The sequence below is a fragment of the Herminiimonas sp. GW821-FHT09C12 genome, assembly GCF_059416385.1.
In genome coordinates, this window is sequence record NZ_JBWKPC010000002.1 from 518,197 (window position 1) to 632,043 (window position 113,847).

Here is a 113,847-nt window from a genome sequence, read left to right on the forward strand (position 1 = left end):
ATATTCAAGACCTGACAGGTGGCTTGGGTAATGACACCTTCATCGCCAGCGCAGCAGCAAATGCGTTCGATGGTGGTGGTGGTACCCACAACCGCGTCAGCTACGCGACTGATACAGCGAACCTGACGATCAATCTGTCGGATAAGACGGCGTCTAGTGTGTTGGCTGGCGCTGGCGCTGGTGGTAATGCGCAGGGTGATACGTACGTCAACATTCAAGATGCAACTGGTGGTAGCGGTAACGACATCTTTGTTGCTAGTTTGGCGGCGAATAATTTTGATGGTGGTGCCGGCTCTAATACGGTGAGTTATGAATCATCTGTTACTGGCGTGACAGTCAATCTGTCGTCGCAAACAGTCAATGGCTTGGCAAGTAACACGGGTAGCGGCAGTTATGCCGAAGGCGATACCTACACCAATATCCAGAATGTCATCGGCAGTACCGGTAACGATACCTTCATAGGCGGCGCAGCAACCAATACCTTCACTGGTAACGGCGGTAGCGATACAGTCAGCTATGCGGCCTCGACTGCTGGCGTCAAAGTCAATTTGTCTACTACTGCGCTGGAAACAGTGGGTGCTGGTCGTGGTGTGGGTGGTGATGCAGACAGCGATACTTATGTCGGCATCAGCAATGTGACCGGTAGTTTGTTTGATGACGTGTTTTTTGCCAATAGCTCAGTCAATACCTTTGACGGTGGCGGTGGCACCTTGCACAACCGCGTCAGCTACGGCGCATCGAGTACCGGCATCATCGTCAATTTGTCTGATAAACAGATATTGGGCGTGAACGCAGGACGTGGCTCACTGGGTGATGCCAATAACGATACCTATATCAATATTCAGGACATTACCGGTACTTCGGGTAATGACACGTTTATTGCCAGTGCCGCGGAGAATATTTTCGACGGTGGCCTAGGCAACAATACGGTGAACTACGGTGCATCGGACGTCGGCGTGATCGTCAACTTGAGCGCCGTGACGCAGAACGGCGTCGCTAGTTTACGTGGTAGCGGCGGCTACGCGAATAATGATGCTTATGCGAACATCCAGAATGTCACGGGTAGTTTGTTCGATGATTTGTTCTACGGCAGCAGTGTCGCGAATATCTTTGATGGTGGTCTCGGTACTCTGCATAACCGCGTCAGCTATGCCAACGATACGGCTAACCTGACGATTAATCTTGTTGCAGGTACCGGTCTCGGCGGCAATGCGGCTGGCGATACTTATATCAATATCCAGGATGCGACCGGCGGTAGCGGTGACGATACCTTTATCGCCAGTTTGGCCGCAAATAATTTCGATGGGGGTGCCGGTTCGAATACTGTGAGCTATGCCTCGTCAGTTGGTGGCGTGACAGTCAATCTGTCGTCGCAAACAGTCAATGGCTTGGCAAGTAACACGGGTAGCGGCAGCTACGCCGAAGGCGATACCTACACCAATATCCAGAATGTAATTGGCAGTACGGGTAACGATACCTTCATAGGCGGAGCAGCAACGAATACCTTCACTGGTAACGGCGGTAGCGACACCGTCAGCTATGCGGCTTCAAGTGCTGGTGTCAGGGTGAATCTTTCCGGTAGTACGCTGGAAACAATTGCAGCAGGTCGTGGTTCGCTTGGTGATGCAAACAATGATACTTATGTCGGTATCAGCAATGTGACCGGTAGTTTGTTTGATGATGTGTTCTTTGCCAATAGTTCAGTCAATACCTTTGACGGTGGCGGTGGCACCTTGCACAACCGTGTCAGCTACGGCGCATCGAGTACCGGCATTATCGTCAACTTGTCCGATAAAACGATACTGGGCGTGAACGCAGGCCGCGGCTCATTGGGTGATGCCAATAACGATACCTATATCAATATTCAGGATATCACTGGCACCTCGGGTAATGACACGTTTATTGCCAGTGCAGCTGAAAATATTTTTGATGGTGGTGCAGGCAATAATACGGTGAACTACGGTGCATCGGACGTCGGCGTGATCGTCAACTTGAGTGCAGTGACGCAGAACGGTGTGGCCAGTTTGCGTGGTAGCGGCGGTTACGCGAATAATGATGCTTATGCGAACATCCAGAATGTCACGGGTAGTTTGTTCGATGATGTGTTCTATGGCAGCAGTGTTGCGAATATCTTTGATGGCGGTCTCGGTACTCTGCATAACCGCGTTAGCTACGCCAACGATACGGCTAATCTGACGATTAATCTGATTGCAGGTACCGGCGTGGGGGGGAATGCACAGGGCGATACTTATGCCAATATTCAGGATGTGACCGGCGGTAGTGGTGACGACACCTTCATCGCCAGTGCTGCTGCAAATAATTTCGACGGCGGTGGTGGTTCGAATACGGTCAGCTATGCCGGTCAGGCCACGGCCGTGAAAGTTAATCTGTCTTCGCAATTGGTGAGTGGCGTTGCTGCCAATACAGGCAGCGGTGGCTTCGCTGCAGGCGATACCTATACCAATATCCAAAATGCGATAGGTGGTACGGGCAATGACACGCTGATCGGTGCTTCCACCGGTATGACCGTACTGACAGGCGGGTTGGGTAACGACACCCTGATTGGTATCGCTAGCAACAGTGCCAATACCTACGCAAATTATGCCGGGTCCAACGTCGGTGTGACCGTCAATCTGTTGACAGGGCTGGGTGCGAACGGCCATGCGGCCGGCGATACCTTGACCAATATCGATAATCTGATCGGCAGTTCCTTCGACGATACGTTTGTTGGTAACGGCAATGTCAATATTTTTAATGGTGGGCTTGCTGGCAACAATACGGTTAGTTATGCGGGAGCATCAGCTGGTGTGATCGCCAATTTAAATACTCCGACTGGTTCAACTGGAAATGCTACCGGCGATACCTTCATCAATATTCAAAATCTTACCGGGACAGCTTTTGCCGACAAATTAACTGGTTTGGCTGCAGGTGGTTCCGTTCTGATCGGCGGTGCAGGTGCCGATCAACTGATAGGGTTGGGCTATGTCGGTACGAATGCAGCTACCGCGGCCGCTACATCGAACACAGCCAACTATGCTGGTTCCACCGCAGGCGTGACCATTAATTTGTCGTCTGTGACGGTTGATGTATCGAATCCTTTGGGTGGCTTGGCAGCGGGTAATGGCCGCGGCGGTGACGCAGAAGGTGACGTGTTGTCGGGTATCCAGAATCTTGTTGGTAGTAGTTTTGACGATACCTTCTATGCCAGTTCACAAATCAATCGATTCGATGGTGGTGTATCAAGCGCAAGTTCACATAATAAGGTTGTGTACACAAATACCACTGGCGACATGATTATCAATTTGTCGGATACGACAGTCGCTGGCGTGGTCGCAGGCAAAGGTAGCGGAGGTGACGCTAATTTGGATACCTACGTCAATATCCAGGATGTAACCGGTGGTGGCGGTAACGATACGTTTATAGGTGGGGCAGCGGCCAATTATTTTGATGGCGGTGGCGGCAACAACACGGTCAGCTACGCCAGTACTAACAGCACAGCGGTTACCGTTGACCTTTACCATAATACCGGCAGCGGTGGTTATGCTCAGGGCGACACTTACGCCAACATACAAAACGTTATTGGTAGCGCTGGCAACGATTTGTTCTATGCGAGCACAGTTGCGAATATCTTCAATGGTGGTAGCGCCGGTAACGATACGGTGAGTTATCAGTATTCGACGGGCGCACCTATCGTGGCAAGTCTAGCAACGGGCGTAGGTGGCACTGGTGGCGACGCAAATGGTGATTCATACATAAACATCGCAAATTTAACGGGTAGTGCAGTAGCTGATAGCACCCTCACGGGTAATACGGCAGATAATATTTTGACGGCGCTTGGTTTGACCAATACTAATATTCTGAATGGCGGTGATGGCAACGATACGCTTGATGGTCGCCTGGGTGGTCACAATAGTTTGTTTGGTGGTTTGGGTGCAGATACCTTCTATGTGCAGGCAACAAGTGGCGTCATGACGAATATCACGACGATCAATGGTGGTGGCGGTACCAGTCCGACTACATATGCCGCCAGCACTTTCGACACCTTGAAGATATTTGGATTAACCAGTGCCGAGCCCGTCTTGAATATGAATACTTTCCTCGATGGCAAGGTCAGTAGTATTAACCGGATTGATGTGACAGGGGACGGTACTTCAACCAAGCTCTTGTTTACAGCCGCTGATGTACAGGCTTTGGTGGGTGTGGGCGGAACGCTCACAGTGATGCTGGACAATAACACGTCAAACGACGCTATCGTGGCCAATGGCTTTTTCGGCGCTGGACAGAACGGCTCACAAAGTTACTATGCCTTCTACAGTGATGCTACCTATGCGCATGAGATCGCACGTATCAATGTGCAGTATGTTTAAGTACTTGTCTTACTGCTGAATTAAAAAAGCCTCGCAATGCGAGGCTTTTTATTTGGATGGATCTGGTTCGAAAAAGGATTACCAGAGTTTCCACCAAGGTGAATCATTCTTCGGTCCGCCGCTGAAGTAGACGCTGTTAGGGAAGTTCGTCTTCATCACACGTTCGGCATCATCGCGTAATTGTGGCAGGTTCAAGGCATCGTACGATTTAATCATCACATACAAAGCACCTTCGGCTGCCGGTGCACCTGGATAATTCTTGACGGCTGCTTGTGCACGGTTGGCTGCAGCGATGTATGCGCCACGACGGTAGTAGTAATTGGCGACGTGCACATCGTATTGCGCCATCGAGTTGATCAGATATGCCAGACGCGCTGTTGCATCAGGTGCGTACTTGCTGTCAGGGAAGCGTTCAACCAATTTCTTGAATGAGTCGAATGCTTCGCGCGCAGCTTTCGGATCGCGTTCAGTTGCATCCTGACGTGACACGAAATCAAAGATGCTGACTTTGTCGTTGAAGTTGATTAGACCACGCAAGTAGTACATGTAGTCGACATTTGGGTGATCAGGATGCAGTTTGATGAAGCGTTCAACTGCAGCCAGTGCCTGTGGTTGATCACTCTGACGGTAGTAGGCGTAGGCGATTTCCATCTGCGCTTGCTGGGCGTAGGTGCCGAACGGGTAGCGCGATTCGAGTTTTTCGAAATGGGAGATGGCTTTGGTGTAGTCACCTACATTCATCTCTTCACGTGCCTCCGAGTATAATTTGGACGGAGACCAGTTTTTGGTCTCGTCGAATTTCTCAGGTGTGAGGCTACATGCCGAGAGTAGGAAGGCGAGAGCGACGATGGTAATTTTTAGCATTTGTTTTTGCATGAGATTTCGCGAGGATGCCGCTAGACAATGAATGATTATAGCCGATGGGACTTGTAGTGATACCAACCGAAACACCGATTTTGAATAAAACCATGCCCGACAGTCATTTGGAGGGTGTGGATGATGGCGACGATCTGTCGCTGGATATGCCCCCGATTGAACTGAATTTAAGCCCTGAAGTCTGTGGCGTCCGTTTGGACAAGGTTCTTTCCACGCTGGTTCCACAATATTCCCGTAGTCGTTTGCAACAATGGATAGATGCCGGCCACGTCAGCGTGGATGGCGAAGTTGCCCGCGCGAAAATGACTGTCTACGGTGATGAAAAAGTCATCATTCTCCCTCAACCAGCCCCTGAAGATGAAGCTTTCAAGCCGGAAGCAATGGATTTGGCCATTGTGCACGAAGATGCAGAGATTCTGGTTCTTAATAAACCGTCTGGTTTGGTCGTGCATCCTGCCGCCGGTAATTGGTCCGGCACTTTGTTGAATGGTTTGTTGCATTATTTGCCATCAATTGCCGGTGTGCCACGTGCTGGTATCGTGCACCGACTGGATAAAGACACCAGCGGTTTGATGGTCGTGGCTAAAACACTGATTGCACATACCGATTTGGTGCGCCAGTTGCAGGCGCGTACGGTCAAGCGTGAATATCTGGCAATGGTGTGGGGTACGCCGAATGCTTCCGGGCGTATAGATGCTTCTATCGGCCGCCATGCACGTGATCGCATCAAAATGGCTGTTTCTGAAAACTTGACGGCGAAACCTGCCGTGACGCATTTCGAACGTTTGGCAACAGGCATGCTCGAGGGACGCCCGGTCAGCTTGATGTTATGCAAACTGGAAACAGGCCGCACACATCAAATTCGTGTGCACATGCAATCAATCGGTTTCGCGCTGGTTGGTGATGGCTTGTATGGCAAGCAGCATCTGGTGCCGGTATTTCCACGCCAAGCGTTGCATGCACGTCGTCTGGGCTTGATACATCCAGTCTCCGGTGTAGCTGCGGAATGGTCGGCGGAAGCGCCGCAGGATTTTGCTGATCTCATTACACGCGCCGGCATCAAGACTTATTAAGCTGGTTTTGATGTTTTCCTGTTTACATTCAACAATGTACCGATCATGGAATTGATTCTTCCCCAATGGGGTCTCTCATTGCCGGCAGTCGGTACCTTGGCGACTACACGTCCTTGCGGTATCAGTCCTGCACCGTATGACGATGGATGCGGTGCAGGAGGTTTGAATCTGGGCGTGCACGTTGGTGATGCCATCGATAACGTGCAACACAATCGTGCACAAATTCGCCGTCAGTTGCCGGCGGAACCAGCATGGCTGACGCAGGTGCACGGTACTAACGTTGTTGATGCAGCCCAGGTCTCGGGCGCACCGGAAGCCGACGCCAGTTTTACTACGCAAGCTGGCGTGGTTTGCGCAATCATGACGGCAGATTGTTTACCGGTTCTGTTTGCTGATGCGGCTGGTCGCGTTGTCGGTGCAGCGCATGCGGGCTGGCGTGGTTTAGCAGGTGGCATTCTGGAAAACACCGTTGCACAGATGCGTGCAGCCGGTGCAGAAACTTTGCATGCATGGCTAGGTCCGGCAATTGGCCCAACGCAATTCGAAGTGGGTGAGGAAGTGCTGGAAACGTTTGTGGCTAAAGATCCTGCTGCTCGTCAGGCATTTCTAGCGATTGACCGCCGCCCTGGTAAATATCTGGCCGATATCTATATGCTGGCACGGCAGACGCTGGCGAATGTTGGTGTTACGAAAACGTCTGGTGGTAACTTCTGTACAGTCAGCGATCCGCAGCGCTTTTACTCTTATCGCCGCGACGGCGTGACTGGGCGCATGGCTGCGCTGATCTGGCTGCGATAGCGATTCTGTAATCGCCACTCGATCAAGCTTCTGGCTTGTGCTCTGCCGGTGAACTCTCACTTCTTTGCATTTCTGCACGACGCTGTATTTCTTTCACTAGGCGCTTACGCTTGCGTTGTCCTGTCCCCATCACGTATACAATAATCGAGACAGGCAAGACGCCGTATAAAAGGAAGGTCATGATGCCGGCGACTACCGATACTTCGGTGATCGCCATCATGAATACGACGTAGATCCACGCGATGGCAACAATGTACATAAAAATGCCTGAAGTGAAATTCAAACCGCAAAGATACTCGAAAAGAGAACTGCAAGTATGAATAAGTCCGAATCGTCTCAGTCCTCCGCGCACGCGCAAAGCATGGGCATAGACCCCGCACTTGCTGCAGAAATGCAGCGTGACTATACGCAACAGCTGACTACCTTGTGGCAGCAGATGTTGACGGCGCAAGTGCCGCCGGTTGCCGACAAACGTTTTTCCAATGCGGCTTGGCAGTCGAGCACCTTGCATGCGTTTAATGCTGCAGCGTATTTGTTAAACGCCAAATTCTTGACGGCGATGGCAGATGCGATGGAAGTGCCGCCTAAAGCCAAGCAAAAAATCCGCTTTGCTGTAGAGCAAATGGTGAATGCAATGTCGCCGGCCAATTTTCTGTTTTCCAATCCGGAAGCACAGCAAAAAATTGTCGAGACTAAAGGCGAAAGTCTGACGAATGGTTTAAAGCATCTTTTTGCTGATATGCAAAAAGGGCGGATTTCACAGAGTGATGAAACTGCTTTTGAAGTTGGTCGCAATGTGGCGATTACCGAAGGTGCAGTCGTCTTTGAAAATGAATTGTTTCAATTGCTGCAATACAAGCCGCTGACGGCTACCGTGTATGAGCGGCCGCTACTAGTGGTACCGCCTTGCATTAACAAGTATTACATTCTGGATTTGCAGCCGCATAATTCCTTTGTGCGCTATGCGGTCGAGCAAGGACATACGGTGTTTCTGGTTTCATGGCGCAATGCCGATGCATCGATTGCGCATGCAACGTGGAATGACTACATCGAAAATGGCGTGATCCAGGCGATGGATGTCACCAAAGCCATTTCCAATCAGGAAAAAATCAATGTGTTGGGCTTTTGCGTCGGCGGTACTTTGCTGACGAACGCGCTTGCGCTGTCATGTGCACGTGGAGAAAAACCGGCAGCCAGTTTGACCTTGCTGACGACTTTCCTGGATTTTTCCGATACCGGCATTATTGATGTGTTTATCGATGAATCCAAGGTCAAAGAAACTGAAGAATCGATTGGACATGGTGGTTTGATGAAAGGGCTGGACTTCAATGCCGCCTTCGCCAGTTTGCGTTCGAATGAGCTGATTTGGAATTATGTTGCCTCCAATTATTTGAAGGGTGAGAACCCCGCACCGTTCGATATGCTGTACTGGAATGCCGACAGTACCAATCTGCCAGGACCCATGTATTGCTGGTATTTGCGCAATACTTATTTGGAAAATAATTTGAAGAAATTCGGCGAATTCATGCTTGCCGGTAAAAAAATAGATTTTGGAAAAATCGATGCGCCCAGCTTTATCTATGGATCGCGCGATGATCATATCGTGCCGTGGACTAGCGCGTATGAGTCGACCAAAATTCTCAATCGTAAAAAACCGCAGCAGAATCGTTTCATACTGGGCGCAGCTGGGCATATCGCAGGCGTCATCAATCCGCCGGCAAAAAGCAGACGCCAATATTGGATCAATGATGATCAGCAAGTGCTTGATCCGCTCTCATGGTTAGCGAGTGCGACAGAAGTTGCTGGTAGTTGGTGGCCAGCGTGGTCAGATTTTTTGGCCAGCCATTCTGGCGAGCGCGTGAAGGCGGCGCGCAAATTGGGTAATGCGAAATACAAGCCGATAGAGCCTGCTCCAGGTCGTTACGTAAAGGCAAAAGCGACGTAAATCGTCGTCGCGGAGGTGGGGCAGCAATTTGGCCTCGTCTTGAGGTGGGTCAAGGTCTGGCGTAATGTTGCGTAAACCTTTGTTTTTTCGCACTATAATGGTTTGTCGAATTAGACTTCGTTCGCTTTTTTAGCCGATTGATATAAATGCGTTGTGACGCCACAAGTTGGGAAGACTGATGACGAGTACAAAAAAAATCTCCGAGCGCTTGATTAAGAAGTATCCGAACCGTCGTCTATACGACACGCAAACAAGTTCGTACATCACGCTCGCCGATGTCAAACAATTGGTGCTGGATAGCGAGCAGTTTTCCGTGCTCGATGCCAAGACCGATGAAGATTTGACGCGCAGCATCTTGTTGCAAATCATTCTGGAAGAAGAAGCGAATGGTTCGCCTATGTTTTCCAGTGCAGCCTTGTCGCAAATCATTCGTTACTACGGTCACGCGATGCAGGGCATGATGGGTTCGTATCTGGAAAAGAATATCCAGGCTTTCATCGATATCCAGAATAAATTGACGGAAAATTCGAAAGATCTGTACGAAGGCAAGCCGTTCAGCCCGGAAATGTGGGCGCAGTTCATGAACGTGCAAGGCCCGATCATGCAAGGGATGATGAGCAATTACATCGAACAGAGCAAAAGCTTGTTTGTACAAATGCAAGAGCAGATGCAGACGCAGTCGAAAAACATGTTCGGCGCTTTCCCCTTTGCTCCGCCAGCTCCACCACCTAGCGATAAAAACAACAAGTAAGCGCATCTGGCTGCACGCGCTACGTCAAGTGGCGAGCGTGCCAGCCAAAAGGGTACAATAGCGGCTTCGTTTACACAGCCAGCTTTTTGCCCGCCTCAGCCATGACCAACGCTCTTCAAGCAACACCCAAAATCGGCTTCGTTTCCCTCGGATGCCCGAAAGCTCTGGTCGATTCAGAACAAATACTTACTCAGCTACGCGCTGAGGGTTATGACACTGCCAAGTCTTACGATGGTGCCGATCTGGTCATCGTCAACACGTGCGGCTTCATTGATGCCGCCGTGCAAGAGTCGCTGGATGCGATAGGTGAAGCATTGAATGAAAACGGCAAGGTCATTGTGACCGGTTGCCTGGGCGCGAAAAAAGACGCCGATGGCGACGACATCATTCTGAAAGTCCACCCGAAAGTGCTGGCCGTTACCGGTCCGCATGCGCTGGGCGAAGTAATGGATGCTGTGCACAAGCACATGCCTAAGCCGCACGCACCGTTTATCGATCTGGTGCCGGCGCAAGGTATCAAACTGACACCCAAGCATTTTGCCTATCTGAAAATTTCCGAAGGCTGTAACCATCGTTGCAGTTTCTGCATCATTCCATCGATGCGTGGTGATTTGGTATCGCGCCCGATTGCAGATGTGATGATGGAAGCGGAAAACCTGTTCAAGGCCGGCGTCAAAGAGCTGTTGGTAATTTCACAAGACACCAGCGCATACGGCGTGGACGTTAAATTCCGCATGGGTTTCTGGAACGGCAAGCCGGTGAAGACGCACATGACGCAACTGGTTGATGCCTTGGGCGATTTGGCCAAGCAATACGGCGCCTGGGTACGTCTGCATTACGTTTATCCATATCCGCATGTAGACGCGATTATTCCTATGATGGCTGAAGGCAAAATCCTGCCGTATCTGGATGTGCCACTGCAACACGCGCATCCCGATGTGTTGAAGCGCATGAAGCGTCCGGCCAGTGGTGAAAAGAATATCGAACGCATCCAGGCTTGGCGCGAGATGTGCCCGGACTTGACTATCCGTTCGACCTTCATCGCCGGTTTCCCTGGCGAGACTGAAGCTGAATTTGAATACCTGCTCGACTTCTTGAAAGAAGCGCAAATCGATCGACTCGGTTGCTTTGCTTATTCTCCGGTTGAAGGCGCTACCGCCAACGATTTGCCAAATGCTGTGCCGGAAGAAGTGCGTGAAGAACGCCGTGGCCGCGTCATGTTGCTGCAGGAAGAAATTTCGAAAAAACGTTTGCAGGCAAAAGTCGGCAAGACCATGCGCGTGCTGCTGGATGAAGTCAATCGCAATGGTGGCGTTGCCCGTTCCGGTGCTGATGCGCCGGAAATCGACGGTGTGGTCTATGTCAAGCCGCCGTATGAGCCGCATTTGAAATTGAAGGTCGGTGAGTTCGTCGATGTAAAAATCACGGCTGCCGATGCACATGATTTGTGGGCAGAAGCATAATGAAAAAAATATTGATCACGTCTTTGTTTGCCTTGCTTGGATGCGCGGCTACGAATGTATTTGCAGAAGAAGAGCCAATGGCGCCGGCACCTGTCGCCGTCAGCGCACCTATGCCAGCACTTTTCCTCAAGCCGGTTTCTTTTCGCGGTGCCGTGGGCGATGTGCAGGTACAAGTGAATCTTCGTCCGAAAGCTGATATTGAAGAAGGCATAGAAGGTGAGTACTTCATCTTCGGTAATTCGCACAAGATTCTGCTGGCGGGTGAAGTCGAGGGCGATCAGCTGTTAATGGAAGAGTCGGAAAATGGCACCAATATTTCCGGTCAATGGGATGGCAAGATTGATGGCGATGCGGTAGCTGGTCTATGGACATCTGCGGACGGTTCGATTACCAAGCCATTTTCCTTAAAAGCAGTTGTGCTCAAGCAATCGGCGGCAACAACACGTGCTGCAAAAAAAGTGGCGACGGGTACCAACAGCAAGTAATCATTTCATTGGAGAGCGCGCGTGACTGATCGCACATCGTTACAAACGGCATTGATCCACAATGACTATCGCGCTCCCGATGGTTTCTCCGCACTTCCACAAGCTATACATCACGCCTCGACAGTCTTGTTCAAGGATGTGGCCAGCATGCGCTCGCGCAACTGGCAGGACAAGAATGCTTATACCTACGGTTTGCACGGCACGCCGACCACTTTCACGCTGGAAGCACGTTTAGCCGCCATCGAAGATGGCAAGCATTGCGTGCTTGCGCCTAGCGGGCTGGCTGCAATTGCATTAGTCGATTTCGCTTTTCTCAAAAGCGGCGACGATGTACTGATCCCCGACAATGTCTACAACCCGAATCGCGATCTGGCCAATTGGCTGATGAGCGACTTTGGCATTACTGCGCGCTATTACGATCCGCTGATAGGTAGCGGCATCGCCGATCTGATACAGCCGAATACCAAATTGATTTGGACTGAAGCGCCTGGTTCGGTATCGATGGAAGTGCCGGATCTGCCGGCAATCTGCAAGGCGGCGCATGCCCAAGGAGTACTGGTCGCGCTCGACAATACTTGGTCAGCTGGCATCGCACTGCGTGCGTTTGATCTCGGCGTTGATATTGTGATGCAGGCTTTAACCAAATATCAGTCCGGTGGCTCTGACGTTTTGATGGGCGCAGTTATTACCCAGGACAAGGCTTTGAATCAACGTCTGGAGACGGCGCACATGCGTCTAGGCTTCGGCGTTGCAGCGGATGATGTGTATTTGGTGCTGCGCAGCTTGCCGACGATGAAATTGCGCTTCGATGCACATGACGCTGCCGCTCGCAAGATCGCTGCGTGGTTACAGACACGGCCAGAGATCGCGACTGTGCTGCATCCAGCCTTGCCGGAATGTCCGGGGCATGAACTCTGGCAGCGTGACTTCAGTGGTGCGGGCGGATTATTCTCCGTCGTGTTCGATTCGCAGTATACGGAAGCGCAGACTGATCGCTTTGTCGATAGTCTGAAATTGTTCAAGATCGGTTTTAGCTGGGGCGGCGTGCATAGCCTTGCTGTGCCGTATCGCATGCCGCACATGCGCAAGAACTGGCCGCATCAGGGGCAATTGGTGCGCTTGAATATCGGACTGGAAGAGCCACAGGATTTGATGGCGGATATAGAGCAGGCTTTTGGAGTGCTGAAGGCATAGAGTTCGCTAATGCACCGGCTTCCGGCCAGCACGGAAGTGATGTTGAAGTTACTCAAAAAAGAAGCACTCTTGCGTAGAGTGCTTTTTTATTTTGCGATCTGTTTTTCCCGAAACTTGTTTGCGATTCTATGCCGGAGCGTTTTTCGGGCATGTCTGAGTCGACTCACTGGCCAGGAGGATCATTGTCCTTGTGCACGATTCCCAACCCAAGACCCATACCCATGCCAGCAGCACCTGCGCCGCCGGCATTGCCTCCGCGAGCAGAGTTTTTGCCGCTGTCAGCATCGCCTTTGCCACGGCTAGCGCTACTTTGCGCTCTGGTCGGTCCTTGCAGCGGAATCTCGACGTCACCCGGTATCGGGCCTAAATCGAGAGCGGTGCGAATAAAGTTGCGCAAGGAAGTAACGAGCGTCGCTGTGTGGATGGGGCGACCGGCGGCCATATCGATTGCCGCTTGGCTCGCCAAACGAACATGCTCCTCGGTGCCGAGCAGAATAATATCTGCCAATGCTGCTTCGACTGCGTCGCGTATGCGTCGTGAACGATCGGAACTCTTGTATTCATCTTGATCAGCTTCGTCTTCGCTCTCTTCTCGTTCGCTCATTCGCAAGTCGCGGAGGTGAGTGGGGTTCACCGTCAGTTGGCCAGTAAAAGAGCCACCCAAGGTTCTGTATGCGGAGATCAGGGTTTTCAGCCGCTCATTAATCTGGCGGTTCATGCGCTCGCGACGTTGCTGTATGGTTTGCATCATGAGCACACGTATGCCCACGCCTATCAGGGTAAATACAGCGAGTCCCAGAAGCGTCGTCAGTATGCCTTGCCACGAACTGAAATCGAAATAGCGCATTGAATTTAATGAACCATTAGAGTGAGGCTCGCTGTCAGCCTAGGATCGCGGTAACGTTGTAGCCTATCGTACAGAGACCGTGATGACTTGGTTGGCCCCAGTTTAGCATCGCTGTGCTGAACTGAAACGTAGCCAGGTTTCTCCACCTCCGCTTGGATACCTTCAACACTCTGTCACGCTTGCTTGACGAACAGGCGCTCACTTTGTCCGAGTCTCTGTCCCATCCAACTGTCCAAAATCGGGCAAAACCTCAGTTCCAAAACAGCATTTTTAGCAATACGCGCATCACGATTGTGCGAACTTGGACCCAGAAGAGGGAAATGCTGCGTACGGAAATTGCTCAGTAAAGTAAGAGATAAACGCCTCTTGTCAGAGAGGAATCTTCCACAGAAGTAAGGGCTGGCATGCCACATGCTTATCTCTGGCATGTCACATTGTTTTGGTGGCTTATTTACTGGGAGATTGTTATGTCGTTGGATAAATGGATTGCACGATGGTTGATGGTGGTACCTGTCGCGCTGGCACTGCATTCGGGGGCGCACGCCGAAACAGTAGCACGCTACGGGATCTCGATGGCGGATATTCCGCTGACTACAGGCCAGCCGGATCGCGGTGCTGGTGCTTATCAATTCACAGGTCATACGATTTACGATCCGTTGATCGCGTGGGAAGCGAATATCGGTACCCGTCCGGGCAAGTTGATTCCTGGCCTCGCAACTGAATGGAAGGTTGACCCCAAGGATCAAAAAAAATGGATGTTCACGCTGCGTAAAGGCGTGAAGTTCCATGACGGTTCCGACTTCAAGGCGGATGCCGTGGTGTGGAACCTGGACAAGGTATTGAATGACAAATCGCCGCAGTTCGATGCCAAGCAAAGTGCGCAAGTACGTCCGCGTATTCCTTCCATCGTGTCGTATCGCAAGGTCAATGATTACGCGCTTGAAATCACAACTAAAGATGTTGATGCACTGTTCCCTTACCAATTGCCATGGTTCCTGATTTCCAGCCCGGCGCAGTGGGAAAAAGTCGGCAAGGACTGGAACAAGTTTGCTTCGCAAGCTTCAGGTACAGGTCCTTTTAAATTGGACAAACTGGTGCCGCGCGAACGTGCTGAACTCGTGAAAAATCCGAACTACTGGGATAAATCACGCCTCGCGCAAACTGACCGCATCATCTTGTTGCCTATCCCTGATGCACTGACACGTGCGAACGCCTTGATGAACGGTCAGGTCGATATCATCGAAACGCCACCACCTGATGTCTTGCCGCAATTGAAAAGCTCGGGCTTCAAGCTGGTGACTAACGTCACACCGCACGTCTGGCCGTATCACTTCAGCACACAGCCTGGTTCGCCATGGACCGATATCCGCGTACGTAAAGCAGCCAATCTGGCGGTGGATCGTAGCGGTATCGTGGCCTTGATGAATGGCCTGGCAGTTCCTGCCTACGGTCAACTCGATCCGACCAGCCCATGGTTCGGCAAACCGACTTTCAAAATCAAGTACGACCTTGCTGCTGCTCGTGCATTGATGGCGCAGGCTGGTTACAGCCCAAGCAAACCTTTGAAAGCGAAGATCGTGATCGCACAAGGTGGCACAGGTCAGATGTTGTCGCTGCCTATGAATGAATACATCCAGCAAAGTCTGGCGGAAATTGGTATTCAGGTTCAGTTCGAAGTCGTGGAACTGGAAACCTTGTACCTGCACTGGCGTAGTGGTGCCAAGGGCGATATCAATGCAAGCAAAGGTATCACCGCTATCAACCTTGGTTATGTGACTGCTGATCCATTCTATGCATTGACCCGTTTTGCCGATAGCCGTTATGTCGCGCCGAATGGTGTGAACTGGGGCGGTTGGTCGAATCCGAAAGTGGATGCCGAGTTGGATCAGATCCGTACAACTTTCGATACCAAAGTGCAGGACAAATTACTGGCACAAGTCCATCAAGCGATGGTCGACGATGCCTTGATGCTGTGGGTTGTACATGACGTTAATCCGCACGTGATTTCGCCAAAAGTGAAGGGCTTTATCCAGGCTCAACACTGGTTCCAGGATCTGACCACGATCCGTATGTAACAAAGCGTTTGGGGCGAAGCGCGTTCTGCGCCTCGCCCTCCATACGCCCATCTTCTGTATTACTGAAAGTTGTCCATGTTTTCCTACATTCTGAAGCGTCTGCTGTATGCAATACCGATTGCGTTGAGCGTCACGCTACTGTCTTTCATGCTGGTGTATCTGGCGCCTGGCGATCCGCTGAATGCGATTGCGCCGGCCGATGCACCTGCTGATGTTATCGCTGCACTGAAGAGCGCCTATGGCCTGGATAAGCCAGTGCCGGTGCAATACGGCATGTGGCTGCTACGCGCGGTGCAAGGCGATCTGGGTACTTCGATTGCTTCTGGTCGCGAAGTCGTGACTGAGGTCATGAGTGCCGTGAGTAATACCTTGTTGCTGGCTGGTGTGGCCGGTTTTATTGGCGTGCTGTTTGGGTGTGTGCTGGGTGCACTCGCCGGTTACTGGCATGGCGGCTGGATCGATCGCATTGCCACCTTTTTGTCCGTCATAGGCGTGAGCGTACCGCACTACTGGCTGGGCTTGGTATTGACCATTATTTTTTCCATCTGGCTGGGCTGGTTTCCGGCGATGGGTGCAGGACCGGGCGGTTCATCCGAATGGTTGTGGGACTACGCACACATACGGCATTTAGTATTGCCGGCGATTACGCTCGCAGTCATTCCTATGGGCATTATCACGCGCACCGTGCGTGCTTTGGTGGCTGACATGCTGGAGCAGGAGTTTGTGGTTGCGCTACGTGCACGTGGTTTGAACAATCGCGCCATCTTTCGCCATATCGCGAAGAACACTGCACCGACTGTGTTGGCTGTGGCTGGCTTGCAGATCGGTTATCTGATGGGTGGCTCGATACTGGTGGAAACCGTGTTCGCATGGCCGGGTACCGGCTTCTTGCTGAACACTGCGATTTTCCAACGCGATATGCCGCTGCTGCAAGGCACGATCCTCGTGCTGTGCATGTTCTTCGTCGGCTTGAATTTGATCGTCGATATCCTGCAACCGCTGCTTGATCCACGTATGGGACGTTGACTATGGCCTTATCTTTAAAATTTGGAGCGCAAGCTGCAGTGCCGGTGATGCCTGCACCGGCGCGTGGTTACTGGACGGTCGTATTGCGTCAGTTGATGCGTGATCCGGTTGCCATGACTGCTGCATTGGTGGTCTTGCTGATTGTATGTGCCGCCGTGTTTGCACCTTGGCTGGCGCCTATGGACCCGTACAAAGGCAGCATGATCAAACGTTTGCTGCCTATTGGTAGTGAAGGTTATTGGTTGGGTACCGATGAACTTGGACGCGACATGCTCAGTCGCTTGATGTACGGCGGGCGCTTGTCCTTGCTGATGGGCGTGACGCCGGTATTGGCAGCTTTCGGTATCGGTACTTCTATCGGTTTGCTGGCAGGTTATGTCGGTGGTCGCTTGAACATGATCATCATGCGCGTGCTGGATGTATTCTACGCATTCCCGTCAGTGTTGCTGGCGGTAGCGATCTCTGGTGCGCTTGGTCCAGGCATGACGAATAGTATTTTGGCTTTGACACTGGTCTTCGTGCCGCAAGTAGTGCGTGTGGCAGAAAGTGTAACCACGCAAGTGCGCAAGCTCGATTACATCGAAGCAGCGCGCATGAGCGGTGCCAGTGCATTCTCCATCATCCGTGTACACGTCTTGGGCAATGTGCTGGGGCCGGTATTCGTCTATGCGACCGGTTTGCTCAGTGTCAGCATGATTCTGGCCGCCGGTTTGTCCTTTCTCGGTCTGGGTGTCAAACCACCAGAGCCGGAATGGGGCTTGATGCTCAATACACTGCGTTCAGCGATCTTCCGTAATCCATGGGTCGCGGCTTTGCCCGGCTTGTTGATTTTCATCACGTCTATCGGTTTTAACTTACTTGCCGATGGTGTGCGCTCTGCTATGGATATACGCCGATGAAACAAGAAACTGTAAATCTGGCGTCAACAGATAAAGGTGGCCCTGCGCAACCGTTGTTGATGATCAAGGATCTCAAAAAATATTTCCCCGTGCGCAGTGATCTGTTCCAGCGCGAACGCAAATTTGTGCACGCCGTCGATGGCGTCAGCTTCTCGGTTGCCAAGGGCAAGACGCTGGGCATAGTCGGTGAATCCGGTTGCGGTAAGTCGACAACGGCACGTTTGATCGCACGTCTGATAACGCCGGATAGCGGCAGCATGATATTTGACGGCGAAGGCGTAGCTGAATTTGGCGGTATTGAGTTCAAGGAGTTTCGTCGCAATCTGCAGATGGTGTTTCAGGATTCATTTGCTTCGCTTAATCCGCGTTTGACGATTAGTGAAACGGTGGCGTATGGCCCACAAGCGCATGGCGTGTCCAAGGCGAAAGCAACGGAACGTGCACATGCATTGCTGGCGCGTGTCGGCTTGAAGCCGGAGCAATTCGCGACGCGTTATCCACATGAGCTGTCGGGCGGTCAGCGTCAGCGTGTCAATATCGCGCGTGCATTGGCTTTCGAGCCGCGCTTGGTGATACTCGATGAAGCCGTCGCTGCACTGGATAAATCAGTGCAGGCGCAGGTCTTGAATCTATTACAGGAACTGAAGGCCGAGCACGATCTGACTTATCTGTTCATCTCGCACGATTTGCATGTGGTGCATTACATCAGCGATGAAGTGATGGTGATGTATATGGGGCAGGTGGTAGAGATGGGGCCGGTTGATCGTATTTACGGTAATTCCAGACATCCATACACGCGTGCCTTGCTATCGGCAGTGCCGTCTATGGACCCGGCAAACCGCACTCAGCATTCACCACTCAGTGGCGACCCACCGAATCCTATTAATCCACCTAGCGGTTGTCGTTTCCGCGAGCGTTGCCCACATGCAGAAGCCGTGTGCGCATCGCAGGTGCCTGCTTTGGTCACGGCAGATGGTCATGTCGGGCATACAGTCGCTTGCCACATGAATGATCCGCAGTCCGGCCATACGCAAACCTTGATGGAGGTGGCGGCATGAGTAAGCCTTTAGTCTCGGTACGCGACTTGAGCGTGGAATTCCACGGTAATCGTCGTGCGAATGCGCTGGATAAAGTCAGCTTTGAATTGAAGGCCGGAGAAGTCCTGGGATTGTTGGGTGAATCAGGTTCCGGCAAGAGCGTCACCTTGCGCACTTTGCTGCGCCTGCATCCACAACGCACTACGCGGATCAGCGGCAGCATAGAAGTAGATGGCGCAGATGTGCTGGCATTAAAAGGGCGCGATCTCGAAGCATATCGTGGCGGTACGACGTCTATGGTGTTTCAGGAGCCGGGATTGGCCTTCGATCCTGTCTACACCATCGGTCAGCAAATTACAGAAGCGATACGTGCGCATGAAGCAGTCGATCACAAGACTGCCATGCAGCGCGCCTTGCAAATGCTGGAACGCGTACAGATTCCGCAGGCGCGCCGTCGTTACGATGCATATCCGCATGAGCTGTCTGGTGGTATGCGTCAGCGCGCGATGATCGCGTTGGCGTTGGCATGCAAACCTAAACTATTGCTGGCAGATGAGCCGACGACGGCGCTGGATGCAACGGTGCAGATTCAGATTTTGCTCTTGCTGCGTGAACTGCAAAAAGAAACCGGCATGTCGGTCATCTTCGTTACGCATGATATCGGTGCCGCAGTTGAAGTCGCTGATCGCATTGCCGTGATGTATGGCGGACGCATTGTGGAAGAAAATACCGTCAGCGGCATCGTACACACGCCGCGTCATCCATATACGGCCGGTTTGCTCGCTTCTACAGTCGGGACTGAGAATCGTGGCAAGCCGCTATTGGCTGTGCCTGGTTCTCCGCCGGATTTATCGGCTTTGACGCCGGGTTGCAGCTTTGCGCCGCGTTGCAGTAATGCGCAAGAGCGGTGCCTCAGTGAACGACCATCGGTGATTACCTTGGGCGGAGAGCGTCTGGCTTGCTGGAACCCTGTGATTCCATTGGTAGTTGAAGAGCCTGCGTTAGCGTCTGCTTGAGTAGATGAGGTTGTGTCACACAAAGAAAAAAGCATCCATACGGATGCTTTTTTTATGAGACCAAGATGAACAAACTCAAGGCATAGGTTTGTTATCGTTCAGATCGACGATGCCCTTGATCAGACGATACAGCTTCCACAACCACGCTATGCCCCAGATCAGGAACGCGGTAGGAATACCGACAAAGGTCAGAAACAATACGCCGCCTAGCGTCATCCACACCAGATACCACCAGAAGGAACGAATTTGCCAGCCGTGGTGGCTGTAGACAAAAGTATTGGCAGAGTCGGCGCGCTTAACGTAGTTGATGATCAGCGGGATGAAAGAAAATGCGCCCAGCGAAAACAGCAGGCTGGCTGCATGCGCGATATATAACCACCATGCGAGATTCTTGGCGGATTGTGTCGAGGTGTCTAAAACGAGTTGCTGGTCCATGATGATATTTTCTTGTGAGTGTGTAATTAGGATATCAATTGTCCGGCAGAGTTCCTTGCAGCATGATTTTCCCTTGCTGCTTCAATGCACAAGCAGATGGTGATGATCGTATCAGAAGAGCAGACAAGGATTCACTTTGATTGCATGAAGCGGGCAAACAGTGGCACTTTGATTTTTTCTTTTTGAGGTTCGGCTGGCGGCAGACCGAGAAAAATGTGGCGATAAGATGCATACAAGAGTCCGCCCAAAACAGGATAGAGCGGCACCACGGTCAGACCGTGGAAGAGCGCACCGCCCATCAGAACGAGCACGCATATAAATACGACGACCACGACGAATTTGTTTTGATTAAAGGCGACGAAGGTATGGTCCAGGCACATCTTCAAGGACAAGCTAGTACAAACGAAAAGTGGAATCGCGAACCATGGCAGGATCGCAAGTAGCCAGAGTCCGATAGTGAACAATGCCTTTGAGCCACCCATGAAGTCACTGACGTCATAGGACTGCGCAATATAAGGAACGGGGGATTCTGGTGCAACGACGGATCCTTTGATGAGAAGGACAGTGGCGGAAATGACCAGCGCCATGATCAGGACCGTAGCAGCCGAGCACAGCAAAATTCGCAAAAGTCCGGCGGGTGAGGATTTTAGAATTTGCAGAACGGGTTGTTTGGTGTCGGCACTGTAGGCGACCAGTACGAAGACGCCGACCAGAACCGGCGAAACGATGATCAGAACCAAGGGCGGGAATGATCCGAACAAGCCTATCGTCGCAAGCACTAGACAGACATTGAGTGCCAAATGCTTGCCGGAGAAATGTATGGCTTCCTTGATCCAGCGTTGCCAACTGGATGTTTCAACCTGCCGAGGTCCAAAGGTATTCATCATGATGGTCGAAGCAAGTGATTTTCAATGAGAGGGACTTCTCAAAAACATCAATAACCTGAACTACGATGATCTTTTTTACTTAAAGATTGTTTAGAGCATAAAGGAAATTTGGCAGGGAAGGCAACAAACTCGGGACCGGGAGTATGTTTTTTATCGGTAAGCGGGTTTTAGGCGTGCGTTTGGCAAACGAGTTACATGTCTTGCCGTCAGCAGCGCGTGCCTAATCAGTTTGGCAACAGGTTCAACACGCCATCCAGACCGACAAAATTCAAGGCGATATCTGCTTGCGCTCGCACCACTGGTTTGGCACGGAATGCAACTGACAAGCCGGCAATACTCATCATCCGCAAATCATTGGCTCCATCACCCATGACTATCGCTTGTTTCGGTGAAATCCCTAGTTCTTTGCAGACGCGCTCTACAGTCAGTTTCTTTTCCTCGCCATCAACGATACCGCCGATGACGCGACCGGTCAGTTTGCCGTCAATGATTTCCAACTGATTGGAATGGGTGTAGTCGAGGTTGAGGCGCTGTTTCATCATGTCTGTGAAGAAGGTAAAACCGCCAGACACCAGCAAGGTTTTCATACCCGTAGCCTGTATCGCCGTCAGCATTTTTTCTGCACCGGGTGACAGTCCCAAGCGTTCATCGTAGACACGTTGTAGTGCGCTGGCATCTAGGCCTTTGAGCAGGGCGACGCGACGGGTCAGGCTTTCCTTGAATTCCAGTTCGCCGCGCATGGCGGCTTCGGTGATTTCTGCAACTTGCGGCTTCAGACCTTGCATGTCGGCGATTTCATCTATGCATTCAATCGTGATCAAGGTCGAATCCATGTCCATCGCGACCAGCTTGAAGTCCGACAATGTGCGGCTGCGTTCGATGAACGCGTAATCCAGTTTGGCGGCCCAGGCGGCGATATCGATTTGCGACTTCACTTCATCGTTGTAACTGATATCGGTGCAGCGGTAGGCATGCTCATTGATGGCGACAATCGAGCGTGGACGGGCAAGACCGGCGATTTGTTCGACGATATGGCGTTGGGTGTTGAGTCCTTGCAAGATCAGATTCATGAGTTTATCAATTCAGTTAAGTTCTTATGCGAGTAGTGCGCGTATCGTGTTCTTGATCTGAAGCACGCGTGCCGCCAGATCAGGCATATTGGCCGTGATGCGTAATTTATCTTGACCGTTCAATTTGATATGACGATTCTTTTGAATCAGCTCAATGATGCGCATCGCATCGATAGGTGGATTCGGCTCAAATTGCAGTGTGGCAGATTCTGCGTGTGCGTCAATCTTGATGATACCAACCGGCACGGCGGCGACCCGCAATCTATGCGTTTCCACCAGCGCTTGTGCGGCGTCCGGCAATTTACCGAAACGGTCAATCAACTCTTCTTGCAGATCAGTGACGGCTTCCTGCGTTTTGCAATTGGCCAGACGCTTATAGATAGACAGACGCTCATGTACATCGCCGCAATAGGTGCTTGGCAACAAAGCGGGCACGTGCAGATTGATTTCGGTTGTGGTCGAGAGCGGTGCTGCGAGGTCAGGTTCCTTGCCGCTTTTCAGTGAGCGCACCGCTTCATTCAACATGTCGGAATAAAGCTGGAAGCCGATTTCACTCATCTCGCCAGACTGGTTGTCGCCGAGGACTTCGCCGGCACCACGAATTTCCAGATCGTGCATCGCGAGGTAGAAGCCACTACCGAGTTCTTCCATCTGCTGAATCGCATCGAGTCGACGTTGTGCCAGTTTGGTCAAACCTTGTACATCGTGTACCAGCAAATAAGCGTAAGCCTGATGATGCGAACGACCGACGCGGCCACGTAATTGATGCAATTGCGCCAGGCCGAATTTATCGGCTCTGTGCATGATGATGGTGTTGGCGGTCGGCACGTCAATACCGGTTTCGATAATCGTCGTGCAGAGCAGAATGTTGAAACGCTGCGCCACAAAGTCGCGCATGACGCGCTCCAGATCGCGCTCGTGCAACTGCCCGTGCGCCACACCTATGCGTGCTTCCGGCATCAATTCTTCCAGCATCGCTTTGCGGTTCTGGATGGTTTCGACTTCGTTGTGCAGGAAGTAAACTTGCCCGCCGCGCTTCAATTCACGTAGACAGGCTTCGCGAATGACAGAATCGTTTTCGCTACGGACGAAAGTCTTGATGGCCAGACGTTTCTGCGGTGCCGTGGCGATGATGGAAAAATCGCGCAAGCCTTCCAGCGCCATGCCCAATGTACGTGGGATAGGTGTCGCAGTGAGTGTCAGCACATCGACTTCTGCACGTAATGCTTTCAGGGCTTCTTTTTGTCTGACGCCGAAACGATGTTCTTCATCAATGATGACCAGACCGAGTCGCGAGAATTTGATATCGGCCGACAGCAGTTTATGCGTGCCGATCACAATGTCTAGAGTGCCATCGGCCATGCCTTTGATTGCTTGCGTGACTTCTTTCGCGGTGCGGAAGCGCGACAATTCTGCGATACGTACTGGCCAGTCGGCAAAACGATCGGCAAAGGTCTGTGCATGCTGTTCTGCCAGCAAAGTCGTTGGTGCCAGAATCGCGACTTGTTTGCCACCGAGTACTGCAACGAATGCGGCGCGCAAGGCGACTTCTGTTTTGCCGAAACCGACGTCGCCGCAGATCAACCTATCCATAGGCTTGCCGCTGGTCATATCCTTGATGACGGCATTGATCGCAGCAGCCTGATCGGCGGTTTCTTCAAAGCCGAAGCTTTCAGCAAAGGCTTCGTAATCGTGTGCCGAATATTCGAAGCTGTGGCCTTCGCGCAGTGCGCGGCGGGCGTACAGATTCAATAGTTCGGCAGCGGTGTCGCGGATTTTTTCAGCGGCACGGCGCTTGGCTTTTTCCCACTGGCCGGAACCGAGTGCATGCAAGGGCGCATCTTCCGGCGATGCGCCGGAATAACGTGAGATCACATGTAACTGCGATACTGGCACGTAGAGCTTGGTGTCCTTGGCATATTCCAAGTGCAGGAATTCGGTTTCGCCTTCGCCGAGATCCATGCTGATCAGGCCCATATAACGGCCTATGCCGTGATTGACATGGACTACCGGATCTCCGATCTTGAGTTCGGATAGATCGCGCACCATCGATTCGACTTGCGTCGCGCCTTCCTGCTTCTTGCTACCGACGCGACGGCCAGAACCGGCGTACAACTCGGTTTCAGTAATGAAGGCGTAGCCGCCCAATGCATGGCCCAGTTCGAAACCGGCATGCATAGGAGCAACACCGAGCATCAGCTTGGCGGATGCGGTGCTGAAATCGGCAAAACTTTCTGCGGGTGCAAGCGACAGATCGTATTCGTTGAAGTATTGCTGCAGGGTTTCACGTCTACCGTTGGTTTCTGCACAGATCAATACGCGTTTATCGGTTTGCAGCAGATACGAGCGCAGATTGACCAATGGATCGTCGGCGCGACGATTGACGGCGATATTCGGTAGTGGTGCAGATAGCTCGGAGGCGACGTCTTCGTTTTGCAGAATCCAGCGACCATAAGGTTTAGCCAGCGTGAAGAAATTTTCGTCGCTGAGGAAAATCTGTTCCGGCGCGAGGATAGGGCGCTCGCGATCCGATTTGAGGAAGCGATAACGCGATTGGGTGTCGTCCCAGAAGCGTTTGATCGCGGCTTCTATATCGCCTATCAACGCGAACGTCGTGTCTGTCGGCAGATAGTCGAATAGGGTATTTGTTTCTTTAAAGAACAACGGCAGATAGTATTCAATACCGGCGGATGCGATGCCGCTACCTATGTCTTTGTAAATCACTGAGCGGCTAGGATCACCTTCGAACAGTTCGCGCCAGCGGCCACGGAAGGCGGTGCGCGCTTCTTCATCCATAGGGAATTCGCGCGCCGGCAGCAGGCGTACTTCCTTGACTGGATACAACGAGCGTTGCGAGTCCGCATCGAAGGTGCGTATGGTATCTATCGTGTCGCCGAACAAATCGATGCGATACGGCAAGACTGAACCCATAGGGAAGATATCGATCAAGCCGCCGCGCACTGAATATTCGCCGGGCGACATTACTTGCTTGACCGGACTGTAGCCAGCGAGCTGCAACTGCGCCTTCAGCTTTGCTTCATCCAGCGTTTCACCCTGTTTGAAGAAGAAGGTGTAAGACGCTAGGAAGACAGGTGGTGCCATGCGTACCAGCGCAGTGGTGGCTGGTACGATCAAGACATCGCATTGCCCGTTTAAAACCTCGTACAAGGTCGCCAGGCGCTCGGAGACGAGATCTTGATGTGGCGAGAAGGCATCGTATGGCAATGTCTCCCAATCCGGCAGCAGATGGCAGCGTAGATTGTTCTGTTCTTTACCGAACCAGGGAATTTCAGCCAGTAGGCGTTGTGCATCGCTGGCGTTCGCCACGACGACCGTCAACATGCGCTTTTGCGATTTCAGTTCTGCGGCGGCTTGCGCCAGCACATAAGCGTCCGCTGAACCGTGAACAGGAGGCAGAACGAAACGCGAACCGGGCTTGGGGAGAGATTTTTTTAGGTCGAATGACATCAAATAGCGACATTGAAAATGTCAGGGTGGTCACAAAGTGCCTGCAACTTGCCTATACGCACTTCATTTGACAGTGAAAAATTATGATGCGATTATAAACCAAGCCCTTCTTTACGTCGGGCGCGTGCGTATTCGGATAATAATTTCCCTACAATAGAGCGCACCCATGCACGCAGTTACGCATCTTCCCACCACGACAACATGAATTTACCTCGCTATTTCGCCTTGATCCCTGCCGCCGGTGTTGGCGCACGCATGGGCGAAAAGATTCCAAAACAATATGTGCCGATTGCCGGCAAACCGATGCTGCGGCATGTGCTGGATACGTTTTCTAGCGCGGATGTGATTGCGCATACCTTTGTAGTGGCAAGTGCCGAGGATGGCTATATCGATGCCACCATGGCGGCCTTGCACGATAGTTCTTACGTTACGGTACTGAGAGTCGGTGGTGCAACCCGGCAGTTATCGGTCTTGAACGGTTTGCATGCAATGCGCGAGATGGTCGACGATGAGGATTGGGTGCTGGTGCACGATGCCGCTCGTCCGGGGCTGAGCATTGCCTTGATCGATAAACTGATTACTTTGTTGCAGGATGACGAGGTCGGCGGCTTGCTGGCCGTGCCGGTGGTCGATACCTTGAAGCGTGCTGGCGAAAAAGGGCGTGTTGATCAAACAGTGCCGCGTGATCGCTTGTGGGCAGCGCAGACGCCGCAGATGTTCCGCTACGGCTTGCTACGTCGCGCGCTGGAGCAGGCGGTGGTAGTGACGGATGAAGCAAGCGCAATCGAGGCGCTAGGCTTGCAGCCCAAGCTGGTCGAAGGCGATGCACGTAATTTCAAGGTGACGCTGCCGCACGATGTGGCGCTTGCCGAACTTTATTTAAAAGGATTTGTATGAGTGTTCCATTCCGCATTGGACAAGGTTACGACTGCCATGCCTTGGTTGAAGGTCGCAAGTTGATCATAGGTGGTGTGACAATTCCGCATACGACGGGTTTGCTGGGGCATTCCGATGCGGATGTGTTGCTGCATGCACTTACTGACGCCTTGTTTGGCGCAGCAGCCTTGGGTGATATCGGACGACATTTTCCGGATACGGCGGTTGAGTTTGCTGGCGCAGATTCACGTGTGTTGTTGCGTGAAGCGGTGAAGCGCGTGGCAGCGGCCGGTTTCAGCATTGGGAATGTGGATGCCACCATCATTGCGCAAAAACCGAAGATGGCGCCACATATTCCAGGCATGGTGGCGAATATCGCAGCAGACTTGGGCGTTGCTATTGATCAGGTCAATATCAAGGCAAAAACGAATGAAAAATTAGGTTATCTGGGACGCGAAGAAGGAATTGCTGCGGAAGCCGTCGCCTTGATTTATCGAACCGTATGAAAATGTTATGTCTGTTGCACGCGTAGCGTAGTTAGCTCATGCAAAAAGGATAATTTTTGCGGCATTCACTGTATTTTTGACCTTCTTGCGGCGAATTTTACGAATAAAAGTGATTATGTATTGAATTTTCAAGAAGAATCGCTATCTACTTGAAAACGGACTGTATGCAGGCGTGCCCAGCGTGGGTATTGCGGGATAAGTCGGGAAACAATCGGTTGCGCCTATTTGGCGTATACTAAAGAGACAGGAGTGATTACAACTATGGCATCTTTCTTTTTCAGCCAACAGGCTCAAAACTGGCAACAACTATTCCGCCGTCATCAATCTGGTGGATTTTTCTCGCGTCTGATCGCGTGGCTGGTGTTGGGTTTAGTCCTGGCGGCAGGATTGCTTGTCGTCGTGACGGTCTTGTTGCTGAGCTGGTTATTGATTCCAGTTTTGCTGTTCAAAAAACGCAAAGCAGCGAAGGCTCGCTTTACCGCTGAGCGCGCTTATCAGCAATCGCGTAATGACATCATCATCGAAGGCGTGATCACTGAAGTAAAAGACGACAGAGTCTGAATTTAAATTCTGCGTTCCGATTTCAGGAACGCGGCTCTAAAATAAAACGCACATCCTCTTGAAGAGCATGTGCGTTTTATTTTGTCTGCTGCGATAGTGTGATGCTTCTATGCCGCGAAATGGCTGTATCGTTTTTTCGCATTGTGTAGCACGATTTGTATGACCAAACCGCCGCCATCCCGATTCGATAGTTGCAACTTTCCACCGTGTCTTTTGACGATGCGATCGACAATTGCCAAGCCCAGACCGGCGCCATTCGCTTGTCCGCGCGCGCTATCCATACGTGTGAAGGGACGCAGCAATCTATCGATTTCGGCTTCCGGTACGCCAGCGCCATGATCGGCGACTTCAACTATGACTTTATCGCCTTCCACGTAGCAGGATAGATCAATTTCTACAAAATCAGCGCCGTCCGCTTTGCCATAGCGCCGCGCATTTTCAATCAGATTGCTGATGACGCGTTTGATGTCGATAGCATTGCCGAGTATGGTGATGTTGTCGTCGATCTTGCTGGTGATCTGTACATCGCTTAAACGTGCGGCTTCATGTGCTGTACTGGCAATCAATGCTGTCATATCGACAGGTTGGAAATGCGTGCTATCTACTGGCTTTGCATAGTCGAGGAACTGGCCGATGATGGCATCCATCTGCTCCAGATCGGATTGCATGCCTTCGCGTGCTGCATCTGGCAAGCCCGCTAATTCTACTTCGAGTTGCATGCGTGCGAGCGGTGTACGCAGATCATGCGAGATGCCTGCGAGTACCACGGCGCGATCAGATTCCACACGGTTGAGATCGTCGACCATTTGATTAAAGCTGTGATTGGCTTCGCGAATTTCTGTCGGGCCGCGTTCTGGTAGTGGTGGCGGACGCTGTCCATTGGCGATGGCACGTGTGGCGGCGGTCAGACGCGCCAGCGGCTGATTGATCAAGCCGGAAATAATCATCGCGCCTATCAGCGATAACAATAATGTTGCGGCACCCCAGCCGACCCATTGTGCGCCGGAACTGCCTTCTATTCGATCACGATCCAGCATCAGCCAGTATTCATCATCGGAGATCGTGAAGCTGACCCAGAATCCGGCAACATCGTTGACTGTGCGTGCAAAACGCGTGTCTTGCCCCAGGCCGGCACGTACATGTTCCTGAATGGTGCGCATCAGGCTGTTATTGGTAGGTGGTTCGACGCGATCAGTATCCTCCAGCGGATACACGCGGATACCTTCGTTGCTTGATAAATCGAACAGGAGTTCGCGGCGTAAATCAGGTGCGGAGTGAGTCAGTGCAGCGCGCGTGATGGTGACGACGGAGATCACCTGTGCTGCGATTTGATTGGCGCGCGGGGTTTGTTCAACTACACGATAGCTGGCAACCCACGCAGCCATACTGGCTGCGATCACAAAAGCGAGCAGGAAAAAAGTGCGCCAGAACAGGCCGCTTTTAATCCAGTTCAGACGATTTGATGTGGTGGGCATCCTTTGAGTTTTCAGTCGGCCAGCGCTGTCTTAGCGCGGCTTGCCTTCTGGAATGAAGACATAACCGAGACCCCACACGGTTTGAATATACAGCGGCGTGGAAGGATCAGGTTCTATCAGTTTGCGCAGGCGCGAAATTTGCACATCCAAACTGCGATCGAATACTTCATATTCGCGGCCACGCGCCAGTTCCATCAATTTTTCACGAGAAAGAGGTTGACGTGCATGACGTGCAAAGACTTTCAACACAGAAAACTCGCCAGTAGTCAGCGGAATGGTTTCATCATTTTTCTTCAGCGTGCGTGTGCCTAGATCGAGTACGAATTCGCCGAAGGTAAAGGATTGTGGTGTCTCGGATGGTGCGCCAGGAATTTCGTCGGGTGCGACACGGCGCAAGACGGCGCTGATGCGCGCAACGAGTTCGCGTGGATTAAAAGGTTTGGCGAGATAATCGTCGGCGCCCATTTCCAGGCCGACGATGCGATCGACATCTTCGCCTTTGGCCGTGAGCATGATGATCGGTGTTTTGTCGCCGGCACCACGGAGACGTCGGCAGATCGACAGACCGTCTTCTCCCGGCAGCATCAGGTCGAGCACCAGCAGATCGTAGCGTTCGCGCAGCCAGAGCTTGTTCATGGCTTGCGCATTTTCTGCGGTGACTACATTGAATCCCTGCTCGGCGAGATAGCGGCGCAGCAGATCGCGCAAACGCAGATCGTCATCTACTACCAGAATTTTTGTCTGGTGAGAGTTGGTGGAGTGGGCCGTGTCCTTGCTGGGTGGATTTGTCGTATTCATTTTGCTATGGTAACGTCAGAAAGACTTCTCGACATAGCGAGGAGTGTAGGCATTACAAAGTGTTACAACCTTTACGGAAATGAACTTAGGGCTTGAGGCAAAGCAGCATAAACTTTGTGCATGGTTAATAAATATTTGCCAGGCATCCAAAAGTGCTGCGGAAGATGATGATGAATATAACATTGAAAAGAATGGGATTGGTATTGCTGCTGGTCAGTACGTTTGCTGGTACGACGGCGGTTTTCGCACAGTCGCGTTTTCAAAGCAATACATTCGGTTCCTACGTGCAAAACGATCGTAATAGAGGAGAGCAGAATCGTGGTGGCGATGATGGACGTCGTCAGCAAGCTGAGCGCAATTACGATAACAACCGCAACATGGAACGGCAGCAGGATTCGCGCCGGGATGGACGTTTGTCCGCAGATGAGCGTCGTGCCTTGCGCCGTCAGATCGATGAAGCCGGGCGCGATATTTATGCGCCGCGTCGATAGGGATATTTGTCCGCACGGTATTTTGATTCAGTAAAAAGAAAAAGCCACCAAGATGTTTGGTGGCTTTTTCTTTTTAAACTTCTTGCGCGCTTAATCTAGAGATAGATGTGCGAACGAGTGTAGGGTTTAACCGGTGACGATATGACGGCTGACGGTTTTGTTTGCGGTTTGGCCGTTAGGGCCGTAGACACTGCTGCCTTGCACGTTGCCGTGCTGCAAAATGTTGAGTACGTTTTGATTACGCACCATCTGTTTGTTGATCAGCGTCCCGTTGACGCGATTGAGCTCTTTGGCCTCTTCAGCCAACTCTATGAGTTCATGCCAGGATTTGCTCGTGGTTGCCGAGGCACCGGAGCTTTCCAGCCAAGTCTTCATGCTGGATTCTTTTGCTTCGAAACCTGCTGCAGCCAAGGCCTTGTGACGGCTGGTTGCCAGCTCAGTCATGTGAGCTGCTGCTTTGGCTTTCGCTTCGGTCAGAGCAGAGATGCCATCAATATCAGCGGCAATCAGGTGCTCTTGTTCCAGCTTCAATAATTGCGTCAGAGCACGAACGGCTTTGTGTTCTTCACTCAAACTATCTGCAGGGCTGGTACCGAACGAATCCATGTTTATTAACCTTTACGTGCAGAGATCAGGTCTTTTACCGTATCCATCAATCCGTCGGCAACGCGTTCTGCATTTACCTGGAATTGACCACCGGCAATTGCTGCCTTGATCTCATCAACTTTTTTAGCATCAAATACGCTGGCACTAGAAACTTGACTTGTCAGTGCCTGCACCTGTGTCGACAACGTTACATTGGAAGAGGCCGCGCCGGTATCGGCTTTCTCCGGCGCCTTGCCTGCACGAGTTTGCGTTGCTGCAACGCCTACTCCTGCGATTTTCTTACTTGCGTCATTAATTTTCACGACATCACCCCGTTTGGTTTGCGGCAAAACGCCTATCTCTGCTTGGTCTATCGGCGTAATCACGGCAAACTTTAGTCCTAAATAGGTGAAACGTAAAACATTGTGTATTAATTTGTGTTGCTAATACGTTAACTCTACTATCCCGCCCAACTTCGCAATCCCGCTCACAACCTGGCCTGCCGGTGTGCGTACTTGTGTCAATTGTCCTTCATTTGCATTGTTCAAGGCGCGTGCTTCGCTGGATACGCTGAAGCCGTCGCCATTAAAAACGACGCGTACTGCCTGACCTTGCTGTATCGCTTGTTGATTGCGTAAAGCATCCTGACGCAACGGTGAACCTAATGAAATGGTGGTGGCTGCGGTACGACCAACTGCCAGCGACGCATCCGTAATGACACCGGATGGCAAATTGGTCAGGTCGCCCTTGACCTTGGCAATGTCGCCCTGGGTAATGGTTTGTCCTTGCGCCAGTGGCGCCGCGGCAGCGATGTATTCGCCATGCACCCGTACTTGGGCTGAAACGTAAATAGTCCAAGCCGATGGCGCGTTACAACGTATGCCTACTGTAGTTTTGCCCCAAGCCTTGCTGGCGGGCGGTAAAAAACCTTCCGGCACAGTGCAAGCCGGCAACTTCATGCGGGGATCGATGGCACCAACGGTTACTTGTACTTCGCCGGGTAATCCGGTTGCTTGCGTGCGTAAAAACTGTTCAGCAGTCTGTTTCAGCACAGCCAAATCCTGACGCGGCTCAGCGGCGGTCTGTGCCAACGCCAGTTGCGTTGTCAACAAGAGTGCTGCGATAGCGATGTGAAAAGAGTGTTTCATGGCGGCCAATGTAGTGACAGTGAAGTAACTGCACGATCATGGTACTGAATTGGCGAGCAGGTAAAGCCGGGAATAGCATGGATTTTTGTCTTCTTATCGTTTGATCGAAGCGAAGAGGTGCTCCGTATGATCGACGCTATACAAATCCATTATCAGTGCAAGGTAGCCAATCCTTGAATGCACACTTCGGAGGTCGTAATGATCGGAAAACTTGATGACTTGATGCGCTTTCAGGAGACGGCACTGAGTTTGCGTGCGCAACGCCAACAATTGCTGGCATCGAATATTGCGAATGCGGACACGCCTAACTTCAAGGCGCGTGACATCGATTTTAACAAGGCCTTGCAAGGCGCGCTAGCACGCAGTACCGGCGCGGCCGCATCGCCGAATGAACTGGCGAAGACATCGACGACGCATCTGTCATCCAAGGTGCTGCCAACCTTGGGCGGTGCGCCGCTACTGTATAGCAATACACAGCAGGGCAATGTCGACGGCAATACCGTAGATATGGATGTGCAGCGTAATCAGTTTACTGATAACGCCATGCGCTACGAGGTCGGCCTGACACTTGTCTCGTCGAAGATCAAGGGAATGCTTACCGCTATTCAGGGGCAATAACCATGTCGCTATTTAATATTTTCAACGTCGCCGGTTCAGCCATGAGTGCGCAGAGTCAGCGCCTCAATGTGGTATCGAGCAATATCGCTAATGCGGAAAGCACGACTAGTGCAAACGGCAAGACGTATCGCGCGAAACAGGTGGAGTTCCAATCGTTGCCGATGAAGGGTGGTGCTACTTCAACCGGCGTCAAAGTTAATCGTGTGGTGGAAGATGCTTCTCCATTGAAGATGGTGTTCGATCCGAAACATCCGAACGCGGATGAAACAGGTCATGTCGCGATGCCGAACGTCAACGTCGTGGAAGAGATGGTCAACATGATCTCCGCCTCACGCTCCTACCAGACCAACGTCGAAACCATGAACACGGCGAAGACCATGCTACTTAAAACGCTGACGCTCGGTCAGTAAAAACAATAAGGATTCATCATGACCGCAGTCAACAGTAATACCACCGTTCTGCCGCAAGCATTGCTGGACCAGATGAATGGCGCCAGCGCCAGCAAAAAAAGTACGGCAGAAGAAGCACAGGATCGCTTCCTGACCTTGTTGGTCACGCAGATGAAAAATCAGGACCCGTTGAATCCACTGGATAACGCACAAGTCACCAGCCAATTGGCGCAATTGTCGACCGTTACCGGTATCGATAAATTGAATGGCACGCTGGAATCCATGATGAGTAGTTATCAATCCAATCAGGCGCTGCAGGCAGCGAACATGATAGGCCACGGTGTACTCGCTCCAGGAGCGAATATCAGCCTGACTGAAAGCAAAGGTTTGATGGGTGTTGAATTCCCGCAAGCAGTTGATACAGCAACAGTGACCGTCAAGGATTCTACCGGCAAGGTAGTTCAGACTATCGATCTCGGCAAGCAAACAGCCGGTACGGTGCCACTGTTGTGGGACGGCAGTATGGCAGACGGCACTAAAGCACCAGATGGTAATTACACATTTGAAGTTTCTGCCAGTCTTGGTGGTACGGCTGTGAAAGTTAATCCATTGCAATTCGGCATAGTCACGACGGTCTCGACTTCGTCCAGCGGCGTGCAAATCAATGTACCTGGTCTGGGTGGATTGAGCCTCTCAGATATTCGTCAAATTCTTTAATACAGCGGCACATAACCCAGGAGAAATAGAATGAGTTTCCAACAAGGTTTGAGCGGATTGAATGCCGCAAGTAAAAGTCTTGAAGCTATCGGTAATAACGTTGCCAACTCCGGCACCGTAGGCTTCAAGCAATCGCAAGTTCAATTTTCAGATATCTACGCCAGCACATTGTCCGGCTCGGGTGCGGCGCAGATCGGTATCGGTACGCAGATCGCACGCGTGGCGCAGTTGTTCAGCCAAGGCAATATCACTGCGTCGAACAATCCGCTCGATATGGCAATCAATGGCGACGGTTTTTTCCGTATGAGCAGTGGCGGCACGATTACCTATGCACGTAACGGTCAATTTGAATTGACGAAGGAAGGTTATATCCAGAGTGCATCTGGTGCGCGTCTGACCGGTTATATGGCGGATGCAAATGGCGTGGTGCAATCGGGCGCGCCGACTGAATTGATCATCAACAAAGCTGATCTGGCTCCGAAAGCAACGACCAAGTACGAACTCAAGCTGACGCTGGATTCGCGCAAGGATGCATTGGACCCGCTCAATTTCAATCCAGACGATCCTGCTACCTTCAGCGATTCGACTTCGGCATCTGTGTATGACAGTTTGGGTAACGCGCACGTGTTGCGTACCTTCTATGTCAAGACCGCCGGTGGCGAATGGAGCGTATTTGCAACCAATGATGGCGTACCTATCGGCTACAACTTGCCGACCGATGCAACCAATCCACCAGTACCACTGGGAACTATGGATTTCGGTACAGGTGGTGTCTTGGTCGGTACTACGCCAAGTCCATTAGTCGCAGACATGGCTGTGACCACAGGTGCAGCAACGCCTTTCCAGATCGCTATCGATTACAAGGGTACACAGCAATTTGCTCAGACCTTTGGTATCAATAAGCAGCTTCCAGATGGTTATCCGGCAGGCACCTTAACCGGCTTTGATGTCGCCAATGATGGCTCCATCGTTGGGCGTTACACCAATGGCCAGGTAAACGTTTTAGGTCAAGTCATCCTGTCCAGTTTCGCCAATCCAAATGGTTTGCAAAATATTGGTGACAACCAATGGGTGGAAACAGCTGAATCCGGCGTGCCATTGACCAGTACTCCAGGTAGTAGTGGCCTGGGTGCAGTGCAATCGGCGCGGATTGAAGAATCGAACGTTGATTTGACGGCAGAGCTGGTCAACATGATTACTGCTCAGCGCTATTACCAGGCCAATGCACAAACCATCAAGACGCAGGATCAGATCATGCAGACTTTGGTGAATTTGCGTTAATGCATTAAGCGATTTGCATTAATGAAGGTGACCAATGATCGGCGTGTTTGTCTTCTCGTAATACGAACACGCACGATCACAGGAGGAATGAAATGGATAGGCTGATTTATACCGCGATGTCGGGTGCCAAGCAGATTCTGGAGCAGCAGGCCACGACTTCACACAATCTGGCTAATGTCTCGACAGCAGGTTTCCGCGCTCAGCTCGACACTTTCCGTGCCGTGCCTGTCGTGAGCAATGGTTTGCCGACACGTACCTTTGTTGTTGACTCTACGGTAGGCACGGATTTCCGTGCTGGTCCGATTCAACAGACAGGCCGCACGCTGGATCTTGCTGTGCAGGGAAGAGGCTGGCTCGCGGTGGAACGTGCAGATGGTACCGAAGGTTATACGCGCGGCGGCAGCTTGAAGCTGAATGAAAACGGCGTCTTGCAAACTGAAGGCGGACTGAATGTGTTGGCGGATGGTGGACCAATCACGATTCCACCAAACGTGAAAATTTCATTTGCCAAAGATGGCACGATTTCTTCCGTTGACTCCGGCACGACGCCGGGCGCAACGATTGAAATTGCTCGTCTCAAATTGGTTAATCCGGACGAGGCTAATCTCGTACGCGGTACGGATGGCTTGTTCGTGACCAAAGACGGCCAGCCGGCAGATGTTGATGCCACTGTAGGCGTGATTAGCGGTGCGGTTGAGGGCAGCAATGTCAACGTGGTGGATGCCATGGTCAACATGATCAGTCTTGCACGTCAGTTTGAATTAAACATGAATATGCTGAAGCATGCGGAGAGTAACGCTGCCAAAGCCACTGAATTTCTCGCTTTGAGTTAATGCGAGTACAGGCAAAATGAAGATGGATGCTGAGTCCGTAAGCAGTTTGCCGAAATACTGGAGAAGAAAATGATACGTTCACTATGGATAGCCAAAACAGGTCTGGATGCGCAACAAACGCAGATGGACGTTATCTCCAATAACTTGGCCAACGTCAGTACTACGGGCTTCAAGCGCACACGCGCTGTATTCGAGGACTTGTTGTATCAAAACTTGCGTCAACCAGGTGCAGCATCGTCGCAGCAGACACAACTGCCATCCGGTTTGCAAATCGGTACCGGTGTGCGTCCTGTTGCAACTGAGCGTATTCATACGCAAGGCAATTTGCAATTGACCAGCAATAGCAAGGATCTGGCGATTCTGGGCGATGGATTCTTCCAGGTGATGATGCCGGATGGCACTACCGCTTATACGCGCGATGGCTCCTTCCAAAGCGATAACCAGGGACAGATGGTGACGTCCAGCGGCTTCCCGATTCAGCCGGCGATCATCATTCCTGCAAATGCAACTGCGATTTCAGTCAGCCGCGACGGTATTGTGAGCGTCACTGTGCCAGGTACCACAGCGCAGACCCAAGTTGGTACGCTGCAACTGGCGACCTTCATCAATTCAGCGGGTTTGGAAAGCAAGGGCGAAAACCTGTATGTGGAAACCACCGCATCCGGCAACCCAACCACGAACAATCCAGGCACCAATGGCGCCGGTTTCGTGCAACAGAATTATGTAGAAACATCGAACGTGAACGTCGTTGAAGAAATGGTCAACATGATCCAGACACAACGTGCTTACGAGATCAACAGCAAGGCGATTACGACGTCGGATCAAATGCTGCAACGCTTGACACAGATCTAAGCAGTCTGGAGCGTAGAGGAGTTGTAATGAAGAGCAAGTTACTAAGTCTGATGTTGGTTGCGATCGTCTTTCTCGGCGGTTGCGGCGGCATGCCGGAAACGATAGTGCAGACACCATTGTCGGCGCGACCACAGTCTGCGAGCGCGATTAAACCAGCGGCAAACGGTGCAATTTTTCAATCGGCTTCCTACCGCCCAATTTTTGAAGATAAACGTGCGCGTCTGATAGGCGACACGATCACGATCACGATTAACGAAAATAGCTCTGCCGGCAAACTTGCGGGTAGCTCTGGCAGCAAATCCGGGAGCGTGAACGCAGCGGCGCCTAGTCTTTTTGGTTTGTTTGGTGGCGTGACCCAGAATCTGAGCGCAAGTGCATCGTCGGCTGCACAGTTTGCAGAGAAAGGTGCCGTTACTTCCAGTAATAATTTTGTGAGTACGATCACCGTTACTGTCATCGATGTGCTGTCGAATGGCAATCTGGTGGTCGCTGGCGAGAAGCAGGTCTCGCTGGACAAGGGGGCTGAATTTATTCGTTTCTCTGGTGTGGTTGATCCTATTTTCGTGGGTTCCGGCAATATTGTTTCGTCGACCAGAGTTGCTGATGCACGTATCGAATACCGTACCAATAGCCGCATAGACGGCGCCGAAGTGATGTCCATGATGGCTCGCTTCTTCTTGAGTGTCGTGCCTTTTTAATGCCGATGCTGATAGGATTTTCCATGAATACCGTATCTGTTATATCGCTGAAAAAATCACTGCAAATCATTGCATGTTCGGTCTGTCTGTTGATGTCGTTTGCATCGCAGGCTGAACGTCTGAAGGATCTCGCCAGCGTGCAAGGCGTGCGGCAGAATCAATTGATCGGTTACGGTCTGGTTGTTGGTCTGGATGGTAGCGGCGATCAAACGACGCAAACGCCGTTTACGATTCAGAGCATCATCAGCATGATGCAGCAGATGGGCGTCAATCTGCCGCAAGGTATCAATATGCAGTTGAAGAACGTCGCTGCCGTGATGGTGACGACCTCACTGCCTGCATTTGCGCAACCTGGACAAACGCTGGATATCACGGTGTCTTCCATGGGTAATGCCAAAAGTTTACGCGGTGGTACTTTGCTGATGACACCGCTCAAAGGCGCGGATGGTCAGATCTACGGTATGGCACAAGGTAACGTTGTTGTTGGCGGTGCAGGTGCAGCTGCAAACGGTAGCAAGGCACAGATCAATCATTTAAGTGTCGGCCGTATTTCTGCCGGCGCTACAGTTGAACGCGCAGTGGTAACGTCACTGGGGCAGGGCGATCTGATTTTTCTGGAGTTGAAGGATAGCGATTTTTCTACTGCCAGCCGCGTGGTTGATGCGGTGAACAAGCGCTTTGGTCCGGAAACAGCAGCAGCACAAGATGGCCGTGTCATTCGTGTGCGTGCACCGATGAGCAATGACGAACGCGTGTCCTTCCTGGGCGCATTGGAAAGCATCAATGTCACGCCGGCACAAGTAAGCGCCAAAGTAATCCTGAATGCACGTACCGGCTCGGTCGTGATGAATCAGGCAGTGACGTTGGATACCTGTGCGGTATCGCACGGTAATTTGTCAGTCACGATCAATACACAACCGATTATCAGCCAGCCTGCACCGTTCTCCGGTGGACAAACCGTGGTGGCGCAGCAATCGCAAATCGAGATCAACAAAGATCCGGGCAAAGTCATACTCTTGAAAAATTCAGCTTCTCTGGCTGATGTGGTCAAGGCTTTGAATTCGATAGGCGCAACGCCGCAGGATTTGCTGGCGATTTTGCAAGCGATGAAAGCGGCAGGTTCACTGCGCGCAGAACTGGAAATTATCTAAGCTCACTATGATTACGCCTGCCGACAATTCGAACAGCAGCCTCGCGATCGATGCCAAGGGCCTCGAATCACTGAAGCAATCTGCGCGGCAGAATTCGCCTGATTCACTGAAGGCGGCTGCCAAGCAATTCGAAGCACTCTTCATGAACATGATCATGAAGAGCATGCGCGAAGCGACGCCGCAAGACGGCATTCTGGACAATCAGCAAACCAAGATGTACACGTCGATGCTGGATCAGCAATTGAGCCAGAACCTGGCCAGCCGTGGCATTGGCCTGGCGGATGTATTGATACGTCAATTGTCCAGCAATCAGATGAATTCCGCAGTCGCGCCTGAAGGTGCCGATGCGGCTAAAGATCTGGCCGATCCATCAGCAAGCTTGAGAACGGAAATCATGCGTTCGATGGCGGAGCGCAATGCGCTTGCCGCACAACGCTCGAATGCTGCGCATGCCTTGCAGTCAGGTGGTAGCGTCACCTCAGCTTCGGCCAAACCTGCTCACGTACAGGCTTTCCAGGACAAATTGAGCGCACACGCGGAAGAAGCCAGTCTTACTACAGGTATTCCTGCCAAATTCATGCTGGGACAGGCCGCGTTGGAAAGCGGTTGGGGCAAGCGCGTTATCAAGACTGCCGATGGCAGTAGCAGCAACAATCTGTTTGGCATCAAGGCAGGCGCTAACTGGAAAGGCAAAACTGTGGATGCAGTGACCACCGAGTATGTGGATGGTGTTGCGCAAAAACGCGTTGAAAAATTCCGTGCTTATGACTCTTACGCCGATTCATTCCGCGATTACGCGAAGTTATTGCGCAGCAATCCGCGTTACGAAAAAGTATTGGCGAATGCCAGCGACGTTAATGGCTTTGCGCAAGGTTTGCAGCGCGCGGGCTATGCAACTGACCCGAATTACGCCACCAAACTGACCAACCTGATCAATCGTAATTTGTCCGCTTAATCAGTCTTTTTTTGCATGAAATATAACTTTCTTGCATGAACAACATGATCTTCGGCTCAAGTTTTTCACCGATCTGCCGTACATACCAACATAGAGTTAATAAATAAATTATGTCTAATCTTCTCAGCATTGCTCAAAGTGGACTTGCCGCAGCCCAGGCTGGAATTGCTACGACAGGACACAATATCGCCAACCAGGCAACGCCAGGCTATAGCCGGCAGTTGGTGATACAGGCATCGCTGGGCGGTCAGAATATTGGCGGCGGTTATATCGGCAACGGTACCAACGTAGAAACCGTTAAGCGCATCTATAACGATTTCCTCGGCGCGCAAATAATCGGCGCGCAATCCAGTAAAAGCCAGCTGGATACGTATTACGCGCAGATCAGCAAGGTCAACAATATGATGGCCGATTCGGATGTCGGATTGACGCCGGTCATTGCGGATTTCTTCAAGGGTGTTGCGGATCTGGTTGCCAATCCGGGTACTGCGTCATCACGTCAGGCCATGTTGTCGGGAGCGGAAGCACTGACTGCACGCTTTCAAAGCATGGATGCGCAATTCCGCGGTATGCGTGATGGCGTTAATGATGCAATCAGCGGTGCGATCACCGATATAAATGCTTACGCGAAGCAAATTGCGCAATTAAATGACGCGATCGCCAAGGCACAGAATGGCACCGGTCAGCCACCAAATGATTTGCTCGATCAACGCGATCTTTTGGTTGGTGAGCTGGCGAAGCAAAGCAAGGTGTCGGTTGTTAAGCAAGATGGCAGTTATAACGTCTTCATCGGTAATGGTCAGCCTATCGTGGTGGGAACATCCGCGTATGAACTGACTGCCGTTACATCGCCGACCGATCCAGGCCGTACCGAAGTTGGCTATGTCACTAACGGTAAGACGGTGATCTTGCCGGAAAGTGCATTAGTCGGCGGTAATCTGGGCGGCTTGTTTGAATATCGCAGCAAGACCCTGGATACGATACAGAATTCACTGGGACGTATTGCACTTGGATTAGCGGCGACCTTCAATGCACAACATAAGCTAGGACAAGATCAAAACGGCAATTTGGGTGGCGATTTTTTCAGCATGGCTCCGCCTGTTGTAAATGCCAGCAGCAAAAATGCCGGTAATGCGAATATTAGTGCCAGCATCAGCGATGTCGGTGCTCTGACGACTAGTGATTATCGTTTGACCTACGATGGCACCAACTACAACGTGACGCGTCTGTCGGACAACGCATCGATGTATTCGAATGCGGCTTTTCCTACAACAGCAATTGATGGTGTGACTTTCGCACAAGGCGCTGGAACAATGGCTGCCGGCGATGAGTTTGTTATCAGACCGACGATCAATGGCGCATCTGGTCTAAGTGTATTGATCAAGGATGTAAAAGAAATTGCTGCAGCGACGCCGATTCGTACTAACGCACCAACGACGAATACAGGCACTGGCGCGATTAGCGCAGGTACGATCAATTCAAGTTTTACCGGAGCGACGGTTACACCGGCAGTGACCTTGACGTTTGATGCTGCGACTGGAACCTTGAGTGGTTTCCCGGCTGGCATGCCTGTGACAGTAACGACAAATGGTGTCCCGACGACTTTCCCTGCTGGTACGCCAGTAACTTACACAGCAGGTTCCAGCATCTCGTTCGGTGGCGCTGAGATCACGATGACTGGCGCACCAGCCAATGGCGATACTTTCACCATCAGCAGCAATTCAAATGGCGATGGCGATAACCGCAATATGCTGGCATTGGGGCAATTGCAGACTAAGAATGTCTTGCAGGGCGGCACCGCCAATTACAACACTGCTTACAGTCAGCTCGTCAGTCTGGTCGGTAATAAAACACGCGAGCTTGAAACCAATAGCGCGGCCGAAGGTGCATTGCTCAAGCAGATGCAGACCGCACAGCAATCGGAGTCGGGCGTTAATCTCGATGAAGAGGCAACCAATTTGTTGCGCTATCAACAGGCTTATCAGGCGTCCGGCAAAGTGATGCAGGCAGTCAGTGATATGTTCAATGTGTTGATTTCATTAGGCCGATAAGGATTACAGATCATGCGCATAAGCACGAATACAATTTTTGAAATGGGCTCGGGCAAGATCGGTGATATGCAGGCTGCCATGCTCAAGACGCAGCAACAGATTTCGACTAACCGTCGTGTCCTGACGCCATCAGATGATCCTGTTGCAGCTGCGGCGGCATTGGGTGTGAATCAAGCCATGGCAATGAACGATCAGCTGGCTGTCAATCGTACAAATGCGAAAAGTGCTCTGTCAGAAGAAGAAAGTGTTCTGCAAAGCGTTAACTCCTTATTGCAATCGGTCAAGGATGTAGTCGTTGCGGCAGGTAATGGCATATTGACTGATCAAGACCGCCAAACGTACCTTACTCAATTACGCAGTAATTTCGACGAATTGATGGGATTGGCGAATACACGTGATAGCAACGGTAATTATATTTTTGCCGGCTATCAAACCTCGACCCAACCTTTTTCTCAGTCAGCCACAGGTGCTAACTATATTGGCGATCAGGGGCAACGCATGTTGCAGGTCGGTACTGCACGTCAATTGTCATCGGGCGATTCTGGTTCTACGGTTTTTGAGGGCGGTGTTACGGGTAATGGACGTTTCGTTACCGCTGCAAACTCAAACAATACTGGGACTGGTATTGTCAGCACAGGATCGGTTACTGACCTTGCACAGTTGAACGGCCATAGCTATGGCGTCACGTTTGCGGTTGATGCAACAACAGGTGCAACGACTTATCTGGTAACAGAAACACCGCCACCCGCCATACCTGCGACACCGCAACCTTATGTGAGCGGCCAAGCAATTACATTCGGCGGCATGCAGTTCGATATCAAGGGCAGTCCGGCCGATGGTGACACGTTTAGCGTGAAGCCGAGCACAACTCAAAGTGTTTTTACTACCATCACAGATTTGATCGGGGTACTTTCTACTTCTACACTTGGCCCCGCTGGACAGACTAAATTGGCGAACGGTTTGGCGACAGCGAATACTAATATCGAAAATGCGCGTGAGAATATTTCTACCGTGCGCACTACAATTGGCACGCGCTTAAAAGAAATCGATAATCTTGACAGTGCAGGCTCTGATTTAAAAATTCAGTACACGAAGACTTTGAATGACTTGGTAGGTGTAGATCCGGTTGAGGCGTACTCACAATTTACGCAACAGCAATTTACGCTGGAAGCAGCACGTCAATCATTCATGAAAATTGCCGGTCTGTCTTTGTTCAATATGATGAATTGATCAGCCGGCTTGTCTGCGCAGCTGCAAAGACAAACCGATTTTATCTCCACCGCTTAGTTCAGCGGTGTCAGCGCCACAGTAATTCTCCCCATCGCATCAATTCCTTCCTGCAGTAAATTGATAATCGGATTCATCAGATAAGGCAGCACTATGCCTATCATGATGAAGCCGACGCCGATCGTGATCGGGAAGCCGATACCAAAAATATTCAATTGCGGCGCTGCACGCGTCAAGATACCGAGCGCGATATTCGTAATCAGCAAGGCTGCAACGATAGGCAAGGACAGTTGCACCCCTGCACTGAAAATACGGCCGCCCCAGTGGACTACTTGCAGCATGCCTCCGGGCGATATAAAGCTGCTGGTGATAGGCAGTAACTCAAAACTCTGTGCCAATGTGCTCAACAAGACCAAATGCAGATTGGTCGCGAGATAAATCATGAGTGTCAGCAAAGCGAGAAATTGACTGATCGCCGATGAACGCGCGCGCGTTTGCGGATCGAAAAAGCTGGCGAAGCCCAGGCCCATGGTCATACCGGTAATTTCACCGGCCATTTCAACACCGGCGAAGGCAATCCGCATGGCAAAGCCCATCGCCAGACCGATGATCAATTGCTGCATCAGAATCAGTAGTCCGGTTGGCGAGAATGGATCCATCGCCGGCATGGCTGGCACTGTGGGAGCAATGATGATGGCGAGCATGACGCCCAGTCCGATTTTGACGCGTGCTGGCACACTGACATTGCCGAACAGAGGTGCGACCGTAACCAAGCCCATGATCCGCGTGAGCGGCCACAGGAATGCGGCTATCCAGGTGTTCAGTTCTGCGCTGGTGAGGTTGATCATGCCGATCTGCTGAAGGTATAGGCAGAGGTGCTTGCGTGTGACACTAGCTGACGAACAGAGGAATGTTGGTAAACATTTCGCGCATGTAGTCGAGCAGCACTGTCAGCATCCAGGGACCTGCAACGACGAGTGCGACAAAAATGCCGACCAGCTTCGGGATGAAGGAGAGGGTGGTCTCATTAATCTGTGTAGCTGCCTGGAAGATACTGACGACCAGGCCGATGCCGAGTGCGACCAGCAGCATCGGTGCAGCCACCATCAACGTTACTTCAATTGCGTGACGGCCCATGGTCATGACGGTTTCGGGAGTCATAGCGTCCTCAGTAGAAACTTTGCGCGAGCGAGCCGATCAGCAATTGCCAACCATCGACCAGAACAAACAGCATCAACTTGAATGGTAGAGCCACAATGGCGGGCGACACCATCATCATACCCATCGACATCAAGACACTGGCGACCACCATGTCGATAATCAGGAAGGGAATGAAAATCGCAAAGCTGATCTGGAATGCAGTCTTTAATTCGCTGGTCACGAAGGCCGGTACCAATATACGTAATGGAATATCTTCCGGTCCTTGCAAGTCAGGGCCTTTGGATAATTTGACGTACAGCGCCAGATCGGATTCACGTGTTTGCTTGAGCATGAAGGTCTTCAGCGGCGCAACAGCCTTGTCCAAGGCTTCCGTCATTTGAATCTTGTTTTGCGAGAAGGGCTGATATGCATCGACGTAAATCTTGTCGAGCACTGGGCTCATGACGAACAGAGTCAAAAACAGCGAGAGGCCGATGATGACTTGATTCGGTGGTGAACTCTGCGTACCAAGTGCCTGACGCAACAACGACAGCACGATGATGATGCGCGTGAAGCTGGTCATCATCAACAATGCTGCTGGCAGGAAGGAGAGGCCAGTCAGCAGCAGCAAGGTTTGCAGGCTGAGCGAATAGTTCTGACCACCACCGGCTGCCGGTGTGCTGGTGAATGCAGGCAGACCTTGCGCCATCGCAGCGATAGGTAAGGCCAGCAACAGCAGCGGCAAGCCGCGGCGTACTAATGGATAAAATTTATTGGCCATTGCGTTTTTCAATTGTTTGCGCAAGCCAGGTCGAGAAATTTCTCGAAGGCGGTGCTTCGGTTGCGATCGTGGTTTCTTGCTTAGACATGGTTGCCAGAGAATTGACGCGACCTGGTGCGACACCGACAACTATCCATTGGTCAGCCACTTCAACCACGATGATGCGTTCGCGACTACCGACACTGACGCCACCGATAATCTTGATGTTGGCGTTGTTGACACCTTTGCCTGCGTTAAGGCGGCGCAGCAACCATGCTGCAGCTGCCATCAAACCAAGTACAACGACCAGCCCTAGTGATACCTGCAATAGATTGCCGGCAGTCGAAGGAACAGCGGTCTTGGCGGAAGCGGTGGCTGCGTGGACGCTGGCCGTGAGCAAGCTCGATGCGAGCAGTCCTGATGCGAGTAAGGCGGGACGAATGCAAATCATCTGTTCAGTTTTCGAATGCGTTCCGCAGGTGTGATGATATCGGTCAGGCGAATACCGAATTTGTCATTGACGACGACGACTTCACCTTGTGCGATCAGGCAGCCATTGACCAATACATCCATAGGCTCACCGGCCAGACCGTCGAGTTCAACGACTGAACCTTGTGCCAATTGCAGCAGATTCTTGATGGCGATCTTGGTACGGCCGAGTTCAACAGTCAGTTGTACCGGGATATCGAGAATGAAGTCGATATCGTTGTGTGTACCTGTCTTCAAGTCGCCACCGGCGAAATCCTTGAATACGGTAGCCGATGCAGGTTTGGCGTCTATGGCAGCCGCTTCGGTCTGCTCTTGTTCCGCCATCGCTGCACCCCAATCGTCCTCTACTGTGGTTTGCGGTTCGTTTTCATCAGCCATGATCTTCTCCTTGCGTTGATTCGTTTGCGCTATAGATCAATTTTTCTACGCGCAATGCGTATTGTCCGTTCAGCTTCCCATACGAGCACTCCATCACCGGCACGCTATCGACTTCAGCGGTAATTGTGTCTGGAACGGCGATAGGGATGATGTCGCCTTTTTGCATATTCAGGATATCGCCTAGTGTTACTTTGGCCGAGCCCATATTCGCCAGAATTTCTACTTCTGCGGTCTGGATTTGTTGTGTCATCAAACGTATCCAGCGCTTATCCATTTCCAGCGTTTCACCCTGCATGCTGCTGGTCAACAGATCGCGGATCGGTTCAATCATCGCGTACGGTGTGCAGAAGTGCATATCGCCGCTGACTGGTCCAAGCTCAATGGTGAAGGTGGTAGCCACCACGACTTCGTTTGGCGTCGCAATATTGGCGAACTGAGTATTCATCTCGGAACGGATATATTCGAATTCAACCGGATAAACCGGCTCCCACGATTTGGCGTAGGTTTCGAAAATAATGCCGAGTATGCGTTGAATGATGCGTTGTTCTGTCTGTGTAAAGTCGCGACCTTCCACCCGTGTGTGGAAGCGGCCATCGCCACCGAACAGATTATCAACCAGCAGGAATACCAGATTTGGATCGAGTACGATCAGACCGGTACCGCGCAGCGGTTTCATGTGTATCAGATTCAGATTGGTCGGGACCACCAGGTTGCGGATGAATTCGCTGTATTTGGATACCCGCACCGGACCGATCGATACTTCCGCACTGCGGTGCAGGAAGTTGAACAGACCTATACGCAACAGACGCGAAAAGCGTTCATTGATAATTTCCAGCGTAGGCATCCGACCACGGACGATACGCTCTTGCGTTGCCAGATTGTAGGGGCGTACGCCCGTCGCATCCTCCGGCTTACCGGTCTCATCCTGATCGCCGTTGACGCCCTTGAGCAGGGCATCAACTTCTTCTTGAGAGAGGAAATTATCGGCCATGATCTTATTGAACGACGAATGAGGTAAATAAAACGTTGGTGACGGTCACTGTTTGGCCTTGTGGCGTAAATGGCTGTTTAAAGACAGCGATGATTTCTTCAGAAAGCTTGTTCTTGCCTTCGACGCTCAGAATCTCGGATGCTTTTTTGCCCGACAATAAAAGCAGCAAACGGCTGCGCACGTGCGGCATGTAGAGCTTGATCAAATCCAGTTGCGCTTGATTCGGCACTTGCAGCGTGAAGCTGGTTTGCAGGAACTGCTCGCCGTTCTCGCCTTGCAAATTCACCGTGAATGCTTCCATCGGCAAAAATACCGGTGGCTTGCTCAGATCGACGGCATCAGCCGCTTTCGGCGCATGCGACTCCGCTTTATTACCAAGGAAGTACCAAGCACCTGCGCCGCCAGCACCCAGTGCGAGCACAAGCACAATCAAAATGATCAATAGGCGGGATTTTGGTTTCCCTGTTGCGGTATCGGCGCTACCTGCTTTTGCGCCTGCCTTTGGTGCTGCTGTTGCCATCTGTTTTCCTCAAGTACGACATGAGTTCTTTTACTTACATGCCATTATTAAAAAAAAACGACACACAGGATGCATTGAAAAGAGAGGGGAACACGACGCATATCGACGTATTCGCGCCATCAAGGCCTGAGGTCGAATCTTCTAGCGGGGTTCCGTTCCGCCATTTGGCAGAGACGAAAGCGATGCTCAAGGCGTATTAAACCATTATTAATTGCAGCAAACATCTGCAGTGTGCGAAAACAATGCGAATTTTAATGAAGGCGAGACATACGTTGCCGTTCAGAGACGTGATCAGGCTGGACAGGCAGGTAACAGGATGGCAATTTCTGTCGAAACGGCCATCCGTCCTTCTTCAGGCAAATGTATCGACGATCCCAGTGCCAGCGGTGGAGACGGGGATGTGACTGACATGCAGTGCCGGATCTACGGCATTGTCGGCTTGATTCGACTGACGCGAACCGCCTTGGCGTTGTTGTTCGCTGAAAGCACCTTGCTGATTAGGCGAGCCGGCGCTGACGTTGGATTGCCCCAATTGAATGCCTGCATCGTTCAACATCTCGCGCAGACGCGGCATGGCAGCTTCCAGCGCATGGCGGACTTCAGGCTGATGTGCGGTGAAATTGGCAGTGGCCTGGTTGTTGGAGACATGCAGCGTGACTTGCATCGGTCCCAGATCAGGCGGATTCAATGTCAACGTTGCGCTTTGTTGCACGCCTTGCACCATCCACACTACTTTTTGACCCAAGGCCTGATTCCAATCCGGCGTGCCGACTTGTGGCGCGAGTTTGTTGGATTGCGGTCCTTGTGCGTCGTTCATCTGTTGTAGTGCTGCAGTTGTGAGCGCAGCGACATTTTGCGGATTGGATACGGTGGCTGGTTCGACAGCCTTGACGGTTTGTACAACGGCAGCGGCTATTTCAAGATCAGTTTTAGTCGTTGCTGCTGCTGGCGCAGGTTTGCCATCGCTGGCTGCATTAGTCGCTTTATCAAGCGCGGAGACGAAATCAGATTTCTTGCCTATGGCATCTTTTTCACTGCTACTTGCTGCGCCTGTTGTAGCAGCGCCCAGTGTGATATCGGCAGCAGTGTCAGTTGCAAGGCCGGCACCTTTGCCGAGTTTGACTGCGGTATCTGTTTCTGCAGTCGCTGCTGGTGTGACGGCAGTTGCGGTATTGGCTTGTGTCAGGGCTGCGACAAAGGCGAGCAATTCAGCCGAAACGGTGGTCGGCTCGGTATCGGTTTCATCCGTTTTGCCATCGGCTACGGGCGCGGCTTTGTCCGCGTCTGTTGTTTTGGCTGTTTCGGTAGGTGTTGCTGCGGTATTGGCGTCGCTCTTGGTCTTGGTTTTGTCGCCGTTATTTGCACTATCTTTAGGCGCGTTCTTGCTGGCTTCGTTAGTGCTGTTGCCGGAGTTGTTGCGACCTGCGATTTCACGCGACAGCATTTGATTGAACGTGCCCGCATCAGAGGTTGAACTGGCGTCTTGTTTATTACCAGGGACTGGTGCCTGCAATACGCTGAGAGGGCTGTTGACTGCTGAGGTGTTCATCGTTGTGCCGCCTTCTTAATCGTTTATCTTTTGTACTGCAAAGCTCTTGCAGCATGTTCATCTGTTTGTTTTTGGTCGCGTTTGTTTTCTTGCAACTGCTTCGCTTTCAATGCCCGATTGGCTAGCGTGCCGTAGGACATGCGCTTGCGTTCACTGGCTTGCCAGGCTGCTCGTTCGCGGTCAACACGGATATGTGCGTCGCGGACGACTAATTGCTGACTGGTGATCGCCTGTTCCAGCTTGTCCAGAAAGAGCTGGTAATTGCGATAACCCATCGCCGTCAACCCGGTGGTCAGGTTTTGCTGAAAACGCGCTGCGTAATCGTCGCGATATTGCTGCAGCAAAGCCAGCTTCTGTTCGGTTTCTTCGGCGGCCTTCATACATTTTCCAAGACGTTTGGCGGCCTCGTCGGTTTCCTTGGTCGCCAATTCGATCAGTGTGTCTAATGCAGAAGATGTAGCCATTTTTCTTGATTATATTTTTGAGAGCGGAGTGTCCATCAGTCGAATAGAGAGGCAAGTTGCCCCAAGCTCTCGTTTATGCCGCACCGTTCGGTAATATCCTGTTGCAAAAATGACTCTATTCTTGTGTTCAAAGCTATCGCTTCATCCAGCACAGGATCGGAACCTGCACTATAAGCGCCTACGCTGATCAAGTCACGATTGCGTTGATAACGTGAGGTGAGCTGTTTCAGCTTCCGTGTCTGTTTCTGATGCTCTGGCGTGGTGATGTTGTGCATCGCGCGGCTGATCGATTGTTCGATATCGATGGCCGGATAGTGGCCGGCTTCTGCCAATGAGCGATTAAGCACAATATGACCGTCCAGAATCGCGCGTGCTGCATCGGCGATAGGATCTTGTTGATCGTCACCCTCGGTCAGCACAGTGTAAAAAGCGGTGATCGAGCCGCCGCCTTCTTTGCCGTTACCGGCACGTTCTACCAAGGCAGGTAGTTTGGCGAAGACCGATGGCGGATAACCTTTGGTTGCAGGCGGTTCACCAATGGCTAACGCAATTTCACGTTGCGCCATTGCATAGCGGGTCAGCGAATCCATAATCAGTAGGACGTCTTTGCCTTCATCGCGAAAATGCTCGGCGATAGCGGTGGCATAAGCAGCGCCTTGCAAACGCATCAAGGGCGGTGTATCGGCAGGTGCGGCGACGACAACAGAACGTGCCAGACCTTCCGCACCGAGAATCTGTTCGATGAATTCCTTCACCTCACGACCCCGTTCACCGATCAGCCCGACCACGATCACATCAGCGGTGGTATAGCGCGCCATCATGCCGAGCAAGACGCTCTTACCAACGCCGGAGCCGGCGAACAAGCCCATACGTTGACCACGTCCGACAGTCAGCATGCTGTTGATTGCGCGCACGCCGACATCCAGTACATCGGTAATCGGTGCGCGTGATAAAGGATTGGCAGCACGTACATTCAGTGGTGCTGCATGTACGGCATTGAGTGGACCTAAATTGTCGAGCGGGCGACCTGCGCCATCCAGTACGCGACCGAGCAGTTCTATCCCGACTGGCAAATGGCGGCCGCGGTCGCTAGGGCGACGACGCGGATGCGTGACAGCGCCAGGGCGCGGCAAGGATTGCACGACTTCGACCGGGAACACACGTGTGCCGGGGACGATGCCTTCGACATCGCTTTGCGGCATCAGGAACAGGCGGTCGTTTTCAAAACCGACAACTTCTGCTTCGATACGCGCACCGTTGGCCAGTGGCACTGTACAGGCGCTGCCGACAGCGAGTTTTAAACCAACAGCTTCCATGACCAAGCCGGCGACGCGTGTAATGCGGCCAGATACCAGCATAGGTTCAGCGATATCCAGCAGCATGCGGCAATCGCGCAGATAGGCTTGCCAGCGACCGCTGTTGGGATGGTCAGGAGTCATCAGACTAGCCAGTCAGATTCTTTACCGAGCGCAGCGGCAATGCGCTGCCAGCGGGTCGACGTGGTGGCGTCGATCTGGTTGGTGACGGTTTCTACGCGACAGCTGCCTCTATCCATGTGCGGATCTTCGACCACGCGCCAGCTGGCTGTACTCAATTCATCACCCAGATGGGTGGCGACAATCGCCGCATCGTCCGGATGCAGATGGAGCAGGGCAGGCTGTTGCAAAGTCGGTAAATAATGAATCGCTTCGCGTACCAGCGGGATGATCAGCTCGGGACGCACGTTCAATGCTGTTTTCAGCATTGCCTTGGCCAGATCGAGTGACAGATCCAGCATATCGCTGGCGATCAATTCATTGGCTTGTGCAATTTCGGTGCCGAAGGTATCGGCAATCTGCAACAAGCTGAGTCTTTCCTGTTCGGCCAGTGCACGTCCTTCAGCCAAACCTGCGGCGCGACCTTCTTCCATGCCGGTGGCATAGCCTTCGGTATGGGCTTCCGCACGGATACTGGCGATTTGCTCTTCCATGGCCGCAATGTTGGCCGTGTGCGCTGCCGCTGCAGCATTGGCAGCCGCGATACTGGCACTATCGAGCACAGGTGCGGCCGCAGTGCTTGTGCTGGCGGGTTCTTCGTTGAAAGACGTCATCTCCCAGCGTTGATACGCTGATTGACGTTCTTTAGGAATGACATTAGACATAGGCATCTTCCGCTTTGCCGCCCAGTGTCAGTTGGCCTTCGTCGGCCAGACGACGGACGATTTGCAGAATTTCTTTTTGATTTGCTTCGACCTCGGACAGACGCACAGGGCCTTTCGATTCGAGATCTTCGCGCATCATCTCGCCGGCACGTTGCGACATGTTCTTGAAGAATTTTTCGCGCAAATCCGGCGTCGCACCTTTGAGTGCAATGATGAGTGCTTCGGACTGAACTTCACGCAACAGCAATTGAATGCCGCGATCTTCGATATCCATGATGTTATCGAAGACGAACATTTCGTCCATGATCTTCTGCGCCATATCGTTGTCATAGCTTTTCAGATTGGCCATGACTGATATTTCATTTTCACCACTGAAGAAGTTGAGAATTTCTGCCGCTGCGCGTATGCCGCCCATCGGTTTTTTCTTCAGATTTTCGTTACCTGTGAGGAGCTTGGTCAGCACTTCATTGAGTTCGCGCAAGGCGGCTGGCTGTACGCCATCCAGTGTGGCGATACGCAACACGACATCGTTGCGTAGCCGTTCTGTAAAACGTTCCAGCACTTCGCAAGCCTGATCGCGTTCCAGATGGACCAGGATGGTGGCAATAATTTGTGGATGTTCATTGCGAATCAAATCGGCAACCGATTGGCCGTCCATCCATTTCAGACTTTCGATACCGCTGGCGTCACGCGCACCGAGGATACGGTTGAGCAGGGACGCAGCTTTGTCGTCGCCGAGCGCTTTGGTTAATACGTCGCGAATGTAGTCATCGGAATCCAGTCCGAGCGAAGTATTTTTCTCTGTCTCGCCTCTGAACTCACTGAGGACGGCCACCAGCTCTTCGCTCTGGATTGCTTTCATCGTGGACATGGCTGCGCCGAGTTTTTGCACTTCTCTTGGGCCTAGATACTTCATGACTTCAGCCGCTTCATCTGCGCCGAGTGCGAGCATCAGAATGGCGCCTTTGTGTATGCCGTTATCAATCATTTCCCACCCACGCTTTAACTATGTTTGCGACGACTTTAGGATCTTTTCTGGCCAGCTCTTTGGCGGCTTCCAGATTTTGTTGATACGTATTTTGCACACCCATCGGTCCAACTTCTGGCTCTTCAAGGTGTATCTTTTGTATTGGTTCACCACTCTCATCCATCAACGCCAGTGGCGGTGGTGGATTCAGCTTGTTGAGCATAGGCTTCAACATTTTGAAGTAGAGAATCAGGAGCGCAATGCCGATAGCCAGATACTTGGCAGCCTGTAGCGCCATATCGATGACTTCAGGGCGTTCCCAGAGTGGCGGTTTGGCAATTTCTTCCTTGTCTACACCGGCAAACGGGCTGTTGACGACGTTGAGCGTGTCGCCACGATCCTTGTTGTAGCCCATTGCTTCTTTCACCAGATCGGTGATTTGTGTTTTTTCGATTTCGGTCAAAGGCTGTACGGTGACTTTGCCGTCTTTCGCTACAACGCGTTTGTAGTTGACGACGACCGCAACGGACAAGCGTTTAAGACCGCCCATAGGTTGCTGAACGTAGCGGACGGTTTTATCCACTTCGAAGTTGGTGGTCGTGTCTTTTTGCGTTGGTGTCGCTGCAGCCGCAGCTGCGGCCGCAGTGGCAGCAGCTGCACCAGGCGCTCCTGGTGCGCCGGCTACTGCTGCAGGTGTACCTGGTACAGCAGGTGGCGGAGTTGTATCTAACGGTGCGGTAGCGGCTGGTGCAGGTTGGTTAGTCAACGCTCCTGGGACACCGGTTGCATTGGCGCCGCCGTTGCTCGATTCGCTTGTTTGCAAGCTGCGTACGGTTGCGCTGTTCGCTACTTGGTTCGGTTTGTAAATCTCGGCAGCTTGTTCGCTGGTCGAGAAATCGACATCGGCAGTTGCTTCAGCACGAATATTGTTTTGACCAACGATAGGCGTGATGATGGATTCAATACGTTTGGTAATGCTTTGTTGCAGCTCTTGTACGTATTTGAGTTGCGACGGGTCCAGTGTGTTGGCACCGGCCGGTTTGTTGTTTTCGGACAGCAGATTGCCGGATTGATCGACGATGGTGACATTCTTCGGCGACAGCTCGGGAACGCTGCTGGCAACCAGATGCACGATGGCGCTGACTTGTTGCTGATCGAGTGCACGGCCTTGGCGCAAATTCAGCAAGACGGATGCAGTTGGTTTTTGCTGATCGCGTACGAAGACGGATGCTTTTGGAAGAGCCAGATGTACACGTGCGGCTTGTACTGCGCCGACGGATTGGATGGAGCGAGCCAGTTCACCTTCCAGCGCGCGCTGGAAATTCACTTGTTCGAGGAATTGTGAAACGCCGAGTTTTTGATTTTCCATCAACTCGAAGCCGACACCACCGCCTTTAGGCAAACCTTCTGCGGCTAGTTTCAGGCGAATTTCATGCACTTTATCAGCGGGTACCAGAATCGCACCGCCGCCTTCTGCGAATTTATACGGCACATTGGCTGCTTGCAGCGAAGCCATGATGGCACCGCCGTCACGGTCGGAAAAATTGGAAAACAAAACACGATATTCCGGCTTCTGGCTCCAGAGTACCAAGGCGATCATGACCGCAATCACTGCGGCTGCACCCAGCATCAATATGACTTTGCGCCCATTCGGCGACTTCGCCAAATTGAGGAAGTTGCTGGATATATTGGTAGCGCCGTCCGCAGGGACGTTTTGAGGAAGGCCGCCTTCGCCTGCTACGACTACTGCCATGATTGGGCTCCTGCTTGGCTATCGTCAAATGTGAGTGTGTTGTTCATTGCTGTTCTCGCTATCGAAGCTTTTCCGTAGCTTGAATTGTCGGGCTTGCTCGAAATTTCAATCTTTGGAATAGAGCAATGTTTCTATGGCTTATCAGAGCGATTCAAATTAGACAGCGTGATAACTTGTCGAGGTAGTTTGAACACACCTGTGCGAGGCACCCGAGTCACTCAGTTTAGGCAAGTATAGTGCCCGCAAGCAACTAGATGGAGAGAATGATGAAAGTTGGTGGAATTGATTCAAGCGCGATAGACGCTATGGTTAAGCAGCTTAAAGCTGCTGCAGCGCGCGCTCAGCCTGACGTTAATCCCTTGGCCGGGGTGGCGCAGACGGAAAAATCGGCGACGCGTGTCGATTTTTCGCAAGCGCTGAAAGCATCGCTGGATAACGTCGCCAGTGCCCAAAATAGTGCAGATAAACTGGGACAGAAATTTTCTACCGGTGATGACAGTGTCAATCTGTCGGATGTGATGATATCGATGCAGAAGGCGAGTATTTCATTTCAGGCAACGGTACAGGTGCGTAACAAGCTGGTATCGTCGTATCAGGAAATCATGAACATGCAAGTGTGACACTGTTGTAGTGCTATAAACATGCCGCCTTGCGCGGCATCGTATCTTCCTCGTTTTATCTTCGATTTATTTCCGCTTTACATCAACCGAGTCCGGTTGCCTTCGCGTTCTGTTCTCTTTCTATCTTGGTAATGTACTTTTGTACGACCGCCAGCGTGCCGTTGGATGGATTCGTGAACTCGCATCCAATCCGATTGATGCTCTTGCCGTTGGTCAGAGTCAATTCCAGCAAATTACGTACTTGCAGTGTGACAGTGATGACGCCGCTGCCTGGTAAATCGATCTTGCAATTTTTGTAGATGAGGCCTTGAGTCGCATCGAGCAACTTCTTTTCATCGACGATCGATATGCCGCCGCCGCTGATATTGTGCAGCGTGGTGATAACTTCGGTAGTTACTCCATCCACTGTGACTGGAATGGTGCAAGACACCGGCGTCGTGAGCGGAGTCGGGACGCGATAGAACTCCCGCCGTTGCAGACGAATGACACTTTCCGGCAAAGGGATAATGAAAGCAGGAAGGCCTTCGTATATACAGCTTTCTGCTGTGGGAGAGGTGAAAAGAATACGAATGTTTTCTAGAACAGTTTCAAACGATAACTTTTTGCTATCGAGAACGCGCTGATTCATGATAGCCGTAGGGGCGCAGTCAAGCAAAACAGTGTTGTTGGCTTCATCAATCTTGAGGATGGATGTTACGATCGTATCCACGCCATGATTAATGACCATCCTGACGAGCTGATTGCGTTCACCTATGCTGCGCAGCAAAGCGATTACTTCCCGACGGGAGTTAACCCGATAAGGGTTCAATGCATCATTATCGTGATCGCTTACAAGTGTCATTATTATTTCTTCAAAACTAGGTGTAATTCATTGGTAGCAAAAATTACAGTTGGCTATGATACATTGCCGCCGCGCTGTTGAGCGGCTTCGACGCGATATAACCACGCCAGAAGTTCAGCTACCGCTCGGTACAGGGCAGGCGGGATGTGATCATCCAGCTCAACTTGCAATAATAGTGCCACCAACTCTTTCGATTCATGGATTGCAACGCCATGTTCTTTGGCGCGCTCGATAATCTGTTCTGCTATGGCACCACGTCCTTTGGCGACGACACGCGGTGCCGAATCGCCACTCTGATAGGCGATTGCAACGGCTTTGGCTGGTGGCGTGGCCTTATCCATCCTGTTTTACCAATAAGGATTCCAGCTTTGAGCCTGCTGCACCCAATGCCTCGGCCAGTGAATCGCCGTGTGTACGTAATGCGGTTGCTGTGTCTGGATTGGCTGTATTGACCTGTACCTGAACGCGATCGCCGATCAGGCGAATGGTCGCTGAGACAGAACCTAACGTTGGCAGGGAAAAGCGCACAGTGCTGTTCCAGGCTGGTTCAGCCTCGGCTTGATCCTTGTTTTTTTCTGGAGCGTCTTCTTCAATTTCCCATTCCAGCGGCTGACCGGGGAAGAGTTCACCTTGCCACATCACGCGGCGTTGTTCCAGTGTGTCGAGCTGCAAGCTGATGAGCTTGACGCTTTCTATTCCCGACAATTCCTGTTGTTTGCCAACGATGGGATCGACGCTGTCCTGTATGGCAGGATTGCGTGCCTGCGTTGCCTGCAATTTATCCGGTAGACGTTCTGCGCCGACCCATTCGCGTATGTTGCTCATCAAACGATTCAAGTCGTTTTTGCCTATTTCTGCCTCTGCTGGTGCTGGCTGCGTAGTTCCAGCCGGTGTATTACTGATGCGTTTGGCTTGTGGCTCGCGGAATAAGTCGGCTATTGGACGCGCGCCGACAGCCCATTGTGCAACATGCGATTCGTAAAAAAGTCCGCTGAAGGCAATGGCGCTATGCAAGGCGGTAGCGATCTGTTGTGGACTTGCGCCGGGTGTAGCGACGAGCGGTGTTTTACCAACGACAGCAGTCGGCATCGCACCTTGTTCAGCCAGTTGCAGCATATTGCCTATCAAGCGGCCAGCATTGCTGAGAGATGTGGTGGCACTGGCATCTGGTTTGCCGAGCAAAAAAGTAGGGCGTGGCTGAATCGCCAGCAAGGTTAGATCCAGAATGTCGCCCGGCTTGGTGCCAGGAGGCAGCGCCATATTGGCTGGCGCATTGTCCACCTTAACCAGGAAGGTGCCATCTGCCAGACGCGACAAAACTTGCGCCTGGTATTCTTTACCAAGCGTGAGCTGGATGAGCCGGTCTAGTGTTTCCTGTTTGGCTTGTCCCAACGCCGTTGACGGCGTGGTTGCCTCGATCAAGATTACGGGCCGGGTTCCTGTTATGTCGGCCCGTGGCAGCATCTATTATCTCGATTGATTGGCACCATAGGCGTGACTGAGCTTGCGTTCAGTTCCGGTACTATTGATGAGCATAGTAAGCTTGGCCATCCACGGTTCTGTGATGTTGCGGATTTCTTTGTCATCAGCCAGAATTTTTTTGATGATCGCAACTTTGCGCTCACGCTCCGCTCCGGTCAGCGGCACTGGCGGTTCGCCAGTTTTCAGGATACTGACCTGTGCCGCACAACGCTGTTCCAGTGCTGTTAATTCTTCCCAATCGCCAAGGCGTGCAGCTGCCAGCATCTGATCGGTAATCGTTGCAACGTTTTCGTAAAGACAAATGATTTCTTGTTCGTTCATCATCGATCAGGCTTTCATTAAGCGAGGCATGTTAGGTGCGAGAGCATCGTAGGAGGACGATTGTATTTGCCCGGCTAACTCTGTTACAGGTGTTGATGTTGCGGAATTTGGTGCAATAGCTTCCCACGCGCTTTTGATGTCGTTCAGAAGGGTTTGTACTTCTTGAATGATCTCAGGCTGGTTGTTGCGGTTTGCCAGCAATAAGCGTCCGCCCATGTATTCGTAAAGCGCATCGAGATTGATCGCGATTTCACCGCCTACGGATTTGTCGAGGCTGGCACGTAGACCATTTTCAATAATCATGATGGCCTTGGAAAGAGCTTGCCCTTTTCCGGCAATATTTCCTGCCTGCATTTGCTGTAACGCGTTGTTGAGTGCAATTTGTGCGCCTTCGAACAACATGATGATGAGCTTGTGTGGGTTGGCCGCTATTACGCCGGTTTCCATGCCAACTTTGGCATAGGCACTCGCTCCGTTTTGCATTGATCCAAACATCCGTATCTCCTGAAATTTTATTTGCCAGTGTAGGTATTTGCAGCAATCGATGCGAGTTGCTGCGTCAGGTAGGTTTGTGTTGCCTGCATGCTGGCAACCATGGTGTCCAATGCCGAAAATTGTTTGCGATAGCGTGCTTCGATGTCGACAAGTCGCAACTTGAAAGCATCTGCATCATCAGTAAGGCGTTTGATGCTGCTATTCAGACTGGCTGTATTCCCAGCAATCAAGCCATCGGTGCCGATGAAGTTATCAGTCAGTTTATTCAAGCGATCTGCATAGCCTTGCGAGAAGTCGATTTTGCCGCGGCTGCCTAATGTCCCGCCCACGATTTCCAGCTTGAGGCCATAGGCGTCCGATCCTTTACCTGCGCTCAAAATTTGACCTGAACCAGTTGCAGTAACACCGCCGATGGTGCCTTCTACATCTTCGCCATTGGTACCGGTTGATACGGTGCCAAGGAAGGCTGTTACAGGTGTCCCTGAATCCGAGTTGACAGTAATTTTGGATGCTGAACCGTAGCGGTCGGACTGCAAATTAAGGAAGCCGTTGCTGTCGATGGTCGCGGTCACTTTGGAACCGGCTCCTGATATTGCGGAAGCACCATTGATGGCCGATTGGACCATTGCAGCAAGTTCTTTCGCCGTATATGTTCCCTCGGTTAAATTGATCTTGGCGTCGACACCGTCGACCTTTACACTCAATTTTGTACCTGGTGCAATGATGGTGCTGCTTGCATTCAGATTGACGTCGCCAGTCATATTGGCGCGGGTTGCCAATTTGCTGACGGTAATGTCGTAGCTACCGGCTTTGGTCGCGGAGGTGGAACTGCTGAAGTTGATCAAGCTATCGGTCGCTTTGCCTACGGTCGCAAATAAACCTGCGATATCGTCGTAGTTGGTGGTCATCGCTTTACTCAGCTTGGCAGAATCCAATGCGAGCGTGCCGTCTCTTTGAAAGGCAACGCCGATTTGAGGCAGTGACATATTGCTGTTGCTCAAGCCTTGCAGCGAGGATGAAAGCATGTTGCGCAATTGATCCTGAATGGTACGGGCAGTGGAATCGCCAACTAACAAGCCACCAGTTTTGGTAGTTGGATCGTAACCAGTCAATTTCTTCAAAGTCGAATTGAGATCGTTATAGGCTTTGACAAAAGCGTTGACACTCGTTTCGACCGCCGCCGTGTCTTTTGCGATGGTCATCGAAGTCGTACCGATTTTGGTGACGTTCAAGGTCACACCTTGAATCGCCTCCTTGACTTCATTGGTTGCGCTATTGACAAAGAATCCATTCACCGTCAATTGTGTATTTTGTCCAGCGCTGGTTTGTGTCAGAGTTTGTGTGCCGGCAGGGTCATATTCCAGCAAATTCTTCAGGGCAGCGTCACCGTTCACATCGATCTTCATGCTGGAGACTTCGCCAGTTTTATTGGAAGTGAAGATCAAGTGATCAGGCGCAGAGCTACCGTCAGAAACGAGTGTCGCTGTTACACCGATGTTGGCTGCGTTGACTGCATCACGTATCCCTTGCAGTGAGTTGTTGCCATCCGTGATCGTGACAGTGCCGGTAGCCTGATTGGCATCTTGTACGAAATTTGCACCAGTGTAAGTGCCATTAGTGAGCGTGCCACCACTGATTGTGCCGAACTGAAAGGTCAGTGTGGTCGTGCCACTTCCACCAATCAGTGCCGTTTTACTGGTTTGCCCAGCCGTGGAGATGCTGTGCGCCTGGGCCATCTGCGTGACATTGACTTGATACTGGCCCGATGCAGCTTTGGTGCCTGCAGTGGCGCTAAAAATCGTTTTGTCAGCAATCGTGGTCTGCAGGTTATCAAACGTCGAGCTTTTCCCCAGATTGGCCATTGCAGTCTGAAATGCAGAGAGTGCGCCATTGAGGGTGCCATAAGCAGATAGCTTGGCTTGATAACTTGCTTCTTTTTGCGCCATCAACGTCAGAGGCTGACTTTCAGCCGTCATGATATTGGTCAACAAAGTGTCGAGGGGTAGACCGGAGCCAACGCCGAGTGATGAAACGGCCATTTGCTTCTCCTGCTAGAGAAAAACCATAATATAAAGGAAGGCAGACTAGGGTAAGCCCGAGGTTAGAGGGCAATTTACCCGTCTGTTTGATGCAATTTATGCTTTTTGCTTAACCAACAAACCTTGTAACTTATCCAATGCTTTGGAAATTTCGAGCGCCTCAAGCGATGGCATCTGACGAATAACTTCCTTGGTCTGTTGATCGACGACCTTGACGACAGTGCGATTACTGTCGGAGTCAACGGTAAATTCCAGATTGGAAGATAAGGCTTGCAGTGCTTTGTTGATGCTTTCTAGTGCTGGCCCGACCTGGCTTTCTGCGAGGGCGGCATCTGGCTGTTGTACAGCGCTGGATGTAAGTACTGGTGCTGATGCAGCTTTGACCGGGGCGGTCACTGAGCCGGCGATCGGCGCTGATTGATTATCGATTCGTATACTTGCTTTCGCAATGCTACCGATTTGCCCGATATCCATGATTCACTCCTGTTGTAACGAATCCCCGGCTACTGAAATGCAGCCGGGGATTCATTTTTTACTACGCTAGCTGCTGTTGATTAGCCGCGGAGCAGGGCGAGCACACCGTTAGGCAGTGAGTTCGCTTGTGCCAGCATGGCTGTACCAGCTTGTTGCAAGATCTGACCACGTGTCAGGTTAGCTGTTTCCGAAGCGAAGTCAGCATCCAGGATACGGCTGCGAGCTGCGCTCAAGTTTTCGCTGGTGGTGCTCAGGTTAGCGACAACTGATGTGAAGCGGTTTTGCAACGCACCCAGTGAAGCACGTGAAGAACTTAAGTTAGCCAGAGCGGAGTCGATGATTTGCAATGCATCGTTAGCGCCGGATGGAATGCCGTTGGTAATCGAAGTGATGTCAATCGAAGAGACCGCGCTCAACTTGCTGCTTGTTGCGCCAGCTTTTTGAACAATCGCAGCATCCGCAACAGCACCGCCAGCAACAGCCGTGAATGATGTTGGCGAGTTGTATGTCACTTTGCCACCGACTACTGCTGCATCGGCGACAGTGCCACTAGCAACCAGCGAAACTGCAGTGCCTGTACCGCCATCTGCAGTGCCTGCACCAGAAACCTTGATGCCAGTTTGCGCACCTTTATTAACAACACCAATGTCATAGCCTTGCGCTTGAGTCAGCGCAATTTTACCGGTAGTTGCATCTGCGATTGCGGTAATGCCAGTCGAGCCAGCTTGATCGTTGATCGCTTTAGTCAACGCGCCCAAGTCGCTGGCGCTAGTCACTGTTGCAGTGATGGAGATTGGATTTGCAGCTCCAGCAGCTGTAGGCGCACCTTGCAAGTTCAGCGAAACAGTACCGAATGCGCTCAGTGCAGAAACGTCCAATGTCGCGGTAGTAATAGCTGAAGCTGTTACGTTAGTTGCACCTGCAGCGGCGTTGACTTTATCAACGATTGCTTTTGCCGACAGATTGGTTACTACCAGTGCGCCAGTGCTTGCGCCGTTGCCTTGAATCGTCAAGGTAGTTGCAGCAGCTGTATTGTTGGCTGTTGGAATTGTACCAATTGCAGTACCCAAACGTGCGTCAACCATCGTACCGGCACTTGCTTGAGTCAATGTATTGTTGCCAATAGCAGAAGCTTGTGCGCTGGCGATCGAGAAGTTGATGGTTTGGTTTGCGTTCGCGCCAACTTGGAATTGGGCGTTGCTCAAGGAGCCGTCCAGAATGTTTTGGCCGTTGAACTGGGTTGTGTTTGCAACACGGTTCAATTCTTGTTGCAACTGGCTAACTTCTTCTTGCAGCGAAGCGCGGTCAGATGCGGAGTTGGTGCCGTTGGCCGATTGCACAGCCAAGGTACGCATACGTTGCAGCAGATCAGATGCGGTGCCGAGGCCGCCTTCAGCTGTTTGCGCCAGCGAGATGCCGTCGTTTGCGTTACGTGCTGCTTGATTCAAGCCGTTGATCTGGCTGCTCATACGATCAGAAATCGCCAAGCCTGCAGCATCATCTTTTGCGCTGTTGATACGCAAACCGGAAGACAGACGTTGCAGCGAAGTTGCGAGGGAAGCTTGGGATGTCGTCAGATTGCGTTGTGCGTTCAGCGACGAGATGTTGGTATTAATGACTGCGGCCATGGTGATTCTCCTGTAGTAGTCCGATGGAAGTCCGACTGAAGCACTTCAACGTCTGGTGTGCGGTGTTTTGCATATACAGCGTCGTTGTAAGTTTTATCGGACGGTTCCGGGAAAAGTTTAGTGCTTGACTGAAACTAATTTTTTCCCGGTATCGCCCGAACTGCAGCCAGATAAGTCTTTTGACGGTTGCTATCTGGAAAATCTTTAAGGAAATAAATCGATATTTAAAACAAATAAAATGTGATTTTGCCCTTTATTTTTTTAAATTCCTGCCGTGTAAGGAGGTTGTTTAAATAGTCACTTTTCAAGCGGCTGGGGTCTGAAAAAATATAAAAATAAATAAAGGAAATACGGCGGGGAGTGAGGAAGTAAAGGCGTGTGAGAGGAAAATATATAAATAGCGCGGGATTTTATTTTTGAAAATAGTTGGTAAAAAGGTGTTGGGCGCTTAGCCCAACACCTTAATCTGCTGCCGTGACACGGTTCTTGCCAGCTTTTTTCGCTTTATATAAGGCAGCGTCCGCACGTTTGATCATTGATGGCTGATCTTCTTTTTCATTGCGAAGGGCGACGCCGGCGCTGAATGTCATCAGCAGGCGAGTGTGGTTGTGCATGAAGATCTGCTTGGTGAGTTCTCTTTGCAGGCGTGTAATGGTTTGAATGGCTTCTTCCATCGACGTGTCTGGCAGCACGATCAGGAACTCTTCGCCACCAAAACGGGCGATCATATCCATGGAGCGTAGTGTTTCCTTGATAACGCGCACCAGATGGATCAATGCTTCATCACCAGCAGTGTGGCCGTACTTGTCATTGATTTTCTTGAAGTCATCGAGATCAAGCATGGCGATGCAAAGTGGCGAGGCCCGTCTATCAGCACGTGCCATTTCGCGTTCGAGTACATCATCCAGACCACGACGATTGAGACTGCCGGTCAGTTGATCTTCGCGTACCAGCTCACTCATCTGTTCCAGTTGCAGCTCCAGATTATGGATGCGTGCCTCGGCGTCTTCGACATCTTTGCGTGCGGCGATGATGATGTCGCGCGAACGCAGCGCCTCGGTCTGTGCGATACGCGTCTCGCGCTTCACTTCATCGAGAATCTTGTTGAGTTTGGTGATATCGGCAGTCTGCGTAATCTCTTTTGAGTAACGGTCAATTTGCTGATGGTAGTTGCCGGTGGTATTGGCGATGTCTGCAAGGCGATCGATAAATGTATTGACCATATTTTTGACGGAAGTTTTTGCGTCGGAGAGACTGTGTTTCAGAGTCCCTTGTTTGTAGATCACTTCTTTCAGACTACGCATAACTTCGTTGAGTGCAACGTCATTAATAGGTGCTGAAATCAGATTGCGGACAGCTTCGATTTGTCCTTGCATCCATGAGTCTTGTTCGAGCAGATTGCTGATATTTTCCAGTAGCAGTCTAAACACGCGAAGTAGCAGTTCCTGCTGTTCTGCCATGTCACCGCTTTGCAATTCAATCTTGAAACACAGTTGCTTCAGGCGCGCTGAAACCTCATTGAGCGCTGATTCTGTTTGCGCATCCTTGATCGATCGACCCAAGGCTTCAGCTTCTTCTGCTAGCGCAGGTGCACCTTGCAGCAAAGAGGCAACTGCGAGCGAGAGTGTGCGCGTCAGCAAGTCGCGCAGCATGAGCGGCTGCGGGTCGTCTATCAATGACATCGTCGTGTTGACGACAGCCGGTGCTGTACTAGTGGTAGTGCTGCTTTGCGCGGATAGCTGGGTTTGGTAATGCTTGACCAGTTGGGTCAGGCCTTTGCTGTAATCCGGCCAGTAAGGTGTGGTCGCTGCTTCCTGCAAGGTCTTGCCGATGATGGCGACACCATCCGGTGCGTTAAGCAGGGTGGTGGCAAATTCGCTCAGAACTTCTTCTGCAGTCGGCTCCATGGCGTAGCCGGCGATCTCGTCATAGATCGCACGGTAAGCATCGGGCGTTGGGGCAATTCTGCGGACGGCTAGTTGACGGAAAGCTTCGCGTGCGATCTCTGCAGGGTTTTGTGACGGGTTGTCTCGCTTGTCTTGCATGAAGGCACGCACGTTTCTTTATCGTTGACTGGCCGGAAGTCGGCCTATCTCTGAATAATATAACTATGCAGACAAGTTTGATGATGGGATTAGGTGGGCAAATGATTGTCACTTTGCCGCTTTATCTAGGCCTGGACTGAAAAGAAGGCTTATCGGGGAGTTGGCATCTTGTTGATTAGATAAGACATTGTTAAGACTAAAGTTCTAAGGCAGGTGTTTTTGATGCTTACTCGACCAGATGATTCTTGATGGCGTAATGCGTCAGCTCAGCGTTATGGCGCAGTTTCATTTTCTGCAATAAGCGGGAACGATACATGCTGATCGTTTTGACGGACAAAACGAGTTCGTTGGCGATGTCGCTGACAGTTTTGCCGGAAGCAATCATGGTCAGGGTTTGGTATTCGCGATCGGACAGGGTTTCGTGCAGGGGCGTTTCGTGATCGTCGCTGATCTGGTTGGCAAGTTCTTGCGCCAAGGCTGCGCTGATGTACTTGCGTCCGGTTGCAACTTGGCGAATGGCGTTGACCAGTTCAGCCGGTGCACTTTGCTTATTCAGATAACCGGAGGCGCCAGCTTTGAGCGAGCGGATTGCGTATTGATCTTCACGATGCATGGACAGCATGAGAACGGCGATCTTGGGTGACTCTTTTTTGACTTGTTTGAGCACTTCGATGCCGCTGCGATCCGGCATGGAGATGTCCAGCAGTAATACATTGCACACGCCTTCGCGCGATAACTTGATTGCTTCTATCCCATTTTCTGCGTGGCCAGCCACGATGATGTCTTTGGTGTCTGCCAGAATTTGCTTCAGCCCTTCGCGTACGATCGCATGATCGTCAGCAATAAGGACTTTGATTACGTTCTTCGTTGTCATTGTTCTGTTTTTATAGAATCTGCGTGTCGCCAGATACTGGGTGGCGATTCGTCCGAATGTGACAAATTTTGGACGAGCATAGCGCTATATGACCAAATTATGTCGGTTAATGTCCAATATTATTCGTCTGAATGCGATCAGACGGCAAGGTATTGGGCAACGGGACATTGATAGCAACGACTGTGCCACCTTTAGGTGCTGTGCTGACAGACAAACTGCCACCCATGGCGACGGATCGCTCTACCATGCCGCGGATGCCAAATGATTTTGGCTTGGTGCGATCTGCGACCTTGATGCCACGTCCGTTGTCTGTAATCTCTAATCTGACATAAAGATGTGTGTGAACCAGTTGCACATTGACCTGACTTGCTTTTGCGTGTTTGGCAATATTGGTCAGTGCTTCCTGGAAAATACGGAATAGGGCGGTAGCCTGATCCAGGCTCAGATCGATTTCAGCCTTGTTGGACAGGAATTCGCAGGGAATACCCAATTGCTTCTCGAACTCGCCGGCTTGCCATTCAAGCGCGGCGACCAGACCGAAATCGAGTATGCCTGGACGCAGATCGCCGGCGATGCGATGTACGGTTTCTATAGTGCGATCGACTAGTGATTCAACGTAGGCGGCTTTCTCTGTTAATTCTGGTGTTTTGACAGGTAGGCGACGCGTTAATAGTGCGAGTGCCATTTTGATCGCAGTCAGATTACCACCCAAGTCGTCATGGATTTCGCGTGCAATGCGTGTGCGCTCTTTTTCTTTTACGGTATCGACGTGAGCTGACAGCTCTGCCAATTGGGCGCGCGAACGGATGATCTCTTCCTGTTCCAGTTTGCTGGCAGTGATGTTGGTCATGATGCCTTCCCACTGCACGCTATGCTCATCGAGTGCGCGTGGCGTGGCACGAAGATTAATCCATTTGATGTCTTTCCATTTCTCTACCCAGATGCGACCTTCCCAGTTCCAGTTGCTCATTTCTGAGGTAGAGATACGCATCGTCTCGCGATAAGAAGATCTATCTTCAGGAAGAATCAGATCGACGAACAGAGATGGTGTGTCATGTAATTCTTCGGATGTAATTCCCAATAGCGCTTCGCAACCATCGCTGACATAGGGGAAGGAGAACTTCCCATCGTCACACAGCAGGAATTGATAAACCAGTCCAGGTGTATTGGACACCATTGCGCTGAGTCGTGATTCGCTTGCACGTAAGGCCTTGTCCGATTTGTCGCGCGAGCTGACATCGTTGCCGATGGCGATGATGGTCGGTGCGGTATCGGATGCTAAATAGAACAGCTGGAATTCAATCGGATAGTGCGTGCCATCCTTGCGCGTATGTAGGGTATTGATCGCGACAGATGTTTTACTACCATCCTGCAAACCTTGGATAAATTGCGAGTAGACCGCTGGCGTCACGTTCTTGGCGACGCAGGTCGGCGACATCTGCGCCAATTCATCCAGACTGTATTGCAGATTATTTAAAGCGGTGGGATTGGCATATTCGAAGCGTAAGGTATTACAGTTCAATACGTAGATTTCGCTGAACGATCCTTGCAGGATCGTTGGTAACCACTCGGCGTGCATCGTGTTAATGATGTTTCCTTTTTGTTCAATGTTTTTTTCGCTTTTGGGACGACGGGCTTGGTATTGGCGATTAGCGACCATATTGGCTCCGGCAAGCTACTGTATTTGGCGATAAAAATCACTTTGCCGACTTTAGCATAAGTTTTTTCGCCAACATGTTCGCGAGTAATAAGAGGGCTGCAAGTTTGTCTTGAATGCGACGATGTGCGAAACAATGCGTGCTTATATATACGAACTTGTTGATCAAAGATGTGTATCTCGTATCATTTTCATGATTTCTTGCTGTTGAAATGTGCAGCTCATTAGTATCGATGAAAGAAAGTTGATAAAAATCTTCACGAGAGGCTTCCAAAATGAATTCTACTCATGCTATAATTTTTTCTTTCGCGGCTGTAGCTCAGCTGGATAGAGTACTTGGCTACGAACCAAGGGGTCGTGGGTTCGATTCCTGCCAGCCGCACCAGATATAAAGGGTCCATCGCAAGATGGGCCCTTTTTTCTATTCTGCTTTCCCTTTTTGCAGAAAATCGCATCAGATCTTTTCTGTTATTCCTTTTCTTGCTGTCGTCATGCAATGCCAAACATTCGTTTTATTCAAAACGTCTGCGCCAACATCTTTTGTATCGATCGTTGCATACACATAATGTGTGTTTGAGTCCGATGCGAGTTGATTCAAGAGAGCGCTTTTCATTTCGACTCATCAAAAACAAGATGCTGTTGAAAGTGCAGTGGCCCGACATTGATATTTTTCATGCATTTATCTGCGCCGCAGCTCATCTTTTGTCGACGAAACTTGTTAAATTGCACTAAAATAGTGCGCTCTGTGAAAAATCGCAGACTCAGCTCGTCCCTTCATGCAGTAAATAACGCTATACACAGATTGTGATTCGATACTGAAATCAGATCGAAGGCGTACGCCCCCATTTTATTAGGAGAAATTTTGACTCACGCCAATGTGGATGGCTTTCTCGCCATGGTCGCCAAGCGCGACCCGCATCAACCAGAATTCCAGCAAGCTGTTAAAGAAGTCATGCTTAGCTTGTGGCCCTTTATTCAAAACAATCCGAAATATGCAAAAGAAGGTTTGTTGGAGCGCTTGGTAGAGGCTGAGCGCGTCATTCAATTTCGTGTGTCCTGGGTAGATGATCGTGGTCAAGTGCAAATCAATCGCGCTTTCCGTATTCAGCACAGTTCGTCGATCGGCCCATTTAAAGGCGGTATGCGTTTCCATCCGTCGGTCAATTTGTCGATCCTGAAATTTCTCGCCTTCGAACAAACGTTCAAAAACGCATTGACGACTTTGCCTATGGGCGGTGGCAAGGGCGGTTCTGATTTCGATCCTAAAAGCAAGAGCGATGGCGAAGTCATGCGCTTCTGTCAGGCTTTGATGTTTGAGCTGTATCGCCACCTGGGTTCTGATACTGATATCCCTGCTGGCGATATCGGTGTCGGTGCGCGCGAAGTTGGCTATATGGCTGGCATGATGAAAAAATTGTCGAACGATACGTCGGCTGTCTTTACCGGTAAGAGCCTAGCCTATGGTGGTAGCTTGATGCGTCCGGAAGCGACTGGCTACGGTACGGTTTACTTCGCGGAAGAAATGTTGCGTCGTAATGGCAAATCCTTCGATGGTATGACTGTCTCCGTCTCTGGTTCCGGTAACGTGGCGCAATACGCAGTTGAAAAAGCCATGGAGCTGAATGCCAAGGTTGTGGCGATGTCGGATTCCAACGGTACTGTGTATGACAAAGACGGTTTTAACGAAGAGAAGCTGGCAGCACTGATGAACTTGAAGAATGTCCAGCGTGGTCGCATAGAAGACTTCGCCAAGGAATTCAAACTTCAATATGAGCCAGGCAAAAGACCGTGGCATATTCCGGTACAGATTGCCTTGCCTTGCGCAACGCAAAATGAATTGGATGGCAAGGATGCGGAGATGTTGGTTAAAAACGGCGTTATCTGCGTGGCAGAAGGTGCCAACATGCCGTCCACACTGGATGCTGTTGATGTTTTCTTGAAGGCGGGGACGCTCTACGCGCCGGGCAAAGCCAGTAATGCAGGTGGTGTAGCGACTTCAGGCCTGGAAATGTCGCAGAATGCTTTGCGTTTGTCCTGGCACCACGCAGAAGTGGATGAGCGCTTGCATAGCATCATGAAAGAGATCCATCTCAATTGTGCGCACTACGGTAAGCGGGCTGATGGATCGGTCAACTATGTCGACGGCGCAAACATCGCCGGTTTCGTCAAGTTGGCTGACGCGATGCTGGCGCAAGGCGTGTACTAATAGTTTCTGTAAGGCACTATTCCGAACGCTCCCTCACTGGGAGCGTTTTTTTTCGTACGTATTATCCCTTATCAATGAAGGCTAAAAGAGGGATCGAAAATGTGCCATTATCTGTCTTTGGAATATCTGTCAGTCGGCGATTGAATAACTGCCGGACGAGAAATTCTAATTGGATTTATAATCAGTGCACCGATGCAACAAATTATCTCAATTGATCCCGTGCGCTGTTTGTTCAAGTGCAACCGTCAGGATCATTGCTACAAATGAAATCCCGTTCATCAATTGTCTATATCTGGTTTGCCTTCTTGCTGCTCTTTTCGCAGCACGTTGCGTTTGCCGGTGCGCTGACATTTGTACAACAAACGGCTTTCGATCATCAGTGCACTCTGGAAGAGGGCGATTCTGCTGATGGCAACCTTTCCAAGCATCTTGCATTAGATGAGTTTGATGACGGCGCTTCGTCGTTATCCATCACGCCGTATGTGCCGCAGTTGGTTGTGGCGCAGCTTGAAGTCACTTTCGAGCAATTCCTCTCGGTAGCCTCGCTACCATACCGCTCCCGCGCACCACCTCTCGTTTAGCAGGCATTTGACGTAATGGCGTGTGCTTGTCTGCACACATCTGGCCATGTTGGTCAACGTCATCAATCACGCGAATAAGTCATAGATCGTCGGATGGTCTTGACCTACATCGGAAACCTTACGTTTCCCTATTCGGATGCCTGCAGTCAAACAATCAATTTCGAAACAAGCTAGTCGGCCCGCAGTGGCTATCGACTCTGTTTCAACGTTTATGACTTCTTGAGAGGTAGTTAATGAGCAACAATCAAACAATAAGCGCGTCTAATTTGCAGGGCGCAAAAGGTTACAAAAACCGCTGGATGCAATTGATCATTGGTATTGCCTGCATGGCTTTCATGGCTAACTTGCAATATGGCTGGACACTGTTCGTCACGCCTATCGACAATGCGCATCACTGGGGTAAAGCAGCGATTCAACTCGCGTTCTCGATTTTTATCGTGACCGAAACCTGGTTGGTTCCTATCGAAGGTTACCTGGTCGATAAATTCGGCCCACGTCCTGTCGTTGCTGTCGGTGCTGTTTGTGCCGGCCTGGGTTGGGTACTCAACAGCTACGCTGATACGCTGCCTATGCTGTATTTCGCAGCGGTTGTTTCCGGTGTTGGTGCAGGTTGCGTTTATGGCACCTGCGTTGGTAATGCTTTGAAACTGTTCCCAGATCGTCGTGGTTTGGCCGCTGGTTTGACTGCTGCCGGCTTCGGTGCAGGCGCTGCGATCACCGTGATTCCAATTGCGAACATGATCCAAACTTCGGGCTACCAACAAACATTCTTCACCTTCGGCATTATCCAAGGCGTAAGTATTTTCATCTTGTCGCTCTTGCTGATTAAACCAGTTGCTCCTAAAGCTGCATTGGCTAAAGCTGGTTCCGCAACTAAGGTTGATTACACAACCAAGCAAATGCTCAAATCGCCTGTGTTCTGGGTTCTGTACATGATGTTCGTTCTGGTTGCTTCCGGCGGCTTGATGGCAACAGCACAACTCGGCCCAATCGCAACTGATTACGGTCTTGCTTCCTTGCCAGTAACATTGTTCGGCGTCACTTTGCCATTGTTGACCATGACCTTGTCTATCGACAACGTTGCAAACGGTATTACACGTCCATTGTGCGGTTTCATCTCCGACAAAATCGGTCGTGAAAACACCATGTTCATCGTCTTCATCGGCGAAGGCTTGGCATTGCTGGGCTTGATGACTTGGGGTCACAACATGTACGCATTCATGTTCTTCGCTGCCTTGATCTTCTTGTTCTGGGGCGAAATTTTCTCGATCTTCCCAGCAATCTGTGCAGATATCTTCGGTAGCAAATATGCCGCTGGTAACTCCGGTACTTTGTACACTGCAAAAGGTACTGCTGCTTTGCTGGTGCCATTGGCATCGGTGTTGGCAGTTGGTGGTGGCTGGAGCCGCGTATTCGTGGTGGCAGCAATCATCACGATCTTCTCGGGCTTGTCGGCTAAATTGATCTTGAGCCCTATGCGCAAACGCATGCAGGCAAAAGAAGTTGCTGCTGCAGCGGAAGTCGCAGACGAGCGCGTTACTGCTTAAAGTGCATGCAGAAAGCATGTCATGACAATGTCGGGCAACTCAATATTTGAGTTGCTGCTTTGTAGAAAATTGCTCTCTTTAAGTAGCGAATAATAAAAAGGCTGATGCCATAAGCATCAGCCTTTTTTCTTTATGCACGACGGGAAAAGACATCGGCATGCAGTTACTGAATGATGTGTCTTATCTCTGCTGGATACGAAAATGCAAGGAGTGTGAATGTGAGGTTGTTCAATTTTTCCTCATCATTGATACATGTGAGGATGGAGTGTAATAATTACTTCATTCCATCTTTCAAGGCTGGCCATCTATCCTCCCAGCAGCAATGGTGATCGAATTCAGGAATGACTACGATGGTCGGTGCCAAGCTAGACGTGAAACGCGCAGCATAACTACGTGCTACTGATTCCCCAACAATACGATCCTTGCCACCGACATAGTGCTGTTGCGGAATCGTTTTCAATTGTTCCCACACATCTGGTGGATTAAGCGATCCTGTTAATGGAGAAAGATGTCGTTCTGTCGTCCAGTTACGGTGATCGAGATTGCCTGCGATGGTAATCAAGCGTACGACGTCTCGACGTTGTGCAGCCAGCAAGGTAGCGACTGCACCACCGCCGGAATAACCAACCAGTATCAAATTCTTTGCAGCGAATTGATGCTTAAGTTGATCTACTGCTTGTCCCGTCGCACGTATAACTTCGGGCGCAAAGCGATGACTAGTCCAATAGATGTCAGGGCAATTGCGTTGCTGTTCTGCATCCACGTATTGGCACGGGCGGGCAAGATAAGCCGATGGTGTGCGATCACGCAAAGCCAGCTTCAATGCCAGTGGATTATTCGGTGTAGGGTCGAAAGAAGGTGTGGATGAATTAATCCATGCCAGCCCATCGCCTTCCAGATAAATCGTAAGCGTCTGCGTAGTACGGGCTTGTGCTGGCAGATACGCCACTAATTTAAAGTCATTGGTCGCGATGATTTGCTGCTTCCAGCCAGCTTGTGCGGCAAGCTGGTCTGCATGAGTAGTACGTTCCTGAGGGCTAGGTAGTTGCGCGCAAGCTGTCAGCCATATCGTTGTGGTGAGCAGCAATAAACGCTGGTGCCATGTTTGATGAGCAAAGGTAAGGAGATCGTTCACTTCAATATTGTCCTGTGATGCACTGATATGTGTCGCAGCATTATTTGTGTGCTTGATGCTAGGTGATGCGAATTTTTTTGGGGATAAATCGATTTGCCGTCGAGTATCTATTTATTGCATGAAAAAAGCCACGGCTATCAACTGCCTTGCCAGTTCATGCGGAACGAAAGCTGCGAGATATTGAGGAAGTTATATAGGTGGCTAGGCAATGCGTATCGTTTTGTTGCGAAACGGAACAAAATATTTTCCGATATTGGGCTGTGTTAAAGTCTTCAGGCATTGATAGTCACGTCGTTTCCTCGTACGTTTCAGCTTAAAAATAATGACTACAGCGTTGCCAAGTACTGCCGAATTCGATACAGACGCTATTACTCCCACTACACAAACGCGACGCGTTATTACTGCTGCTGTTATAGGCAACGGCCTGATTGTGTACGACTTCACGGTGTACAGCTTTTCTGCGGTGATTATCGCCAAACTGTTTTTCCCCTTCAGTACGCCACACGCTTCGCTACTGATGGCCTTTGCCACATTTGGCGCCGGTTTTTTCATGCGTCCGCTAGGCGCGATGATTATCGGTAATCTGGCTGATCGCAAAGGCCGCAAGGCCGGACTGACTTTTTCCATCGCGATGATGACATTGGGTACCGGCATCATCGCCTTCACACCGTCATACGCATCGATGGGTATTGCTGCACCCTTGCTGATTGTGTTGGCGCGGTTGATGCAGGGATTGGCAGCCGGTGGTGAAATTGGCGTGGCCTCCACTGTTTTGATGGAGTCTGCACCAAAGGAGCGTCGCTGCTCACTTGTTAGTTGGCGCGCTGCGAGTCAAGGCGCATCGGCACTTTTCGGGGCATTGGTCGGTGTCTGTACCACTGCGGCCTTTACGCCTGAGACCATGGAAAGCTGGGGATGGCGTATTCCCTTCGTGCTTGGATTGTTGATCGGGCCGGTCGGCTGGTATATCCGTTACCACATGACCGAAACCTTGAAGGTGAAAAAGAATAGTTCAGTATTTAGGCAAGTATTTGTACAACACCCTCGCACACTCATATTCGGTATTTTGTCGATGGCAGGACCTAGCGCCAGCATTTACATCATGGTGTTTTACATGCCCACTTATCTGATTACGACAACGGATATGTCGCCTACGATTAGTTTGCTTTCGTCTTGTTTCGCCGGTGCGGTAATCTTTATTTGCACTTTGTTGCTAGGGCCTATCGCTGATCGACAGCGTGAGCGTAAATCGATCCAGCGCTATTTGTTATTAAGCTGCATCGTCGTGGTTTATCCTGCCTTCCTTGTACTCACGCATGAAGTAGGTGAGGTCGTCTCCTTACTGGTGATCGTCGGGTATTGTGCGATGGCGCTGAATAATGGCGGCGGTGCGCATACGGTGATGATGCTGGAAGCTTTTCCGCCGCAGCATCGGGCTGCGGGGATGTCGATGATTTATAGTTTTGGTGCCACTATTTTTGGTGGTTTTTCACCCTTCATTGTGACCTGGCTGATCGGTGTGACGGGTGATCCGATGGCACCTGCCTGGTATTTGCTGATCGCTTTGGGCATCAGTTTGCTTGCTCTTAATCGCTTCCCGGAGCCAATACCTGATGAGCTTGCAGATCTGATGTACGTTAAAAGTTAGTGTCGCGGAGATCGGCTTACAGTCTGCCGTCACGTTCAAAACGCATATCAGGACCGTTTTGCATCATTTTGACAACGCCATTGTTGTCAAAATGGACGTACATGACGGAATTCCAAACGTTGCTTTCTTTGTATGGATAAGCCCAGACCTCGAGTTGCAGGCGCGATAAATAGGACGTATCCGAAGGGTGGCCTATGGCGCGCAAGACATCTGCTTTGGTTGCTACACCCGGTTTGATGGTGGCAAAGTTCTCTACGGTTAAAACTTGCTCATAAGACACTAGTCTGCCGTTGCTGTCGAAGCGAGCCATATTGGTGGCTTGGCCCCAAGGATTGCGTGTGTATTCAAGTAGAAATCCGTTGGTATCTGGAATCCGCGCAGTTGGTTTGCCTAATTTGGCTACGACTTGTGCTTCCGTCTCACCGGGAGTCAGTTTGGGCGGTATAAAAATGGCGCAGGCGCTTAGTGTGAGCAATAACACGCTCAATATTGCTTTTTGACTATATTTCATGCTGTTTCCTTCAAATAAATGCGCTAAGTGTTTGAATCACCTAGGTCTTTCCGCTATACTGCGGGGCTGGTTAATTCGACCAGTTTATTTAATCGTTGTTCACGGTGTATGGGGTCAAGACTCTATGCATCGCATGTGAAAGGTAAGTCTCATGTCTCTCGAAAAAGCAAGTAAAGCAGCTATTGTTGCTGATAACGCCCGCGGTCAAAACGATACCGGCTCCCCAGAAGTGCAAGTTGCATTGCTGACAGCTCGTATCAACGAACTCAACGGCCATTTCAAAGCACACTCCAAAGATCATCATTCCCGTCGTGGTTTGATCATGATGGTTAATCGTCGTAAGAGCCTGTTGTCGTACCTCAAAGGTAAAGACGCTACTCGTTACCGCGATCTGATTGTAAAGCTCGGTCTGCGCAAGTAATTCGTTGCGCTATTTTATCCGGCTTTCATAGATAAAAATGCCTGCGTCAGTTCTCTGATGCGGGCATTTTGTCTTTTGGTGGTTTGTACTTGTTTGTAAAGAAGTCAGTAATAAAAACGATTCGTCATTTTGATCGGTCGTTTGTGGTGAGGTGAACGACAGCGCCTGAAAATCTGTCGGTAAAATTAGAAAGGAACACCGTGTTTAATAAAGTCACTAAAACCTTCCAGTATGGCCAACATACGGTCACGCTTGAAACCGGCGAAATCGCCCGTCAAGCTTCCGGTGCTGTACTCGTCTCGATTGAAGATACTGTCGTGCTGGCTACTGTTGTGGCAAAAAAAGATGCCAAGCCAGGTCAGGACTTCTTCCCATTGACCGTTGATTATGTAGAAAAAACCTACGCTGCCGGTCGTATTCCAGGTGGCTTTTTCAAACGTGAAGGCCGTCCTTCCGAAAAAGAAACACTGACATCGCGTCTGATCGATCGTCCGATCCGTCCGTTGTTCCCAGAAGGTTATTTGAACGAAGTGCAGATCATCATTCACGTGATGTCGGTCAATCCTGAGATCGATCCAGACATCGCTGCAATGATCGGCGCATCGGCAGCATTGTCGGTTTCCGGCATTCCATTCGCAGGCCCATTGGGTGCAGCTCGCGTCGGTTACATCGATGGTCAATACGTATTGAATCCGACTTCGTCGCAGCTGAAAACATCGCAAATGGATCTGGTTGTTGCCGGTACCGAAACTGCAGTGTTGATGGTTGAGTCGGAAGCGCAACAATTGTCCGAAGAAGTCATGTTGGGCGCGGTTGTTTTCGGCCACGATCAAATGAAAGCAGTTATCGATGCGATTCACGACTTGGTGCGTGATGGTGGCAAGCCAGAAGTGCAATGGGCGCCTCCAGCAAAGAACGAAGCTTTGATCGCACGCGTAGCACATTTCGCAGAAGCGAAATTGCGCGCTGCTTACCAAACCAAAGACAAGCAGGCGCGTACTGCGAAGTTGAAAGATGCGTTTGCAGAAGTGAATGCTGAAGTCGCTGCAGAAGCCATTTCGGTCGGCGGCGTTGCTCCGGATTCGTCCGAAGTCGGCAACATCCTGTTTGATCTGGAAGCAAAAATCGTTCGTTCGCAAATTCTTGATGGCGAGCCACGTATCGACGGTCGCGACACACGTACCGTGCGTCCAATCACGATCCGTACCGGCGTCTTGCCGCGCACTCACGGTTCGGCATTGTTCACACGTGGTGAAACACAAGCGCTGGTTATTGCAACCTTGGGTACCGCACGCGACGAACAAAAGATCGATGCATTGATGGGGGAGTACTCGGATCGCTTCATGTTGCACTACAACATGCCTCCGTTCGCAACTGGTGAAACGGGGCGCGTTGGTACACCTAAGCGTCGCGAAATTGGTCACGGCCGTTTGGCTAAGCGTGCATTGGTTGCTGCTTTGCCAGCACCAGAAGATTTCAGCTACTCGGTTCGTCTGGTTTCGGAAATTACCGAATCCAATGGTTCGTCGTCAATGGCTTCGGTCTGCGGCGGTTGCCTGGCATTGATCGATGCTGGCGTTCCTATGCAAGCACACGTGGCTGGTATCGCAATGGGCTTGATCAAGGACGGCGGCAAGTTTGCAGTCTTGAGCGACATCCTTGGCGACGAAGATCACCTCGGCGATATGGATTTCAAAGTGGCTGGTACAGCAAACGGTATTACCGCATTGCAAATGGACATCAAAATCCAGGGCATCACCAAGGAAATCATGCAAGTCGCTTTGGCGCAAGCTAAAGAAGGCCGTATCCATATCCTCGGCGAAATGGAAAAAGCAGTGCCTAGCGGCACGACTGGCGAATTGTCTGACTTCGCACCACGTCTGATCACCATCAAGATTAATCCGGAAAAAATCCGTGACGTGATCGGTAAGGGCGGCGCAGTTATTCGCGCATTGACCGAAGAAACCGGTACGCAAATCGATATCAGCGACGAAGGCGTGGTCACAATTGCATCCGTTGATGCAGCTGCGGGTCAAGAAGCTAAACGTCGTATCGAAGAGCTGACTGCTTCGGTTGAAGTTGGCAAGATCTACGAAGGTACCGTATTGAAACTGTTGGATTTCGGTGCAATCGTTCAAGTGATGCCAGGCAAAGACGGTTTGTTGCACATTAGTCAAATCGCTAATGAGCGCGTCAATGCAGTTGCTGATTACTTATCAGAAGGTCAGCAAGTACGCGTTAAAGTTCTCGAAACAGACGACCGCGGCCGCTTGAAACTGTCGATGAAAGCAGCTGTTGCAGAAGAAAATCCAGAGCAGGCAGCGCAAGAATAATCAACTGCCCGTTTTGTTGTAAGTATAAAAACCGCCCACCGTGTAAGCTGTGGGCGGTTTTTCATTGTGGGAATGGGGGGTCTTGCGTTTGACCGTGTTGACTGCAAAGAGCTAGAATAGCGGGTTATTAAAATCATAGGTTTTATATGCGCCGCAAACTCGTCGCAGGTAATTGGAAAATGAATGGCAGCCTGGCTGCCAATACTCAATTACTGACCGAGATCAAGAGCGAACTTGGTCATGCTGGTGCATCATGCGATGTTGCGGTGTGCGTTCCGGCTCCGTATCTCGCTCAGTGTCAATCGTTGTTGTTCAATACGTCTGTTGCACTTGGCGCGCAAGATGTGTCTACGCATGAAGCAGGTGCGTATACCGGAGAAGTTTCAACCGGTATGTTGTTGGAATTTGCTTGTCGTTATGTGATTGTTGGTCATTCCGAGCGTCGTGCATATTTCGTTGAGTCGGATGAATTGGTTGCGCAAAAAACAGCACGTGCATTAAGTGCAGGATTGACTCCTATCGTTTGCGTTGGTGAAACATTGGCGCAGCGCGAAGCAGGGCAGACCGACGCTGTCGTCGGCGCGCAACTGAATGCGGTGTTATCGTCGATTGCTGCAAGCGATCTGGCAAAGATTGTTGTAGCATACGAGCCGGTTTGGGCGATTGGTACAGGCAAGACTGCAACGCCTGAAATGGCGCAAGAAGTACATGCGATGCTGCGCAAGCAACTGCGTGCGAAAAATGCAGTTGCAGCAGAGGAAGTCAGAATTTTATACGGCGGCAGCATGAAGCCGGAAAATGCCAAGGAATTGCTTGCCATGTCAGATATCGACGGCGGCTTGATTGGCGGAGCAGCATTGAAGGCAGTGGATTTTCTCGCGATCATCCGTGCGGCGTAAGTCGCAATCAGCTTTATTACGAATTACCTAAAACTGGAATTTAAATGAATAGTTTGCATACCATCATCGTCGTTGTTCAAGTGTTGTCGGCATTGACGATTATTGGCCTCGTATTATTGCAGCACGGTAAAGGTGCTGATATGGGCGCGTCCTTCGGTTCAGGTGCGTCCGGTAGTTTGTTTGGTGCGACTGGTTCGTCCAACTTCTTGTCTAAATTTACTGGTGTTGCTGCGGTTATCTTTTTTGCTGCAACACTGGGTCTGGCGTTCATTGGGAATAAACCGGCAACTCCAAGTGCTGGTGTGATGGAAAATCTGCCGGTTTCTGCTGTTCCAGGTGCAGAAGCGACAGCTCCAGTTGCACCAACTGCGGCTCCAGTAACACCTGTTGTGCCATCCGGATCTGAGCAATCAAATCAGATTCCAAAATAAGAGCGTTTTATTCGCTTTTTGTTCTTGTTCTATTGCAATTGCTCATTGAATAAATGTGTCAAAGCAGGTTAGAATATGAGTCTTGGCCGACGTGGTGAAATTGGTAGACACGCTATCTTGAGGGGGTAGTGGCGAAAGCTGTGCGAGTTCGAGTCTCGCCGTCGGCACCAACGAAATTCTAAGCCAGCAAGGGGGATTCCTAAGCTGGCTTTTTATCGACAAAACTGTCGTTTGATTTAACGGATTATTTTGCAAGTCAATTAATCGTTCAACATACTGCGCTAATCGTGAACCTCGAAAACTATTTCCCCGTTTTGCTTTTTATTCTGGTCGGCATCGGTGTTGGTGTTGTGCCACAGGTGTTGGGTCGTGTGTTAGGGCCGCACAAGCCAGATGCACAAAAACTTTCCCCGTATGAGTGTGGTTTCGAGGCGTTTGAAGATGCGCGTATGAAGTTCGACGTGCGTTACTATCTCGTCGCGATTCTGTTCATCCTGTTCGATCTTGAAGTTGCGTTCCTGGTGCCTTGGGCCGTGGCGATGCGCGAAGTCGGGATGCTGGGATTTTGGTCAATGATGATTTTCCTTGGAGTACTGACTGTCGGTCTGGTGTTCGAATGGAAAAAAGGCGCGCTGGATTGGGAGTAAGTCATGGCAATTGAAGGCGTATTGAACGAAGGTTTCGTTACTACTACAGCTGACAAGCTGATCAACTGGACGCGCACAGGCTCAATGTGGCCAATGACGTTTGGTTTGGCATGCTGCGCAGTTGAGATGATGCACGCTGGTGCGTCGCGTTACGATCTGGATCGTTTTGGCGTTGTGTTCCGTCCATCCCCACGTCAATCAGACGTGATGATCGTGGCAGGTACCTTGTGCAACAAGATGGCACCTGCGTTACGTAAGGTGTATGACCAGATGGCCGAGCCACGTTGGGTTATTTCGATGGGTTCTTGTGCCAATGGTGGCGGTTATTACCATTACTCGTATTCTGTTGTGCGCGGCTGTGATCGTATCGTTCCAGTCGATGTATATGTTCCTGGTTGTCCTCCAACTGCCGAAGCGCTGTTGTACGGGATCATGCAGTTGCAAAACAAGATCCGTCGTACCAACACGATTGCTCGCTAAGGCTGGTTTTTAAATGACGATCAAACTCGAACTCCTTGAAGCCGCTCTGCGCAACGCGCTGGGTGAGCAACTTCAAAGCCTGACGTTGGCATTGGGCGAAATTACCATTGTTGTGAAGTCGCATGATTATGCGTCGGCAATGCGTGTATTGCGTGATCATGCTGATCTGCGCTTTGAAGAAATGATTGATTTGTGTGGCGTTGATTACTCAACGTACGGCGACGATGCGTGGGAAGGTCTGCGCTTCGCAGTAGTTTCGCACTTGCTGTCGATCAAACATAACTGGCGTGTGCGTGTGCGTGTATTCGCAGCGGACGACGAAATGCCAGTGGTTGCATCGATGACTGATATCTGGCCTGCTGCCAATTGGTACGAGCGTGAAGCGTTCGACTTCTTTGGTGTCTTGTTTGAAGGTCATAACGATTTGCGCCGCATCCTGACTGACTATGGTTTTATCGGTCATCCATTCCGCAAGGATTTCCCTGTCTCTGGCTATGTTGAAATGCGCTACGATCCGGAACAAAAACGCGTGATTTATCAACCCGTAACGATAGAGCCGCGTGAGAATGTGCCGCGCGTGATTCGTGAAGAACAATACGGGGCGAAATAATGGCTGAGATTAAGAATTACACCCTCAACTTTGGTCCTCAGCATCCTGCTGCGCACGGTGTGTTGCGCTTGGTTCTGGAGCTCGACGGCGAAGTTATTCAGCGTGCTGATCCGCATATCGGTTTGTTGCACCGTGCGACAGAAAAACTGGCTGAGCAAAAAACCTATCTGCAATCCGTGCCTTACATGGATCGCCTCGATTACGTCTCGATGATGTGTAACGAGCACGCGTATGTGATGGCTATCGAAAAGATGCTGAACATCGAAGTGCCTTTGCGTGCACAGTACATCCGCGTGATGTTCGATGAGATTACTCGTATCCTGAATCACCTGATGTGGCTCGGCGCGCATGCGCTGGACGTTGGTGCAATGGGCGTGTTCCTGTACGCATTCCGCGAACGTGAAGACTTGATGGACTGCTACGAAGCAGTATCGGGCGCACGTATGCATGCTGCTTATTATCGTCCAGGTGGCGTTTATCGTGATCTGCCGGATGCAATGCCACAACACAAGGCATCGATCATCCGCAATGCAAAAGCAATCAGCCAGTTGAACGAAAATCGTCAAGGTTCCTTGCTCGATTTCATCGAAGACTTCACCAATCGTTTCCCGACTTATGTCGATGAATACGAGACTCTGCTGACTGATAACCGTATCTGGAAGCAACGCCTGGTTGGTATCGGTGTTGTATCGCCTGAACGTGCGATGGCGATGGGCTTTACCGGCGCGATGCTGCGCGGTTCAGGTATTGAATGGGACTTGCGTAAGAAGCAACCATACGAAGTGTATGACTTGATGGACTTCGATATTCCGGTTGGTACCAATGGCGATTGCTACGATCGTTATCTGGTTCGCGTTGAAGAAATGCGCCAATCAAATCGCATCATCAAGCAATGTGTTGAGTGGCTGCGTAATAATGCTGGTCCTGTCATGACGAACAACCACAAGGTTGCGCCGCCATCACGTGTAGGCATGAAGTCGAACATGGAAGATTTGATTCATCACTTCAAATTGTTCACTGAAGGTTTCCACGTGCCAGCAAGTGAAGCGTATGCAGCAGTTGAGCATCCGAAAGGCGAGTTCGGCGTTTATCTGATTTCTGATGGCGCGAACAAGCCATATCGTATGAAGATTCGCGCGCCAGGCTTCCCGCATCTGCAAGGTTTGGATGAAATGGCCAAGGGTCACATGATTGCCGATGCAGTAACCATCATCGGCACGCAAGATATTGTGTTTGGTGAAATTGACCGCTAATCGCGGATCAATAATTGAGGCATAGACATGCTGTTATCAGAGCAAACGTATAAAAGAATCGACCGCGAGGTCGCCAAGTTTCCTTCAGATCAGAAGCAGTCTGCGGTCATGGCCGCGCTGCAGATTGCTCAGGATGAGACCCGGTGGCTGCCACCTGAAGTCATGCAAGATGTTGCTGACTATTTGGGTATGCCTGCGATCGCGGTGCAAGAGGTTGCGACCTTCTACAACATGTACAACACCAAGCCGGTCGGCAAGTTCAAGATCTCGGTGTGTACCAATCTGCCATGCCAATTGTCTGGCGGCGAGAAGGCTGCGCATTACCTGAAGCAAAAGCTCGGTATCGATTATCGTGAAACCACAGCGGACGACCAATTTACTTTGGTTGAAGGCGAATGCATGGGCGCTTGCGGTGATGCGCCTGTCATGCTGGTCAATAACAAACGTATGTGCAGCTTTATGTCGGATGAAAAAATCGACGCTCTGGTAGAGGAATTGAAGAAATGACCAGTCTGCATAATCGTCATATCAAACCTTTGATTTTCGCCGGCCTCACCGGTGATAACTGGGGTCTGGAAGAGTACGTCAAGCGCGGTGGTTACGCATCGCTGAAGCGCATCCTGAGCGAAGGCCTGACGCCTGAGCAGGTCATTGCCGAAGTCAAGGCATCGACCTTGCGCGGTCGCGGCGGTGCAGGTTTTCCTAGTGGTTTGAAGTGGAGCTTCATGCCTAAGAATTACGCAGGCCAAAAGTATCTGGTTTGTAATTCTGATGAAGGCGAACCAGGCACATTCAAAGATCGCGACATTCTGCGTTACAACCCGCACGCTGTAATTGAAGGCATGACCATTGCTGCCTATGCAATGGGCGTCAGCGTCGGTTACAACTATATTCACGGCGAGATTTTTGCCGAATACGATCGTTTCGAAGAAGCACTGGAACAAGCTCGTGCAGCAGGTTTCCTTGGTGATCGCATCCTGGGTACTGAGTACAGTTTCCAGTTGCATGCATTCCATGGTTTTGGCGCGTATATCTGCGGCGAAGAAACTGCGTTGCTGGAGTCGCTGGAAGGCAAAAAAGGCCAGCCACGCTTCAAACCGCCGTTCCCAGCCAGCTACGGTCTGTACGGCAAGCCAACCACGATCAACAACACTGAAACGTTTGCTGCAGTGCCGTTCATCTTCCAGGTGGGTGCTGAAGCATATGCAGCACTGGGTAAGCCAAACAACGGCGGCACGAAGATTTTTTCAGTGTCCGGCGATGTGGAAAATCCAGGTAATTATGAAATTCCGCTCGGCACCCCATTTGCCGAACTGCTGAAGCTCGCCGGTGGCGTGCGCGGCGGTAAAAAGCTCAAAGCTGTGATTCCAGGTGGATCGTCGGTACCTGTGGTCAAGGGTGAGTTGATGATGGCGACGGATATGGATTACGATTCGGTCGCCAAGGCAGGTTCGATGCTGGGCTCAGGCGCAGTCATCGTCATGGATGAAACACGTTGCATGGTGAAGGCACTGTTGCGACTGTCTTACTTCTACTATGAAGAATCTTGCGGTCAGTGCACGCCGTGCCGTGAAGGCACAGGCTGGTTGTATCGCATGGTGCATCGTATCGAGAACGGTCAAGGTCGTCCGGAAGATCTGGACATGCTGAACTCGGTCGCTGACAACATTCAGGGTCGTACGATTTGTGCGCTGGGCGATGCAGCTGCGATGCCAGTACGCGCAATGATTCAGCAGTTCCGTGAAGAGTTTGAATATCACATTGAGCATAAACATTGCTTGGTGCCCGCTTACATTTAGCCGATCACTTCGTTTAGTTATAAACCTAGTGAGAACACTGAAGTCAACAAAAGCAAAGCCATGGTTGAAATCGAAATAGACGGTAAAAAAGTCGAAGTGCAAGAAGGCAGCATGGTGATGGACGCTGCCAATAAGCTTGGCACCTACATCCCACACTTTTGTTACCACAAAAAATTATCCATCGCGGCTAACTGCCGTATGTGCCTGGTAGAGGTTGAAAAAGCACCTAAGCCATTGCCAGCCTGTGCAACGCCAGTTATGCCAGGCATGATTGTCCGCTCCAACAGCGAGAAGGCAGTCAAAGCGCAAAAAGGTGTGATGGAATTCCTGCTGATTAACCATCCGCTCGATTGCCCAATCTGCGATCAAGGTGGCGAATGCCAATTGCAAGATTTGGCAGTCGGTTACGGTGAGTCCACATCGCGTTACGAAGAAGAAAAACGTGTCGTTGCACCGAAAGATGTCGGCCCGCTGATCTCGATGAAAGAGATGAGCCGTTGCATCCACTGCACACGTTGCGTCCGCTTCGGTCAAGAAGTCGCCGGCGTGATGGAATTCGGTATGCTGGGTCGTGGCGAACACGCAGAAATCACTTCCTTCGTTGGCAAGACAGTTGACTCCGAGTTGTCAGGCAACATGATCGATCTGTGCCCGGTAGGCGCACTGACATCGAAACCATTCCGTTACAGCGCCCGTACTTGGGAATTGTCGCGTCGCAAATCGGTTAGCCCACACGATAGCTTGGGTGCAAACCTGCTTGTTCAAGTCAAGGCCGGTAAAGTCATGCGCGTGCTGCCGTTGGAAAACGACGACGTCAATGAATGTTGGATTTCAGACAAAGATCGCTTCGCCTACGAAGGCTTGAACAGCGAAGACCGTCTGACCAGCCCAATGATCAAGCAAGACGGCAAATGGCAAGAAACAGATTGGCAAACTGCTTTGGAATACGTGGCTCACGGTCTGCGTAACATCAAGCACGAACATGGTGCTGATTCCATCGCTGCTTTGGCAACTCCGTATTCGACACTGGAAGAGTTGTCGTTGTTGCAGAAACTGGTGCGTGGCATTGGTTCCGAAAACATCGATTTCCGTCTGCGTCAATCGGACTTCTCGCTGGATGCTTCCATTACGCCATGGCTCGGTATGTCGATCGCAGAATTTGGCGCATTGAAACGTGCATTCGTTATCGGTTCCTTCCTGCGTAAAGATCACCCATTGCTGGCAGCACGTCTGCGCCAGGCAGTGAAGCAGGGCGCAAGCGTTAGCATCTTGCACGCAACAGACGACGATCTGTTGATGCCGATTGCTAACAAGATGATCAAAGCTCCTTCGGATTGGTTGGCCGCTTTGAGCGAAGTTGTTGCCGCCGTAGCGCAAGCTAAAGGTATTGCAGCACCAGCTGGTTTTGAAGCGATACAAGCATCTGCTGAAGCGAAACAAATTGCTGCGAGCCTGTTGTCTGGCGAGCCAAAAGCTGTGTTGCTGGGTAATGCAGTATTGCAGCACCCACAAGCAGCTAAATTGCACGCCGCCGCACAATGGATTGCGCAAAACACTGAAGCCAAGTTTGGTTTCCTGACGGAAGCAGCCAACAGCGTTGGTGGCTATCTGGTCAATGCAGTTCCTGGCGCTAACGGTGCCAATGCAGCGCAAATATTTGCACAGCCACGTAAAGCGTATGTGTTGTTGAATGCTGAGCCAGAGCTCGATAGCTTCAATCCACAAGCTGCACGTAGTGCGTTGAACAAAGCTGAGATGGTTGTCGTGATGTCGCCTTACAAGCACGGCAATGATTTTGCCGATGTCTTGTTGCCTATCGCGCCGTTCTCCGAAACTTCCGGTACTTTCGTCAATGCTGAAGGCCGTGCACAAAGTTTCAACGGTACCGTCAAGCCTTTGGGTGACACACGTCCGGCATGGAAGGTATTGCGCGTTCTGGGTAATCTGCTGGAATTGAGTGGCTTTGATTACGACACTTCAGAAGCAATTCGTAACGAAATCCTCGGTGCCAACGCACCTGCTGATGCAAATCTGCAGTTGCGTTTGAACAATCTGAGCAAGGTAGTTCCGCAGGCAGAAGTTGCCGCAGCTGGTTTGCAGCTGGAGCGTGTTGCTGATGTATCGATTTACTCAACTGATGCAATCGTTCGTCGTTCCTTGCCGCTGCAGCAAACCAATGATGGCGCAGCGCCAAAAGCATGGTTGTCGTCGGATCTGGCCAGCAAACTTGGTGTCGCTGCCGGTGATCAGGTCAAGGTAACGCAAGGTGAGGGTAGTGCGGTATTGGCTGCTGCGGTTGATGCCAAGTTGCCAGTTAATGTGGTGCGCGTAGCGGCAGGACATCAGTCCACAGCTGGCTTGGGCACAATGTTCGGTTCTATCAGCGTGGAGAAAGCGTAATGGATCAATTGTTTGCATCCATCCACGCGATGGGTCAATCATTGCTTGGATATTATTGGCCGCTGGTTTGGACTTTAGTAAAAATCGTTGTGGTTGTTGCGCCTTTGATGGGTGCAGTTGCTTATCTGACTTTGTGGGAACGTAAGGTTATCGGCTGGATGCATATTCGCCTTGGCCCTAACCGTGTTGGTCCTGCTGGTTTGTTGCAGCCTATCGCTGACGGCCTCAAGCTTTTGCTCAAGGAAATCGTTGTTCCATCGAAGTCCAATAAAGCATTGTTTGTGATCGCTCCGATCATGACCATCATGCCGGCATTGGCTGCATGGGCTGTGATTCCATTTGGGCCAGAGACAGTATTGGCTAACGTCAATGCAGGTTTGTTGTTCGTGATGGCGATTACTTCGTTGGAAGTCTACGGCGTGATTATCGCCGGTTGGGCATCGAACTCGAAGTATGCGTTCCTCGGTGCGATGCGTGCATCGGCACAAATGATTTCGTATGAAATCGCAATGGGCTTCGTATTGGTTGTTGTGTTGATGGTTTCCGGTAGCTTGAATCTGACCGAAATCGTGATGACACAAACCACCGGTCGCTTTGCAGAGATGGGCTTGACCTTCCTCTCATGGAACTGGTTGCCGCTGTTGCCTATGTTCTTCATCTACATCATCTCGGGTACGGCTGAATTGAACCGCCATCCGTTTGACGTGGTTGAGGGCGAATCGGAAATCGTTGCCGGTCACATGGTTGAATATTCGGGTATGTCGTTCGCGATGTTCTTCCTGGCTGAATACGCCAATATGTGGTTGATCTCGATCATGGCAACGCTGATGTTCCTGGGCGGCTGGTCGTCACCTATCGACATGGCACCATTTACATGGGTACCAGGCTGGATCTGGCTCGGTGCGAAGACATTGTTCGTTGTGACTCTGTTTATCTGGTTCCGCGCATCGTTCCCACGCTATCGCTACGATCAAATCATGCGTTTGGGCTGGAAAGTGTTTATCCCACTGACTTTGGTTTATCTGTTGATCGTCGCGATCTGGATGAAAACCCCGTGGAATATCTGGAATTAATGCAGCAAGGCTGAGCAAAGAGGGAAGCCAAGATGGAAGCAATTAAAGATTTTTTCGGTAGCTTGATGCTGCGCGAGCTCTTCAAAGGGCTGGCGCTGACAGGTCGCTACATGTTTGCACGCAAGATTACCGTGCAGTTCCCGGAAGAGAAGACACCGCAATCGCCACGTTTCCGTGGTCTGCATGCACTGCGTCGTTATCCGAATGGGGAAGAGCGTTGTATCGCATGCAAACTGTGTGAAGCAGTGTGCCCGGCAATGGCGATCACAATTGAGTCGGATCAGCGTGAAGACGGCTCGCGTCGTACCACTCGTTATGACATCGATCTGACCAAGTGTATTTTTTGCGGTTTCTGCGAAGAATCCTGCCCGGTCGATTCGATTGTGGAAACACATATTCTGGAATATCACGGCGAAAAACGCGGCGACTTGTACTACACCAAGGAAATGTTGCTGGCAGTAGGCGATCGCTACGAACCAGAAATCGCAGCAGCACGCACCGCCGACGCGGCCTATCGTTGATTTATTAGTACTGGCAGCTGTATTACGCTGACCTTTTGCTGACTTTTTGGTTGATTATGGAATTTACAACTGTCTTGTTTTACGTGTTCTCAGCGATTCTTGTACTCGCTGCCATACGCGTCATCACCGATTCCAATCCGGTTCACGCAGCCTTGTTTCTGGTGCTGTCGTTTTGCTCTGCAGCTGCATTGTGGATGCTGCTTAAAGCTGAATTTCTCTCGATCGTACTGATCCTGGTATATGTCGGCGCGGTCATGGTGCTGTTCCTGTTTGTTGTGATGATGGTTGATATCAAGCTCACCAAAGTGCGCGAAGGCTTCTGGGGTTACTTGCCATTGGCTGCAACGATTGGTGTTGTCATTGTTCTGGAAATGGCCGCCGTATTGTTCCGCGGTTTCTGGAGAGCGCATACACAAGTGCCAGACGCATCGGCCATGATCGGTAATACCAAAGAACTCGGCAAGCTGATCTATACCCAATATCTGTACGCGTTTGAAATCGCAGCGTTGCTGTTGCTGGTCGCGATTGTGGCTGCAGTGGCATTGACTATGCGCAAACGTAAAGATACAAAATATTTCGCTCCTGGCGATGCCGTTAAGGTTAAGTCTGGCGATCGTCTGCGTATCGTGAAAATGAAGGCAGATTCGATTCGCGGCGATGGTCAACCAGCAGCTGCTCCTGCAGCAGAACAAAAATAAGGGGAGTGTTGTGGAGTTATCGCTCGTACATTACCTGATACTCGGCGCGATCCTGTTCGCGATTTCGATTGTCGGTATTTTTCTGAATCGTAAAAACATCATCATCTTGTTGATGGCTATCGAATTGATGCTGTTGGCGGTGAATATGAATTTCGTCGCTTTCTCCTATTTCCTGGGTGATGCAGCCGGTCAAATTTTTGTTTTCTTCATCTTGACGGTGGCTGCTGCTGAAGCTGCGATTGGTCTTGCCATTTTGGTTTCCATGTTCCGTACTCTGGATACCATCAATGTGGAAGATCTCGACAGCCTCAAAGGCTAATCCCAATCAATAACGATAAGGTTCATCATGGCGGGGCAACTTAACCCTAACCTCCTTCTAATCGTACCGCTGGCACCACTTGCCGGTTCTATGATTGCTGGTTTGTTTGGTACTAAATTTTTTGGTAACTTGATCGGTCGCAAGACGTCGCATACTGTGACGATACTTGGCGTCTTGATTGCATTCATCTTGTCATTACATACGCTATCGCTGGTACTGGATGGTGCGACGTTCAATGGCAATCTCTATACATGGATGACAGTCGCTGGCATCAAGCTTGAAGTCGGCTTCCTGGTTGATAGCTTGACTGCGATGATGATGTGCGTGGTGACATTCGTCTCCTTGATGGTGCACATCTACACGATCGGTTACATGGAAGAAGATGAAGGCTATAACCGCTTCTTCTCCTACATTTCCCTGTTCACGTTTGCAATGTTGATGCTCGTCATGAGTAACAACTTCCTGCAACTGTTCTTCGGTTGGGAGGCTGTGGGCCTGGTCTCGTATCTGTTGATTGGTTTCTGGTACACCAAACCGACCGCGATTTTCGCAAACATGAAAGCCTTCCTGGTGAACCGTGTTGGTGACTTCGGCTTTATTCTCGGTATTGGCTTGTTGCTGGCTTACGCTGGTTCGATGGACTACGCAGAAGTCTTTGCGAAGAAAGAACAACTGGCAACCTTGACTTTGCCTGGTACCGACTGGATGTTGTTGACCGTTGCCTGTATCTGCCTGTTTATCGGCGCGATGGGTAAATCGGCTCAATTCCCGCTGCACGTCTGGTTGCCGGATTCGATGGAAGGTCCTACACCGATTTCCGCGCTGATCCATGCTGCAACGATGGTTACCGCAGGTATCTTCATGGTGGCACGTATGTCGCCGCTGTTTGAATTGTCGGATACGGCCTTGTCGTTCATCCTGATCATTGGTTCGATTACGGCCTTGTTCATGGGTTTCCTGGGCATTATCCAGAACGATATCAAGCGCGTGGTTGCTTACTCGACGCTGTCGCAGCTTGGTTACATGACGGTTGCACTGGGCGCATCTGCGTACTCGGTTGCCGTGTTCCATCTGATGACACACGCATTCTTCAAGGCATTGTTATTCCTTGCTGCAGGTTCGGTCATTATCGGTATGCATCACGACCAAGACATCCGCAATATGGGTGGTCTGCGCAAGTACATGAAAATTACTTGGATTACGTCTTTGCTCGGTTCGTTGGCGTTGATCGGTACACCGTTCTTCTCCGGCTTCTACTCAAAAGACAGCATTATTGAAGCAGTGCATGCGACTCACATTACGGGCGCAGGTTTTGCCAACTTTGCAGTGCTGGCTGGTGTATTTGTTACGGCGTTCTATTCTTTCCGTATGTACTTCCTGGTATTCCACGGTGAAGAGCGTTTCGGCAAGGAACATGCACACCATGATGACCATGCTCACGCAAAAGCTGCGGCACATGATGATCACGCACACGATGCGCATCATGCAGACGACGATCATGGACATGATGAACACCATGGTTTGGCACCTGGTCAAAAGCCGCACGAATCCCCATGGGTCGTGACGCTGCCATTGATTCTGTTGGCAATTCCATCTGTGTTGATTGGTTACTTTGCAATTCAACCTATGTTGCATGGCGATTTCTTCAACGGCGTGATTAGCGTGAGCGAATCGCACGGCGCAATGGCTGAGTTGAAAGAACACTTCCACGGCGCAACAGCGATGGCAATTCATGGTTTGACAACCTTGCCGTTCTGGTTGGCATTGGGTGGTGTAGTGTCTGCGTACTATTGCTACATGATCAATCCACGTGTACCTGCATGGTTCTTCAAACACTTCCACGCATTGCATACACTGCTGGATAACAAGTACTACATGGACAAGTTCAACGACTTTTTCTGGGCAGGTGGCGCACGTTTGTTGGGTGGCGGTTTGTCCAAAGTCGGCGATAAGACACTGATTGATGGCTTGATTGTGAACGGTAGTGCAAAGGTTGTCGGATGGTTCTCACGCATCGTTCGTACCTTGCAAACCGGTTACATTTATCACTACGCATTTGTCATGATTCTCGGCGTGCTGGGTTTCCTGATTTATTTCTTGCCATTCCCATCGTTCGCCAAATAAGTTAGCGAAGTAAAGCAAATAAAAATCATGATGCAGTCAACATTTCCTCTCTTAAGTCTCGCGATCTGGCTACCAATCGCGTTCGGTATCTTCGTTCTGGCTTTTGGCCGTGACGCGAATCCTAACGCTGTGCGTGTCGTATCGCTGTTTGGCGCGATCGCCAGTTTCCTCGTCACCTTGCCATTGGTGTCGCAATTCGATAATGCTGCGCACGGTATGCAGTTCGTCGAAAAGCTGAAGTGGATCGATATTTTCAATATCAATTACTCGCTGGGTATTGATGGTCTGTCGATGTGGTTTGTCATATTGACTTCCTTCATCACGATCTTCGTTGTGATCGCAGCATGGGAAGTGATTGAGAAGCGTGTTGCACAGTACATGGGCGCGTTCCTGATCCTGTCCGGCTTGATGATTGGTGTGTTCTGCGCACTGGATGGTTTGCTTTTCTATGTGTTCTTTGAATCGACACTGATTCCGATGTTCATCATCATCGGTGTATGGGGCGGTGCAAACCGTGTTTATGCATCGATCAAGTTCTTCCTCTATACATTCTTCGGTTCGCTGTTGATGCTGGTTGCCTTGCTGTACTTGTACTTCAAGTCCGGCCACAGCTTTGACATCCTGGCTTGGCACGCATTGCCATTGCCGATGGATGCACAGATCCTGATCTTCCTGGCATTCTTGATGGCGTTTGCTGTCAAGGTACCTATGTGGCCTGTACATACATGGTTGCCAGATGCTCACGTTGAAGCACCTACTGGTGGTTCAGTGGTACTGGCAGCGATCATGCTGAAACTGGGTGCTTACGGCTTCCTGCGTTTCTCGTTGCCGATCACGCCAGATGCAAGTCACTATCTGTCGGGCTTCATGATTACCTTGTCGCTGATCGCCGTTATCTATATCGGTCTGGTCGCACTGGTACAAACCGATATGAAAAAGCTGGTTGCGTATTCGTCGATTGCGCACATGGGCTTCGTTACCCTCGGCTTCTTCATGTTTAACGACATGGCAGTGCAGGGCGGTATCGTGCAAATGATTTCGCACGGCTTCGTGTCCGGCGCAATGTTCTTGTGTATCGGTGTGTTGTACGATCGTATGCATACTCGTAACATCGCTGACTACGGCGGAGTTGTGAACACCATGCCTAAGTTCGCTGCATTCTTCGTATTGTTCTCCATGGGTAATGCAGGCTTGCCGGCAACCTCTGGTTTCGTCGGTGAGTTCATGGTGATTTTGGGTGCAGTCAAATTCAATTTCTGGATAGGCTTGCTGGCAGCAACAGCTTTGATTCTGGGCGCAGCTTATTCGCTGTGGCTGGCCAAGCGCGTGATTTTTGGTGCTGTTGCCAACCATCATGTTGCTGAACTCAAAGACATCAACAAGCGTGAATTCCTGATGCTTGGCTTGCTTGCTATCGCTGTTCTCGCGATGGGCTTGTATCCAGCACCATTCACTGATGCGATGCAAACTTCCGTTACCGACTTGCTCAAGCATGTTTCGATTTCGAAATTGAATTAATGAACGCCGCGATCGCGCAACTGAACGCACACTAACTGCGACAAAATGAATAATTTGAATCTGATACCCGTCCTTCCTGAAATATTCCTGGCAATTGCGATCGTCGCAATTCTGCTGATTGATCTGTTTCTGTCGGACGCGAAACGCCACATCACTTATGTGCTGTCGATTATTGCATTGCTGGTGTGCGGTGTACTGAGCTGGTGCGACTTCAGCACAGGTGCGACGGTCTATACCTTCAACAATATGTTCGTCTCGGATCCGATGTCGAACCTGTTGAAAATCTGCTCGTATGTGGCAGTTGGCTTGACACTGGTTTACTCGCGTCAATACGGTCTGGATCGTGACATGGTCAATGGTCGTCTGGGTGGTGAGTTTTACATCCTCGCGCTGTTCTCCTTGCTGGGTCAGATGGTCATGATTTCGGCCAACAACTTCTTGATCATCTATCTTGGTCTGGAATTGATGTCCTTGTCGCTGTATGCACTGGTTGCGATGCGTCGCGATCACGCTGTATCGACTGAGGCAGCGATGAAGTATTTCATTCTGGGTGCTTTGGCTTCTGGTTTTCTGTTGTACGGCATCTCGATGTTGTACGGTGCGACTGGTTCGCTCGACCTGACTGAAGTTGCAAAAGCAACAGCAGCTGGCACGGTCAACAAACCTATCCTGATTTTCGGTTTGGTATTCCTGGTCTCTGGCCTGGCGTTCAAATTGGGCGTAGTACCGTTCCACATGTGGGTACCTGACGTTTATCAAGGCGCGCCAACTTCCGTGACGTTGTTGCTGGGTGGCGCTCCTAAACTGGCTGCGTTTGCGATCACGATCCGCTTGCTGGTCGAAGGCTTGCCGGCACTGGCAGTAGATTGGCAGCAAATGCTGACTATCCTGGCGGTGTTGTCCATGGCTATCGGTAACATTACTGCGATTGTGCAGACGAATATCAAGCGCATGCTGGCGTATTCGACGATTTCGCAAATGGGCTTTATTCTGCTCGGCCTGTTGTCCGGCGTGGTTGTGGGTGCTGATGGCTCCACCACCAACGGTTACAGCGCAGCGATGTTCTACTCGATCACTTACGTACTGACGACTCTGGGCATTTTCGGCGTCATCATGCTGTTGTCGCGTGCTGGTTTCGAAGCAGAAAACATTGACGATTTCAAAGGCTTGAATCAACGCAGCCCATGGTTTGCACTGGTTACCTTGATGTTGATGTTCTCGCTGGCAGGTGTGCCACCAGTCGTCGGCTTCTACGCAAAACTGTCCGTGTTGCAAGCTGTATTGAGCACAGGTCAAATCTGGCTGGCGATCGTAGCCGTATTGTTCTCGCTGATTGGTGCTTACTACTATCTGCGCGTCGTTAAAGTCATGTACTTTGATGAACCGCTGGATAATTCGAAGATCGTTGTGAGTAAGGACATGAGCGTGGCCTTGAGTATCAACGGTGGTGCATTGTTGGCGTTGGGTCTGGTACCAGGTCCACTGATGACCGCATGTGCTGCAGCAATCGTCAAGACGCTTGCGTCTTGATCGATGATTAGCTACTAACGAGTGGATGTCTCTCTGGTAAGTTGGTTTGTGATTCTGTTGGCGCTGTTCAGCGCCAACCTTCCATTCTTCAATGAGCGCTTATTCGCCGTTATTCCCTTGTCCTTGAAGATCAAGCCGGTGTGGCTGCGCTTGATCGAATTATTCCTTTTGTATTTTGCGGTCGGACTCATCGCACGTGCGTTGGAGTCGCGTATCGGTAGTGTTTTCCCGCAAGGCTGGGAATTTTTCGCCGTAACCGGCTGTCTGTTTATCGTGCTGGCCTATCCGGGCTTTGTCATGCGCTATATGCGCAAGCGCCATCACTAAGCAAGACCTTAGTCTCTTCCGCTTTACCATTTCTGCCAAGTACGTCATCGGAGCTGGAATATGGATAATCATCTCAAAGAAATTCGCATCGACAGTACGCTGGCGTACGATGGCCATTTCTTGAAAGTTCAGCGTGATACGGTGCGTTTGCCGAATGGTCAGCCAACGACACGTGAATACATCAAGCATCCAGGCGCTGTAGTGATTTTGCCCTTGTTTGAAGATGGATCCGTGCTGATGGAACGTCAATTCCGTTATCCGATTGATCGCGTATTCATCGAATTCCCGGCAGGAAAAATCGATCCGGGCGAAGAGCCGCTGGCTTGCGCCAAACGCGAGTTATTGGAAGAAACCGGTTATACCGCGACAGACTGGCAATTCGTTTGCACGATACATAATGCGATTGCTTATGCCGATGAGCATCTGGATCTTTATCTCGCACGCGGTCTGACTGCTGGTGAACGCAAGCTCGACGATGAAGAATTCTTGGACACTTTTAAAGTGGCTGCCAGCGAATTGCCGAGCTGGATCAGGGAAGGTAAGATCACCGACGTGAAAACGGTAATCGGTGCATTCTGGCTGGAGAAGATAATCAGCGGTGAGTGGAAACTTTAAGCGGAAGCTTTAATCTGCCGCAGAGTGAATTGATTGTAAAAAAAGCCGCATAGCGGCTTTTTTGTTTTCTACATATTTGGATAGTTAGGTCCACCGCCACCTTCAGGCGTAACCCACACAATATTCTGCGTCGGGTCTTTGATGTCGCAGGTTTTGCAATGCACGCAGTTCTGCGCATTGATCTGCAACTTATCTTCACCCGCATCGCTTTTGACGAATTCATAGACACCAGCCGGGCAATAGCGTGCTTCCGGACCTGCATATGTCGCAAGATTGACCTGAACAGGAACGTTAGGGTCTTTCAGCGTCAGATGTATCGGTTGATCTTCAGTATGGTTGGTATTCGAGATAAATACCGATGACAGGCGATCGAAGGTCAACTTGTTATCAGGCTTCGGATACACGATAGGCTGGAACTCAGACGCTGGGCGCAGATAGGTGTGATCAGCATGCGTAGTACGCAAGGTCCATGGTGCCTTGCCGCGGAAGAGAATTTGATCGATGCCGACCATGAGCGAGCCGGTATAGAGGCCTTTGCTCATCCATGGTTTGAAGTTGCGGGCGACATGCAACTCTTCATGCAACCACGATTGTTTGAAGGCTATCGGATAGTCGCTCAATTCATCTGCCTGACGGCCTTCGTTCAGAGCAGTGAAAGCGGCATCAGCGGCCATCATGCCGCTCTTCATGGCTGCATGGCTACCTTTGATGCGGCTCGCATTCAGGAAGCCGGCATCGCAGCCGATAAGCGCGCCACCGGCGAACACCAGTTTAGGCAATGCTTGCAAACCACCTGCTGTAATGGCTCGTGCGCCGTAGGAGATACGCTTGCCACCGACAAAGAAGCGGCTGATCTCAGGATGCGTCTTGTAACGCTGGAACTCTTCAAATGGCGACAGATAAGGATTGTCATAGGCCAAGCCGACGACATAGCCAACAGCAACCTGATTGTTTTCCAGGTGATAGAGGAAGGAGCCACCGTAGGTATCACTAGCCAGCGGCCAACCGGCGGTGTGGATCACCAAGCCGGGTTGATGCAAGGCTGGATCGATTTCCCACAGTTCCTTGATGCCGATGGCATAGGTTTGTGGCGCCTTGCCTTCATTGAGATTGAATTTTTCCAGCAACTGTTTACCAAGGTTGCCGCGTGAGCCTTCGGCAAACAGCGTGTATTTGGCGTGTAATTCCATCCCGAGCTGGAATGCTGCAGTTGGCTGGCCAGTTCTATCAACACCCATATTGCCGGTGGCGACACCTTTGACGGAGCCATCATCGTTGTACAGGATTTCAGCCGCAGGGAAGCCTGGGAATATTTCTACACCCAAGGCTTCGGCTTGCTGACCCAGCCAGCGTACGACATTGGCCAGTGAGACGACATAGTTGCCGTGATTCTGGAAGCAGCCAGGTAACAGGAAATTAGGTGTCTTGTAAGCTTTCTTCTCGGTCAGGAACAGGAAGCGGTCTTCGCTGACAGCCGTGTTTAACGGTGCACCTAGTTCTTTCCAGTTCGGGAATAGCTCAGTGATGGCTTGCGGGTCCATGACCGCGCCGGACAGGATGTGCGCGCCTAGCTCGCCACCTTTTTCCAGGATGCAGACGGAGACTTCCTGATTCTTTTCTGCAGCGAGTTGCTTGAGGCGGATAGCCGCGGACAGGCCGGCAGGGCCACCGCCGACGATCACGACGTCATATTCCATCGCTTCGCGCGGGCCGTATTGTTCAAGCAGGCTGGAATTGGAAGTAGGAGTATTTGTCATTGTTTTAAAGCAGTCAAAATGATCTTCACGCAAGATTCGATATTGTCCCTTGTTTTAGCAGCAATACGAAGCGTAAAACGCGCATTCCTGCGCTTTCGTGTAATCATAACGCCTAAGCCATGCTTTTTATTTGCAGTACGTTAATAAACGGGAGAATTCTGTGGGTATAGAAGTCAATTTTGAGGGCAAAGTAGCTCTCGTCACAGGTGCTTCCAGCGGGCTGGGCGCGCGGTTTGCAAAAGTGCTTGCCATGGCGGGTGCACAAGTCATTCTGGCCGCTCGACGGGTAGATAGGCTCAAGGAGCTACGCGCGGAGATTGAAGCTGAAGGTGGTGCTGCACATGTCATCAGTTTGGATGTGACTGATTACGCGAGTATCAAATCTGCCATTGCACATGCTGAAACCGAAGCCGGCGCTATTGATATCTTGGTCAACAACTCAGGTGTTTCGAGTAGTCAACGTTTGGTGGACGTGACGCCGGAAGATTACGCGTACATGATGGACACCAATCAACGCGGTGCATTTTTCGTGGCGCAAGAAGTTGCTAAGCGCATGATCACACGTTACAAGGGTGATGCGAAAAAGCAGCATCGCATCATCAACATCGGATCGGTTGCCGGTCTGCGTGTTGTACCAGAGCTGGGTCTGTACTGCATGAGCAAAGCTGCTGTTGTGCACATGACCAAGGCGATGGCGGTGGAGTGGGGCAAGTTTGGTATCAACGTCAATGCCATCTGTCCGGGCTATATCGGTACCGAAATGAATCTTGAATATTTCAAAAGCGAACAAGGTCAGCAAGTGATGAATATGCTGCCGCGTAAACGCATAGGCAAGCCAGAGGATCTGGATGGCTTGCTGCTGTTATTGGCAGCTGAAGAATCGCACTTCATCAATGGCGCCATCATGACTGCCGATGATGGCTACAGTGCGCAGTAACTAAATCGCTTTCAGATTTGCCGCGCTACGCCGAGCAAGCGATTTACCAATTCGCTCGATGTGGTCGCGGTAAATTTCCGCATCAACTTTGCTCTATGCATTTCCACCGTGCGTGGGCTCAAGCCGATTTGCTTGGCGATCAACTTGCTGGTTTTTCCATCAACCAGCATGGCGGCAATTTCTCGTTCCCTTGGCGTCAATTCGGCTGTGACTGGACGTTTCTCACTTAAATCCTCGAAGGTCCAGATTCCCGCTGCATGTGGGTCGCTGGCAATCAATGCGCGTCCGCTGACGTGACACCAGAATAGTTGTCCATCAGCGCGCTTCATGATGCGCTCGTCTGAATAGTAACCTTTGGTATTCATAATGGGGATGATACGTGCGCCGGTGCGTTCGAATTCGGCATACGTCGGATACAGCATTGCAAAGGATAAGCCCGCTAACGCGCCCTTGGTGTACCCAAACATCGTAGTTAAGGCATGATTGCAGTCATGCATGACGCGATGTTGCGAGATGCACATGCCTATGGGGGCATGTCGGAAGATGGTTTCGTAGTCGATTTGTGCTGGTTCGCTCATGCCTAGTCTCGTCTTCAGTCCTCGTAGTTCTACGGTATTGTGACTATTGCTGCATCGCCGTATGCTGGCAGATGCACTTTTTGCGATCTTGACTCGGTTTACTCTACACAAAGAAGGGTGGCTATGAACAAAGTTTATCCCGATGCAGCGGCTGCGCTGGCGGATATTGTCAAAGATGGGCAAACCATCGCGGTAGGTGGCTTCGGCCTATGTGGCATTCCTGAGGCCTTGATTGCTGCCTTGCGCGATTCGGGCGTACAGAATTTAACGGCTATTTCCAATAACGCTGGCGTCGATGATGCTGGTTTGGGTCAATTGCTGGTAACGCGCCAAATCAAGAAAATGATTGCCTCTTACGTAGGTGAAAACAAGGAGTTCGAGCGGCAATACCTGGCCGGTGAACTGGAACTTGAATTTACCCCGCAAGGTACGCTGGCTGAGAAGTTGCGTGCCGGTGGTTCTGGCATCCCTGCGTTTTTCACTAAAACCGGTGTGGGTACTATCGTCGCAGAGGGCAAGGAAGTACGCGAGTTTGACGGCGAACAGTATGTGATGGAACGCGCCTTGGTTGCTGATATCTCGATAGTCAAAGCGTATATGGCAGACAAGGCTGGCAATCTGGTGTATCGCCATACGGCGCGCAACTTCAATCCGAATGTGGCGATGGCCGGGAAAATCACCGTAGTCGAAGTAGAGAAGCTGGTTGAAATTGGCGAGATCGATCCGGACCAGGTGCATACGCCAGGTATTTTTATCCATCGCATCGTGCTTAATGCGCATCCGCAAAAACGGATAGAGCAACGCACGATACGGGCAAGCTAGTCGAACCTACGCGGAGAATAAAATGGCTTGGACACGAGAAGAAATGGCTGCGCGTGCAGCGCAGGAATTACAGGATGGTGCTTACGTCAATCTCGGCATAGGTTTGCCAACGCTGGTTGCCAACTATGTGCCGGATGATATTCATGTCTGGTTGCAATCGGAGAACGGCTTGCTCGGCATAGGCCCGTTTCCGACTGAAGATGAAATCGATCCTGATTTGATCAATGCTGGGAAACAAACGGTGACCTCGTTACCAGGTTCATCCTACTTCAGCTCGGCAGATTCCTTCGGCATGATACGCGGCGGCAAGATCGATATTGCATTGCTGGGAGCGATGCAGGTATCGGCGCAGGGCGATCTTGCGAATTGGATGATCCCGGGCAAGATGGTCAAAGGCATGGGCGGTGCGATGGATCTGGTCGCGGGCGTCAAGCGTATCGTGGTCTTGATGGAGCATGTGGCACGTGCCAAGGATGGTTCCGTATCGCACAAGATATTGCCGCAATGTACCTTGCCACTGACGGGTGTTGCCGTGGTTGATCGCATCATTACCGACCTAGGTGTGATGGATATAACACCGAATGGATTGAAGTTGATTGAGTTGGCGACGGGCGTCACTGTCGATGAAATCCGCGCCGGCACCGGTGTGCCTTTGGATGTCAGTGCCTTGCATTAATCGGATTGATACAAAGCACGGGTGGATGCGCTGATTAATTACACTATTGTGCCGTCCACCCACCATCCATATTCCACGCCGCGCCGCGTACCTGATTAGCGGCATCACTACAGAGAAAAACGGCTAATGCTCCTAGTTGTTCCGGTGTGACAAATTCTCCAGACGGTTGCTTCTCGGAGACCAAGTTCTTTTTCGCATCCTCATTCGACAAGCCGTCTCTTGCTGCGCGTGCATCGACCTGTTTTTGCACCAGCGGTGTCAATACCCAACCCGGACAAATGGCATTGCAGGTTACGCCTGTATGCGCCATTTCCAATGCTGTCACTTTGGTCAAGCCGACGACGCCGTGTTTCGCTGCAACGTAGGCGGATTTTTGTACGGATCCAACCAAGCCATGCACCGATGCAATATTGATGATGCGGCCCCAATTCTTGGCCTTCATTGCTGGTAGTGCGAGACGAGTGGTGTGGAAGGTAGAGGAGAGATTGATGGCGATGATGGCGTCCCATTTTTCTATCGGGAAGTCTTCTATCGTCTCTGTGTGTTGGATGCCTGCGTTATTGACCAGAATGTCGACGCTGCCGAATTGTTCTGCAGCAAACGCCATCATCGCTGTGATCTCTGCCGGTTTCGACATGTCGGCGGGATGATGTGTAGATTTGACGCCGTATTCTTTTGTCAGCGCAGCTTGCAGTGCCTTGATCTCATTTGCATCGCCGAAACCATTCAAAACAATCTGCGCACCTTGCTGAGCCAGTGCACGTGCAATTCCTAAACCTATGCCGGAAGTTGAGCCAGTTACCAGCGCCGTTTTACCGTGAAGAGTCGTGTTCTGCATGACATGCCTTTCAGTCTGAAAGTTTCGATGATGCGATCTTTGGTAAGATTCTACGCGTAAGACCACGAAAAATGTGGTCATCATCTACTGGCGACCTTCATGACCCAAGTTCAAATCAAAGAAGTGCAATGTCTTTCTCCTTCAGGTCTGCATCAAATGGCGTACAAGGAGTGGGGCGATAGTTGCAATCCGAATACATTGATTTGTGTGCATGGACTGACACGTGTATCGGATGATTTTGATGTACTGGCCAAGGAGCTGGCGAACGACTATCGCGTGATTTGTCCGGACGTGGTGGGACGCGGGCGCTCAGGGCGTTTGCGCGATCCGATGTATTACCAAGTGCCGCAGTATGTGAGCGATATGGTGACCTTGATTGCACGCTTGAATGTGGAGTCTGTGCACTGGTTTGGTACGTCCTTGGGCGGCATCATTGGTATGGGACTTGCGTCGCTGCCGGGGAATCCGATACGCAAATTGATACTCAACGACATCGGTCCCTCGATGAATGCAGAAGCCTTGGCGCGTATTGCAGAATATGTTGGTCAGGATGTGCGTTTTGCAACTTTCGATGAGGCATGGAATTACGTGCGTGCAATCTCGCTATCATTCGGTCCGCATAGCGATGATCAATGGCGCAAGCTGGCCGCAGATGTCATGCATCAGAATGCCGAGGGGCAATGGGTGTTTGGCTACGATCCTGGTATTGCTGTGCCATTCAAGGCGGCAACGCCGCAAAGTGTGCAATCAGATGAGCAGCGTCTGTGGGCTGCCTATGACGCGATTACCTGCCCAACCTTGGTTGTGCATGGCGTCGAGTCAGACTTACTGTCGAGCCAGACAGTGCAAGAGATGTCACAACGTGGCCCGAAAGCGAGTTCGATTGAGTTGCTTGGAGTCGGTCATGCGCCGACTTTTTTACATGCAGAGCAAATTGCGCTCGCAAAGAAATTTTTGCTGGGTTGATATTTTCAACTTGGTTTTTATATTGGATAGATGATGAACATTACACGCTTGCATATTGGTGACACCTTGTCTGAAGTGGCTATTCACAATGGCACTGTATACTTGGCAGGACAGATAGCAGAAGACACGACTCAGAATATTCAGGGGCAAACACGCGAAGTGCTGGGTCATATCGATCGTTTGTTGGCAGAAGCGGGTAGCGATAAAACACGTATTTTGTCCTGTCAGATATATATTGCTGACGTTAAAGATTTCGATGGCATGAATGATGCGTGGAATGAATGGGTGCCTGAAGGCCATACGCCGCCGCGTGCAACAGTGGCAGTGCGGTTCCCTGATCCGAAACGTTTGGTTGAAATAATAGTGGTTGCAGCAACTTCCTAGGTTCTACATGGTTTCCATAGCATCAGCACAGAGCGATGTGCATGAACTTCTCCGCTCTGGTTTAACAGAACACGATAGTGCCCGCGTGATGGATGCGCTCGCTTTCGTGAAACCGCTTTATACCGGCAAGAAAGTGTCTGCCGGGCAGGATGCCTTTGAAAGCGGGCAAGATGCTTTTGAATTCGCACAAGGCGTTGCCACGGTTCTTTCCCAACTGGAAACAGATGCCGACACGCGTATCGCCGCACTGTTGTTCGAACTGGCGACGATAGATCCGGTTGCCGCTGAAAAAATAGAAGAGCGATTCGGCAAGGACGTGTGCGATTTGGTTGATGGTGTGCGTCAGTTGATGCGCTTGCATGAGACGACTTTCGTGCAGCATGAGGCTGCACGCGGCAAGAACGCTGCACAAGAAGCCGCTGCTCAATTGGAAGTGGTACGCAAGATGTTGCTGGCGATGGCTTCCGATATGCGTGTCGTGCTGGTGCGCCTTGGTACGCGCGTAACGACCTTGCGTTATTTTGCCGATAACAAATTACAGAATGAGCGCTCGCAACAATACGCACGCGAGACTTTTGATCTTTATGCACCATTGGCGAATCGACTCGGCGTTTGGCAACTGAAGTGGGAACTGGAAGATTTGTCTTTCCGCTTCCTGCAGCCGGAAGCCTACAAACGTATCGCATCGCAGCTTGAAGAAAAACGTGTAGAGCGTGAAGCCTTCGTCGAGAACGCGATCAAGCGCTTAAAAGCAGAAATGGCCGCAGCAGGGATCAAGGCGGAAGTCTTTGGTCGCCCTAAACATATCTTCAGTATCTGGAGCAAGTTGCGCGGCAAGGACATCGAATTCTCTGATCTCTATGACGTGCGTGCATTTCGCGTGATCGTTGAAGATGTGAAAACCTGCTACACCGTACTTGGAATTATTCACAACATCTGGGCGCCGATTCCGGAAGAGTTTGACGATTACATCTCACGCCCCAAAGCCAACGGTTACCAGTCCCTGCACACAATCGTCATTGCAGAAGATGGTCGTCCGCTGGAGGTGCAGGTACGTACCAACGATATGCACGACTTCGCTGAATATGGCGTAGCTGCGCATTGGCGTTACAAGGAAGCAGGCGGCTCGAATTTCTCTGGTCAAAAATATGACGAGAAAATTGCCTGGCTGCGTCAATTGCTGGCGTGGAAAAGTGAGGTCGTCGATACCGTCGTCGGGCAAGAAGATGTACATCGCGATTGGGTAGAGAAACTTAAATCAGCAACACTGGATGATCGTATCTATGTGCTGACGCCACAGGCGCGCGTGATCGAATTACCTAACGGTGCAACCCCGATTGATTTTGCATATCACTTGCACAGCGATGTTGGCCATCGTTGCCGTGGTGCGCGTGTCGACGGTGCTTTGGTGCCGCTCAATACAGTTTTAAAGAATGGTCAAACGGTAGACATCATTACGGCCAAAGGTGTCAGCACGGTTACAGGCACAGTTGGCCCTTCGCGTGATTGGTTAGCTCCTGGTTATGCCGCTAGCGCGCGTACACGTGCCAAGGTACGCGCATGGTTCAATGCCATCGATCAGCAAGAGACACTTTCCAGTGGTCGTGCCTTGATTGAAAAAACCTTGCAACGTGAGGGCAAGACCGCAGTTAATCTGGAAGAGCTGGCGCATAAGCTCGGCTTTTCCAAGCTCGACGATTTATTCCTTGCTGTTGGTAAAGATGAATTCAGTCTGCGCACAGTTGAGCAGGCATTGCATGGTGATAGTGCCAGCGCTGCCAAGCTGGCTGAGCTGGAAGATACCGTTATTCCACGCAAGAGCCGCGCATCCAGCGTTGTGCATGGTGCCAAATCAGGTGTGCTGGTAGTCGGTACCGATGGCTTGATGACGCAATTGGCGAAATGCTGTAAACCGGCACCGCCGGATGAAATTGTTGGTTTCATAACGCGCGGCAAGGGCGTGTCGATTCATCGTGCCAACTGCAAGAATTTTGTCGAGATGCGGCACAAGGCACCGGAACGCGTGATTCAAACGGCATGGGGCGGTCCGCAATCGTCGACGGTTTATCCGGTGGATATTTTTGTATTGGCTGGTGATCGCCAAGGATTGCTGCGCGATATCTCGGATATTTTCTTGCGCGAGAAAATCAATGTCATTGGCGTTAGCACGCAAAGCGTCAAAGGGCAGGCGCGCATGGCATTTACGGCAGAAATCGGTTCGACCGCACAATTGCTGAAAGCACTGGCGGTAATCCGCGAAGTCAATGGTGTATTGGAAGCGAAGCGGCATTGATTTGCATGAATTTCAATGCTCAGAATTGTTGAGCTTTGATTTTTTTGCAGTTAGTTCACACAAGCACTAGCTAAGTAGATAATTTGTCGCTATAATTTCGCTTCTTTAGGCGCGTAGCTCAGCTGGTTAGAGCACTACCTTGACATGGTAGGGGTCGTTGGTTCGAGTCCAATCGTGCCTACCAACGAAAAATTGGTAAAACCTGTAAGAGCGAGAAAGGCAAACCCGGTTATGACACCGCGAACGACAACCACATCGGTTTCTGAGCGACGCTAAGTCGGGTTCTTTTTCGTCATTACTATTTGAAAAAGCGCGGCTAGCCCGCGTTTTTTTTCGTCCGCATTTTTTGTTGTTCAATTTTAATCTAGCGTCAGCATGCAGGTCCTCGCTGAAACGGAGCGCAAAATGATTACAGTCCGCCTTCCCGATGGTTCGCAACGCGAATTCGATACGCCTGTCACCGTGGCACAAGTTGCTGCCAATATCGGTACTGGTCTTGCCAAAGCTGCACTTGCCGGCAAGGTCAACGGCAATGTCGTGGATACCTCGTATCTGATCGAGCAGGATAGTGATTTGGCTATCATTACTGATAAAGATGCGGATGGCCTCGATGTAATCCGTCATTCGACTGCTCACTTGCTGGCCTATGCAGTGAAGGAATTGTTTCCTGACGCGCAAGTCACCATCGGCCCGGTGATCGACAACGGCTTCTATTACGATTTTTCGTATAAGCGTCCGTTCACTCCGGACGATTTGGTCGCGATCGAAAAGAAAATGACCGAACTGGCGAAAAAAGACGAGCCAGTTACTCGCAAAGTCATGCCGCGCGACGAAGCTGTCGCCTATTTCAAATCGATAGGCGAGGCTTACAAAGCTGAAATCATTGAATCCATTCCGGCAGACCAAGAAGTCTCGCTCTACACCGAAGGCAAGTTCACCGATCTGTGCCGCGGACCGCACGTGCCATCGACCGGCAAGCTGAAAGTATTCAAGTTGATGAAGCTGGCCGGCGCCTACTGGCGTGGCGATTCCAAGAATGAAATGCTGCAGCGTATCTACGGCACTGCATGGGCGAAGAAAGAAGAGCAGGAAGCTTATCTGCACATGCTGGAAGAAGCCGAGAAGCGCGATCACCGCAAGCTGGGCAAGCAACTGGATTTCTTCCACTTCCAGGAAGAAGCGCCAGGCTTGATCTTTTGGCATCCAAAAGGTTGGTCGATCTGGCAACAAGTTGAGCAATACATGCGCAAGGTTTACCAGGACAACGATTACCAGGAAGTCAAAGCACCGCAAATTCTGGATCGCGGCCTGTGGGAGAAAACCGGCCACTGGGATAACTATCGCGAAAACATGTTCGTGACCGAGTCGGAAAACCGTTCATACGCGCTCAAGCCTATGAACTGCCCGGGCCATGTGCAAATTTACAATAGCGATATGCGCAGCTATCGCGACCTGCCTTTGCGCTACGGCGAATTCGGCCAGTGTCATCGCAATGAACCGTCCGGCGCCTTGCACGGCATGATGCGCGTGCGTGGCTTTACGCAGGATGATGGCCACATTTTCTGTACTGAAGAACAAATTGCCGAAGAAGTAACAGCTTTCCATGCGCAAGCGATGGCGGTGTATGCAGCCTTTGGCTTTGAAAATATCGACGTCAAGCTGGCTTTGCGTCCGGAAAGTCGCATCGGCACTGAGGAAAGCTGGGATATCGCCGAGGAATCGCTGCGTTCCGCGCTGCGTGCCTGTGGCGTCAGCTGGACTGAATTGCCGGGCGAGGGCGCGTTTTACGGCCCTAAAATCGAATATCACCTGAAAGACAGCCTAGGTCGTGCATGGCAAGTAGGTACCGTGCAGATCGATCCATCGATGCCGGGTCGTCTGGGCGCGGAATATGTTGCCGTTGATAACACTCGTAAAACACCAATCATGTTGCACCGAGCCATCGTTGGTTCGCTTGAGCGTTTCATCGGCATTTTGATCGAGCACTACGCTGGTGCGTTGCCATTATGGCTGGCTCCGGTGCAAATCGCGGTGTTGAACATTTCAGACGCACAGGCTGAATATGCGCAGGCTGTTGCACAAAACCTGAAAAAACAAGGGTTTAGAGTTCACCTTGATTTGCGTAATGAGAAAATAACCTATAAAATACGCGAGCATTCCGTTCAGAAGCTGCCATACATCATTGTTATTGGCGATAAAGAGCGGGACGCAGGTACAGTGGCCGTGCGAGCGCGAGGCAATGTCGATCTGGGTGTAATGCCTGTCGATTTGTTGGTGGAACGTCTCAACAATGAGACTGAAACCAAAGCCTAACGGGGCAACCCATAGCGCAAGAGCACGGCTTAATTATTTGATTTTAAAAGGAAATTGCAATAGCTACTGACAAGTCGCATCGGATCAACGGTGAAATTACAGCGCCTGAATTGCGTTTGAGTGGTGTCGAAAACGAGGCACTCGGTATCGTTACTCTGGCAGAAGCCTTCCGCTTGGCGGAAGAGGCTAACGTCGATCTGGTAGAGATTGCGCCAACTGCGCAACCACCGGTCGCACGCCTGATGGATTACGGCAAGTTCAAATACCAGGAACAAAAGAAGGCGCACGAAGCCAAGCTGAAGCAGAAGATCATTCTGGTTAAGGAAGTTAAATTCCGGCCTGGTACCGATGATGGTGATTACAACATCAAGCTGCGCAATTTGATCAAATTCCTGGAAGATGGCGATAAAACCAAGATCACACTGCGTTTCCGCGGTCGTGAGATGGCCCATCAGGATATCGGCTTTCGCATGTTGGAACGCTTGAAAGCTGACTTGGAACCATACGGCCAAGTTGAGCAGTTTCCTAAGATGGAAGGCCGTCAGATGATTATGGTTCTGTCGCCTAAGAAGAAGAAGTAAGAATTTCGTGCGAGTCGTCCGGCAACGGACGATTTACACAAAATAGCAGTGGACTTGATTCCACTGCATAACAAGTGAGAGTAGGCATCCAAGTGTAGCGAAATTGCTGCCACCTGCAATCATGTTAAAAATGGAGCTGTCCCCAAAGGACAGATAGTGTCATGCCTAAAATGAAAACGAAAAGCAGCGCCAAAAAGCGCTTTCGTGTACGTCCAGGTGGAACCGTTAAACGCGGTCAAGCTTTCAAACGTCACATTCTGACCAAGAAAACTACCAAAAACAAACGTCAATTGCGCGGCTCTGTAGGTGTTCATGACACCAACATGAATTCCGTTCGTGCAATGATGCCGAACGCTTAACCTCACTCAATTAATCAGGAGCAATCATGCCTAGAGTAAAACGTGGGGTCACAGCACGGGCCCGTCATAAAAAAGTCCTCGATCAAGCTAAAGGCTATCGTGGTCGTCGCAGCAAGGTTTATCGTATTGCCAAGCAAGCAGTTATGCGCGCTGGCCAATATGCATACCGCGATCGTCGTAACAAGAAACGTGTTTTCCGCGCACTGTGGATCACCCGTATCAATGCAGCATCGCGTGAACATGGTCTGACATACAGCGTGTTCATGAATGGTCTGAAACGCGCATCCATCGAACTGGACCGTAAAGTCCTGGCCGATATGGCTGTGATGGACAAGCCAGCATTCGCGGCAATCGTGAATCAGGTGAAAACTACCATCGCTGCTTAAGTTGTGATCGTATGCACTGTCTTCGGACGGTGCAGCAATATCCGAGAGCGGGGCAGGGTTTATACCTATGTCCCGTTTTTATTTTTGCACAGCCTTTTGGGCTTCTTTTTCGGCTTCCTTGTTAAGGACGAAAACATACCGCATGAATCCCCTAGAACAACTTGTCATTCAAGCCCAGACCGATTTCGCCGCCGCAGATGATGCCGCCGCGCTGGAAAACGCGAAAGCGAAGTACCTCGGTAAAACAGGACAGATCACCGAACAAATGAAGAGCCTGGGTAAGCTTGCGCCGGATGAGCGCAAAGCACAGGGCGCTGTCATTAATTCTGCCAAAGAAAAAATCGAAGCTGCGCTGACCGCACGTCGTGATGCATTGTCGAATGCACAGATGGAAGCGCGTCTGAACGCAGAAGCGATCGACATTACATTGCCAGGCCGCGGTCGTGGTACCGGTGGCATACACCCAGTGATGCGCACATGGCAGCGCGTCGAAGAAATTTTCGGTTCGATTGGCTTCGATGTTGCCGACGGCCCGGAAATTGAAAATGACTGGACCAATTTCACCGCATTGAACAGCCCGGAGAATCATCCAGCGCGTTCGATGCAAGATACTTTCTACATCGACGGCAACGATACGCAAGGCAAGCCATTGCTGCTGCGTACGCACACCAGTCCGATGCAAGTGCGTTATGCGCGCATGAATAAACCACCGATCCGCGTGATTGCGCCGGGCCGTACTTATCGCGTCGATAGTGATGCAACGCACTCACCGATGTTTCATCAGGTTGAAGGTTTGTGGATTGATGAAAACATCAGCTTCGCCGATCTGAAAGGCGTCTACCTCAATTTCGTCAAAGCCTTCTTCGAAACCGACGATTTGCAAGTGCGTTTCCGCCCATCGTATTTCCCGTTCACGGAACCGTCGGCCGAGATTGATATTGCTTTCGGTAGCGGCCCATTGAAAGGTCGCTGGCTGGAAGTCTCTGGCGCTGGTCAAGTGCATCCGACCGTGTTACGTAATATGGGTATCGATCCTGAGCAATACATCGGCTTCGCGTTTGGCTCCGGTCTGGAACGCTTGACGATGCTGCGTTACGGCATCAACGATCTGCGCCTGTTTTATGAAGGCGATTTGCGGTTTCTCAAACAATTCAACTAAAAGCAGTGACAAGCCGGAGCGCGCTTATAGAGCGCCTGCTCTGATTCTTTCTGTATTTTTGTGACGTCTGTGGCAAAAGGTTTTAATCATGCAATTTTCCGAAAGCTGGCTCCGTACGATGGTCGATCCGAATATGACTTCGGACGAATTGGCACACTTGTTGACGATGTCTGGCCTCGAGGTCGAAGAGGTTGAGCCGGTCGCGCCACCATTCTCGAATGTGGTGGTGGCAGAAGTACTGGAAGTCGCCAAACATCCAAACGCTGATCGTTTGAATGTGTGTCAGGTCAATGTTGGTACCGGCACCATGCTCAACATCGTCTGTGGTGCGCCTAATGTGCGCGTCGGCATGAAGGTTGTCTGTGCAATGGCAGGTGCAATCTTGCCGCCAGGTGAAGACGGCAAACCGTTCGAAATCAAAGTCGGCGCATTGCGCGGTGTGGAATCGCAAGGCATGTTGTGTTCGGCAAAAGAATTGAAATTGTCGGACGAGCAGGGCGGCTTGATGGATTTGCCCGCCGACGCACCGATCGGTCAAAATTTCCGTGATTACTATCAACTGAACGATCTGAAGTTCACGATCAAGCTGACGCCGAACAAGGCGGATTGTCTGTCGGTATTGGGTGTTGCGCGTGAAGTATCCGCGTTGACCGGTACGCCATTGAAAGCACCGACCTATCAGATAGTTCCGGCAACGATTACTGACGTATTGCCAGTGACGGTTTCTGCTCCTGATTTATGCGGTCGTTTCTCCGGCCGTATCATTCGTGGTTTGAACGCTAAAGCACAAACACCAGACTGGATGAAGCAGCGTCTGGAACGTAGTGGTCAACGTCCGATTTCGGCACTGGTTGATATTTCCAATTACGTGATGCTGGAACTCGGTCGTCCTACGCATGTGTTCGATCTGAGCAAAATCCACGGCGGCTTGGATATTCGTTGGGGCAAAGCCGGTGAATCGTTGAAACTGTTGAACGGTAATACCGTTGCCGTCGATGAGTGGATAGGTGTGATCGCTGACGAAAAAGAAATCGAATCGCTGGCCGGCATCATGGGTGGTGATGCAAGTGCTGTATCGCTGGAGACGCAAGACATCTACCTCGAAGCAGCATTCTGGTATCCAAATGCGATTCAAGGTCGTGGCCGTCGCTTTAACTTCTCTACCGATGCAGCGCATCGTTTTGAACGTGGCGTTGATTTCGCGACGACGGTTGAACACATGGAACGCATCACGGCATTGATCGTTGAAATTTGCGGCCAGAAAGATCAAACAGCTGTTGGCCCTATCGATGATCACATCGTCAATTTGCCTAAGCGCGAACCTGTCAGTGTGCGTACTGCACGCGCAGTCAAAGTCATCGGTGTGCCGCTGACGGATGAACTGATTGCAGATATCTTTACGCGACTCGGCTTGAGCTTCACGCAAAAAGACAGCGTGTTCTCGGTGACGCCGCCATCGTATCGCTTCGATATCGAGATTGAAGAAGATCTGATCGAAGAGATTGCGCGCGTCTATGGTTTTGAAAATATTCCAGCCTTGCCGCCAGTCGCTGCGAGTGCAATGCGCATTCGTCCAGAGAATACTCGCTCCTTGTTTACTGTTCGTCGCCAGTTGGCCGATGCTGATTATCAGGAAGTAGTTAACTTCAGTTTTGTCGAGCAAACATGGGAAGCCGATTTTGCCGGCAATACCAATCCGATCAAATTGTTGAATCCGATCGCTAGTCAGATGAGTGTTATGCGTTCATCGATGATCGGTAGTTTGATCGCGAATGTGCGCTACAACCTGAATCGCAAAGTCAGCCGTATTCGTTTGTTTGAAATTGGTGCTGTGTATCTGCGCAACAATGAAAAACAAGATGGTCCATTATCGGTTGCCGGTTACGATCAGCCTAAACGCGTTGCTGCGATGGCCTACGGTTCGATTGCTGAAGAGCAATGGGGACAAGCATCACGCAATGTTGATTACTTCGATGTCAAAGCTGATCTGGAAGCATTGTTTGCACCGAAGAAGCTGACCTTTACCAAAGTCGAGCATCCAGCATTGCATCCAGGACGCTCCGCTAGCGTTTTGCTTGAAGGCAAAGTAGTCGGCTTTATTGGCGAATTGCATCCACGTTGGCAGCAAAAATACGATCTGCCGCTAGCGCCTGTTTTGTTCGAGGTTGATGCAGATGCCTTGCAGCAAGTGGACATACCTTCTTATAAAGAGATTTCCAAGTTCCCGGCAGTAACACGGGATCTGGCTTTGGTCGTCAAACAAACAGTCTCCATGCAGGATTTGATGGATAGCTTTGTTGCTGAAAAGCAAGCTAATCCAGTTTGTCATATTCTGCAAGTGGTTGTTTTATTTGATGAATATCGTGGAAAGGGATTGGAGTCGGATGAAAAAAGCCTTGCTTTCCGCTTCACCTTACAAGATACTCAATTAACCCTGCAAGATGATTTGGTCGATGCCGCAATGGCTGCATTTGTTGCTGCCGCCAGTACAAAGCATGGGGCTAAATTGCGTGCATAAAGAGGCAGGGAATAATAATATGAACGACGTGAATTCAGCCGAACTCCAATCAGTATTAGCTGCCGATCTCAACCGCGCGATGTTAGAGGCGCAGGTGCGTTCGCAAGCTGAAAAAGACTTGCCAACTTTGACCAAGGCTGAGTTGGCTGAGTTGCTGTTTGAGCAAGTTGGTTTGAACAAACGCGAAGCCAAAGATATGGTCGAGACGTTTTTCGATGAAATTCGTAACGCACTGGAACGTGGCGAAGCGGTCAAATTGTCCGGATTCGGCAATTTCCAGTTGCGTGACAAACCGCAGCGTCCGGGACGTAATCCAAAGACCGGGGAAGAAATTCCAATCACGGCGCGTCGCGTCGTCACCTTCCATGCGAGCCAAAAGCTTAAGGGCATGGTAGAGGATTCCAGCCAAAAACCGCTCGCGCATACAGCCTGAATTAAATGAACGAACGGATCCAGAAACCAGAATTGGTTGCATTGCCACCGATTCCCGCAAAACGTTATTTCACCATTGGTGAAGTCAGCGAATTGTGTGGCGTGAAGCCGCACGTCCTGCGTTATTGGGAGCAGGAATTTACGCAGTTGAAACCAGTGAAGCGTCGCGGTAACCGCCGCTACTATCAGCATCATGAAGTGCTGCTGATTCGTCGTATTCGTGAACTGCTGTACGAACAAGGCTTCACCATCAGTGGCGCACGCAATAAGTTGGATAGCCGTATTCTGGATGCACACTTGGACGATGATGCTCCACCTGCTGTAGTAGCCGACTCCGGTCAGTTATCAGCCATCCGCAATGAGTTGATCGAGATTTTGGCGCTGCTGAAATAAGTACTGCGTTAGTGCAAGAATTTCACGCTGGTACATGACGAAAATATATTGCTGCTCTGGTATAATTTTTCGCTTGTCGGGGCGTAGCGCAGCCTGGTAGCGTACTTGCATGGGGTGCAAGGGGTCGAGTGTTCGAATCACTCCGTCCCGACCAATAAAATTAAAAACAAAAAGGCCAATCACTAGATTGGCCTTTTTGTTTTTAAAGATCTAATAATCCTTACTGCGTCCTTAGGTGCATTCCAAAGTAACACTTACAGCAAGACTGAGGGTTGCATCCATCCGTTGAGTCTAGCGTGAGTAACTTTCTCATCCTCCGACCTAGTACAAAGCTTTTTTCAGTTCATTAGACAGGATGGCAATCGATGACATCATCTTTACAAATCGGCCCGCTCGCGATTCCGTACTCACTCATTTTGATTGCAGCAGCAGTCTTCTTCGGAAACGTCATTGCGAAGCGTGTGGATAAGGGTACTGAAAAGACGATCGAGAATCATTTTTTTAAGATTCTTATTGTCGCGGTATTGGCGGCTCGTATTGCATTTGTCATTCAGTACAGATCGGCTTATTTCTCCAGTCCATTAGACATTCTTGATATACGAGATGGCGGTTGGAACGTGCAGGCGGGTGTTGTAGCTGCATGGGCATACGCGCTTCTATTGATTAAGGGGAAAACTTATTTAAGGAAGCCGCTACTCCTCGTGATGCTCGGTTCCAGTTTGCTGTGGATAGCTGGAACTGTCGCCTTGGCAATGTTGACCAAGGATGCGCTTCCTATTCCTGATTTGAAACTTAATTCAATGAATGGCGATGAAGTTTATCTGGCAAGGTTTAAGGGCAAGCCTACGGTTATCAATTTTTGGGCAACCTGGTGTCCACCTTGTCAGAGGGAGATGCCAGTTCTTGAGAAGGCACAGCAACAGAATCCGGGTGTTAATTTTGTGTTTATTAACCAGGGTGAGTCGCAGTTACAGGTAGAGCAGTTCCTGACATCAAATCACCTAACGATGAGAAATGTACTCATGGATACATCGGGTGTCGCTGGGAAGGAATTTGGAGTTAAAGGGATGCCTTCAACATATTTTTTTGATGCAAGCGGTAATTTAATGGACTCTCGCATTGGAGAGGTATCCGATGCAAGTTTGCTGGAAAAGCTGCAGAAAATAAATCCGCAGTTGCATCCTCCCAAGGAGAGTCCATAATTTCTAATAGCCGCATTGATCCAATCAATCAGTTGACTCGATTAAGATCTTCTCGCGGAAATGCGCGCAACTCGTGGCTGCTTAGCCTCCGCACGATCTGCAACTCGCAACGGCGTTCTAGTTGCTGGCGGTGATGCAATCGTCACAACTGCTGCTGGTTGCGCAAGCTCTACCGAACTGGAACGGTAACCGATGCGGAAGCCACCCCAGTGTTTTCCATCCACATAAATAGGCACGGATAAATCGTGCATGACTTCGCCGGTATCCCGCTTATACGTCTGCAATAAGAACGGCTTGGTATTGGAGCCGCAGCGCTTGCCGGTGCGATCGGTGAAGATGCGTTTGGTGCGGTTATTCACCAGATCGACATCGTAGTCGCCGGTCAGTGGCTTGGAAAATTTTCTGTTATGGGTCGGGAAGTAGCCGTTGTCATCGACGGCTCCAGCATAAGCGAGTTGCGGCATTGCTTGCAGTAGTGGTTCCTGTACCTCTGGTAAAACGCGATCGGTGAAAGCATCGAATTGAGTCGTGTGCTTGGGTGGCGATGTATTCGGTAATGGCTGATACTGCCGGTCAAACAGAGCTTCGCGAGTGATGCGTCCGTTAGCGATGGCTTGCTCGAAGATGGTTCCAATCTGACGCGCCGCCTCGCTTGCAACCAGTCGAATCTGATCGTGCTGGGTAGCTGCTCCGCTTTCGGCTATCGCGTCGTAGATTACTTCGGCGCGCTCCGACAAGGCCATTGCAGATGCCGCAACGCGTGGCAATTCTGTATCTGTCGCCAACATGCCGTCTCGGATTTTCAGGATAGCAGCGGCAATTTTATGGGTGGTTTCCACATGCTCACGCGAGGCTTGTGCAATTTGCTGTATCTCTTCTTCGGAGCTGCCAGCGGCACGCTCGATATTGCCGAGAAATCCATGCACCCGTTCTACGTTCTGTGAAGCTTCCATCACCTTGCTACTGAGCGCATGCATACCAGCGGTGGCTCGTTCTGCCTCGACATTGATGGCACTTACCATGGAGCCGATATCATCAGTTGCTTCCTTGGTCCGTTGCGCCAGTTGCCGCACTTC

Annotated in this window: 110 protein-coding genes and 4 tRNA genes (1 of these 114 only partly in view); 72 read left to right on the forward strand and 42 right to left on the reverse strand. The window is 50.9% G+C overall.

Annotated features, from left to right (window positions below; all coding sequences use genetic code 11):
* Positions 1-4,367: beta strand repeat-containing protein (locus tag AC07N2_RS12365; protein ID WP_494778531.1), on the forward strand; the 4,367-nt coding region annotated here is incomplete at its 5' end.
* 78 nt (positions 4,368-4,445) lie between these two features.
* Here the strand turns inward: AC07N2_RS12365 and AC07N2_RS12370 are convergent.
* Positions 4,446-5,243 (reverse strand): outer membrane protein assembly factor BamD, encoded by a 798-nt coding sequence (locus AC07N2_RS12370; protein WP_494778532.1) that lies wholly within the window; start codon positions 5,241-5,243, stop codon positions 4,446-4,448.
* 92 nt (positions 5,244-5,335) lie between these two features.
* On the opposite strand from AC07N2_RS12370, the gene AC07N2_RS12375 reads away from it, so the two are divergent.
* Positions 5,336-6,316 carry an RluA family pseudouridine synthase gene (locus AC07N2_RS12375; protein WP_494778533.1) on the forward strand — a complete coding sequence of 327 codons (981 nt, stop codon included), beginning with the start codon at positions 5,336-5,338 and terminating at the stop codon, positions 6,314-6,316.
* Between the two features lie 45 nt (positions 6,317-6,361).
* Complete coding sequence (gene pgeF, locus AC07N2_RS12380) at positions 6,362-7,114, forward strand: peptidoglycan editing factor PgeF (protein WP_494778534.1); 753 nt, start codon at positions 6,362-6,364, stop codon at positions 7,112-7,114.
* A 22-nt stretch (positions 7,115-7,136) separates the two neighbouring features.
* On the opposite strand, the gene AC07N2_RS12385 is transcribed toward pgeF, so the two are convergent.
* Positions 7,137-7,373, reverse strand: coding sequence for a hypothetical protein (locus tag AC07N2_RS12385; protein ID WP_494778535.1), 237 nt, complete (start codon positions 7,371-7,373; stop codon positions 7,137-7,139).
* A gap of 57 nt (positions 7,374-7,430) precedes the next feature.
* Between AC07N2_RS12385 and AC07N2_RS12390 the strand changes: the two genes are divergently transcribed.
* From AC07N2_RS12390 to AC07N2_RS12410, 5 genes are all read left to right on the forward strand, one after another.
* Positions 7,431-9,059 carry a PHA/PHB synthase family protein gene (locus AC07N2_RS12390; protein ID WP_494778536.1) on the forward strand — a complete coding sequence of 543 codons (1,629 nt, stop codon included), beginning with the start codon at positions 7,431-7,433 and terminating at the stop codon, positions 9,057-9,059.
* A 178-nt stretch (positions 9,060-9,237) separates the two neighbouring features.
* Positions 9,238-9,810: a polyhydroxyalkanoate synthesis repressor PhaR gene (gene phaR / locus AC07N2_RS12395; protein ID WP_076591635.1), complete on the forward strand. Its 573-nt coding sequence runs from the start codon at positions 9,238-9,240 to the stop codon at positions 9,808-9,810.
* Between the two features lie 101 nt (positions 9,811-9,911).
* Positions 9,912-11,273 carry a 30S ribosomal protein S12 methylthiotransferase RimO gene (gene rimO, locus AC07N2_RS12400; protein ID WP_494778537.1) on the forward strand — a complete coding sequence of 454 codons (1,362 nt, stop codon included), beginning with the start codon at positions 9,912-9,914 and terminating at the stop codon, positions 11,271-11,273.
* Complete coding sequence (locus tag AC07N2_RS12405) at positions 11,273-11,758, forward strand: hypothetical protein (protein WP_494778538.1); 486 nt, start codon at positions 11,273-11,275, stop codon at positions 11,756-11,758. The genes rimO and AC07N2_RS12405 overlap by 1 nt, the downstream gene beginning before the upstream one ends.
* 21 nt (positions 11,759-11,779) lie before the next feature.
* Positions 11,780-12,952: a cystathionine beta-lyase gene (locus AC07N2_RS12410; RefSeq protein ID WP_494778539.1), complete on the forward strand. Its 1,173-nt coding sequence runs from the start codon at positions 11,780-11,782 to the stop codon at positions 12,950-12,952.
* Positions 12,953-13,115: 163 nt separating this feature from the next.
* Here AC07N2_RS12410 and AC07N2_RS12415 read toward each other — a convergent pair whose 3' ends face one another.
* A complete protein-coding gene (locus AC07N2_RS12415) occupies positions 13,116-13,799 on the reverse strand; it encodes a hypothetical protein (RefSeq protein ID WP_494778540.1) in 684 nt (227 codons plus the stop codon).
* 467 nt (positions 13,800-14,266) lie between these two features.
* Between AC07N2_RS12415 and AC07N2_RS12420 the strand changes: the two genes are divergently transcribed.
* The 5 genes from AC07N2_RS12420 (at position 14,267) to AC07N2_RS12440 (ending at position 19,852) form a co-directional block, all read left to right on the forward strand.
* The gene (locus AC07N2_RS12420; protein WP_494778541.1) at positions 14,267-15,874 is read left to right on the forward strand and encodes an ABC transporter substrate-binding protein; all 1,608 of its coding nucleotides are present in this window, start codon (positions 14,267-14,269) and stop codon (positions 15,872-15,874) included.
* A 75-nt stretch (positions 15,875-15,949) separates the two neighbouring features.
* Entirely contained in the window at positions 15,950-16,900 is a 951-nt protein-coding gene (locus AC07N2_RS12425; protein ID WP_494778542.1) for an ABC transporter permease, read from the forward strand.
* Positions 16,901-16,902: 2 nt separating this feature from the next.
* Positions 16,903-17,799, forward strand: a complete 897-nt coding sequence (locus AC07N2_RS12430) for an ABC transporter permease (RefSeq protein WP_494778543.1) — start codon at positions 16,903-16,905, stop codon at positions 17,797-17,799.
* A complete protein-coding gene (locus tag AC07N2_RS12435) occupies positions 17,796-18,857 on the forward strand; it encodes an ABC transporter ATP-binding protein (protein WP_494778544.1) in 1,062 nt (353 codons plus the stop codon). The genes AC07N2_RS12430 and AC07N2_RS12435 overlap by 4 nt, the downstream gene beginning before the upstream one ends.
* Positions 18,854-19,852, forward strand: a complete 999-nt coding sequence (locus tag AC07N2_RS12440) for an ABC transporter ATP-binding protein (protein ID WP_494778545.1) — start codon at positions 18,854-18,856, stop codon at positions 19,850-19,852. The genes AC07N2_RS12435 and AC07N2_RS12440 overlap by 4 nt, the downstream gene beginning before the upstream one ends.
* A 75-nt stretch (positions 19,853-19,927) precedes the next feature.
* Here AC07N2_RS12440 and AC07N2_RS12445 read toward each other — a convergent pair whose 3' ends face one another.
* From AC07N2_RS12445 to mfd, 4 genes are all read right to left on the reverse strand, one after another.
* Complete coding sequence (locus AC07N2_RS12445) at positions 19,928-20,287, reverse strand: DUF4870 family protein (RefSeq protein WP_494778546.1); 360 nt, start codon at positions 20,285-20,287, stop codon at positions 19,928-19,930.
* A gap of 131 nt (positions 20,288-20,418) precedes the next feature.
* Positions 20,419-21,174 carry a hypothetical protein gene (locus AC07N2_RS12450; protein WP_494778547.1) on the reverse strand — a complete coding sequence of 252 codons (756 nt, stop codon included), beginning with the start codon at positions 21,172-21,174 and terminating at the stop codon, positions 20,419-20,421.
* A 224-nt stretch (positions 21,175-21,398) separates the two neighbouring features.
* Positions 21,399-22,244 (reverse strand): phosphoserine phosphatase SerB, encoded by an 846-nt coding sequence (gene serB / locus AC07N2_RS12455; protein ID WP_494778548.1) that lies wholly within the window; start codon positions 22,242-22,244, stop codon positions 21,399-21,401.
* A 24-nt stretch (positions 22,245-22,268) separates the two neighbouring features.
* The gene (gene mfd / locus AC07N2_RS12460) at positions 22,269-25,712 is read right to left on the reverse strand and encodes a transcription-repair coupling factor (protein WP_494778549.1); all 3,444 of its coding nucleotides are present in this window, start codon (positions 25,710-25,712) and stop codon (positions 22,269-22,271) included.
* Positions 25,713-25,913: 201 nt separating this feature from the next.
* Between mfd and ispD the strand changes: the two genes are divergently transcribed.
* The 3 genes from ispD (at position 25,914) to AC07N2_RS12475 (ending at position 27,655) form a co-directional block, all read left to right on the forward strand.
* A complete protein-coding gene (ispD, locus tag AC07N2_RS12465; protein ID WP_494778550.1) occupies positions 25,914-26,609 on the forward strand; it encodes a 2-C-methyl-D-erythritol 4-phosphate cytidylyltransferase in 696 nt (231 codons plus the stop codon).
* A complete protein-coding gene (ispF, locus tag AC07N2_RS12470) occupies positions 26,606-27,094 on the forward strand; it encodes a 2-C-methyl-D-erythritol 2,4-cyclodiphosphate synthase (RefSeq protein ID WP_494778551.1) in 489 nt (162 codons plus the stop codon). Before ispD ends, ispF begins: the two co-directional genes overlap by 4 nt.
* A gap of 261 nt (positions 27,095-27,355) precedes the next feature.
* On the forward strand, positions 27,356-27,655 hold the full coding sequence (locus tag AC07N2_RS12475; protein WP_494778552.1) for a hypothetical protein: 300 nt from the start codon (positions 27,356-27,358) through the stop codon (positions 27,653-27,655).
* A 107-nt stretch (positions 27,656-27,762) separates the two neighbouring features.
* Here the strand turns inward: AC07N2_RS12475 and AC07N2_RS12480 are convergent, their stop codons facing one another.
* Together AC07N2_RS12480 and ompR are read right to left on the reverse strand one after the other, a co-directional pair.
* Positions 27,763-29,130, reverse strand: coding sequence for a sensor histidine kinase family protein (locus AC07N2_RS12480; RefSeq protein ID WP_494778553.1), 1,368 nt, complete (start codon positions 29,128-29,130; stop codon positions 27,763-27,765).
* Between the two features lie 30 nt (positions 29,131-29,160).
* Positions 29,161-29,928: an osmolarity response regulator transcription factor OmpR gene (ompR, locus tag AC07N2_RS12485; RefSeq protein ID WP_076591620.1), complete on the reverse strand. Its 768-nt coding sequence runs from the start codon at positions 29,926-29,928 to the stop codon at positions 29,161-29,163.
* A 164-nt stretch (positions 29,929-30,092) separates the two neighbouring features.
* Between ompR and AC07N2_RS12490 the strand changes: the two genes are divergently transcribed.
* On the forward strand, positions 30,093-30,419 hold the full coding sequence (locus AC07N2_RS12490; RefSeq protein WP_494778554.1) for a hypothetical protein: 327 nt from the start codon (positions 30,093-30,095) through the stop codon (positions 30,417-30,419).
* 126 nt (positions 30,420-30,545) lie between these two features.
* Here the strand turns inward: AC07N2_RS12490 and AC07N2_RS12495 are convergent, their stop codons facing one another.
* The 3 genes from AC07N2_RS12495 to flgA are packed head-to-tail and all read right to left on the reverse strand — an operon-like array spanning position 30,546 to position 32,152.
* On the reverse strand, positions 30,546-31,025 hold the full coding sequence (locus AC07N2_RS12495; protein ID WP_494778555.1) for a flagella synthesis protein FlgN: 480 nt from the start codon (positions 31,023-31,025) through the stop codon (positions 30,546-30,548).
* A gap of 5 nt (positions 31,026-31,030) precedes the next feature.
* Positions 31,031-31,390: a flagellar biosynthesis anti-sigma factor FlgM gene (gene flgM, locus AC07N2_RS12500; protein WP_231949279.1), complete on the reverse strand. Its 360-nt coding sequence runs from the start codon at positions 31,388-31,390 to the stop codon at positions 31,031-31,033.
* Between the two features lie 57 nt (positions 31,391-31,447).
* Positions 31,448-32,152, reverse strand: a complete 705-nt coding sequence (flgA, locus tag AC07N2_RS12505) for a flagellar basal body P-ring formation chaperone FlgA (RefSeq protein ID WP_494778556.1) — start codon at positions 32,150-32,152, stop codon at positions 31,448-31,450.
* Between the two features lie 198 nt (positions 32,153-32,350).
* Between flgA and flgB the strand changes: the two genes are divergently transcribed.
* The 11 genes from flgB (at position 32,351) to flgL (ending at position 42,927) form a co-directional block, all read left to right on the forward strand.
* On the forward strand, positions 32,351-32,770 hold the full coding sequence (gene flgB, locus AC07N2_RS12510) for a flagellar basal body rod protein FlgB (protein WP_076591616.1): 420 nt from the start codon (positions 32,351-32,353) through the stop codon (positions 32,768-32,770).
* Positions 32,771-32,772: 2 nt separating this feature from the next.
* Positions 32,773-33,180 (forward strand): flagellar basal body rod protein FlgC, encoded by a 408-nt coding sequence (flgC, locus tag AC07N2_RS12515; protein WP_076591615.1) that lies wholly within the window; start codon positions 32,773-32,775, stop codon positions 33,178-33,180.
* Positions 33,181-33,198: 18 nt separating this feature from the next.
* On the forward strand, positions 33,199-33,876 hold the full coding sequence (flgD, locus tag AC07N2_RS12520) for a flagellar hook assembly protein FlgD (protein ID WP_494778557.1): 678 nt from the start codon (positions 33,199-33,201) through the stop codon (positions 33,874-33,876).
* 30 nt (positions 33,877-33,906) lie between these two features.
* Entirely contained in the window at positions 33,907-35,157 is a 1,251-nt protein-coding gene (gene flgE / locus AC07N2_RS12525) for a flagellar hook protein FlgE (RefSeq protein WP_494778558.1), read from the forward strand.
* A 92-nt stretch (positions 35,158-35,249) separates the two neighbouring features.
* Positions 35,250-35,990, forward strand: a complete 741-nt coding sequence (flgF, locus tag AC07N2_RS12530) for a flagellar basal-body rod protein FlgF (protein ID WP_494778559.1) — start codon at positions 35,250-35,252, stop codon at positions 35,988-35,990.
* A 69-nt stretch (positions 35,991-36,059) separates the two neighbouring features.
* Positions 36,060-36,842, forward strand: coding sequence for a flagellar basal-body rod protein FlgG (gene flgG / locus AC07N2_RS12535; protein WP_076591611.1), 783 nt, complete (start codon positions 36,060-36,062; stop codon positions 36,840-36,842).
* Positions 36,843-36,868: 26 nt separating this feature from the next.
* Complete coding sequence (locus tag AC07N2_RS12540; RefSeq protein WP_494778560.1) at positions 36,869-37,540, forward strand: flagellar basal body L-ring protein FlgH; 672 nt, start codon at positions 36,869-36,871, stop codon at positions 37,538-37,540.
* 23 nt (positions 37,541-37,563) lie between these two features.
* The gene (locus tag AC07N2_RS12545; protein WP_494778561.1) at positions 37,564-38,691 is read left to right on the forward strand and encodes a flagellar basal body P-ring protein FlgI; all 1,128 of its coding nucleotides are present in this window, start codon (positions 37,564-37,566) and stop codon (positions 38,689-38,691) included.
* 7 nt (positions 38,692-38,698) lie between these two features.
* On the forward strand, positions 38,699-39,646 hold the full coding sequence (gene flgJ / locus AC07N2_RS12550; RefSeq protein ID WP_494778562.1) for a flagellar assembly peptidoglycan hydrolase FlgJ: 948 nt from the start codon (positions 38,699-38,701) through the stop codon (positions 39,644-39,646).
* A gap of 110 nt (positions 39,647-39,756) precedes the next feature.
* Positions 39,757-41,697, forward strand: coding sequence for a flagellar hook-associated protein FlgK (gene flgK / locus AC07N2_RS12555; protein ID WP_494778563.1), 1,941 nt, complete (start codon positions 39,757-39,759; stop codon positions 41,695-41,697).
* A 12-nt stretch (positions 41,698-41,709) separates the two neighbouring features.
* Positions 41,710-42,927: a flagellar hook-associated protein FlgL gene (gene flgL / locus AC07N2_RS12560; protein ID WP_494778564.1), complete on the forward strand. Its 1,218-nt coding sequence runs from the start codon at positions 41,710-41,712 to the stop codon at positions 42,925-42,927.
* A gap of 53 nt (positions 42,928-42,980) precedes the next feature.
* Here flgL and fliR read toward each other — a convergent pair whose 3' ends face one another.
* From fliR to fliF, 13 genes are all read right to left on the reverse strand, one after another.
* Positions 42,981-43,772 (reverse strand): flagellar biosynthetic protein FliR, encoded by a 792-nt coding sequence (fliR, locus tag AC07N2_RS12565; protein ID WP_494778565.1) that lies wholly within the window; start codon positions 43,770-43,772, stop codon positions 42,981-42,983.
* Positions 43,773-43,815: 43 nt separating this feature from the next.
* Positions 43,816-44,085 (reverse strand): flagellar biosynthesis protein FliQ, encoded by a 270-nt coding sequence (gene fliQ, locus AC07N2_RS12570; RefSeq protein ID WP_076591605.1) that lies wholly within the window; start codon positions 44,083-44,085, stop codon positions 43,816-43,818.
* A gap of 7 nt (positions 44,086-44,092) precedes the next feature.
* Entirely contained in the window at positions 44,093-44,845 is a 753-nt protein-coding gene (gene fliP, locus AC07N2_RS12575) for a flagellar type III secretion system pore protein FliP (protein WP_076591604.1), read from the reverse strand.
* Entirely contained in the window at positions 44,835-45,275 is a 441-nt protein-coding gene (fliO, locus tag AC07N2_RS12580) for a flagellar biosynthetic protein FliO (protein WP_494778566.1), read from the reverse strand. The genes fliP and fliO overlap by 11 nt, the downstream gene beginning before the upstream one ends.
* Entirely contained in the window at positions 45,272-45,691 is a 420-nt protein-coding gene (fliN, locus tag AC07N2_RS12585) for a flagellar motor switch protein FliN (RefSeq protein ID WP_012079289.1), read from the reverse strand. Before fliN ends, fliO begins: the two co-directional genes overlap by 4 nt.
* Positions 45,684-46,682 (reverse strand): flagellar motor switch protein FliM, encoded by a 999-nt coding sequence (gene fliM / locus AC07N2_RS12590; RefSeq protein WP_494778567.1) that lies wholly within the window; start codon positions 46,680-46,682, stop codon positions 45,684-45,686. Before fliM ends, fliN begins: the two co-directional genes overlap by 8 nt.
* Positions 46,683-46,686: 4 nt before the next feature.
* Positions 46,687-47,202 carry a flagellar basal body-associated protein FliL gene (fliL, locus tag AC07N2_RS12595; RefSeq protein WP_494778568.1) on the reverse strand — a complete coding sequence of 172 codons (516 nt, stop codon included), beginning with the start codon at positions 47,200-47,202 and terminating at the stop codon, positions 46,687-46,689.
* A gap of 352 nt (positions 47,203-47,554) precedes the next feature.
* Positions 47,555-48,751: a flagellar hook-length control protein FliK gene (locus tag AC07N2_RS12600; RefSeq protein ID WP_494778569.1), complete on the reverse strand. Its 1,197-nt coding sequence runs from the start codon at positions 48,749-48,751 to the stop codon at positions 47,555-47,557.
* Positions 48,752-48,774: 23 nt separating this feature from the next.
* Complete coding sequence (gene fliJ, locus AC07N2_RS12605) at positions 48,775-49,215, reverse strand: flagellar export protein FliJ (RefSeq protein WP_076591600.1); 441 nt, start codon at positions 49,213-49,215, stop codon at positions 48,775-48,777.
* Positions 49,216-49,250: 35 nt separating this feature from the next.
* The gene (gene fliI / locus AC07N2_RS12610; protein WP_494778570.1) at positions 49,251-50,654 is read right to left on the reverse strand and encodes a flagellar protein export ATPase FliI; all 1,404 of its coding nucleotides are present in this window, start codon (positions 50,652-50,654) and stop codon (positions 49,251-49,253) included.
* Complete coding sequence (fliH, locus tag AC07N2_RS12615) at positions 50,654-51,355, reverse strand: flagellar assembly protein FliH (RefSeq protein ID WP_494778571.1); 702 nt, start codon at positions 51,353-51,355, stop codon at positions 50,654-50,656. The genes fliI and fliH overlap by 1 nt, the downstream gene beginning before the upstream one ends.
* A complete protein-coding gene (gene fliG, locus AC07N2_RS12620) occupies positions 51,348-52,343 on the reverse strand; it encodes a flagellar motor switch protein FliG (protein WP_076591597.1) in 996 nt (331 codons plus the stop codon). The genes fliH and fliG overlap by 8 nt, the downstream gene beginning before the upstream one ends.
* Positions 52,336-54,075 (reverse strand): flagellar basal-body MS-ring/collar protein FliF, encoded by a 1,740-nt coding sequence (gene fliF, locus AC07N2_RS12625; protein WP_494778572.1) that lies wholly within the window; start codon positions 54,073-54,075, stop codon positions 52,336-52,338. Before fliF ends, fliG begins: the two co-directional genes overlap by 8 nt.
* 266 nt (positions 54,076-54,341) lie before the next feature.
* On the opposite strand from fliF, the gene fliE reads away from it, so the two are divergent.
* Complete coding sequence (fliE, locus tag AC07N2_RS12630) at positions 54,342-54,695, forward strand: flagellar hook-basal body complex protein FliE (RefSeq protein WP_076591596.1); 354 nt, start codon at positions 54,342-54,344, stop codon at positions 54,693-54,695.
* Between the two features lie 82 nt (positions 54,696-54,777).
* On the opposite strand, the gene AC07N2_RS12635 is transcribed toward fliE, so the two are convergent.
* From AC07N2_RS12635 to AC07N2_RS12685, 11 genes are all read right to left on the reverse strand, one after another.
* On the reverse strand, positions 54,778-55,536 hold the full coding sequence (locus AC07N2_RS12635) for a flagellar brake protein (protein ID WP_494778573.1): 759 nt from the start codon (positions 55,534-55,536) through the stop codon (positions 54,778-54,780).
* A gap of 53 nt (positions 55,537-55,589) precedes the next feature.
* Complete coding sequence (locus AC07N2_RS12640; RefSeq protein WP_494778574.1) at positions 55,590-55,877, reverse strand: EscU/YscU/HrcU family type III secretion system export apparatus switch protein; 288 nt, start codon at positions 55,875-55,877, stop codon at positions 55,590-55,592.
* Positions 55,870-56,958 carry a flagellar hook-length control protein FliK gene (gene fliK, locus AC07N2_RS12645; RefSeq protein WP_494778575.1) on the reverse strand — a complete coding sequence of 363 codons (1,089 nt, stop codon included), beginning with the start codon at positions 56,956-56,958 and terminating at the stop codon, positions 55,870-55,872. The genes AC07N2_RS12640 and fliK overlap by 8 nt, the downstream gene beginning before the upstream one ends.
* 45 nt (positions 56,959-57,003) lie before the next feature.
* The gene (locus AC07N2_RS12650) at positions 57,004-57,342 is read right to left on the reverse strand and encodes a flagellar protein FliT (RefSeq protein ID WP_494778576.1); all 339 of its coding nucleotides are present in this window, start codon (positions 57,340-57,342) and stop codon (positions 57,004-57,006) included.
* Between the two features lie 3 nt (positions 57,343-57,345).
* On the reverse strand, positions 57,346-57,834 hold the full coding sequence (fliS, locus tag AC07N2_RS12655) for a flagellar export chaperone FliS (protein ID WP_494778577.1): 489 nt from the start codon (positions 57,832-57,834) through the stop codon (positions 57,346-57,348).
* Positions 57,835-57,851: 17 nt separating this feature from the next.
* Complete coding sequence (fliD, locus tag AC07N2_RS12660) at positions 57,852-59,873, reverse strand: flagellar filament capping protein FliD (RefSeq protein ID WP_494778578.1); 2,022 nt, start codon at positions 59,871-59,873, stop codon at positions 57,852-57,854.
* A gap of 96 nt (positions 59,874-59,969) precedes the next feature.
* Positions 59,970-60,347, reverse strand: coding sequence for a flagellar protein FlaG (locus tag AC07N2_RS12665; RefSeq protein ID WP_494778579.1), 378 nt, complete (start codon positions 60,345-60,347; stop codon positions 59,970-59,972).
* 80 nt (positions 60,348-60,427) lie between these two features.
* Positions 60,428-61,975: a flagellin N-terminal helical domain-containing protein gene (locus tag AC07N2_RS12670; protein WP_494778580.1), complete on the reverse strand. Its 1,548-nt coding sequence runs from the start codon at positions 61,973-61,975 to the stop codon at positions 60,428-60,430.
* A 461-nt stretch (positions 61,976-62,436) separates the two neighbouring features.
* Positions 62,437-64,020: a GGDEF domain-containing protein gene (locus AC07N2_RS12675; protein WP_494778581.1), complete on the reverse strand. Its 1,584-nt coding sequence runs from the start codon at positions 64,018-64,020 to the stop codon at positions 62,437-62,439.
* Positions 64,021-64,246: 226 nt separating this feature from the next.
* On the reverse strand, positions 64,247-64,894 hold the full coding sequence (locus tag AC07N2_RS12680) for a response regulator (RefSeq protein WP_494778582.1): 648 nt from the start codon (positions 64,892-64,894) through the stop codon (positions 64,247-64,249).
* A 106-nt stretch (positions 64,895-65,000) separates the two neighbouring features.
* On the reverse strand, positions 65,001-66,554 hold the full coding sequence (locus AC07N2_RS12685; RefSeq protein WP_494778583.1) for a PAS domain-containing sensor histidine kinase: 1,554 nt from the start codon (positions 66,552-66,554) through the stop codon (positions 65,001-65,003).
* A gap of 305 nt (positions 66,555-66,859) precedes the next feature.
* On the opposite strand from AC07N2_RS12685, the gene AC07N2_RS12690 reads away from it, so the two are divergent.
* From AC07N2_RS12690 to oxlT, 4 genes are all read left to right on the forward strand, one after another.
* A tRNA-Arg gene (locus tag AC07N2_RS12690) sits at positions 66,860-66,936 on the forward strand.
* A 477-nt stretch (positions 66,937-67,413) separates the two neighbouring features.
* Positions 67,414-68,757, forward strand: coding sequence for an NADP-specific glutamate dehydrogenase (gene gdhA, locus AC07N2_RS12695; protein WP_494778584.1), 1,344 nt, complete (start codon positions 67,414-67,416; stop codon positions 68,755-68,757).
* Positions 68,758-69,020: 263 nt separating this feature from the next.
* Entirely contained in the window at positions 69,021-69,338 is a 318-nt protein-coding gene (locus AC07N2_RS12700; protein WP_076591574.1) for a hypothetical protein, read from the forward strand.
* 233 nt (positions 69,339-69,571) lie between these two features.
* On the forward strand, positions 69,572-70,885 hold the full coding sequence (oxlT, locus tag AC07N2_RS12705) for an oxalate/formate MFS antiporter (RefSeq protein WP_076591573.1): 1,314 nt from the start codon (positions 69,572-69,574) through the stop codon (positions 70,883-70,885).
* Between the two features lie 274 nt (positions 70,886-71,159).
* Here the strand turns inward: oxlT and AC07N2_RS12710 are convergent, their stop codons facing one another.
* Positions 71,160-72,020, reverse strand: coding sequence for an alpha/beta fold hydrolase (locus tag AC07N2_RS12710; protein ID WP_494778585.1), 861 nt, complete (start codon positions 72,018-72,020; stop codon positions 71,160-71,162).
* Positions 72,021-72,342: 322 nt separating this feature from the next.
* Here AC07N2_RS12710 and AC07N2_RS12715 point away from each other — a divergent pair, with 322 nt between their 5' ends.
* Positions 72,343-73,668, forward strand: a complete 1,326-nt coding sequence (locus tag AC07N2_RS12715; protein ID WP_494778586.1) for an MFS transporter — start codon at positions 72,343-72,345, stop codon at positions 73,666-73,668.
* A 16-nt stretch (positions 73,669-73,684) separates the two neighbouring features.
* On the opposite strand, the gene bamE is transcribed toward AC07N2_RS12715, so the two are convergent.
* Positions 73,685-74,179: an outer membrane protein assembly factor BamE domain-containing protein gene (gene bamE / locus AC07N2_RS12720; RefSeq protein WP_494778587.1), complete on the reverse strand. Its 495-nt coding sequence runs from the start codon at positions 74,177-74,179 to the stop codon at positions 73,685-73,687.
* Positions 74,180-74,330: 151 nt separating this feature from the next.
* On the opposite strand from bamE, the gene rpsO reads away from it, so the two are divergent.
* From rpsO to AC07N2_RS12825, 21 genes are all read left to right on the forward strand, one after another.
* Complete coding sequence (gene rpsO / locus AC07N2_RS12725; RefSeq protein ID WP_076591571.1) at positions 74,331-74,600, forward strand: 30S ribosomal protein S15; 270 nt, start codon at positions 74,331-74,333, stop codon at positions 74,598-74,600.
* 200 nt (positions 74,601-74,800) lie between these two features.
* Complete coding sequence (gene pnp, locus AC07N2_RS12730; RefSeq protein WP_494778588.1) at positions 74,801-76,933, forward strand: polyribonucleotide nucleotidyltransferase; 2,133 nt, start codon at positions 74,801-74,803, stop codon at positions 76,931-76,933.
* A 146-nt stretch (positions 76,934-77,079) separates the two neighbouring features.
* The gene (tpiA, locus tag AC07N2_RS12735; RefSeq protein ID WP_494778589.1) at positions 77,080-77,832 is read left to right on the forward strand and encodes a triose-phosphate isomerase; all 753 of its coding nucleotides are present in this window, start codon (positions 77,080-77,082) and stop codon (positions 77,830-77,832) included.
* 44 nt (positions 77,833-77,876) lie between these two features.
* Positions 77,877-78,263: a preprotein translocase subunit SecG gene (gene secG / locus AC07N2_RS12740; RefSeq protein WP_076591568.1), complete on the forward strand. Its 387-nt coding sequence runs from the start codon at positions 77,877-77,879 to the stop codon at positions 78,261-78,263.
* Between the two features lie 85 nt (positions 78,264-78,348).
* Positions 78,349-78,433 (forward strand) — tRNA-Leu (locus AC07N2_RS12745).
* A gap of 117 nt (positions 78,434-78,550) precedes the next feature.
* On the forward strand, positions 78,551-78,910 hold the full coding sequence (locus tag AC07N2_RS12750; protein WP_076591567.1) for an NADH-quinone oxidoreductase subunit A: 360 nt from the start codon (positions 78,551-78,553) through the stop codon (positions 78,908-78,910).
* 3 nt (positions 78,911-78,913) lie between these two features.
* Entirely contained in the window at positions 78,914-79,390 is a 477-nt protein-coding gene (locus AC07N2_RS12755; protein ID WP_012079319.1) for a NuoB/complex I 20 kDa subunit family protein, read from the forward strand.
* A 13-nt stretch (positions 79,391-79,403) separates the two neighbouring features.
* The gene (locus AC07N2_RS12760) at positions 79,404-80,000 is read left to right on the forward strand and encodes an NADH-quinone oxidoreductase subunit C (protein ID WP_494778590.1); all 597 of its coding nucleotides are present in this window, start codon (positions 79,404-79,406) and stop codon (positions 79,998-80,000) included.
* Entirely contained in the window at positions 80,000-81,253 is a 1,254-nt protein-coding gene (locus AC07N2_RS12765; protein WP_076591565.1) for an NADH-quinone oxidoreductase subunit D, read from the forward strand. Before AC07N2_RS12760 ends, AC07N2_RS12765 begins: the two co-directional genes overlap by 1 nt.
* A 27-nt stretch (positions 81,254-81,280) precedes the next feature.
* Entirely contained in the window at positions 81,281-81,760 is a 480-nt protein-coding gene (gene nuoE / locus AC07N2_RS12770; protein WP_494778591.1) for an NADH-quinone oxidoreductase subunit NuoE, read from the forward strand.
* Entirely contained in the window at positions 81,757-83,052 is a 1,296-nt protein-coding gene (gene nuoF / locus AC07N2_RS12775) for an NADH-quinone oxidoreductase subunit NuoF (RefSeq protein WP_494778592.1), read from the forward strand. Before nuoE ends, nuoF begins: the two co-directional genes overlap by 4 nt.
* A gap of 60 nt (positions 83,053-83,112) precedes the next feature.
* On the forward strand, positions 83,113-85,452 hold the full coding sequence (gene nuoG / locus AC07N2_RS12780; protein WP_494778593.1) for an NADH-quinone oxidoreductase subunit NuoG: 2,340 nt from the start codon (positions 83,113-83,115) through the stop codon (positions 85,450-85,452).
* Positions 85,452-86,525: an NADH-quinone oxidoreductase subunit NuoH gene (nuoH, locus tag AC07N2_RS12785; RefSeq protein WP_076591561.1), complete on the forward strand. Its 1,074-nt coding sequence runs from the start codon at positions 85,452-85,454 to the stop codon at positions 86,523-86,525. The genes nuoG and nuoH overlap by 1 nt, the downstream gene beginning before the upstream one ends.
* A 32-nt stretch (positions 86,526-86,557) precedes the next feature.
* The gene (nuoI, locus tag AC07N2_RS12790) at positions 86,558-87,046 is read left to right on the forward strand and encodes an NADH-quinone oxidoreductase subunit NuoI (protein WP_076591560.1); all 489 of its coding nucleotides are present in this window, start codon (positions 86,558-86,560) and stop codon (positions 87,044-87,046) included.
* 56 nt (positions 87,047-87,102) lie between these two features.
* Positions 87,103-87,744, forward strand: coding sequence for an NADH-quinone oxidoreductase subunit J (locus AC07N2_RS12795; protein ID WP_494778594.1), 642 nt, complete (start codon positions 87,103-87,105; stop codon positions 87,742-87,744).
* Complete coding sequence (gene nuoK, locus AC07N2_RS12800; RefSeq protein WP_173830580.1) at positions 87,704-88,063, forward strand: NADH-quinone oxidoreductase subunit NuoK; 360 nt, start codon at positions 87,704-87,706, stop codon at positions 88,061-88,063. Before AC07N2_RS12795 ends, nuoK begins: the two co-directional genes overlap by 41 nt.
* Before the next feature lie 27 nt (positions 88,064-88,090).
* Positions 88,091-90,187, forward strand: a complete 2,097-nt coding sequence (nuoL, locus tag AC07N2_RS12805; protein WP_494778595.1) for an NADH-quinone oxidoreductase subunit L — start codon at positions 88,091-88,093, stop codon at positions 90,185-90,187.
* A 27-nt stretch (positions 90,188-90,214) separates the two neighbouring features.
* The gene (locus tag AC07N2_RS12810) at positions 90,215-91,705 is read left to right on the forward strand and encodes an NADH-quinone oxidoreductase subunit M (protein WP_076591556.1); all 1,491 of its coding nucleotides are present in this window, start codon (positions 90,215-90,217) and stop codon (positions 91,703-91,705) included.
* 45 nt (positions 91,706-91,750) lie between these two features.
* Positions 91,751-93,235 (forward strand): NADH-quinone oxidoreductase subunit NuoN, encoded by a 1,485-nt coding sequence (gene nuoN, locus AC07N2_RS12815; RefSeq protein ID WP_076591555.1) that lies wholly within the window; start codon positions 91,751-91,753, stop codon positions 93,233-93,235.
* 21 nt (positions 93,236-93,256) lie between these two features.
* The gene (locus AC07N2_RS12820) at positions 93,257-93,562 is read left to right on the forward strand and encodes a DUF2818 family protein (protein WP_076591554.1); all 306 of its coding nucleotides are present in this window, start codon (positions 93,257-93,259) and stop codon (positions 93,560-93,562) included.
* Between the two features lie 60 nt (positions 93,563-93,622).
* Positions 93,623-94,177, forward strand: a complete 555-nt coding sequence (locus AC07N2_RS12825) for an NUDIX domain-containing protein (protein WP_494778596.1) — start codon at positions 93,623-93,625, stop codon at positions 94,175-94,177.
* A gap of 68 nt (positions 94,178-94,245) precedes the next feature.
* Here AC07N2_RS12825 and AC07N2_RS12830 read toward each other — a convergent pair whose 3' ends face one another.
* On the reverse strand, positions 94,246-95,934 hold the full coding sequence (locus AC07N2_RS12830; protein ID WP_494778597.1) for an electron transfer flavoprotein-ubiquinone oxidoreductase: 1,689 nt from the start codon (positions 95,932-95,934) through the stop codon (positions 94,246-94,248).
* 160 nt (positions 95,935-96,094) lie between these two features.
* Here AC07N2_RS12830 and AC07N2_RS12835 point away from each other — a divergent pair, with 160 nt between their 5' ends.
* Positions 96,095-96,871 (forward strand): SDR family oxidoreductase, encoded by a 777-nt coding sequence (locus AC07N2_RS12835; RefSeq protein WP_494778598.1) that lies wholly within the window; start codon positions 96,095-96,097, stop codon positions 96,869-96,871.
* Between the two features lie 11 nt (positions 96,872-96,882).
* On the opposite strand, the gene AC07N2_RS12840 is transcribed toward AC07N2_RS12835, so the two are convergent.
* Complete coding sequence (locus AC07N2_RS12840; protein ID WP_494778599.1) at positions 96,883-97,449, reverse strand: LuxR C-terminal-related transcriptional regulator; 567 nt, start codon at positions 97,447-97,449, stop codon at positions 96,883-96,885.
* A gap of 123 nt (positions 97,450-97,572) precedes the next feature.
* Between AC07N2_RS12840 and AC07N2_RS12845 the strand changes: the two genes are divergently transcribed.
* Positions 97,573-98,271, forward strand: a complete 699-nt coding sequence (locus tag AC07N2_RS12845) for a CoA transferase subunit A (RefSeq protein WP_494778600.1) — start codon at positions 97,573-97,575, stop codon at positions 98,269-98,271.
* A 22-nt stretch (positions 98,272-98,293) separates the two neighbouring features.
* Positions 98,294-98,947 (forward strand): CoA transferase subunit B, encoded by a 654-nt coding sequence (locus AC07N2_RS12850; protein ID WP_494778601.1) that lies wholly within the window; start codon positions 98,294-98,296, stop codon positions 98,945-98,947.
* Between the two features lie 43 nt (positions 98,948-98,990).
* Here AC07N2_RS12850 and AC07N2_RS12855 read toward each other — a convergent pair whose 3' ends face one another.
* Positions 98,991-99,785 carry a 3-hydroxybutyrate dehydrogenase gene (locus AC07N2_RS12855; RefSeq protein WP_494778602.1) on the reverse strand — a complete coding sequence of 265 codons (795 nt, stop codon included), beginning with the start codon at positions 99,783-99,785 and terminating at the stop codon, positions 98,991-98,993.
* Between the two features lie 99 nt (positions 99,786-99,884).
* On the opposite strand from AC07N2_RS12855, the gene AC07N2_RS12860 reads away from it, so the two are divergent.
* The 14 genes from AC07N2_RS12860 to AC07N2_RS12925 all read left to right on the forward strand — a co-directional run bounded on the left by AC07N2_RS12860 (position 99,885) and on the right by AC07N2_RS12925 (position 112,771).
* Positions 99,885-100,751, forward strand: a complete 867-nt coding sequence (locus tag AC07N2_RS12860; protein WP_494778603.1) for an alpha/beta fold hydrolase — start codon at positions 99,885-99,887, stop codon at positions 100,749-100,751.
* A gap of 33 nt (positions 100,752-100,784) precedes the next feature.
* Entirely contained in the window at positions 100,785-101,135 is a 351-nt protein-coding gene (locus AC07N2_RS12865; RefSeq protein ID WP_494779250.1) for a RidA family protein, read from the forward strand.
* Positions 101,136-101,142: 7 nt separating this feature from the next.
* Complete coding sequence (locus AC07N2_RS12870) at positions 101,143-103,428, forward strand: RelA/SpoT family protein (RefSeq protein ID WP_494778604.1); 2,286 nt, start codon at positions 101,143-101,145, stop codon at positions 103,426-103,428.
* Positions 103,429-103,535: 107 nt separating this feature from the next.
* Positions 103,536-103,612: transfer RNA gene (locus AC07N2_RS12875), tRNA-Val, on the forward strand.
* A gap of 221 nt (positions 103,613-103,833) precedes the next feature.
* Positions 103,834-105,741 (forward strand): threonine--tRNA ligase, encoded by a 1,908-nt coding sequence (gene thrS / locus AC07N2_RS12880; protein WP_494778605.1) that lies wholly within the window; start codon positions 103,834-103,836, stop codon positions 105,739-105,741.
* A gap of 59 nt (positions 105,742-105,800) precedes the next feature.
* Positions 105,801-106,322, forward strand: a complete 522-nt coding sequence (infC, locus tag AC07N2_RS12885; RefSeq protein WP_076591541.1) for a translation initiation factor IF-3 — start codon at positions 105,801-105,803, stop codon at positions 106,320-106,322.
* Positions 106,323-106,483: 161 nt separating this feature from the next.
* Complete coding sequence (gene rpmI, locus AC07N2_RS12890) at positions 106,484-106,681, forward strand: 50S ribosomal protein L35 (protein ID WP_076591540.1); 198 nt, start codon at positions 106,484-106,486, stop codon at positions 106,679-106,681.
* A gap of 26 nt (positions 106,682-106,707) precedes the next feature.
* Positions 106,708-107,067: a 50S ribosomal protein L20 gene (rplT, locus tag AC07N2_RS12895; protein ID WP_011871280.1), complete on the forward strand. Its 360-nt coding sequence runs from the start codon at positions 106,708-106,710 to the stop codon at positions 107,065-107,067.
* 142 nt (positions 107,068-107,209) lie between these two features.
* The gene (gene pheS / locus AC07N2_RS12900) at positions 107,210-108,226 is read left to right on the forward strand and encodes a phenylalanine--tRNA ligase subunit alpha (protein WP_494778606.1); all 1,017 of its coding nucleotides are present in this window, start codon (positions 107,210-107,212) and stop codon (positions 108,224-108,226) included.
* A gap of 88 nt (positions 108,227-108,314) precedes the next feature.
* Positions 108,315-110,744, forward strand: coding sequence for a phenylalanine--tRNA ligase subunit beta (pheT, locus tag AC07N2_RS12905; protein ID WP_494778607.1), 2,430 nt, complete (start codon positions 108,315-108,317; stop codon positions 110,742-110,744).
* 79 nt (positions 110,745-110,823) lie between these two features.
* The gene (locus AC07N2_RS12910) at positions 110,824-111,177 is read left to right on the forward strand and encodes an integration host factor subunit alpha (RefSeq protein ID WP_456237242.1); all 354 of its coding nucleotides are present in this window, start codon (positions 110,824-110,826) and stop codon (positions 111,175-111,177) included.
* A gap of 5 nt (positions 111,178-111,182) precedes the next feature.
* Positions 111,183-111,569 carry a MerR family transcriptional regulator gene (locus tag AC07N2_RS12915; protein ID WP_494778608.1) on the forward strand — a complete coding sequence of 129 codons (387 nt, stop codon included), beginning with the start codon at positions 111,183-111,185 and terminating at the stop codon, positions 111,567-111,569.
* A 77-nt stretch (positions 111,570-111,646) separates the two neighbouring features.
* Positions 111,647-111,723: transfer RNA gene (locus AC07N2_RS12920), tRNA-Pro, on the forward strand.
* 211 nt (positions 111,724-111,934) lie between these two features.
* Complete coding sequence (locus AC07N2_RS12925; RefSeq protein ID WP_494778609.1) at positions 111,935-112,771, forward strand: prolipoprotein diacylglyceryl transferase family protein; 837 nt, start codon at positions 111,935-111,937, stop codon at positions 112,769-112,771.
* A gap of 41 nt (positions 112,772-112,812) precedes the next feature.
* On the opposite strand, the gene AC07N2_RS12930 is transcribed toward AC07N2_RS12925, so the two are convergent.
* Positions 112,813-113,847, reverse strand: partial view of a methyl-accepting chemotaxis protein gene (locus AC07N2_RS12930; protein ID WP_494778610.1) — the 3' portion only. The gene runs 663 nt beyond the window's last position; 1,035 of the gene's 1,698 nt are visible here — the last part of the coding sequence; the start codon falls outside the window, past its right edge — the gene reads right to left on this strand; the stop codon is at positions 112,813-112,815.

What these genes read in the sequence shown, in the direction of transcription:
- ispD (WP_494778550.1), top strand. Translation starts at nt 25,914, where the DNA reads ATGAATTTACCTCGCTATTTCGCCTTGATCCCTGCCGCCGGTGTTGGC.
- fliP (WP_076591604.1), bottom strand. Translation starts at nt 44,845, where the DNA reads ATGGCCAATAAATTTTATCCATTAGTACGCCGCGGCTTGCCGCTGCTG.
- flgL (WP_494778564.1), top strand. Translation starts at nt 41,710, where the DNA reads ATGCGCATAAGCACGAATACAATTTTTGAAATGGGCTCGGGCAAGATC.
- AC07N2_RS12450 (WP_494778547.1), bottom strand. Translation starts at nt 21,174, where the DNA reads ATGATGAATACCTTTGGACCTCGGCAGGTTGAAACATCCAGTTGGCAA.
- pgeF (WP_494778534.1), top strand. Translation starts at nt 6,362, where the DNA reads ATGGAATTGATTCTTCCCCAATGGGGTCTCTCATTGCCGGCAGTCGGT.
- AC07N2_RS12370 (WP_494778532.1), bottom strand. Translation starts at nt 5,243, where the DNA reads ATGCAAAAACAAATGCTAAAAATTACCATCGTCGCTCTCGCCTTCCTA.
- bamE (WP_494778587.1), bottom strand. Translation starts at nt 74,179, where the DNA reads ATGAAATATAGTCAAAAAGCAATATTGAGCGTGTTATTGCTCACACTA.
- AC07N2_RS12685 (WP_494778583.1), bottom strand. Translation starts at nt 66,554, where the DNA reads ATGGTCGCTAATCGCCAATACCAAGCCCGTCGTCCCAAAAGCGAAAAA.
- AC07N2_RS12545 (WP_494778561.1), top strand. Translation starts at nt 37,564, where the DNA reads ATGAATACCGTATCTGTTATATCGCTGAAAAAATCACTGCAAATCATT.
- AC07N2_RS12665 (WP_494778579.1), bottom strand. Translation starts at nt 60,347, where the DNA reads ATGGATATCGGGCAAATCGGTAGCATTGCGAAAGCAAGTATACGAATC.
- fliG (WP_076591597.1), bottom strand. Translation starts at nt 52,343, where the DNA reads ATGATTGATAACGGCATACACAAAGGCGCCATTCTGATGCTCGCACTC.
- AC07N2_RS12840 (WP_494778599.1), bottom strand. Translation starts at nt 97,449, where the DNA reads ATGAGCGAACCAGCACAAATCGACTACGAAACCATCTTCCGACATGCC.
- AC07N2_RS12390 (WP_494778536.1), top strand. Translation starts at nt 7,431, where the DNA reads ATGAATAAGTCCGAATCGTCTCAGTCCTCCGCGCACGCGCAAAGCATG.
- fliQ (WP_076591605.1), bottom strand. Translation starts at nt 44,085, where the DNA reads ATGACTCCCGAAACCGTCATGACCATGGGCCGTCACGCAATTGAAGTA.
- flgC (WP_076591615.1), top strand. Translation starts at nt 32,773, where the DNA reads ATGTCGCTATTTAATATTTTCAACGTCGCCGGTTCAGCCATGAGTGCG.
- AC07N2_RS12420 (WP_494778541.1), top strand. Translation starts at nt 14,267, where the DNA reads ATGTCGTTGGATAAATGGATTGCACGATGGTTGATGGTGGTACCTGTC.
- AC07N2_RS12385 (WP_494778535.1), bottom strand. Translation starts at nt 7,373, where the DNA reads ATGTACATTGTTGCCATCGCGTGGATCTACGTCGTATTCATGATGGCG.
- AC07N2_RS12650 (WP_494778576.1), bottom strand. Translation starts at nt 57,342, where the DNA reads ATGATGAACGAACAAGAAATCATTTGTCTTTACGAAAACGTTGCAACG.
- nuoK (WP_173830580.1), top strand. Translation starts at nt 87,704, where the DNA reads ATGGTCAACCAGCAGCTGCTCCTGCAGCAGAACAAAAATAAGGGGAGT.
- AC07N2_RS12845 (WP_494778600.1), top strand. Translation starts at nt 97,573, where the DNA reads ATGAACAAAGTTTATCCCGATGCAGCGGCTGCGCTGGCGGATATTGTC.
- fliO (WP_494778566.1), bottom strand. Translation starts at nt 45,275, where the DNA reads ATGATTTGCATTCGTCCCGCCTTACTCGCATCAGGACTGCTCGCATCG.
- AC07N2_RS12675 (WP_494778581.1), bottom strand. Translation starts at nt 64,020, where the DNA reads ATGCAAGACAAGCGAGACAACCCGTCACAAAACCCTGCAGAGATCGCA.
- AC07N2_RS12375 (WP_494778533.1), top strand. Translation starts at nt 5,336, where the DNA reads ATGCCCGACAGTCATTTGGAGGGTGTGGATGATGGCGACGATCTGTCG.
- oxlT (WP_076591573.1), top strand. Translation starts at nt 69,572, where the DNA reads ATGAGCAACAATCAAACAATAAGCGCGTCTAATTTGCAGGGCGCAAAA.
- AC07N2_RS12490 (WP_494778554.1), top strand. Translation starts at nt 30,093, where the DNA reads ATGATGATGAATATAACATTGAAAAGAATGGGATTGGTATTGCTGCTG.
- flgG (WP_076591611.1), top strand. Translation starts at nt 36,060, where the DNA reads ATGATACGTTCACTATGGATAGCCAAAACAGGTCTGGATGCGCAACAA.
- AC07N2_RS12765 (WP_076591565.1), top strand. Translation starts at nt 80,000, where the DNA reads ATGGCTGAGATTAAGAATTACACCCTCAACTTTGGTCCTCAGCATCCT.
- rimO (WP_494778537.1), top strand. Translation starts at nt 9,912, where the DNA reads ATGACCAACGCTCTTCAAGCAACACCCAAAATCGGCTTCGTTTCCCTC.
- AC07N2_RS12680 (WP_494778582.1), bottom strand. Translation starts at nt 64,894, where the DNA reads ATGACAACGAAGAACGTAATCAAAGTCCTTATTGCTGACGATCATGCG.
- pheS (WP_494778606.1), top strand. Translation starts at nt 107,210, where the DNA reads ATGAATCCCCTAGAACAACTTGTCATTCAAGCCCAGACCGATTTCGCC.
- rplT (WP_011871280.1), top strand. Translation starts at nt 106,708, where the DNA reads ATGCCTAGAGTAAAACGTGGGGTCACAGCACGGGCCCGTCATAAAAAA.
- AC07N2_RS12430 (WP_494778543.1), top strand. Translation starts at nt 16,903, where the DNA reads ATGGCCTTATCTTTAAAATTTGGAGCGCAAGCTGCAGTGCCGGTGATG.
- AC07N2_RS12495 (WP_494778555.1), bottom strand. Translation starts at nt 31,025, where the DNA reads ATGGATTCGTTCGGTACCAGCCCTGCAGATAGTTTGAGTGAAGAACAC.
- AC07N2_RS12795 (WP_494778594.1), top strand. Translation starts at nt 87,103, where the DNA reads ATGGAATTTACAACTGTCTTGTTTTACGTGTTCTCAGCGATTCTTGTA.
- AC07N2_RS12670 (WP_494778580.1), bottom strand. Translation starts at nt 61,975, where the DNA reads ATGGCCGCAGTCATTAATACCAACATCTCGTCGCTGAACGCACAACGC.
- secG (WP_076591568.1), top strand. Translation starts at nt 77,877, where the DNA reads ATGAATAGTTTGCATACCATCATCGTCGTTGTTCAAGTGTTGTCGGCA.
- flgA (WP_494778556.1), bottom strand. Translation starts at nt 32,152, where the DNA reads ATGAAACACTCTTTTCACATCGCTATCGCAGCACTCTTGTTGACAACG.
- flgJ (WP_494778562.1), top strand. Translation starts at nt 38,699, where the DNA reads ATGATTACGCCTGCCGACAATTCGAACAGCAGCCTCGCGATCGATGCC.
- AC07N2_RS12925 (WP_494778609.1), top strand. Translation starts at nt 111,935, where the DNA reads ATGACATCATCTTTACAAATCGGCCCGCTCGCGATTCCGTACTCACTC.
- AC07N2_RS12855 (WP_494778602.1), bottom strand. Translation starts at nt 99,785, where the DNA reads ATGCAGAACACGACTCTTCACGGTAAAACGGCGCTGGTAACTGGCTCA.
- AC07N2_RS12435 (WP_494778544.1), top strand. Translation starts at nt 17,796, where the DNA reads ATGAAACAAGAAACTGTAAATCTGGCGTCAACAGATAAAGGTGGCCCT.
- nuoN (WP_076591555.1), top strand. Translation starts at nt 91,751, where the DNA reads ATGAATAATTTGAATCTGATACCCGTCCTTCCTGAAATATTCCTGGCA.
- nuoG (WP_494778593.1), top strand. Translation starts at nt 83,113, where the DNA reads ATGGTTGAAATCGAAATAGACGGTAAAAAAGTCGAAGTGCAAGAAGGC.
- flgD (WP_494778557.1), top strand. Translation starts at nt 33,199, where the DNA reads ATGACCGCAGTCAACAGTAATACCACCGTTCTGCCGCAAGCATTGCTG.
- AC07N2_RS12635 (WP_494778573.1), bottom strand. Translation starts at nt 55,536, where the DNA reads ATGACACTTGTAAGCGATCACGATAATGATGCATTGAACCCTTATCGG.
- ispF (WP_494778551.1), top strand. Translation starts at nt 26,606, where the DNA reads ATGAGTGTTCCATTCCGCATTGGACAAGGTTACGACTGCCATGCCTTG.
- fliR (WP_494778565.1), bottom strand. Translation starts at nt 43,772, where the DNA reads ATGATCAACCTCACCAGCGCAGAACTGAACACCTGGATAGCCGCATTC.
- AC07N2_RS12850 (WP_494778601.1), top strand. Translation starts at nt 98,294, where the DNA reads ATGGCTTGGACACGAGAAGAAATGGCTGCGCGTGCAGCGCAGGAATTA.
- AC07N2_RS12860 (WP_494778603.1), top strand. Translation starts at nt 99,885, where the DNA reads ATGACCCAAGTTCAAATCAAAGAAGTGCAATGTCTTTCTCCTTCAGGT.
- AC07N2_RS12755 (WP_012079319.1), top strand. Translation starts at nt 78,914, where the DNA reads ATGGCAATTGAAGGCGTATTGAACGAAGGTTTCGTTACTACTACAGCT.
- AC07N2_RS12600 (WP_494778569.1), bottom strand. Translation starts at nt 48,751, where the DNA reads ATGAACACCTCAGCAGTCAACAGCCCTCTCAGCGTATTGCAGGCACCA.
- nuoF (WP_494778592.1), top strand. Translation starts at nt 81,757, where the DNA reads ATGACCAGTCTGCATAATCGTCATATCAAACCTTTGATTTTCGCCGGC.
- nuoI (WP_076591560.1), top strand. Translation starts at nt 86,558, where the DNA reads ATGGAAGCAATTAAAGATTTTTTCGGTAGCTTGATGCTGCGCGAGCTC.
- rpsO (WP_076591571.1), top strand. Translation starts at nt 74,331, where the DNA reads ATGTCTCTCGAAAAAGCAAGTAAAGCAGCTATTGTTGCTGATAACGCC.
- nuoL (WP_494778595.1), top strand. Translation starts at nt 88,091, where the DNA reads ATGGCGGGGCAACTTAACCCTAACCTCCTTCTAATCGTACCGCTGGCA.
- AC07N2_RS12865 (WP_494779250.1), top strand. Translation starts at nt 100,785, where the DNA reads ATGAACATTACACGCTTGCATATTGGTGACACCTTGTCTGAAGTGGCT.
- AC07N2_RS12910 (WP_456237242.1), top strand. Translation starts at nt 110,824, where the DNA reads ATGTTAGAGGCGCAGGTGCGTTCGCAAGCTGAAAAAGACTTGCCAACT.
- flgK (WP_494778563.1), top strand. Translation starts at nt 39,757, where the DNA reads ATGTCTAATCTTCTCAGCATTGCTCAAAGTGGACTTGCCGCAGCCCAG.
- AC07N2_RS12480 (WP_494778553.1), bottom strand. Translation starts at nt 29,130, where the DNA reads ATGCCCACCACATCAAATCGTCTGAACTGGATTAAAAGCGGCCTGTTC.
- fliL (WP_494778568.1), bottom strand. Translation starts at nt 47,202, where the DNA reads ATGGCAACAGCAGCACCAAAGGCAGGCGCAAAAGCAGGTAGCGCCGAT.
- fliI (WP_494778570.1), bottom strand. Translation starts at nt 50,654, where the DNA reads ATGACTCCTGACCATCCCAACAGCGGTCGCTGGCAAGCCTATCTGCGC.
- phaR (WP_076591635.1), top strand. Translation starts at nt 9,238, where the DNA reads ATGACGAGTACAAAAAAAATCTCCGAGCGCTTGATTAAGAAGTATCCG.
- fliE (WP_076591596.1), top strand. Translation starts at nt 54,342, where the DNA reads ATGAAAGTTGGTGGAATTGATTCAAGCGCGATAGACGCTATGGTTAAG.
- AC07N2_RS12825 (WP_494778596.1), top strand. Translation starts at nt 93,623, where the DNA reads ATGGATAATCATCTCAAAGAAATTCGCATCGACAGTACGCTGGCGTAC.
- flgE (WP_494778558.1), top strand. Translation starts at nt 33,907, where the DNA reads ATGAGTTTCCAACAAGGTTTGAGCGGATTGAATGCCGCAAGTAAAAGT.
- flgB (WP_076591616.1), top strand. Translation starts at nt 32,351, where the DNA reads ATGATCGGAAAACTTGATGACTTGATGCGCTTTCAGGAGACGGCACTG.
- AC07N2_RS12700 (WP_076591574.1), top strand. Translation starts at nt 69,021, where the DNA reads ATGAAATCCCGTTCATCAATTGTCTATATCTGGTTTGCCTTCTTGCTG.
- tpiA (WP_494778589.1), top strand. Translation starts at nt 77,080, where the DNA reads ATGCGCCGCAAACTCGTCGCAGGTAATTGGAAAATGAATGGCAGCCTG.
- AC07N2_RS12445 (WP_494778546.1), bottom strand. Translation starts at nt 20,287, where the DNA reads ATGGACCAGCAACTCGTTTTAGACACCTCGACACAATCCGCCAAGAAT.
- AC07N2_RS12440 (WP_494778545.1), top strand. Translation starts at nt 18,854, where the DNA reads ATGAGTAAGCCTTTAGTCTCGGTACGCGACTTGAGCGTGGAATTCCAC.
- pheT (WP_494778607.1), top strand. Translation starts at nt 108,315, where the DNA reads ATGCAATTTTCCGAAAGCTGGCTCCGTACGATGGTCGATCCGAATATG.
- AC07N2_RS12405 (WP_494778538.1), top strand. Translation starts at nt 11,273, where the DNA reads ATGAAAAAAATATTGATCACGTCTTTGTTTGCCTTGCTTGGATGCGCG.
- AC07N2_RS12830 (WP_494778597.1), bottom strand. Translation starts at nt 95,934, where the DNA reads ATGACAAATACTCCTACTTCCAATTCCAGCCTGCTTGAACAATACGGC.
- AC07N2_RS12915 (WP_494778608.1), top strand. Translation starts at nt 111,183, where the DNA reads ATGAACGAACGGATCCAGAAACCAGAATTGGTTGCATTGCCACCGATT.
- AC07N2_RS12425 (WP_494778542.1), top strand. Translation starts at nt 15,950, where the DNA reads ATGTTTTCCTACATTCTGAAGCGTCTGCTGTATGCAATACCGATTGCG.
- fliF (WP_494778572.1), bottom strand. Translation starts at nt 54,075, where the DNA reads ATGGCAGTAGTCGTAGCAGGCGAAGGCGGCCTTCCTCAAAACGTCCCT.
- fliD (WP_494778578.1), bottom strand. Translation starts at nt 59,873, where the DNA reads ATGGCCGTTTCATCACTCGGCGTTGGCTCCGGTCTACCCCTCGACACT.
- AC07N2_RS12640 (WP_494778574.1), bottom strand. Translation starts at nt 55,877, where the DNA reads ATGGATAAGGCCACGCCACCAGCCAAAGCCGTTGCAATCGCCTATCAG.
- AC07N2_RS12540 (WP_494778560.1), top strand. Translation starts at nt 36,869, where the DNA reads ATGAAGAGCAAGTTACTAAGTCTGATGTTGGTTGCGATCGTCTTTCTC.
- fliJ (WP_076591600.1), bottom strand. Translation starts at nt 49,215, where the DNA reads ATGGCTACATCTTCTGCATTAGACACACTGATCGAATTGGCGACCAAG.
- fliM (WP_494778567.1), bottom strand. Translation starts at nt 46,682, where the DNA reads ATGGCCGATAATTTCCTCTCTCAAGAAGAAGTTGATGCCCTGCTCAAG.
- AC07N2_RS12715 (WP_494778586.1), top strand. Translation starts at nt 72,343, where the DNA reads ATGACTACAGCGTTGCCAAGTACTGCCGAATTCGATACAGACGCTATT.
- nuoE (WP_494778591.1), top strand. Translation starts at nt 81,281, where the DNA reads ATGCTGTTATCAGAGCAAACGTATAAAAGAATCGACCGCGAGGTCGCC.
- AC07N2_RS12760 (WP_494778590.1), top strand. Translation starts at nt 79,404, where the DNA reads ATGACGATCAAACTCGAACTCCTTGAAGCCGCTCTGCGCAACGCGCTG.
- ompR (WP_076591620.1), bottom strand. Translation starts at nt 29,928, where the DNA reads ATGAATACGACAAATCCACCCAGCAAGGACACGGCCCACTCCACCAAC.
- rpmI (WP_076591540.1), top strand. Translation starts at nt 106,484, where the DNA reads ATGCCTAAAATGAAAACGAAAAGCAGCGCCAAAAAGCGCTTTCGTGTA.
- fliN (WP_012079289.1), bottom strand. Translation starts at nt 45,691, where the DNA reads ATGGCTGATGAAAACGAACCGCAAACCACAGTAGAGGACGATTGGGGT.
- AC07N2_RS12415 (WP_494778540.1), bottom strand. Translation starts at nt 13,799, where the DNA reads ATGCGCTATTTCGATTTCAGTTCGTGGCAAGGCATACTGACGACGCTT.
- AC07N2_RS12810 (WP_076591556.1), top strand. Translation starts at nt 90,215, where the DNA reads ATGATGCAGTCAACATTTCCTCTCTTAAGTCTCGCGATCTGGCTACCA.
- fliS (WP_494778577.1), bottom strand. Translation starts at nt 57,834, where the DNA reads ATGTTTGGATCAATGCAAAACGGAGCGAGTGCCTATGCCAAAGTTGGC.
- AC07N2_RS12870 (WP_494778604.1), top strand. Translation starts at nt 101,143, where the DNA reads ATGGTTTCCATAGCATCAGCACAGAGCGATGTGCATGAACTTCTCCGC.
- serB (WP_494778548.1), bottom strand. Translation starts at nt 22,244, where the DNA reads ATGAATCTGATCTTGCAAGGACTCAACACCCAACGCCATATCGTCGAA.
- mfd (WP_494778549.1), bottom strand. Translation starts at nt 25,712, where the DNA reads ATGTCATTCGACCTAAAAAAATCTCTCCCCAAGCCCGGTTCGCGTTTC.
- thrS (WP_494778605.1), top strand. Translation starts at nt 103,834, where the DNA reads ATGATTACAGTCCGCCTTCCCGATGGTTCGCAACGCGAATTCGATACG.
- AC07N2_RS12475 (WP_494778552.1), top strand. Translation starts at nt 27,356, where the DNA reads ATGGCATCTTTCTTTTTCAGCCAACAGGCTCAAAACTGGCAACAACTA.
- nuoH (WP_076591561.1), top strand. Translation starts at nt 85,452, where the DNA reads ATGGATCAATTGTTTGCATCCATCCACGCGATGGGTCAATCATTGCTT.
- fliH (WP_494778571.1), bottom strand. Translation starts at nt 51,355, where the DNA reads ATGTCTAATGTCATTCCTAAAGAACGTCAATCAGCGTATCAACGCTGG.
- flgF (WP_494778559.1), top strand. Translation starts at nt 35,250, where the DNA reads ATGGATAGGCTGATTTATACCGCGATGTCGGGTGCCAAGCAGATTCTG.